Below are 115343 nucleotides of genomic sequence, written 5' to 3' on the forward strand. Positions count from 1 at the left end.
GCCTTGAAAATGCAGGGATTGAGCGGAACGGTCGCTGGCTTGTCCGCAACATTGATCTCACCTTGCATAAAGGTGAAATTGTTACGCTCATCGGCCCTAACGGCTCAGGGAAAAGCACGACCGCCAAAATGGCATTGGGCATTCATAAGCCTGATGAAGGCGCGGTGAAACGCGAAAAATCCCTGACCATCGGCTATGTCCCGCAAAAAATCTCGATTGATCCGAGCCTGCCGCTGACAGTTGAGCGCATGATCCGCATGACTGCTCCTATAAGAAAAGAAGCAATCGAAGCAGCTCTGGAACTCGCAGGTATTCCGCACCTCATCAAAGCACAAGTTGTCCATCTTTCGGGCGGCGAGTTTCAGCGTGTGCTGCTTGCCCGTGCATTTGCCTGCAAACCGGACTTGCTGGTGCTGGATGAACCGCTGCAGGGTGTTGATTTTGCCGGTGAAGCCGAGCTTTATGAGAAAATTGCAAAATTCCGCGATCAGACCGGTTGCGGTGTTCTGATGATCTCCCATGATTTACATATTGTTATGGCCGCAACAGACCGTGTTGTCTGCCTGAACGGGCATATATGTTGCAGCGGCACGCCGGTTGATGTGGCCGCCAGCCCTGAATATGCAAAACTTTTCGGATTGCGCACTCCGCGCGGCATGGAAATTCCGCCATCACTTGCAGTCTACACACATCATCATGACCACACCCATCTGGCTGACGGACGGGTACAACATGCAGACGGTACGATAACCGATCATTGTCACCATGATGACGGCCATCATCATGAGCATTGCGAAGACCATAATCATTCCCAAAGCGGTGGACACAATCATGCTTGATGACTTCTTTATCCGCGCCATGCTTGCCGGTATCGGCCTCGCTTTAATTACCGGCCCTATCGGTTGTTTTATTGTATGGCGACGCATGGCCTATTTCGGCGACACGATGGCTCATTCTGCATTGCTTGGTGTTGGCCTTGCCATGCTGTTTGACCTGAATATTATGATTTCCGTCTTTCTGATCGCCTTTAGCATCGCGATGCTGCTGGTTGTCCTGCAAAAACGCCACTCACTTTCAGCCGATTCATTGCTGGGCATACTCTCCCACGCCACATTGGCATTCGGACTGGTGCTTGTCGCCTTCATGACATGGATCCGCTTTGATCTGATGTCACTGCTATTCGGCGACATTCTCGCTGTATCCGTTTCAGATCTCATCGCCATTTATGCCGGTGGCGCATTGATCCTTGCGGGCCTGATTAAACTCTGGCGACCACTACTGGCAGCGACCATCAGTGAAGATATTGCGCAGGCTGAAGGCCTACAACCGGAACTGCACCGCACTTTGTTTATGATTTTGCTGGCGCTGCTGATTGCCATTGCTATGAAAATCGTCGGCATTCTGCTGATTACCGCCCTGCTGATTATTCCGGCAGCGACGGCACGCCGTTTTGCATTATCACCGGAGCAAATGGCCATCTATGCGGCTTTTATCGGTGCCTGCTCGGTTATTGCCGGCCTTTTCGGCTCTTTGAATTATGACACGCCGTCAGGACCATCCATAGTCGTGGCTTCTGTGGTGTTTTTTGTTATAAGCTTGCTCCCATGGCAAAAACTCAAAGCATCTTTGCCGGTTGCGCGCGATAAGGAGACTTCATAATGACCGCTCATACGCATACAGGAACTGCATCTGCGGCAGCGCGCGCTCCGAAACTCACACGCAATCAGAATCTCGTATTGGAAGCGCTTGCAAAGGCTGAGTTCCCGCTCAGCGCCTATACAATTCTCGACCAGTTGCGCGAAGAAGGTTTTCGCGCACCGCTGCAAGTCTATCGCGCACTGGACAAGCTTCTGGAATACGGCCTGATCCATCGCCTTGAAAGCCTGAATGCTTTTATTGCCTGCGCCCATCCGCACCACCATGAGCACGGCCATCTGCATGGTATCGCAGCTTTTGCCATTTGCGATAAATGCGGTTTAGCTTCGGAATTTTCTGAGCCGGAAATCGAAGATTGCGTGCAGCACTGGACGCAGAAGAACCATTTTCATCCAACGAAAACCACTCTGGAAATTCGCGGTCTGTGCGCAAGTTGCGCGCATAACTAATCAGGAACAACAGAACACCCCGCACAAAAATGCGGGGTGTTTTTGCAAATCAACCCTGTAAATGCGATGTATCCGGCAAAGGTATAATGCCGAGCGACATCGCCACCGCCACTGCAGATGTGCGGTTGGCACAACCCAGTTTGATCTTGGCATTTTGCAGATAGGTCACCACTGTCCAGCGGGCGATGCTGAGAATTTCAGCAATTTCACCGTCAGTTTTTCCACGTGCGGCCCATTTGAGACAATCAACCTCGCGTGGCGTCAGAGAAACCAGCGACTGAACTTCGTTCTTTTGTGATGAATAGTCGCTCACCGCGGATAATACAGATTCATGTAATTGCGCAGTCGCCTGTAAAAAATCCTTTTCCAGCAGTCGGATCAGGTCTTCGGCATTGAGGTTGTTTTTGCCCTTTTTCGTATCAAACGCATAAATAGTATGGGCATCCCCGCTGCCATTCAGCCGCTGTGTCACCATAATAAATGTATCGCCAAAATTATGCGCTCTCAAATCATCGACATAATTCTGCAATGCCGGTGTATTTTGTTTGTGACTGTAAATCTCTGTAATGCTGACACTATGAGGCAGCTCGGGATCAAACCATTTCTGATGAAAAAGCGGATCAATATCAAAATAACTTTTTGCAGCGTAATTCACGATCCAGTCTGCCGGAAATGTCGACACCACAGTCTTGATATTATCAGCCATGCCCGCATCCGCATGCTTAGGCGTAATATGCGTAATATGCTTGCAGGAAAGTTTTTTACGAACGGCGATATATGTTTCCAGAATAGATGAACAATATTCTTTGCCAAAGAAACTGTTTTGAAATTCCGGGAAATGGATAAATTCAAATTCCATGAAAAAATTCCGTTTTAAACACCTGTAATAATCAGCGAAATGAAAACATAAAAATTAAAGCGCATAAAAACGCGCGAATATGAAAATGATTCGAAAATAAACGCACATGATTTGCGCGCCTCTTCTCAACTAAGACATGAATGCAGCAAAAATACTATTTCAACGCGATGACGCAAATAAGATAAAACAACAGTGATCCGCTGCGACGAATCTCCGGTCATCCTCCTTCTGGAAACCGGCCTAAAACACTCTTCTGCAGAACTTAATAATTAAAAATCAGTGCCTTAAAATTAAAATCATCTCATCGCCAAACAGAATCTCATTATCCGGCACAGTTATTTTATTAAAATGTTTTTGTCACAATGCACAATTACCAACTAATTGCCCGCTCATACTATCCGGTTAGCGACATTTGCGGCTAAGCCTATGAATCCTTTCTGATATTCAGAACCACGCCGCGCAGCCGGATTATCATCCGATAAAAATCAATATATTCAAGAGATTAAGTATATTGTTGTTTTTTATTCATTTCCTTCTCTCTAAACTGCAACATTCAATTGATTGCGATAAAAAAACATGGTTCACTTCTGCCCGGATAAAGAAAAACGATAGCTGTCATGGTACTTTCATATGACGCGCCTATCGAAAAAATGCGAGGATGCCTGAAAGCAGGCCTCCCGTAGCTTTAAGGGGAGTATGTCAATGCTTAACAGAACAACACGGCTGTTGTCCCTGACAACAGCGATCGCTTTTGCCGGCACCACATTATCCGTGGCTGCTCCGTCAGAAGAACTGATCGCCGCCGCGAAAGCAGAGGGTCAGCTGACCACAATCGCCCTTCCGCATGACTGGTGCGGCTATGGTGAAATCATCAAGAGCTTCAAAGACAAATACGGCATTCAGGTCAATGAACTGAATCCGGATGCAGGCTCCGGCGATGAAATCGAAGCGATCAAAGCGAACAAAGACAATAAAGGCCCTCAGGCGCCTGACGTGATCGATGTCGGCTTTACCTTCGGCACCACTGCGAAAAAAGACGGCCTGCTCCAGCCTTATAAAGTATCGACATGGGATTCGATCCCTGATGATGCCAAAGATGCTGAAGGTTATTGGTACGGCGACTATTACGGCGTATTGGCTTTCGAAGTAAACAAAGACATTATCAAAGATGCACCGCAGGACTGGGCTGATCTGCTCAAGCCTGAATTTGCCAATGCGGTCGCACATTCCGGCGATCCGCGTGCATCCACACAGGCAATCCTGAGTGTGTATGCAGCCGGTCTTTCTCTCGGCGGCAAGCCGGGTGAAGAAGCAGCTCAGAAGGGTCTGGAATTCTTCCGTGACGTGAACAAGGCCGGTAATTTTGTACCTGTCATCGGCAAGGCTGCTTCACTGGCACAGGGCTCGACCCCTATCGTTATCCGCTGGGACTATAATGCTCTGGCAGACCGCGATACGCTGAACGGCAATCCGGAAGTTGAAGTTATCATTCCGAAAACCGGTGTTGTAGCCGGTGTGTATGTACAGGGCATCAGCGCCTATGCACCACATCCAAATGCAGCCAAACTCTGGATGGAACATCTCTATTCCGATGAAGGCCAGATCGGTTATCTGAAAGGCTATTGCCACCCGATCCGCTTCAACGCCATGGCAAAAGAAGGCAAGATCCCTCAGGAACTGCTCGACAAGCTGCCACCGGCAGAAGCTTACCAGAAAGCTGTCTTCCCGACCTTGGAAGAACTTGACAAGTCTCAGGCTGTCATCACCAAGAACTGGGATAGCGTAGTCGGCGCGAATGTTCAGTAAGCTGAACAGCTGAATGCTGCTGTTACGGGCGGCAACACCCGCCCGTAACAGGTTTTGCAATTTGCATTTTTATACGACACATATCATCATAAAAAATAACTCAGCCGGCACCGCAATCTGAACATTGCTGTATGCCTGCAGATTTCAGCACCTCAATCTGCGGAAGCCATCACCGACGCAGACGATAAAAAGCAAAAATCATATGAGCCTGTCCAGTAATGGCATAACATCTGACACGCCCCCTGTGCGACGCGCCAAGCGCCGTCTGCCTTTAGAGTGGCTCGGTGTTGCCCCGTTTTTCGCCTTCGCAATTCTGTTTCTGCTCTGGCCGACCATGTATCTGGTTGTCGGTGCATTTCAGGATAGTCAGGGTAATTTCACCCTGCAAAATATTATAGATCTGTTTGAACCCGGCATTATGAGCGCCTATTGGGTCTCGATCAAAATCAGCTTTGCCTCCGCTTTGGGTGGCGCTGTGATCGGCTCGTTCATGGCATGGGCGATTGTGCTGGGTAAACTGCCCCGTTTTCTGCGTCCGACTGTACTCACATTCTCCGGCGTGGCATCCAACTTTGCCGGTGTACCACTGGCTTTCGCCTTTCTTGCCACGCTCGGCCGCACCGGCTTTGTCACGATTTTGCTGCGCGAATGGTTCGGATTTAACCTCTACGCCACCGGCTTTAACCTGCTGAGCTTTTTCGGCCTCACACTGACCTATCTGTTTTTCCAGATTCCGCTGATGGTGCTGATCCTCACCCCTGCTCTGGACGGTCTGAAAAAAGAATGGCGTGAAGCTTCATCGATTCTCGGTGCCACAACATTCCAATATTGGCGCATGGTAGCCTTTCCGATTCTCTGGCCTAGCCTGCTCGGCACCAGCCTGTTGCTGTTCGCCAATGCTTTTGGTGCCATTGCCACGGCCTATGCGCTGACCGGCTCTTCGCTGAATATCGTGCCGATCCTGCTTTATGCGCAGATTCGCGGTGATGTTCTGCACAATCAGAATCTTGGCTATGCGCTGGCACTCGGCATGATCCTGATTACCGGCATTTCCAATCTGCTCTATATCTGGCTGCGCATGCGTGCAGAACGGTGGCAGAAATGAAACTGAAATATTTCGTTCCAAAAACCCTCGGCGCATGGATCGCCTTTCTGATCGGCGCGATTTATTTTGTGGTTCCGCTGATCGGTACGTTTGAATTTTCCCTGCGTATGCGTCGTGGTGAATATTCATTTGACGCTTACCGTGTGGTGCTGACCGACCCGAATTTTCAGGCGACATTCGGCTATTCCATCATGCTGGCAATCATGACGATTATTTTCGGCGTGCTGTTGGTGGTACCGACCGCCTATTGGGTGCGTCTGCGTATGCCTTACTTGCGTCCCGTCATTGAATTTATCACGCTGATGCCGCTGGTTATTCCGGCGATTGTTATCGTGTTCGGCTATTTGCGGATTTATAACTCGTCCTCATGGCTGCCATTTACCGGCTCGACACGGGCAACCGATATTCTGCTGATGTTCGGCTATGTGACACTGGCGCTGCCTTATATGTATCGCTCGATTGATACGGCCATGCGCACGATTGATGTTCGTACGCTGACAGAAGCCGCGGAAAGTCTGGGCGCAGGCTGGCCGACCATTCTGTTCAAGGTGATTTTCCCGAATGTGCTTTCCGGCGTTATGAGCGGTGCGTTCATTACCTTTGCGATTGTTATCGGTGAATTTACGCTGGCTTCGTTGCTCAATCGTCCGGCTTTCGGCCCTTATTTGCAGCTTGTCGGTGCGAACCGCGCTTATGAACCGTCAGCACTGGCAATCATTGCCTTCGGCATTACATGGCTGAGCATGATTATGCTCCAGCTTGTCACCCGCTTCTCCAAATTTAAGACAGCAGGCAATTAAGTCATGGCTTTTCTCAATATCAATAATCTCAAAAAAAGCTTCGGCGCCAATACTGTTGTCCATGATTTCAGTCTGGCAGTTGAGAAAGGTGAGTTCGTCTCGTTTCTCGGGCCATCGGGCTGCGGAAAAACCACTGTTCTGCGTATGATTGCCGGTTTTGAATCACCTGATCAGGGCGTGATCGAGATCAACGGTCAGGATGTGGTCGATCTCAAGCCGAACAAGCGCAATATCGGCATGGTTTTTCAGGCCTATGCGCTGTTTCCGAATATGACCGTGGCGCAGAATGTTGCCTTTGGTTTGCGGGTTTCAGGCAAACCAAAGGCCGAGATTGATGCAACAGTTAAGGAAATGCTGGAACTGATCCGCCTTGAACATCTGGCAGACCGCTTCCCTTATCAGATGTCCGGCGGCCAGCAGCAGCGTGTTGCCCTTGCCCGTGCTTTGGCAACCAAACCGCAGGTTCTGCTGCTCGATGAACCGCTCTCAGCACTGGATGCGAAAATCCGTATTTCATTGCGTGAGGAAATCCGTGCCATTCAGCGCCAGCTTGGTATCACAACCGTATTTGTTACCCACGATCAGGAAGAAGCACTGTCTATTTCCGACCGGATCGTAGTGATGCATGAAGGCAAAGCGGATCAGATCGGTACACCGTTTGATATTTACAACCGTCCGGCAACGCGCTTCGTGGCATCATTCGTTGGTACGCTCAATATGCTGGAAGCCCGTGTGGCAGACCCGCAGCAGAATAAAGCTGATCTTGGCGACACAACTATCACCGTGCCGCAATCACTGGCATCTTACAGCAAAGGTGATGCGGTCACTCTGGCTCTGCGGCCGGAAACCATCAGCCTTGATGCCTCCCCTGCCCGCGACAGCAGTGTTGAAGTCATTGTGCAGGATGTGCACTTCTTAGGCTCAGTCATTCGTACCCGTGTAACACTGGGTGCAAATCAGCTGTCTTTCGACAGTTTCAACAATCCGGCGGTGCGCCCGCCGCAACATGGTGACAAAATCACTGTCCATTTTGCTGCGCAGGATTTATTGGTTCTGGGCAAATAAAAATAAAGGCCGGAACTGATGTTCCGGCCTTTTCCTTGTCTTGCGCAAGCAGCAATTACAGTCCGTCACCCCAAGGACCGTGGAAATCGCCGTCTTTGTCGATTCTTTTGAAACCATGCGCCCCAAAGAAATCACGCTGCGCCTGAATCAGATTGGCTGAACCGCGTTTCTGGCGGAACCCGTCAAAATAGCTGATCGCAGAGCTCAGTGCCGGTACCGGCACACCGGCAGTCACCGCGGCAGCCACAACCTGACGAAGACTTTGGGCAGCCACGCTCATTTGCTCAACAAATGCAGGCGCCAGAAGCAGATTATCCACCTCACCCACAGCAAAAGCCTCACCAATTTCATCCAGAAACTGTGAGCGGATAATACAACCGGCACGCCAGATCCGTGCAATCGTTGCCAGCGGCAGGTTCCACTGATGCTCTTGTGAAGCCGCGGCCATCACCGCAAAGCCCTGCGCATAGGCCGCAATCTTTGCGGCCAGCAAAGCCTGCTCCAATGCGTCAATAAAAGCCTGATCCGCCTTGATCAATCCTGTCTGCACCGGCTCGTCATAGGCATCTGCCAGTTTTTGTCGTTGCGCAATCAGGGAGGAGATTGAGCGTGCAGCAACTGCCGCTTCAATACCTGTCGCCGGAACACCGAGAAACTGACTTTCAATCGCCGCCCAGCGTCCGGTACCCTTTTGTCCTGCAGCATCGAGAATAATATCCGGCACCGGCTTTCCGGTTTCAGGATCAAGCGCTTTCAGCACTTCTGCCGTAATCTCAATGAGATAGGAATTCAGAGCGCCTGTATTCCATTTTGCAAAAATCGGCGCGATTTCTTCCGCCTTCAAGCCGCAAACATCACGTAAAATGCCATAAATTTCCGCAATCATCTGCATATCGGCATATTCAATACCGTTATGAATGGTTTTGACGAAATGCCCCGCACCATCCGGCCCCATACGGGCACTGCATGGTTCGCCTTTATAACGGGCGGCAACGGCATCCAGTATCGGCTCAATCCGCGCATAGGCTTCAGGCGTACCGCCCACCATCATGGACGGACCGTTACGCGCACCTTCCGCACCACCGGAAATGCCCATACCAACAAAAGTCGGATCATTTTCGCCGAGTGAATTCAGACGGCGCACCGTATCGCGGTAATCAGAATTGCCGGAATCAATGATGATGTCACCTTTTTCCAGAAAGGTCTTGAGCTTGGCCATTTCCGTATCAACGGGACTGCCTGCTTTAATCAGCATTATAATCGGACGCGGCTTGGCAAGATTCTGGCTGAGCTGCTCCATAGTCGCACAGGGAATAATGCGTTCCTGCAACGCACCGCTGGAAGCATAAAACTTTTCTAATACCGGCGCTTCACGGTCATAAACTGCAACCCGATATCCTTTTTCAGCAATATTGAGCGCCAGATTAGAACCCATGACGCCAAGCCCGATCAGTCCGATATCTGCCAGTTGCATTCTGTTTTCCCTATATGTGAACTATCCGGCAAAATAGCCGGAGCATAATTCTTCGTTCTATATAGGTATGCTATTCAAAACCGGTTTCAACTGAAAGCAGAGACTGACAGCTGAAACCGGTTATTTTTCTTTAAATTCCGCTATATTTAAACAGCAATGGCCTGACGGTCAGCAATCAGCTTGCCGGTAGCAGTCAGCACGCCGGATGCACCATCCAGATAGTTTTCTTCCAGCTCCAGTGCCAGAAAACGGTGACGTTCCACAGGCCCCGGCATAGCCAGATCAGCCATTTTATTGCCGGTAAAACCGAAACGGCCATAATATTCAGGATCACCAACCAGCAAAATCGCCTTATGACCAAGCGCCTGCGCATTATGAATAGCCTGACGCATCAAGGCAGCGCCGACACCCCGCCCCGCATAAATTGTCTCAACCGCCAAAGGCCCCAGCAGCAAAGCAGGCACAGCTTCTCCGCCGGCTTTTTTACCGGCAGAAATATGCCAGAGCCGGACACTGCCGATCATCACGCCATCCGCATCGCGGGCAATCAATGCCAGCCCATAGGCAGGCACGCGTTTACGGCGCAGCTTTTCCGATGATTTGCGCTTGCGTCCCTCGCCCATCACACGGTCGAGCAAAGCCCCACGTGCACTGCTGTCCGCAGGCGTTTCATGAGCAATACTAAACGAGACCGGTGCCGGAGCAGTGATTTGCGCGGCTGACAATTCAGCCGTGGTTCCGGCCGCAACAGAAGAAGCAGACATCAGCGTGAACCTTAAAGCATTTGCGTGAGGCAAATGCGCTAAAACAAAGCGGTAAAGGGTATTGTTTCCTCACACATATGTATGAGGATAAGCACAAAGCAAAAATCTTATGTGACAAGACCGGTGAAATCTCTTCACCGGTATCATTCGCAATGTGAGGCTGAATATGCGCCCCTGACGAGACGCATATCAGTATCAGATCACATAGGAGCGCAGCGGTTCAAAACCGTTAAACGCAACAGCTGAATAGGTCGTTGTGTAAGCGCCGGTGCCTTCGATAAGCACTTCATCGCCAATGGTCAGCGAGACCGGCAGCGGATAAGGTGCCTTTTCATACATCACATCGGCGCTGTCACAGGTCGGGCCTGCCAGAACGCAAGGCTCCAGAATATCGCCGTCACGCGGAGTCACGATCTGATAACGGATCGCTTCATCCATGGTTTCAGCCAGACCGCCGAATTTACCGATATCGAGATAGACCCAGCGATTGTCATTGTCGGCTTTGCGGGAAACCAGAACCACTTCGGTTTTGATCACACCGGCATTGCCAACCATGCCACGGCCTGGCTCGATAATGGTTTCCGGCAGACGATTGCCGAAATGACGGCTCAGCGCGTCGAAAATAGCTTCGCCATAGGCCTGTGCGGTCGGGATATCTTTGAGATAACGGGTCGGGAAACCACCGCCCATATTGACCATGCGCAGGTTGATGCCTTCTTTAGCCAAAAGATCAAACACGCCTTTGGTATCGGCCAGAGCACGATCCCAAGCGGTCAGATCAGTCTGCTGTGAACCGACATGGAACGATACGCCATAGGCATCCAGGCCCAGCTGATGGGCTGCACGCAGCACATCAACAGCCATTTCCGGAACGCAGCCGAATTTGCGCGACAACGGCCATTCAGCACCTTCACCGTCAGCGAGAATGCGGCAGAACACGCGGGAACCAGGAGCCGCACGGGCAACCTTTTCCACTTCTGCAACGCAATCAACAGCATAGAGGCGAATGCCATATTCATAGGCGCGTGCAATATCGCGCTCTTTCTTGATGGTATTGCCATAAGAAATGCGGTCAGGTGTTGCACCGGCATTGAGTGCCATTTCAATTTCCGCAACCGAAGCTGTGTCGAAGTTCGAGCCCATGGAGGCGAGCAGCGACAGAATCTGTGGTGCAGGATTTGCCTTTACCGCATAGAAAATGCGCGAGGCCGGCAGAGCCTTTTCAAAATGTTCATAATTTTCACGCACAACGTCGAGGTCAACGACAAGGCAAGGGCCTTCCGGACGTCGGGTGGCGAGAAAGTCGATAATGCGCTGTGTAGCCATCCTGATCTCCTGAACTGCAATAAGCAGTAAAAAGCCGCATCTTCATATCATTTGCGATGCGAAAGCCTGCCCCCGTGCGTTTGCCGCACAAGGTTGAGCATGGTTTCAAAGGACTGATGAGCAAATACCTGCGCATACACGCATCAAAAGCCATCAGAGGGACAAACTGCCTTACGGCAAATATGAATCAGCTCTTCGCGCAACCGGCCTTTGGAGATGCAGGAAACACGGAACAAATACATATGCAGATGGATCAACGCCCTGAATTTAGCGTTTTTCCGCTTTGTCTGCCTTGGCTTGGAATGGGAAAAACCCGGTTCCGCACTTAGGGCAATGAGGGTGTGCCTCTTTGAGTTCCCGACCTGTGGAGAGCCGGAAGACACCAGAAAGGCCCGCACCGTCGTTGCTTCAAGGTGTCCTTGATCCATGGTTGGCCATCAGATCAACTGGAGCGGTTAGGTCCAGGTTACCGTACCGGTCTATTCTCCATTCAGAATACCGGCGGACACCCACAGGCACGTGCGACTTTGGGCAAGCGCGATATAAGATGATTTATGTGTCCACACAATGACAAATTTGCGCCGGTTTGATTTTTTTTGGTTAATAAATCACTTCTTTATTCAAAATACGGCGCAGTGCTTTATGTAGATGATAAAAACAGGTGTCTTATTGATTGCAATGCAGCGAATCACTTTGATATTTCTGAGACATTTTGAATATTCAGGATCGCGATATATGGTGCGGTTTAGTCGCTGATCTGGAGGGCAGAGCTTATGGACACACTCACACGGATGCGTGCTTTTATTGATGTTGTGGAGGCCGAAGGTTTCTCCGCCGCAGCACGCAAAATCGGTCGCTCCAAAGCCCTTCTGTCCAAATATGTCCGCGAGCTTGAAGATGATCTGGGCGTGCGGCTACTGAACCGTACAACTCGGCAATTTTCGCTTACCGAGAGCGGCCACACTTATTATCACCGCGCAACGGAGATTTTGCGCGAGCTGGATGATTTGCAAGACTCTATTTCCGAGAGCAGCGGCGATGTGCGCGGCAAGATCAAACTGACAGCACCGCGCAGCTTTGCTGATGCCTCACTGGGCATGTCACTGATTGATTTCTGCGCAGATCATCCGGAGATTGCGCTCGATATCCACCTTGATGACCGTTTTGTTGATCTGGTTGAGGAAGGCTTTGACCTTGCCATCCGCATCACCCGCTTGCAGGATTCATCGCTGATCGCCAAAAGACTGAGCGCATTTCACACTGTTGTCTGTGCCTCACCTGATCTGATCGCACGGCTGGGCATGCCGGAAACACCGGAGCAATTGCGTGAAATGCCTTGCATCATTGATACCAACAGCCGTTCCCGCAATAACTGGCAGTTCCGCAATCAGGACGGCTCGATGATGACAGTCGCCATTCGCGGTCCGCTGGAAGTGAACAGCCCGCTCACCACGATGGCAGCGACTGTCAAAGGTCTGGGCTTCAGCGTTCTGCCGCGTTTTGTTGCCGATGGCGAATTGAATAAAGGCACACTTGTACCGGTACTGCGGGATTTCATGCTCAATGACGGCGGCATTTATGCCGTTTACCCGCACCGTACCTATCTGCCTGCCAAAGTGCGTCTGCTGGTCGATTATCTCGCCAAATGGTTCAAAGATAATCCGTGCAAAGAGCTGACCAATGACGAGGCGTAAAACCCGTAGACTGTCGTCGTAGTTTTGCCTCACTCATTCTCCAAATTCCGAACCGCATTGACCGCTCAAAAGAGTGATTTTCGTTTCCATGACCAGCAGCAAAAACAAGTCTTTACTGAATGTCCTCGGCCTGACCTGTCTCATGACAGGGCTGGGTGTTGTCGCAGCATCAGCGCATCCGCATGTTTTTGCCGAAGCAAGGCTGGAAATCACCATCACACCGGATGGTTCCGTTGAAAAACTGGCGCATGTCTGGCGATTTGATGATCTGTTTTCATCGACCGTCCTGATGGAATTTGACAAGAAAGGCACGCTGAAACTCGACAGCGCCGAGTTGAATGAACTCAGCACAACAATCGACACTTCTATTGCCGAGTATAAATATTTTCAGACGGTTACACAGGATGGCAAAGATATTGCCATGAACAAACCCGAGCATCTGATTGCCGATCTGCCGGATAATCAGTTGATCGTCCTGTTTGAAAGCAAGCCGGAAAAACCGCTGAAACTGGAACCCGGTCATAAAGTCAGTTTCGGCGTCTATGACCCGACTTTCTATACGGCAATTGATTATCTGAAAGACGAAGATCTGGTGGTGAAGGGCATGCCATCCGGCTGCAGTTCTGCTGTTGTGCGCCCTGATCCCGATGAGGCGCTTGCGCAAAACCAGCAAAGTCTGACACAGGCATTCTTCGACGAAGCAGCGGCGATGACCAATGACGTGTCAAAATTCTTCGCAACCCGAATAGAAATCACTTGTAAATAACAAGCCACCGGCCAGCACATAAGGATTGGCCAAAATTCAAATTTGTTACGTTATATCATCAGAGGCATTCCGGTATGAATCACGCAAAGCAACACACTCTTACCCTGCCCCCGTTAAGAGCCTGTGCTTTGCTGCTGACCATATGCACCTGCCTGTTATTTGTGCTTCACAGTCAGGCATGGGCGCAGTCTTCATTAGGCATCGGTGCGAGTGAAGTCACATTGCAGCCGACGGGTCCTTTTGCAAAGCTGATATTGTGGATTAATGCCGAGCAAAAACGCTTCTATCTGATGATGACCACCGCGCTGAAAGCGATGAAGGATGATCCATGGGCTGCATGGACATTGGTCAGCCTGTCTTTTCTCTATGGTATTTTGCATGCCGCCGGCCCCGGCCACGGCAAAGCGGTGATCTCATCCTATATGATTGCCAATGAAACAGCTTTGCGACGCGGAATTTTTCTTTCCTTCATCTCATCCGTTTTGCAGGCGCTGTCCGCTATTTTTCTGGTCGGTATGGCATGGTTTGTGCTGCGTGGTATCGGCATTTCAATGGGAAAAGCAGGGCGCGGCATGGAAATAGCCAGCTATGTTCTGGTTATTCTCTGCGGTATTTATATCATCTTCCGCAAGCTTCGCTCAAAGCCACAACGTGTCCCTGCAATAGCGGTTGAAACAATTGCACCGGCTCCCGTCTGGCAAGGTTCGCTCTCAGCCTCGGCAACACAAAAACCATCGGCATTGAACACGTCCATGCGGCTTAAATATCAGCCTGCCAATGCAAAGCCGGCCGTCTTTGACCATGAATTTTCAGGGAATGGTGCCAATTGCACAGCCTGCGGCCACAGTCATCTGGCCGATCCGTCCACTCTGAGCGGTGATTTCAACTGGAAAACCGCATGGGCAGCGATTATCGCCGTCGGCATACGCCCCTGCTCCGGCGCGATCATTGTGCTGACATTCTCAATGCTCAACGGTCTGATGCTGGGCGGTATTCTCTCTGCCTTTGCCATGGCATTCGGTACTTTCATCACCGTAGCCTTGCTGGCAACTCTGGCTGTCACGGCTAAGAATACGGCGCTGCGCCTGGTCAAGAATCCGCTGATGTCAGCACGGTTGCAAACGGCAATTGAAATCGCCGCTGCATTATTCATCATTCTGACCGGCGTGCTTCTGCTGATTGCTGCTCTCAGCTGATCAATCTTTGTGGTGTTTTCGCTGTGATTTTGCCCGTAGCCAGAACACCACAAAAAAGGCCATCACAAAGACAACTGCAATCAGTGCCGCCAGCACATGGCTGTAAGGCCCGACCGCCAGCATAATGATCGGCATGGAATAAAACAGCGCGCCGAAAACCACCATAATCAGTGCGGCGGCTATAGCGGAATTGCGCGTATCCTTCTTATTCTGCTGTGGGGATGCCATGCGCTTATCTCCGGCCTGTATCGGCATAGAAGCTTTCCAGCTTTTTGATTTGCTGTCCGTTCGCGTCAAAATTGTCAGGAGCGAGCCAGTTTTGGTAGGCCTGTTTCAATGCAGGCCATTCGCTGTCGATCACCGAATACCATGCCGTGTCACGGTTCTTACCTTTAACAATCAGATGCTGCCGGAAAATACCTTCAAACTGAAAACCGAAACGCTCCGCCGCACGCTTTGACGGCAGATTGTCATTATTGCATTTCCACTCATAACGGCGGTAACCGAGCTCATCAAAAACATATTGCATGAACAGATACTGGGCTTCGGTCGCAGCCGGTTTGCGTGAAATCAGCGGCCCCCAATAGACATTGCCGATTTCAATACTGCCATTCTCGGCATCAATGCGCATCAGCGCCTGACGACCGGCAATTTTACCTGTCGCCTTGTCAATCGTGACGAAAAACATGGTCGTCTGGCTTGCGGCGGATTTCTCCAGCCATGGCAGCATCTCTTCGAGAGTTGAAGGCACCGTATCAAACAGCCATGTGAAACGGCTGTCCGCATCGGCAACGCTGGACACCTCAAACAGCCCCTGCCCGTGTTTTTCAACACTCAGCGGCTCCAGCCGCACAAACTGCCCTTCAAGAACTTTGCGCTCCGGCAAAGGGCAAGGTGTCCACCCAGACAAGTCCTGCATAATCACTCTCCTCTTAACCTGAAGAAATGACCATATTTTATGCTAATTGCAAACTGATTTCGTTTTGCTGCAGTCTTGCGGCACTGCGATCTATCGACACTGCTTTGATAAGTGCAAAAACCTGCTCACCGGTTTTCAGATTGAGATCCTGCACAGATTTGCGCGAAATACGGGACAATAATTGCACATCACCCAATTGCAGGCACAATTCCGCAAACGGTCCGTCATCGGTTGAGATTGCAACAATCGTTACCGGAAAAATATTGCGGATACTGATATCCACCGGCGCAAAACGCGACAGAGACACATCGCGCGAGCGGATACGCAGACGCACATTCATCCCCGATTGCAATGCATGATCTGTCAGCTGAAAATTATGCCCGCCAATGGCAATGTCAGCCATGGCATAGGCATCATCACTGCGGGTGACTTCCCCTTGCAAAAGCACACTTGTCGTATCGCCCGTACCATCAATCTGGCTGAAAATATCAAACACTGAACCGCTTTCCCGTACCCGTCCCTGCTCCAGCAGCACAAGCGTATCCGCCAGCCGCGCGACTTCATCCACCTCATGGCTGACAAAGACAATTGGCAGCCCGCTCTCGTCACGCAGACGCTCCAGATAGGGTAAAATTTCCTGACGCCGCGCATGATCCAGCGACGATAACGGCTCATCGAGCAGCAGCAGGCGCGGTGCGGACAGCAATGCCCGCCCGATCGCCACACGCTGTTTCTCACCGCCGGACAATTGATGCGGCTTGCGCTGCAATAAAGCGCCGATGCCGAGCAGTTCGGTTATTTCCTCAACCTTCCGCTCCGGCTCACGTTTACCCGCCCATTGCGCATAGGTCAGATTGCGCAAAACACTGAGATGCGGGAACAGACGGGCATCCTGATAGACATAGCCGATATGGCGTTCTTCAGGTCGGAGATTGATGTTTCTGGCGCTGTCAAACAGCACCAGATTGCCAACGGCAATGCGCCCTTCCTCAGGGCGCAGCGTTCCGGCAATCATGCGCAGCAAAGTGGTTTTACCGGCACCGGACGCACCGAATAATGCTGTAACGCCAGTCTCCGCACGAAAGGCCGCCTCAACGCGAAACCCGCCATTGCCGCCTTTTACATTGAAATCAAGGGTATTGAAGCTGATTTTATGTGTCATTTGCCAGCTCCGCTCAACCGGCGCTGCAACCATTCGGACAGCACCACCGCCAACACAGACAGCACAACGGAAACCAGAATAAGCTTCAGGGCAGCGGCATCACCGCTCGGCGTTTGCATCAGCGCATAAATCGCCAGCGACAAGGTTTGCGTTTCGCCCGGAATATTCGAGACAAAAGTAATTGTAGCGCCAAATTCGCCGAGCGCCTTGGCAAAACCCAGCACACTACCGGCAATAATGCCCGGTATCAGCAAAGGCAGCGTCACAGTCATAAAGGCTTTGATGCGCCCTGCACCCAAAGTGCGGGCAGCTTCTTCCAAGCCCTTGTCGATATTTTCAATCGCCAGCCGTATCGGGCGGATCAGCAATGGCAGCGCCATCACACCGGCAGCCAAAGCCGCCCCTGTCCAGCGGAAAGCAAAGGTAAAATCAAACCATTGCAAAAGCAGACTTCCGATAGCGCCGCGCGTGCCAAACAGCACCAGCAGAAAATAACCGGTTACTACCGGTGGCAGCACCAACGGCATTGTCAGTACCGCCTGCAACAGGCTTTTGCCGGGGAAATTATAGCGTGCCAGTATCCACGCAAAACCAAATGCAACCGGCAAAGCTCCGAGGATAGCAAGCCCTGCTATCCTCAAAGACAAAGCGATAATTTCCATTTCCGGCATTGCCATCAGTCAGATCAGAGCCTTATTTTGCTTCTGCCGCAGGCACAAAGCCCTTATCGGCAATGATTGCCTGTCCGGCATCACTGCGCAGAAATGCAAGAAATGCCTTGGAGTTTTCATCAGACTTGCCGACCAGTGCCGCAGGATAAAGGATTGGCGCATGGCTGGACGCAGGAAAACGGTAAACTTCTGTCAGTTCAGGCACCTGTGCACGATCCGATGCATAAACAATACCGGCTTTCACTTCACCGCGGGAAACATATTGCAGCGCTACGCGCACATTTTCCGCGAAGACCGCATTGGCAGACACATCACCCCAAATGCCGAGTTTTTCAAGTGCTGCCTTGGCATATTTGCCGGCAGGCACATTTGACGGATCGCCCATCGAGAAACGGCCGGCTTTGAGGATTTCCGCAGCTTCTGCCGGTTTTGTACCTTTGGCGCCGGCGATAACCAGCGCATTACCGGCGATCACAGCGCGGCTGTCATTATCGATCAGCTTACGTTCCTGCACATAATCCATCCAATCGAGATCGGCTGAGATAAAAATGCTGGCTGGTGCACCGGCTTCGATCTGTTTCGCCAATACAGAGGAAGACGCATAAGACGCTGTTACTTCCGCACCGTTTTCAGCCTTAAATTTCTCTGCGGCTGTATCAATCACATCTTTCATGCTGGCCGCAGCAAACACAACAATCTTCTCTGCCGCTAAGGTTGGCAGAGCAGTTCCGGCAAGCAAGCCAAGTGCAACAACAAATCTGATCATGATATCCCTCAATATTTTCCAATCATTATATTCCATCATGCATATCGATTCCTGCCCTATGCTTCAAGCAAATAAAAAAGGCTCTCCGAAGGGAGAGCCTTTTGCAAATGAGGACGGACTAGAAATCAGTCACCGATATGCTGCTTGGCACCGCGCTCTTTCGCCAGCAGAACCTGACGCTGACGTTCCGCATAACGGGCACGGTCAGCATCGCTGCGCTCGTGATAGCAAGTGTCGCAGGAAATACCTTCCTGATAGAATTTCGACAGTTTGCCCTCAGGCGTGACCGGATTACGGCAAGCGCGGCAGAGTTCCACATCACCCTCTACCAGACCATGACCAACGGAAACACGCTCGTCAAAAACGAAGCATTCACCTTCCCAGCGTGTATCTTCCGCAGGCATATCTTCGAGATATTTCAGAATGCCGCCTTTGAGGTGGAAAACATCATCAAAGCCCAGACCTTTTACAAAAGCCGTGGCCTTCTCGCAGCGGATACCGCCGGTGCAGAACATGGCAATTTTCTTGCCTTCCAGCTCGTCGCGGTGGTCTTCAACCCATTGCGGAAACTCGCGGAAAGTCTTGGTCTTCGGATCAATCGCGCCTTTAAAAGTGCCGATGGCATATTCATAATCATTACGCGTATCGATGAGGATCGTGTTCTCATCATCAATCAGCGCATTCCACTCCTGCGGCTGCACATAGGTGCCGACGCTCTGCAACGGATCAATCCCGTCCACACCCATGGTCACGATCTCTTTCTTGAGACGGACTTTCATGCGGTTAAACGGCATCTGGCTAGCTGTTGAATATTTCAGTTCAATATTCTGCTCACGCAAGGCAGGAATAGCTTCAATGAAAGCAATCAGCGCGGCAATGCCGGACTGTGTTCCGGCAACAGTGCCATTCAGTCCTTCAGCAGCCAGCAGCAAAGTGCCCTTGATACCCTGCTCATCACAAAGCTCAGTCAGCGGTGCCTGATAGGCTTCAAAATCCGGAAAACGCGCAAAACAATAAAGCGCAGCAACAGTGAAATGTGCTTCACACATAAATAAACCTCAATAGCTGGTCGCCTCGCAAAGGCGCTGCCGTGATATTCCGCCTGACCACCCTGAAGATAATCAGACAGTCGAAAACAGATTAATCTGCCTGCCCGTGCTCTAACGCCGCTGCGGGTCAATTTCAAGATCAGCGCCAAAATTTTGCTGCCACGTGGCGACAATCTATCCCCGCTCTCACTACGCATGACACAGTGCAACGGGTTATATCGGTCAGGAGAGAGTGCCATGTTTCGCGCAGAAATCAGAATGCTGTTTTCAGAAGCGGGACAAGCGCATCATCTCGATCCCGCAGCCCTTGTCGCTGTCGCACAGACAGAAAGCAGTGGCATTGTCACCACGCGCATCAATGGACGTGATGAACCACTGATCCGTTTTGAGGGGCATTATTTTGATAAACGCCTCAGCCCTGCCGATCAGGCAAAGGCCAGAGCGCTGAAGTTCTCCTCTCCCCGTGCCGGTGCCATTCCCAATCCGGCGGGCCAGGCGGAGCGCTGGCAAATGTTGGACAAAGCCTGCCGCATCAACTGCGATGCCGCTTATGAATCCACATCATGGGGTATAGGACAAGTTATGGGTGCCCATTGGCACTGGCTCGGTTATGTGTCCGTTGCTGAAATGGTTGAAACCGTACGCAGCGCCGCGCCGGAGCAGATTGAACTGATGAGCCGCTTTATCGTCTACAGCAATCTGCGGGATGTGTTGAACAAGCACGACTGGCAGAAATTCGCATACATCTATAACGGCCCGCTCTATGCCAAAAACCGCTATGACCGGAAACTGGCTCAAAACTATGCGCTGTATCAGCCCTTGTTTCCCGCCTTCACTCCCCCTGATCAACGAACAGCATAGACAAAATATCTTCGGAACGTTAAATCGATTATAACAATAATTCCGAGGGTGAGATGTCGCAGAAAACCGAAAGCCTGATTCCCGTCATGACGGGACAAACCGTCATCCCTGTTCTGCTGATTGATAAAGCAGCAGATGCCGTGCCACTTGCACGCGCTCTGGCAAAAGGCGGTCTGCCTGCCATCGAAATTACCCTGCGCACCAGCGCGGCACTGGATGCTATCCGTGCCGTGGCAGAAGATGTGCCGGAAGCCATTGTCGGCGCCGGTACCATCCTCAATGCTGCCCATTATGAGCAGGCTGTCGCCGCCGGTTCAAAATTCATCGTCAGCCCCGGCGTAACAGATGCCATTCTGAAAGCCGCAGATAACAGCCCTGTCCCTCTGCTGCCGGGCTGCGCAACAGCAAGCGAAGTGATGAGCCTGCGTGAGCGCGGCTATACTCATGTGAAATTTTTCCCTGCGGAACAGGCAGGCGGCGCGGCCTATCTTAAAGCCCTGTCTTCCCCGCTTGCCGGTACTTTCTTCTGCCCGACAGGCGGCATCAGCCTCAGCAATGCCATGAATTATCTCACCCTGCCAAATGTGCTGTGCATCGGTGGCTCATGGATTGCTCCGAAAGAGCTGGTCAATGATGGAAAATGGGATGAAATTACAGCGCTGGCAGCCGCAGCCGCCGCGCTCAAATCCTGATCAACATTAAAATTCAGGCAATAAAAAAGGGAGCTCAAAGCTCCCTTTTTTTCATTCTTGTACCGATCAGTTGATCTTAGAGAATTTAGCAATCGGAATGAAAGTCACAGCATTGCCTGTAAAGCGGTTTGCATTACCGGCAGGCAGGTCTTTCTGGAAGCCAGCGGTATAAACAACGGTTGGTGCCTGACGCATGGCATCGTTCCGCAGAACCGGATTGGACACCGGTACAACCTTGGCTACAGGCTCATTCGAAATCGCAACTTCTGTCGCGGCATCGGCAGGCTGCAGCACTGCATTGGCAGCCGCTTTTGATGCCGGGCGATCTGAGCGACCGGCTTTGGCGGTTGTCCGTACAGCGTCAGCACCAGTTGCTGCGGCAGTATTCTCGCTGTTTACGACAGGACGGGAGGACGGACGGCTGTTGCGTGTATCCTGTGGCATAACCATAGCCACCTGCTGTTCCTGAGCCTGCGGACGCGGAGCAGGAATAGATGCAGTGTGGTCACTATTGCTCAGCAGATCAGCAATCGCATCCTGACCGGCTTCAGCACGGGCAACGGAGACTTCCTGAGCCTGGGTTGGGCGCGTTGCCGGAACAGCAGCAGCCAGAACGGTATTGATCGCCTGTCCTGCACCCTGCGGACGCTGTACCGGAACCGGCACATATCCGCTCAGCATAGCACCGGTATTTGCAGTTGTGTCTGCTGCAACCAGCGCGGCAATCTGGTCATTAGCAGGCTGAGCCGGTACGGAAGGCGCACCTGTGGCACCCGCAAAAGCCTGCGCTTCAAGTGTATTCGGCGGTGGCGGTGCCATAGCCAGCAGCACTTCGGCTTCCGACTGCGGACGCTTCACCGGAACCGGCACAGCAAAAGCCATCGCCGCCTGTGCATCCGGTGTCATTTCCACACCGGCCGAAGGGCGCGGTGCATTCAACGGTACCGGTGCATCGCGGGCAGGCAAAGCAGCAATCAACGCTTCCTGCGGCGCCTGAGGCTCAGGCTGTGCAGGTACAGCACGGTTCGGCACTGCCGGTACCGGAGCCTGACGGGCAGGAACCGCGGCAGCAGGTGCTGTACGTGCCGGACGGGCAGTTGCTACAGCACGACCGGAGCTTTCACCATTATCTTCTTCTTCATCCGCACCGCCGCCAAACAACATACCGAACAGAGATTTGCTCTTCGGCTTGGCAGAAGCCATCTGGATTGTACCGCCATTGGCCTTACGGGCTTCATAGGCAGCAAGCGCCTGTTCATAACCCGGCAATGGCTTGCCATCGGTCGGAACGTGAATAGTTTTACCGTCAGGGAACACAGCCAGCAATTCGCGGCGGCTCAGGCGCGGCCAGTGACGCACACTGCCGACGTCAAGATGCACAAACGGCGAACCGGAAGTCGGATAGTAACCAACGCCGCCGATCTGATAGCGCAGCGCGGTGTCACGCAGCTTTTTCAGCGGAACACCCGGAATGAAAAAATCCATCGCCTTGCCGAGCGTATGCTGGCTGCTTTTGGCAACGCCGCGGGTACGCGAACGCAGCATGGAGTTCGTCGCCGGCGAACGATAGGCGGAAACAACAGTAATATAATCGCGGCCGCCGGCGGTTTGATAGACCTGCCAGACCAGATCGAACAAACGCGGGTCCATCTTGGTCGGCTCGTTGCGGCGCCAGTCGCGCAGGAAGACATTCAGCTTCTTCAAACCATCCGGCAGATAGCGGCCGTTTTTCTTGAACGTGATTTCTGCACGTTCACCGGTATGCACAAAATGCAGCTTCAGTGTACGGGTTTCGGCTGCAGCCTGAGACGGCGCGAAAGCTGTAACAGCCGTGAAAACAAGTGCCAGCTGCGCGCTGAGTTTAAAAACTCTGCCTGCCCAGCCCGCCAGTTTAGATGTTTTGCTGTTTTCCAATTTCGAATGCCTTACCGTTTACAGTCACGCTATTCAGATGAATATCGGATTTAATGGTTAATAGACACTTATTGAACAGACAATGAGTTTTCAGCATGACAAAAAAAACGCATTCGGGAAGGACTTTCCATCATGGTAAAGAGTTTATGAACAGGTTTTACAACCTGAGGAAGCATGATTTTATCTATACACGCGCCCAGCATCACAAACAGCACTCTGTGGCATATATGCACCATCTGATTGAAAATATTTAATTTTCAGAACAAATAATGCGATATTTCGAGGTTTCCGGCACCTGAAAAACAAAGAACACCAATCAGAAAATTCATATAATATTTCAGCAGTATAATAGGCCTTAAGCACATAAAATTTACCGGATTTTACTCACATTGTTTCGTCAATGTAACGCAATGTGATGGGATAGAGAGCCTCATTTCGGGAACCAAATCGGTTTTGGCTCTGCTTTTGAGTCGAAAAAACACAAAATTGCACCAGCGCCACCTGATCCGGCATGCTGATTTCACCCTTTTATATCTTAACAGCGCCTGCCTGCACCCGACTTTGATCCCGCAATTTCAATACTGTTGAAACGCATGAAATCTGCGCAGGAACATCCTATATAGACTACAGCATTAAAAAGAATCGTATGAGGTTGAACCGCAATGAATTTACGCAACCATGCAGAATTTCTCCGTATGCCTGCCGATGCCCCGCAGGCACAGGTTTCCGCAGCTTCCGAGCTGAGCAATCTGCCGTGCTGGAACCTCACCGATCTTTACCCGTCACCGGACAGTGCGGAACTGACCCGCGACCTGCAGCTTTCAGCAGAGCGCTCAGTTGCCTTTGAGAATAAATGGAAAGGCAAGCTCGAAGCTGAAGCCTCCAAACCTCAGGGCGGTAATTTTGCCGATGCGATTAAAGAATTCGAACAGCTTCAGGAACTGATGGGACGCATCTATTCCTATGCCGGCCTGCTCTATGCGGATGACACATCCAGTGCCGCCAATGCCAAACTCTATGGCGATGTGCAGCAGAAACTCACCGATGCAGGCAGCCATCTGATCTTCTTCTCGCTGGAACTCAACCGTATTGATGACGCCCTGCTCGACAAGGCGATCGCTGAAAATCCTGCTATCGGCCATTATAAGCCATGGCTGATCGACCTGCGCAAAGACAAGCCTTACCAGCTGGATGACCAGATTGAGACACTGTTCCATGACATCTCTGTCACCGGTTTTGTTGCGTGGAACCGTCTGTTTGACGAAACCATGAGCGGTTTGCGCTTTACCATCGATGGTCAGGAGTTGCCAATCGAGCCGGTGCTCACCATGTTGCAGGATGCTGATGGTGCAACCCGTAAAAAAGCCTCGGATGCTTTATCCAAAACCTTTGGTGAAAATCTGCGCCTCTTCACGCTCATCACCAATACACTGGCCAAGGATAAAGAAATCTCCGACCGCTGGCGCGGTTTTGAAGATATTGCCGACAGCCGCCACCTTGCCAACCGCGTTGAGCGTGAAGTTGTCGATGCACTGGCCAGCGCCGTAAATGATGCATATCCGCGTATTTCCCATCGCTATTATGCGCTGAAAGCCAAATGGCTCGGCCTTGAACAGCTCGATAACTGGGATCGCAATGCGCCGCTGCCGGAAACCCCGCAGGTGACTATTGGCTGGGATGAAGCAAAAGCAACTGTGCTGGATGCCTATGCAGGCTTTGCACCGGAAATGGCCGATATTGCCCGCGACTTCTTTGACAAGAACTGGATTGATGCGCCGACCCGCGCAGGCAAGGCACCGGGAGCTTTTGCCCATCCGACTGTGCCTTCAGCACATCCTTATGTATTGCTCAACTATCTGGGCAAACCGCGCGATGTTATGACCCTTGCCCATGAGCTTGGCCACGGTGTGCATCAGGTTCTCGCTGCCAAACAGGGCGCGCTGATGGCTTCAACCCCGTTGACACTGGCTGAAACCGCCTCCGTCTTCGGTGAGATGCTGACCTTCCAGTCTCTGCTTGCTAAAGCAAAAGATAAGCGCGAGCGCAAAGCCATGCTGGCGCAGAAGACCGAGGACATGATCAATACGGTTGTGCGCCAGATCGCCTTCTACCAGTTTGAACGTAAAGTTCACACCGAGCGCAAAAACGGTGAGCTGACAGCCGAACAGATCGGCGAAATCTGGATGGAAGTGCAGCGTTCAAGCTTAGGTCCGGCAATCCGCCTCAATCCGGGCTATGAAAGCTTCTGGACATATATTCCGCATTTCATCCACTCGCCGTTCTATGTCTATGCCTATGCTTTCGGCGATTGCCTCGTGAATTCACTCTATGCGGTTTACCAGAACAATCCTGAAGGCTTTCAGGACAAATATTTCGACATGCTTAAAGCTGGCGGTACCCGCCATCATAAAGAACTGCTGGCACCATTCGGTCTGGATGCTTCTGATCCGGCCTTCTGGCAACAGGGTCTGTCAGTTATTGAAGGCATGATCGACGAACTGGAAGCGATGGAAGACTGATCGCATTATGGTTGAGCGAGCAATGCCTGCATCTTCTGAGCCTTTCATTCTGTTTCGTGACGATGTTGAACAGCAATCCATGCTGTTCAACAAGCCGGAACAGCTGATTATTATTGAACAGGCTTCCGATTTTGAGGCAGGCTTTGCCGCGCTTGAAGCAGCGCACCGTCAGGGCAAATGGCTTGCAGGCTATTTCAGCTATGAGGCGGGTTTTCTGCTGGAGCCCAAACTGGCTCCCCTGCTGCCGGAGAAACGCCGTGTTCCGCTGATTTGCTTTGGTGTCTTTAGTGAACCTCCGGCGGATATCCCTGCCGGAAACCGGAACATTGGCACCAATGCGCATCTTTCTGATTTTCATGCCCATTGGTCGGAAACGGATTATCAGCAGCGTTTCGAACGCCTGCATCGTCATTTACGTGAAGGTGATTGCTATCAGGGCAATCTGACATTTCCGATTTCAGCACGCTATCACGGTGAGCCTGAGGCGCTGTTTGCCGATCTCAGCAACCGTCAGCCTGTGCGTTACAGCGCATATGTTAATCTGACTGCGCAAGACAAGGCACCGCTTATTCTGTCGCGCTCACCGGAACTGTTTTTTCAGGTCGATAAAGACGGCTGGATAGAAACCCATCCGATGAAGGGCACCACGCCGCGCGGGACAACACCACAAGAAGATGATGCCTTGCGTGATTTTCTCATCCATGACGAAAAAAGTCAGGCCGAAAACCGTATGATCGTGGATTTGCTGCGCAATGATATTTCGCTGATCAGCGAAGTCGGCAGCCTTTCTGTGCCGAAACTCTTCCATGTCGAGCGCTATCCGACGGTACACCAGATGGTCAGCCATGTGCGGGCGAGGCTGTTGCCCGATCTCACTTTGCGGCAGATCTTTGCAGCTTTGTTTCCGTGCGGCTCGGTGACCGGCGCACCGAAAATCAGCGCCATGACGATTTTGCACAAGCTTGAACAACAGGCGCGCGATATTTATTGCGGCTCCATCGGCTGGATTGCACCATCCGGCGAAATGCGTTTCAACGTCGCCATTCGCACCCTGTCGCTCTATCCTGACGGAGAAGCAGTCCTCAATGTCGGCGGCGGTGTGGTCTATGATTCAACTGCAGAAGCGGAATATGCCGAATGTTTGCTGAAAGCCCGTTATGCGACCGGTGAGAACACAGTCTCCGGCACCCGAGAGTGAAACATGCAAGACCTGAATTTTGGCCTGATCGAAACATTGCGCTTTGAGCCTGCCAATGGCTTTCTGCGTCTTGAACAGCATTTACAGCGTCTGCAACAATCCGCAACGCAACTCGGTTTTGTTTTTGATGAAGGTGCTATCCGTTCACAATTGCAGGCACATGCAAACAGCCCTCATGCCTTACGTGTCCGTCTTTGCCTGACGGCAGACGGTACAGCAGATATCATCACCGCAGTCTTTCAGCCTTTGCCGCCGCAAATGATCTGGACATTGGCAATTGCCAAAACCCGTCTGAACAGTACTGATGAGCTGCTGCACCACAAAACAACATGCCGTACGGACTATGAAGCCGCACGGGCGGAATTTACACCTGCACAGGCCGATGAAGTTCTGCTGCTCAATGAAAAAGACGAGCTTTGCGAAGGCACGATCACTTCGCTCTTTGCGGATATGGGGGATGGTATATTGCTGACCCCGCCGCTGGAATGCGGGTTGCTGAATGGCGTCTTGCGGCAGGAACTGCTGCAACAGGGTAAAGCCAGAACTGCCGTTCTCACGCTTCAGCACTTGCAAAAAGCGCACCGGATTTTTGTCGGCAATTCTCTGCGCGGCATGATACGAGCGCATTTAGCCGATGCATTCTGATATCCGCCGCTCTTTAAATTACACCATTATAAAATATAATGTTTTTGCTGTCTGAGACCAACAAAACCGCTCCACACACAAAGATGTGAGGTAAAAAAGCAACAGATACAAGGCTCTTCATGGTTAAGGAACCTATAAAGCTCTTGTATTTACCCGCATTTACATACATCAAATTATTATAAAATTTTGCAGAATCCCGGGAGAGCTCGCTTATGAAAACATTCCGCACGGCCGCATCCCTTTGTCTGGCTGCCACACTCGCTGCCTGTACCACATACGGACCTGTCAATGGCGGTGGCGGCAACACCATGCCGACCCGTCCGGCTAATGCCGGTATTGACGGTGGCTGGGTCGACGCCAATGGCATTACATCGAATTTCAACGGCGGCGTTTTTGAAACCCGCACAACTGACACCAATGAAAAGCTGGCAGAAGGTAATTACCGTTACCTGTCACCGCGTTTGGTGGAAATTGATATGCGTTCGATCGTACGCGGCACTACATCCAAAGTTAATTGCGCACAGGTTACTCCGTCACAGCTCAATTGCACCACATCTACCGGTTCGCAATTCTCGCTGACACGTAAAGCCTGAATCATTCAGTACTAAAAAATATGAACGCCCGCGGCTCAGCTGCGGGCGTTTTGCTATTCTCAGCTCTCTCAGAACTTGGGAGATGCAAACAGCATTCGTCATATTACTATGCTATTCTGCCCCGACAAATATCCACGGAGAAAGCTATGTCCGGACTGTTCAAGATTCTGTTTTGCAGCGCCAGTCTCGTGAGCCTGTCACTGCCTGCCTATGCCGATTACACACTGACCATTCTGCACACGAATGACACACATTCCCGCATTGAAGAGGTCAATAAATATGACGCGACCTGCTCGGCTAAAGAAAGCGCAGAGCAGCAATGTTTCGGCGGTATGGCACGGCTGAAAGCGGCTATAGATGCAGAGCGCGCCAAGGGCGGCAATATGCTTGTGCTGGATGCCGGAGATCAGTTTCAGGGCTCTCTGTTTTTCACCACCTATAAAGGCACGGACAATGCCGAATTCATGAATGCCATCGGCTATGATGCCATGGCACTCGGCAATCATGAATTTGATCTTGGGCAGGAAGGGCTGGCGCCCTTTTTGGATAAAATCAAACTGCCGGTTCTGTCTGCCAATATTGAAACCGCTGCCGGTTCACCGATCCACGGCAAATTCGCGCGCTATCTTGTCAAAACAATCGGCAATGAAAAGATCGGCATTGTCGGCCTGACCACACCGGACACGGTGGAAATCGCACGTCCGGGCAAGGACATCCGTTTTCTTGATGCCAAGGAAACATTGCAGCGCATAATCACAGATCTGAAGGCAGAAGGCGTGAACAAGATCATCGCCCTCACCCATCTGGGTTATGATGCGGATCAGCAATTGGCAGCAGAACTGGATGATGTAGATGCAATTGTCGGCGGACACAGTCATACATTGCTCGGCGACAATGCCTTACGCGCTTCCGGCCCCTATCCTACTCTCGTCAAAAATCCGTCCGGCAAGATGGTGCCGGTCGTCACGGCCTATGCCTATACGCAATATCTGGGCAGGCTGGTGCTGAATTTTGACGATGCGGGCAATCTCACATCAGCCTCCGGCGCTCCGCTCCGGCTGGATGCCTCCATCAAGCCGGACGCAGAACTGGCCAGCCGCATTGCGGAAATGGCCAAGCCGATTGAGGAATTGAAAAACCGCCGTGTCGCCGAGACAACCAAACTGATTGACGGCTCATCTGTCAGCTGCCGCACACGGCAATGCCCGATGGGCGATCTGGTCACCACTGCCATGCTCGATCGTGTCCGCGATCAGGGTATCACCGCCGCGTTGATAAATGGCGGTGCATTGCGCGCTTCAATCAAGGCCGGTGACATCACTATGGGCGATGTACTGGTGGTGCTGCCGTTTCAGAATACGATTGCAACATTTCAGATGAAAGGCAGCGATCTGCGATCAGCATTGGAGAATGGTGTCAGTCAGATTGAAAAAGGCAGCGGCCGTTATCCGCAGGTTGCAGGCATAAAATTCACACTGGATATGGCCAAACCTGCCGGACAGCGCATTACTACCGTCGAAATGCAGGATGCTGAAAACAAATGGCAGCCGCTTGATGATAATAAGCTCTATGGCATTGCCGCAACCGATTATCTGCGCACAGGCGGTGACGGCTATGACATGATCGCCCAAAAAGCTGAAAAAGCCTATGATTACGGCCCTTCACTCGATCAGGTTGTTGCTGAATATTTGCAGCAACATTCGCCCTATTCAGATGCTGCACAGCCCGCAGCAAAAATGCCGGTCTCTGAGACTTATGAAATCAAACAAGGTGATAGTTACTGGTCGATCGCAGAGAAGCTTTATGGCAATGGCACAGAATGGAAACGCCTGTTCCGTCAGAACCCGAATTACAAGCCACGGAAACTGCCGGTTGGTGCTGTTTTAAAAACCGGAGCACCTTCCCAATAAAAAACCACTTTAAATTTGAGTTTTCTCATCATGTTATGGTTATGTTCTGGTCATGCCGGACATAATACTGTTATGATAGGCAAATTTTGTTCGGCAGCTTTCGCGCACGCAGATACAGATTGTGTTTGTTCGAGTGAAAGCACCGCCCCCTCAGGATAGAGACACAGACATGCATGATAATGTGATGAGCCAATCCGCGACTTCCCAGCCGGTTTCAGCAAAACCTGTTCTTGAAAAAACAGGCGTAATGCTGATCAATCTGGGAACACCTGATGGTACTGATTACACATCCATGCGCCGCTATCTGCGCGAGTTTCTGATGGATTCGCGTGTTATCGAATGGCCGAAGGCAATCTGGTATCCGATCCTGTTCGGTATTGTGCTCAATACACGCCCGAAAAAGTCCGGCGCCGCCTATGACCGTATCTGGAACCGTGAGCGCAATGAATCACCTTTGCGTACCTTTACACGCTCCCAGAGCGATCAGCTCAGCGCCCGCCTCTCCGATCTCGGCAATGTGGTTGTGGACTGGGCAATGCGTTATGGCCAGCCATCGATTGAAGATGTGCTGACACGCCTGCGCGAACAGGGTTGCACCCGTATTGTCGCCTTCCCGCTCTATCCGCAATATTCTTCTTCCACCACCGGCAGTGTGATTGAAAAACTCAATGACGCACTAAACAAGCTGCGTTTCATGCCTGCCGTGCGTACAGTGCCGTCCTACCAGCATGAGCCGGTCTATATTGATGCGCTGGCACGCTCGATTGAAGACCATATTGCCAAGCTGGATTTTGATCCGCAGGTCGTAGTTGCCTCCTATCACGGCATTCCGCAGAGCTATGCACGCCGCGGCGATCCGTATCCGCAGCAATGCCTTGAAACCACACGCCTGCTGCGCGAGCGCCTTGGCTGGGATGAAACCAAGCTGATCAGCACGTTCCAGTCGCGCTTTGGCCCTGAGGAATGGCTCCAGCCTTATACAGATAAAACCATCGAGGAAATGCCAAAACAAGGCATCAAATCCGTTGCCGTATTCAATCCGGGTTTCGTGGCTGACTGCCTTGAAACTGTTGATGAAATCGGCAATGAAGCGGCAGAATCCTTCCATGAGAATGGCGGCGAAAATTTCAGCCATATTCCGTGCCTCAATGACACGGAACTCGGTATGCGCGTGATTGAAGACCTCGTACGCCGTGAATTGCAGGGCTGGGTCTGAGACTTTTATAAAACAAGACCATCATCATTTCCGGCATTTTAAAAAGGAAACAGAATGGAATTCGGTGCCAATATTGCCCTGCTGATTTTAGCTGCAGTGGTTATTTTCACACTTTATGCCGGTATTAAAATTGTGCCTCAGGGTTCCAATTTTACTGTCGAGCGTTTCGGCCGTTACACCCGCACTTTGTCGCCGGGGCTGAATATGATCGTCCCGTTTTTTGATCGTATCGGCGCGCGTCTCAATATGATGGAACAGGTACTGGACGTACCGACACAGGAAGTCATTACCCGTGATAATGCGACCACATCGGTTGATGCTGTCGCCTTCTTTCAGGTGCTGAATGCGGCACAGGCTGCCTATCAGGTTTCCGATCTGCAATATGCAATCCTCAACCTGACCATGACCAATATCCGTACCGTCATGGGTTCGATGGATCTGGACGAATTGCTCTCCAACCGCGACACCATCAATGATCGTCTGCTGCGCGTACTGGATCAGGCGGCGCATCCATGGGGCATCAAGATCACCCGCGTTGAGATCAAAGATATCAATCCGCCGAAAGATCTGATCGATTCCATGGCCCGCCAGATGAAAGCCGAGCGTGACAAGCGTGCGCAGGTTCTGGAAGCGGAAGGTGACCGCAATGCGCAGATTCTGCGCGCTGAAGGTTTGAAACAGTCGCAGATTCTTGAAGCGGAAGGTAAGCGCGAAGCCGCCTATCGTGAAGCGGAAGCCCGTGAGCGTCTGGCAGAAGCGGAAGCCAAAGCGACAACCATGGTATCCGAAGCGATTGCGCAGGGTGATGTGCAGGCGCTGAATTACTTCGTTGCACAGAAATATACCGATGCGCTTTCCGAAATGGCCTCTGCCAAAAATCACAAGGTCATTATGATGCCGCTGGAAGCCTCGTCGCTGATCGGTACATTGGGCGGTATTGGTGCGATTGCCAAAGAAGTCTTCGGCAATAATTCGGATTCCGGTGCGAATACCACTACTCAGGGCGCACAGGCTGCACGCAAGGCGCCAGCCAAACCGGCTGCCCGCAGTGAAGGTACAACCCGCAGCGGCTCTGCTGATTATGTCACGGTTCCGAACCACATTATCGGCAATCGTGTACCGCCGACAGGATCACGCTGATGCCGGATATGCTCGCAGCATTGGGGATATGGAACTGGGTCGTCCTTGGCCTTGTTCTGCTGTTTCTGGAACTGGTGACACCGGGTGTCTTCCTGATCTGGATCGGTTTTGCTGCTCTGGTTACCAGCCTGATTGCGTTTACCGGCCTCGGTTTCATCGACAGCTGGCAAGCGCAACTGCTGCTCTTCATGGTTCTGTCGGTGATCTTCGTGCTGATCGGGCGCAAATATTTTAATCCGCGGGTGCAGAACAGCGATGAACCGCTGCTCAACCGCAGAGCCGATCAGCTGATCGGTATGCGCACCACGCTGGAAGAGCCGATTATCAACGGCCATGGCCGTGCACGTTTTGATGATACACTCTGGCGTGTGACCGGCCCTGATCTTCCCGCCGGTAAGACAATTATCGTGCGGGAATATCACGACGGATTGTTGCAAGTAGAAGAAGTGAAATAACAAAAAAGGCGGCTTATCAGCCGCCTTTTTATTATCCTGCAGAGAGCGTTTTAAGCCACACCGGCACGCAGCAGATCGTGGAAATGCACCAGCCCGACAGGACGGTTATTCTCAGCCACAATCACCGCGCCGATACGCGCTTCATTCAAAAGTGCCAGTGTTGAACCGAGCAGCTGGTCAGGGCTGACAGTCTTCGGTGTACGGGTCATAATATCATCGACTTTCAGCGTCGCCATCGGGCGGTCGACATTGCGTGTCAGGTCACCATCCGTGATGATACCGGCCAGTGTGCCGTCTTCATTCTCAACAATCACACAACCGAAATGCTTATGCGAGTGAATGCGCATCGCTTCCGGCATTGGCGTGCCGATCTTGACCAGCGGCAATTCCTCACCGCGATGCATAATATCTTTCACATGAGAAAGGCTTGCGCCCAGTGAGCCACCCGGATGGAATACGCGGAAATCGCTGGCGGTAAAGCCGCGTCTTTCCAGCAGAGCAAGTGCCAGTGCATCACCCACTGCCAGCTGCATCAAAGTCGAGGTAGTCGGTGCAACACCATGCGGGCAGGCTTCAATTGCTTTCGGCAATAACAACAGCACATCAGATTCACGACCGAGCGTGGAATGCTCACCGGAAGTCAGTGCGATCAGCGGCACTTTAAAACGGCGGGAATAGCTGACAATACCTTTCAGCTCCGCAGTCTCACCCGACCAGGACAGGGCAAGAATAACGTCATTGCTGTTAATCATGCCGAGATCGCCATGATTGGCTTCCGCCGCATGCACAAAAAACGCAGGGGTTCCGGTAGACGCAAAAGTTGCTGCCAGCTTGGAGCCGATATGACCGCTTTTGCCGATACCGGTCACAACAACCCGTCCCTTCATAGCAGAGATCGCCTGAACCGCCTGCTCAAACGGCTCTGCAAGCCCGTTTTGCAGCGCATCTTCAAGAGCGCTCATACCGGCTTTTTCAACTGCGATTGTATTCAGGGCGGAGCGGATAGCTGGGCTGTGGCTGCTCAATGGACTTCTCTCACTTCATTCATCCGGTCAATAGTGCTTCTTCTATATAGAAACCGGAGCTGCATTCTGCAAAACGAATTATGAGGTAAAACTTTACATATTCCCTGTCCAGCCTCCCTGCTTACAGAAACACAGCACATATTTCCCTGCAATTAATAAAGCACAAGCTGAAAAGCTGAATAAAGCCAGCCCATTACAGCAAAAGAAACTTTGTATTAACCATGATCATTTACCGTCCTGTAACAAGCCTGCTCCGTGCAGGCATTCTCAGTTGCGTGCACAACTCTTGGCAGGACAATGGAAAAAACAGCCAAACCGGCTCATTACGCCCCGCTTTCCCTGTACGGGCTGCGTCAGGCAGCTCTGCTGACGGGCGTTGTGCTGTTTTCATCCGTGGCCATATCCCAGGCACAAACTGTACCCTCCGGTGCTCAAAATGACGCAATTGCCGATGTTATTGCGCAGAGCGAAGGCACTGAAAATATAACTTATGATGCCAATGGCCGTATCGTTGCACAGCCTGCAATCAATCCTGCAGTTCCGGCTGCACGCCCTGTTGCCGACAGCGCTGTTCCTTTGAGCGAAGATATCAGCGGCTTGCGTACTGGCCCCGCAGATGCAGGCAGAGCCGTTCGCGAAGGACGGGAAAATATGCCGGAAGGCGCCCTTGAAGGCCGCCCGCGTGCACCTTTCGAAGCGGATCCGTTTGAACCGCAGGGCATTCGCGCCGGAAGTTTCATCTTACGTCCGTCGCTGGATCAGGGTATCCGCGCCACCAATAATGCCGATAATAGCTCAACCGGAACCAGCGGTGTCTTGTCCGAAACCGCATTACGGCTGAATGCCCGTTCAGACTGGGCAAGCCATCTGGCCACACTGGATGCATCCGGCATCTTCGAGAGAAATCTCTCCGGCCAGTATGTTTCTAATCCGCGCGGGCAGATTGATGCTGCATTACGGCTGGATATGAGTGATGAAACCCGTCTGAATTTCGGGCTTGGTTATTCTGTTAATCGTGAAGATTCATCTGATCCGAATGGTATCAGCGCCGCACGCACCCGCCCTCTGGTACAGAGCCTGAATGCGCAGGCCGGTATTGAGCGCGATATCGGCAAGATTTTTGCCAGTGCGATAGCACGGGTGAACAATACCCGTTACGGCAAAGCCAAATTATATAATGGCGACCAGCTGGATCAGAGCGACCGCAATAATACCTATGTCAGTATGACATTGCGCGGCGGTTTTGAGCTGAGCGCCGCTATCCGCCCGTTTGCGGAAGTTGAAGTGGGTCGCCGGCTTTACCAGAATGATAATGGTCTGGATCGCAATGCAACCCAGCTCGGGCTTCGTACCGGCTTGCAGATCAATACCGGTGAAAAACTGAACGGTGAATTCTCTGTCGGTTATATCGGCGCACGCAGTGCAGATGACCGTCTGCAAGATACCGGCGGCCTGTCGGTGGATGCAGCGATGAACTGGTCGCCCCAGCGCGGCACTGATGTTCGCTTTGGTCTTCGCACCTATCTCGACAGCAGTCCGGATATTGGTGGCAATTCATCCATTTTGTATCTCGCCAATATTGATGTCACCCGCATGATCCGTGCCGATCTCAGCGTAAATGCCCGCTTTGATGCTTCCATCCGTGATAATCGTGACGGCAGTGGCACCGATTATGGCATGGGCGCGGAAATCGGGGCGACCTATTGGTTCAACCGCTTCTTCGGTGTGGATGGCAAATTGCGCCATGAATTCATCAACAGCGATGTGGCCAGCCGTAAATATAGCAGTAACAGCGTCTATCTCGGCGTAAAACTGCGCCGCTGACATAATTACAGTCGTAATAAAAAAGCCGGTCACTGACCGGCTTTTTTGTTTCAACTAAGAGAGTTTAATCGTCTTGAGCAACTCATCAATGCTGACTTCGACCAGAGGACGGATATCATGGCGCCACAAGGCAAAAGCCACATTGGCCTGAATGAAGCCCTCTTTGGAGCCGCAGTCAAAGGTACGCCCCTGATAATTAAAGCCGTAGAAATCCTGATCTTTCGCCAGTTTCAGCATCGCATCAGTCAGCTGAATTTCGTTACCGGCACCTTTTTCCTGTTTGCTCAGCAGGTCGAAGATTTCCGGCTGCAAAATATAACGGCCGTTAATATAGAGATTTGACGGCGCGGTGCCTTTGGCAGGCTTTTCAACCATCTGGTTGATTTCAAAACCATTGCCAATTGCATTACCTTTACCGACAATACCATATTTGTGCGCTTCTTCCGGATCACATTCCTGCACAGCAATCACATTGCCGCCGGTCTGTTCGTAAAGCTCAACCATTTCCTTGAGGCAGCCTTTTTTCGACTGCATCACCATATCCGGCAGCAACAGTGCAAAAGGTTCGTCACCAACGATCTCGCGGGCGCACCATACTGCATGGCCAAGGCCAAGCGGCACCTGCTGACGGGTAAAACTGGTTGTACCGGGCTGCGGCTGCAGGCTCTGCATATGGTTCAGCTCATTAAGCTTACCGCGTTCCTGTAGCGTTGTGTAAAGTTCAACCTGAGCATCAAAATAATCTTCGATCACTGCTTTATTGCGGCCGGTCACAAAAATCAGATGCTCAATACCCGCTTCGCGCGCTTCATCAACCACATATTGAATGACCGGCTTATCAACAACAGTCAGCATTTCTTTCGGGATTGATTTTGTGGCTGGTAAGAAACGTGTCCCCAGTCCGGCGACAGGAAAAACTGCTTTGCGGATTTTTTTAACTGAACTCATGTCACTTCCCGTTTTATCCGGTTTCAACCTACATCAAACAAACCTAAGCCGCCGGTTATAATTTTTCTATTATCAACCTGTACTCTAGTCTCTTGCTAAACCTGATCTATAAAAGCCATTACAGCCAAACTATGAAAAAAGCCTGCATTTTCTAAAAGTTACGGTCACATTTCATGTGCGATTATTAACGCAGTTGAGCGTCTCTCATACCCGAACAGGAGTTTCTTCACGTCCGGTTCATCAATGATGCAGTAATTCAGACAAGCCGAAATTACGCATATGCAGATCATTCATTGTCTGATTATTATCTGCACTGTCTTAACAGTTTTTTGCCGGTTCTTAATTCCGGCACTGCATGGTAAACTAAATGCTAACTTCCGTGTGGCATAAACAATGAACCTAGACCATTTCCCGCAAAATTGTGAAGCGATTTTGCATCCGGATAATGCGGCTAAAACCATTACCCGAGCGTAGTGAGCAACGGCAAACTGAACGACGCTCTTGATTGATTGCATTTTCGTACCCGTAACAATGCCTGTATGCATTGTTAGAATGCGAAATGCTAAAGTTTATATTCAGGGAGAAAAGCATGCTTCGAACCCATATTTTCAAAAGCCGCTTCTGGAAGACCGCAGCAACAACTGCCTCTGCGGCTGCCTTGTCGCTTATTCTGACAACCGGCTATGCATCTGCCGATGCACAATTTCGCAAATGGGTTTCCAGTTTTCGCCCTGTAGCCCTTCAGAACGGGATTGCTCCGGCCACTTTTGACCGTGCTTTTGCCGGTGTGAATGCCATTGATCCGGAAGTGCTGCAAAAAGCGCGTTATCAGCCTGAATTTACGTCCCCTGTCTGGGAATATATCGACAACCGTGTCAACGAACATTCTATCGGCACCGGTCAGGCCATGGCGCGCAAATGGGGCAAAGCCCTCAATGCGATTGAAAAGCAATATGGCGTAGACAAAAATGTGCTTCTGGCTATCTGGTCGATGGAAACCGGCTATGGCGAGATGATGCAGCGTCCGGATGTGATGCGCGATGCGATCCGCTCACTGGCTACACTGGCCTATGCCGATCAGCGCCGCGCCAAATATGCCCGCACGCAGCTGATTTCAGCGATGAAGATTCTGCAGACCGGTGATATTGACCGCGGACATCTGAGCGGTTCATGGGCCGGTGCAATGGGGCACACCCAGTTTATCCCAACCAGCTATCAAGCCTATGCGGTAGATTTTGACGGTAATGGCAAACGCGATATCTGGAATTCCGTGCCGGATGCGCTGGCAACGGCTGCCAATCTTCTGCGTAAAAACGGCTGGGAGCCAGGCCGCACATGGGGTTACGAAGTGGTTCTGCCTGCTTCGGGTAAATTCCCGTCCGGCAGCCTGAGCATTGCTGAATGGCGCCGTCTGGGACTGGTGCGTGCCAATGGCCGTCCGTTCCCGAGTGATGCTGAAAAAGCCACGCTGAAAGTCATGGATGGCCGTAGCGGCCCTGCCTTCCTGATGACCAAGAATTTCTTCGTTATCAAGCGTTATAATAATGCGGATAAATACGCTCTCGGTGTGGGTCTTCTGGCCGACCGCGTTGCCGGTTATCAAGGTTTGGTGCAGGACTGGAACCGTCCTTTCACACCAATCTCCATGAAAGAACGTGAAGAACTGCAAACGCATCTTCGTGCACTTGGCTATTATGACGGCAATATTGACGGCAAAATCGGCTCAAGTTCACGTAAGGCAATTGAGGCCTTCCAGCAGCGCAACGGGCTGTCACCCGACGGCCATCCGAGCAAAGAAGTGCTCAGCGTTCTGCGTCGCCGCTAAATACGACTTATTGTCAGGCCGGTTGATCCGGCCTGATCCTTTATACTGCCGCATATATGCGTTTTAAACGGCAGATGCAGCAGAGGGCTTAAGGGTTGAAACCCGTTATGAAAGATCAAACAGTCACACAGAACAAGATCAGAGCGGGCTTGCTCAGCCTGCAATCTTTAACTATGGCCTTAACTGTGGCTTTCAGCCTGAGCGCATTGCTGGCAGCTCCCGCCACTGCACAGACACAAATGGCAGAGCCGGACAGTGCCCCTGCTCTCATTGCCCAACAATATCCGCAGCAACAAAAACGCCGTACATTGCTGGATATATTATTCGGAAATCCCGCACAGCCCAGACAGCAGGAAGTCACCCGCCCTCCGGTACAGCAGCCGCAGCGGCGCTCGGCACCAGTGAAGAAAAAGCCGGTTGTCACCAAGCCTAAACCAGCCATTATTACACCGCCGCAACCGGAAGCCGTCGTAAAGAATCCCGATGCGCGGAAGATTATGGTTATCGGTGATTTCATCGCCGGTGGTCTTGCCGAAGGGCTGACAGAGACCTTTTCCCAGACAACAGATTTGCAGGTTATCAACCGGACCAATGGCTCATCAGGCTTTGTTCGTCAGGATTATTATAACTGGAGCAAAGAACTTCCGGCCATTTTGACTGAGCAGAAACCTGCCGTCGTCGTTATGATGATCGGGGCGAATGACCGCCAGCCGCTCACACAGAAAAGCGTCAGTGTTGCCGCCGATACGGATGAGTGGAAGAAACTGTATCAGTCGCGGGTTGATGAATTTCTGCAAGTCACAGCGAAATCCGGCGTGCCTGTTGTCTGGATCGGCCAGCCACCTTATCAATCTTCTTCACTGTCTCAGACCATGTTGTCGCTTAACAAGATTTATAAGACTGCGGCAGAACAAGCCGTCACAACGGAAGATACAACACCTCAGGTTGTTTTCGCCGATGTATGGGACGGTTTTGTCGATGATAAAGGCAGCTTCACTCAGACCGGTGTTGATGTGAATGGCCAGACGGTACGCCTACGCGGCAATGACGGGATTAATATGACCGCAGCCGGTAAACGAAAGCTGGCTTTCTATGCGGAAAAACCATTGCGCCAGTTGCTGAAACTCTCATCACCGGATGCTCCTGTTTCACCTGACAGTAAAAGCAATGAGCCTATGGCTTTGCCGGTGCAGAAAGAAATCACCCGTATCGGGCCAATGAAACTCAATGATCTGGATCAGTCCGGTGATGATACATTGCTGGGTGATACAACAGTGATCAGTAAAACCGCTACTGCAGGCAACAAGCCTGCGCTGAAAACTGCTCCGCATGGCCGTGCGGATGATTTCAGCTGGCCACGCCCTTAAAAAAAAGCCTCAAGAGCGGCTCCGGTTAAGATTAAATAGCTGGAGCCGCTCTATCTTTTAGTTTACGCATTATCCTACGCAAAACCGCTTCACACTTTTGCTGGAAATGCTTTAGCGAGGCCTTTCTTCATTCACGCAGGCAACAGACTTGCACCCATCAATTGCAGATCAATAGCTCTTGCAGCCTGCCGCCCTTCACGGATTGCCCAGACAACTAATGACTGGCCGCGACGCACATCACCCGCTGCAAAGAGTTTTGGTATAGATGTGTGATACTCCGTCTCATTGGCCATCACGCTCTCACCGCCACGGGCATCTTTTTTCAGCTTCAGCCTGTCACCAAGTTCCGGCAACACGCCTTGCTTGGCAGGGCCGCTGAAACCAAGGGCAATGAATGCCAGATCAGCCTGCAAAATGAATTCAGAACCGGCAATTGGCTTGCGTCGTTCGTCTACTGCACTGCAAAGCACATGGGTCAGTTGGCCGTCTTCGCCGCCAAAGCCAAGTGTTGCCACCTGAAACTCACGCATAGCGCCTTCCGCCTGACTGGACGAAATACGGATCTTTGTTGCCCAATAAGGCCACACGCCGAGCTTATCTTCCCGCAACGGTGGTTCAGGGCGAATATCCAGCTGCGTGACCTGCACTGCGCCCTGCCGGAACGCTGTACCCACACAGTCAGAAGCCGTATCACCACCGCCGACAACCACAACGCGCTTGCCGGCAGCCGAAATACTGTCTTCCAATGCCCAAGCACGTGACTGTTCATCTTCCCCTGCAACACGGCGGTTCTGCTGCACCAGATAAGGCATGGCATCATAAACGCCGTTTAAATCAGAACCAGGCAAAGCCGGATCGCGTGGTGTTTCCGCGCCACCGCAATAGAGCACGGCATCATAATCTTTGAGCAATTGCTTGACCGCAATGTCCTTGCCGATTTCCACACCGCAATGGAAAGTTACACCTTCGCCTTCCATCTGGGCGATACGACGGTCAATCAGGTGCTTTTCCATTTTAAAGTCAGGGATACCGTAGCGCAGCAAACCACCCGCACGGCTTTCCCGTTCATAGACATCAACACCGTGACCAGCCCGTGCGAGCTGTTGTGCAGCGGCCAGACCTGCAGGGCCCGAGCCGATAATCGCAACACGTTTTCCGGTCTTAACAGCCGCAATTTGCGGTTGTATCAGCCCCAGTTCGAAAGCCTTGTCGGCCAGTGCCTGCTCAACGGTTTTGATGGCCACCGGCATATCTTCCAGATTGAGCGTGCAGGATTCCTCGCACGGCGCAGGGCAAATCCGCCCTGTAAATTCCGGAAAATTATTCGTGGAATGGAGATTGGCAATCGCCTCTTCCCACTGTCCCGCATAGACCAGATCATTCCAGTCCGGAATCTGGTTATTCACCGGACAACCACTGTCACCACTTTTATCGCCATGGCAGAACGGCACACCGCAATCCATGCAGCGTGCTGCCTGTTTTTGCACTTCCGGCTCACTCATCGGCAGAGTGAATTCACGAAAATGCCTGATGCGATCCGATGCCGGCTGATATTGCGCAACCTGCCGGTCGATCTCCAGAAAACCTGTAACTTTACCCATTTTAACAACCTGTTCTTTTCTGAAGTTCGGATTATTCTGCGGCAACCGGATTGCGCAGAAGTTCCATCTCTTCCAAGGCACGGCGATATTCGACCGGCATGACTTTGACGAATTTCGGACGATATTGTTCCCAGTTATCAAGGATCATCCGCGCCTGCTCAGACCCCGTATAATGATGATGATTGGCCAGCAACTGTGCCAGACGCTCCTCATCGTGACGGGTCATATTGCCGGAAACATCCACGCGGCCTTTATGCATCAGGTCACCGCCGTGATGATGCAGCTTTTCGAGAATGTCGTCCTCTTCGGGCACCGGCTCCAGTTCGACCATCGCCATATTGCAACGCTGGGCAAAATCACCGGCTTCATCCAGCACATAGGCCACGCCACCGGACATACCGGCCGCAAAATTGCGCCCTGTCTCGCCGATCACAACCACCACACCGCCGGTCATATATTCGCAGCCATGATCGCCCACGCCTTCAACAACCGCCACGGCACCGGAATTACGCACGGCAAAACGCTCGCCCGCCTGTCCGCGAATGTAACATTCACCTTCAATCGCGCCGTAGAGCACAGTATTGCCGGCAATAATCGCCTCATCGGCTTTGAGACGGCTGTCTTCACTCGGACGGATAATAATCCGCCCGCCGCTTAGGCCCTTGCCGATATAGTCATTGCCTTCGCCATGGAGTTCAAAACTGATACCATGTGCCAGAAATGCCGCGAAAGACTGCCCCGCAGTACCATTGAAACGCACCTGAATCGTATCTTCCGGCAGACCTTTATGACGGTAACGACTGACCAGCGCACCGGACAGCATCGCCCCTGCCGAGCGATCCGTGTTTTTAATGCTGCGGGTAATCGTAACCTTCTCACGATTTTCCAGTGCCGGTGCGGCAGCTGCAATCAGATCACGATCCAGCACATCATCAATCGGATGTTGCTGCAATTGCGTATGGCGCAATTGTTTTTCATCGCCAGCGATTGCTGCATAAGGGCGATAGAAAATACGGCTGAAATCCAGACCCTGTGCCTTCCAGTGATTAATCGCAGCCTGTTTTTCCAGCAGGTCGGAACGGCCGATAATCTGCTCCAGTCTGGTAAAGCCAAGCTCGGCTAGCAGCACACGCACTTCTTCCGCCAGATAGAAGAAGAAGTTGATCACATGCTCCGGTGTGCCTTTGAAACGCTGACGCAGCACAGGATCTTGGGTCGCCACACCAACCGGACAAGTATTGAGATGGCATTTGCGCATCATGATACAACCGGCAGCAATCAGCGGCGCGGTGGAGAAACCGAATTCATCCGCCCCCAGCAAAGCACCGATAATCACATCGCGCCCTGTGCGCAGACCACCATCGACCTGCAATGCAATGCGCGAGCGCAAACCATTGAGAACCAATGTCTGATGCGTTTCCGCCAGACCTGTTTCCCAAGGGGAACCGGCATGTTTGAGCGAAGTCAGCGGTGATGCACCGGTACCGCCGTCATAGCCGGAAACGGTGATATGATCGGCACGTGCCTTGGCAACACCGGCAGCAACCGTACCGACACCGACTTCCGACACCAGCTTGACCGAAATATCGGCTTGCGGATTGACATTTTTCAGGTCGAAAATCAGCTGTGCCAGATCTTCAATGGAATAAATATCATGATGCGGCGGCGGTGAGATCAAGCCGACACGCGGTGTGGAATGACGTGTCTTGGCAATCGTCGCATCCACTTTATGTCCCGGCAACTGACCGCCTTCACCGGGCTTGGCACCCTGCGCCACCTTAATCTGGATCATATCAGCATTGACCAGATATTCCGTGGTCACGCCAAAACGTCCTGATGCCACCTGCTTGATCGCCGAGCGTTGCGGGTTTGGTGAACCGTCACGCAGCGGATAGAGACGATCCGGCTCTTCACCACCCTCGCCGGTATTGGACTTGGCACCCATCCGGTTCATGGCAACGGCCAGTGTTGTATGTGCTTCACGCGAGATCGAGCCGAAGGACATGGCACCGGTTGAAAAGCGCTTCACGATTTCAGCCGCAGGTTCAACTTCTGCCAGATCAACCGGCCTCTTTCCGCGTTCACCCGCGCGCTTTAAGTGGAACAGGCTGCGAATGGTTTTGGCTGCCGCAGAACGACTGTTAAGCATTTCGGAATATTCCGCAAAGCTCTTCGGATTGTCATTGCGCACAGCATGTTGCAGCTTGGCCACCGCATCCGGCGACCACATATGCGCCTCACCGCGAATACGGTAAGCATATTCACCACCCGCAGGCAGCGCACCGGTACCGCCGATTTCTTTCACAAAGGCCGTGTTATGCCGCAACACAGTTTCCTGTGCCACTTCATTTAAGCCCACACCTTCAATCATCGAAGCTGTGCCGAAGAAATACCGGTCAACAAAATCCTGTTTTAAGCCAATGGCATCAAAAATCTGTGCACCACAATAGGACTGATAGGTGGAGATACCCATTTTCGACATCACCTTCAGCATGCCTTTGCCGATAGACTTGATGTAACGGCTGACAATCTCACTACTATCCACCTCAGGTGGAAAATCCCCGCGCTGATGCATGTCGGTCAGCGTATCAAAAGCGAGATACGGATTGATCGCCTCGGCACCATAACCGGCAAGGCAACAGAAATGATGCACTTCGCGCGGTTCACCGCTCTCGACCACCAGCCCCACAGATGTACGCAGACCTTTGCGGATCAGATGATGATGCACAGCAGCCGTTGCCAGCAAAGCCGGAATGGCGATACGGTCAGGCCCGACCTGCCGGTCAGACAGAATGATAATATTATAGCCGCCATGCACCGCCGCTTCCGCACGGTCGCACAGACGCGCCAATGTGCCATCCATACCTGCCGCACCTTCATTCACCGGATAGGTAATATCCAGTGTTTTGGTATCAAACCGGTCTTCCGAATGACCAATTGAGCGGATTTTTTCCAGATCAGCATTGGTCAGGATCGGCTGGCGCACTTCCATCCGCTTGCGCCGTGATGTGCCGACCAGATCAAACAGGTTTGGCCGTGGCCCGATAAAGGACACGAGGCTCATCACCAGTTCTTCCCGGATCGGATCAATCGGCGGATTGGTGACCTGCGCAAAATTCTGCTTGAAATAGGTATAAAGCAGTTTGGCCTTGTCCGAGAGCGCGGAAATCGGTGTATCCGTCCCCATCGAACCAACCGCTTCCTGCCCCGTTGTCGCCATCGGCGCCATCAGCAGTTTGGTGTCTTCCTGTGTGTAACCAAAGCTGCGCTGACGCTCGATCAGGCTGACATCACGGCGCAGAGCGCGTGGCTCCACCGGTGCCAGATCTTCCAGCACCAGCTGTGTGTTTTTCAGCCATTGGCGATATGGATGCGCACTGGCGATCTGGGATTTCAGTTCGTCATCACTGACAATGCGTCCCTCTTCCAGATCAATCAGCAGCATACGCCCCGGCTGCAACCGCCATTTTTTGACAATGCGGCTCTCGTCCACTGGCAGTACACCCGCCTCCGATGCCAGAATGATCCGGTCATCATCGGTCACCAGATAACGTGCCGGACGCAGACCGTTACGATCCAGCGTCGCGCCAATCTGGCGGCCGTCGGTGAAAGCAACGGCGGCAGGCCCGTCCCAAGGTTCCATCAAGGCGGCATGATACTCGTAAAATGCCTTACGCTCATCCGCCATCAGCTTGTTATTACCCCAAGCCTCAGGGATCAGCATCATCATCGCATGGCTCAGGCGATAACCGCCCTGCACCAGAAATTCGAGTGCATTGTCAAAACAGGCCGTGTCCGACTGGCCTTCATAGGAGATCGGCCAGAGCTTGGAAATGTCATTGCCGAACAGCTCGCTATCAACCGAAGCCTGACGCGCGGCCATCCAGTTTACATTGCCGCGCAGCGTGTTGATTTCACCATTATGGGCAACCATGCGATATGGATGCGCCAGTTTCCACGACGGGAAAGTATTGGTTGAAAAGCGCTGATGCACCAGTGCAATGGCACTCTCGAAACGAGGATCGGCCAAATCCTTGTAATAAGCACCGACCTGATAGGCCAGAAACATGCCTTTATAAACAACGGTACGGGCAGACATGGAGACAATATAGAAACCGTTGTCACGGCCTTCTGTCTCGTGGAAAATCCGGTTGGAAATCACCTTGCGCAGCACGAACAGACGGCGCTCGAAATCATCATCACTGGCAATATTCGGGTTGCGGCCGATAAAGACCTGACGATGCACCGGCTCGGTTGCAGCGATCTCCGGCGCTTTGGACAGTGAACTATTATCCACCGGCACTGTGCGGAAACCGAGCAATGTCTGACCTTCTGCGGCGATCACTTCCGTAATCACCCGCTCCAGATGCGCACGCAGTTTTACATCCTGCGGCATGAAAATCTGGCCGACAGCATAATATCCGGCATCCGGCAGATGAATACCGGCTTTTGCCATTTCTTGCGCAAAAAACTGGTGCGGAATCTGCACCAGAATACCGGCACCATCGCCCATCAGCGGGTCGGCACCCACGGCACCGCGATGCGTGAGATTTTCAAGCATCTGCAAGCCGTCCAGCACAATCTGGTGCGACGGCACATTTTTCATCTGCGCAATAAAGCCGACACCACAGGCATCATGCTCATGTCGCGGATCATAAAGCCCTTGTTTCTTGGGCATAGTTCGGGATGTTTTGGTGGTTTTAGTCGATGTTGTGGTTTTGCCGCCTTTTTCTGTATGCGTATGAGCCTGAAATGCCCCAACAGAATGCGACTTGATCAACATCGAAACCTCCTTAGACCCGGTACAGGGCCATGTGCCGGCTCAGGCGTGCGGCACCAACCCGTCCTCCGGACGGGATAAAGACCGGAGCTGAAACAGCAGAATTGTTAAATGAGCTTGTGAAAATGCCTGTCCGTGCAGCGCACCAAAGGAAGCAGGCAGCATAATACATCAGATTAATCATTGACCGGCCTCCCTTGTTACTAAGCACGCAATGGCGTGCGCATGTACGGAATGCTTTCACCGGTTATCGCAACGGCTGCTTTGATTGCCATTGCGGAAAACAGATAAAATCATAGCATGAATTGCAGCAAAATTCGCCGGATTTTCCTTAGATCGAACTTCACTCAATAGGTCAGCATTGCTGCCCTATCATTTTATTGCAGAATATTTTCTGCTCTACAAGCACGAAATATTCAATTTTAAATCGATTTTTTGTAATTTTATTGCGCAATCAATTTCATCATATGAAAAAACAAGGATTTAGCTGGCAGCACCAGACGCAAATCAGGAAAACTGCGTCAATGTGACCACACCGAAACTTGATATCAGGTTTCATTCGTGTGTCAGAAAAAACCAGCTATAAACACGCATCACATTAAACTGCACCCTCTAAACGATTTGCAGTTTAGTTCTTAGTCCTGATGCATACGGAGCTCTTGATGTTCTTCGCTTCCGATAACTGGGCCGGTGCCCATCCTGATATCAATGCCAATATTACTGCTCATGCCGGTGGTTTTGCTGCTTCCTATGGTGCCAGTGAGATCGACAAAAAAGTCGAGCAGCGCTTCAATGAATTATTCGAGCGTGAAGTTGCGGTTTATTTTGTCGGCACAGGTACAGCCGCCAATTCTCTGGCGCTGGCCAGCGTTAACCGTCCGGGCGGTGTATCGCTTTGCCATCGTGAAGCCCATGTGATCGAAGATGAATGCGGCGCACCGGAATATTTCACAGGCGGCGCCCGCCTGCATCCGGTAGACGGCGCTCTGGGCAAAATGGATCCGGCAAATCTGCGCAAGGAACTGAAACGCTTCAATCCTGCCTTTATCCATGCCGGTCAGCCAATGGCTGTGACGATCACGCAGGCTACTGAAATCGGCACGCTATATTCGCTTGATGAAATCGCAACGATTTCTGCGATCTGCCGTGAACATGATCTCCCGCTGCATCTCGATGGCGCACGCTTTGCCAATGCTCTGGTGACGCTGGGTGTTACACCGGCAGAAATGACATGGAAACAGGGTGTTGATATCGTCTCTTTCGGCGGCACCAAAAACGGTTGCTGGTGTGCGGAAGCTCTGGTGTTCATGAACCCGCAACAGGCGAAAGACCTGCCTTTCATTCGCAAACGCGCGGCGCAGCTATTCTCAAAAACCCGTTTCATTGCTGCACAGTTTGATGCTTATCTCAAAGATGACCTGTGGCTCAATCTTGCCCGTCATTCCAATGCCATGACCACCAGAATGGCAGATGCCATCAAAACTTCCGACAAAGTGAAGCTGGCATGGCAGCCGCAGGCCAATGAGATTTTCGCCATTCTTAAAAAATCAGACAGTGAAAAACTACTGGCACAGGGCGCAGTATTCTATGACTGGAACCCGCCACACAGCGCTGATCCTATTGCTGAGGACGAAACTTTCATTCGTCTTGTTACCAGCTTCGCCACTACGGAAGCTGAGACAGATAAATTCGTCAGCCTGATCAAAGCGTTATAACAAACAAAAAGGGCAGGAAATTTCCTGCCCTTTCTTCATTCAGTCTATAAGCAATTTAGTTGCTGCTGATCGCCTTTGCATCAACGGTTTTGGCATCAATGCTTTGCGAAGTATCGCCCGAAACGCTCGTCACATTAATCTTGCGTGGCTTCAGTTCTTCCGGAATCTCACGCTTGAGATCAATATGCAGAAGGCCGTTTTTCAGGCTCGCACCGGCGACCTCAACATGGTCGGCCAGATGGAAGCGGCGTTCAAACGCACGCGATGCAATCCCGCGATAGAGAAATTCTTTTTCACTGTCCGCTTCATCGGCAATCTTGGTGCCTTTGATGGTCAGCTGATTGCGGTGCGCTTCAATTTCAATCTCATTCTGATCGAAACCGGCCACAGCCATGGTAATACGGTAGGAGCTTTCACCGGTGCGCTCGATATTATAAGGCGGATAAGCCTGCGCACTTTCCGGCTGGCCGAGACTGTCCAGCATCGTGAACAAACGGTCGAAACCAACGGTTGAACGGTAAAGCGGAGAAAAATCAAAATGACGCATAAAATGCCCTCCTTCAGAGCGACGTTGCGTTAAAAGACTGTCTGAAAAACTCCCGTTATCGGCGAGCCTTTCTCGTTTGCGCAGCCCCTTATCAGGCGGCTACACCAATGATCTGGTATTACAGAAAACATATTTCAAGGGGGCAATTCCGGCATTTACAATTTGTCTTCCGCCCGCCATGATCCCGCTATATGCAGACCATATAAGAAGCATCGAAGCGTCACCGGCACGCAATGACAAGAGTAGCAGCAATGACAAATCCGTTTTTTGAGACAGAAAATAACAAGGCACCCGCAGGATTGCAGGCAGGCTATTTTCAGTCTGCCGACGGGTTTGAATTGCGCTATGCTATTTGTCCCTATGCGGAAGATACACCGCGCAACGGCACTGTCATTTTGCTCCACGGGCGCAATGAAGCCTTTGAAAAATATTATGAAACGATCAGCGATCTGAACCGGCGCGGTTTTTGTGTTGCGACAATGGACTGGCGTGGTCAGGGCGGTTCTTTTCGCATTCTCAAAGATGCCGCGCGTGGCTATGTCCGCAAATTTTCCGATTACCGCAGTGATTTTGAGATTTTTCTCAAGACCATCATCATGCCGGACTGCCCGCCGCCCTATTATATTCTGGCACATTCAACCGGCGCATTAATCGCGTTACAATCTCACGAAATGCTGCAATCGCGTATCCGCCGCATGGTGCTGGTTTCCCCTTTTCTCGGGCTGGCGCGCAGCATCTTTTCAGACCGTCAGCTTAGGCCGCTTGCCACATTGCTGGCATCATCCGGTTTTGGCAGCCGCTATGCTGGTAAAGTCCCTTTGCAACTGCCGCCGGAGAGTTTTGACGGCAACCCACTTACACATGATCAAACCCGCTATCTGCGCAATGCCGCAATCACCCGCGACTACCCGCAACTGGGTGTCGCAGGGCCGACAATCCGCTGGCTGGCGCAAACACTCAATGCCATTCACAGTATCAATAATACGCAGTTTTACGAGAATTTTGCGATTCCGACGCTGTTTATCGTTCCCGGTGCCGACCGTGTTGTCGATGGTAAGGCAGCAATGCGCCTTGCTGAAAAATTACGCAGTGCGTCTCTGATTACCATTGACGGTGCGCGACATGAATTATTGCAAGAAAGCGATTTCTATCGGGAGCAGGTCTGGGCAGCGTTTGATGCATTCATACCAGGATCAAACGCGCCGGAACAAAATACTGAACCGGCGCTGATTGAAGCATAGGTCGCTATAGTCAGGCGTTCAGTAGTTTCAGAGCCTGTTCATGCAGAGCTGCTGAAGAAGCAGCAACAATATAGCCCCCCTTCTCCGCAGGCCCGCCATCGGCCTGCGTGATGACACCGCCCGCCTGTTCAATCACCGGAATTAAGCCCATAACATCATAAGGCTGCAAACCGCTTTCAATCACCAGATCGGCAAAACCGGAAGCCAGCATTGCATAGGCATAGCAATCCACACCATAACGCGACAAACGCACCTGCGCTTCCAGACGATCAAACGCCTCGCGCTGCTTGTCTTTGAACAAAGCCGGTGACGTTGTGAAAACAGTTGCTTCCGACAAATCTGTTGTCTGGCGGGTTTTCAGCTGCACATGCCCGCCATTGCCTGCATATTCCGGCCCGCTCCAGAACGCACCATCGCCCAGCGCATAAAACAGCTCATTGGTGAAAGGCTGAGACATCATGCCGATACGGGCATCGCCATCAACCATCAGGCCGACCAACGTACCCCAAACCGGCAGTCCGGAAATAAAAGCACGGGTGCCGTCAATCGGATCAATTACCCAGATATGGCTGCTGTCGAGATTTTCGCCGCCAAATTCTTCGCCCAGAATTCCGTGATCGGGAAAATGCTGATTGATCACTTTGCGAATGGCTTTTTCAGCCTCGCGATCCGCTTCGGTTACCGGATCAAAACCGACAGTATATTTATTATCGATTGCGATTTTTTGCCGGAATCGCGGCAGGGTTTGTTCAGACGCTGCCTGTGCAACCTCTTTCAAAAACGACGAATTCACCACGAAAATTCACTCCATTTCACAGCAGGATTTTAGCATTTCGACGAAATTTCGGCGATATCTCTCATCAAAATGCTTGAGCCATAGCTTTTAGCCAAAGTATTTTGATGAAATATATCAATAAGTTAATTTGATTGTAACTTCAGAAAATTCAGAATTTTCATAAAAATGTCTGATTTTTCCGAATTCCGAATTGACCGTAACTCACCGGCAAAATAAAATAGTTAACGGACAATATGTCTGTTTTCGCCCGCAAGGGCGTTTCCTCCCTAGATTTTGGACCGCACTTTTGTGCGGTCTTTTTTTATGTATTTTTCATTCTGCGGCCTGCGGTTTCTGCAAAAACACATAATCCGGCAAGGCCGTCAGATCTGCCATAAATTGCGTCAGATCACGGCAAAGCCCCGCAAATGACGGCAAGTGCTCAAGGCTGTTTTCATCGACATAGAGTGCGCGGTTCACTTCAATCTGCAAAGCATGTAAATCACGATGCGGGCGTCCGTAATGCTCGGTAATATAACCACCGGCATAAGGCTTATTATGCGCAACATTATAGCCCATATTTTGCAACAGCTCGATTGCCGCCCATGACAAGGCATCCGAACAGGACCGTCCGAAACGGTCACCGATAATGAAATCCGGCCGCCCTGCAATCCCGTTCTGACCGGCATTATCAGCCAGATCCATTCCGCTTGGCATCGAGTGGCAATCCACCAGAACAGCATAGCCAAACTGCGCCCGCGTATCGCTCAGCAACTGTCCGAGCACATGATGATATGGCTTATAGATGGTTTCGATCCGGTCGAGCGCCTCACATAATGGCAGTCTGGATTTATAAATATCCTGACCTTCGCCAACGATTTTAGCGATTGTGCCTAAGCCGCCTGCAACCCGTGTCGACCTGATATTCGCATAAGACGGCACAGGCTCGTTAAACATTTTCGGGTCGAGCTCATAGGGTTCACGATTCACATCCAGATAGGCGCGCGGGAAATGCGCACGCAACAATGGCGCGCCCAGCGGCACAGCCATGGCGAATAATTCATCCACATAGCAGTCTTCCGACTGACGGATATCATGGGGGCTGAGACGGGATTGCTGCAGAAATGCCGGCGGATAATAATTGCCGCTATGCGGCGAATTAAAAACGAACGGGATGCGCTGTTGCGCCGGAGCACAGACTTCAAAAGGAGTGATTGTCTGAAAATCCCGTTGCAGGCTCATTCTTCGCTTTCATATACTGCAAGGGCATATGCCCGGATTATTTGGCCGGATAGCCGGTTCATTTCTCAAGCCTAACTGATAATCCGGAAAAGCAAAGCCGGAATTGTCATATTTTGTCAGAAATACCGGCAGCAGGCATTCAGTTTATTATTTAAGAACAATTTCATACCATGACACATGGTATTTTCTTGAACTGCCCTATATGGTATTTTTAACGTCGTTCTTGCCTGTCAATATGCATAGGCAACAAAACACTTTTGCCCTGCCGGTCGCAGAGACGGGGCAGATTAATGGGAATGATTCATCCGATATTTACCAAAGCAGCGTCTTATAGGATCAGATTGAATCGCTTTTCTTGCCATTTTGTCACCGCAATATCATGCTGGGGACACGCAGATAAAAAGCGTACAGACATTCGGACGGACCAATGAAAAGAATTCTGCTTGCTGAAGATGATAATGATATGCGCCGTTTTCTGGTGAAAGCACTGGAAAAAGCCGGTTATCATGTCACCCATTTCGACAATGGAGCCAGCGCCTATGAGCGTCTGCGCGAAGAGCCTTTCTCTTTGCTGCTGACGGATATTGTTATGCCTGAAATGGACGGAATTGAACTGGCACGCCGTGCAACCGAAATTGATCCTGACCTCAAAGTCATGTTCATCACCGGTTTTGCTGCCGTTGCCCTCAATCCTGATTCAAACGCACCGCGTGAAGCCAAGGTATTGTCCAAGCCGTTTCACCTGCGTGATCTCGTGAATGAGATCGAGAAAATGTTGCTGGCAGCCTGATTTCAGGTATCGGGATAAGCCTGTTGAAAAACAACAGGTAAAACAAAGTTTTTTCTCTTTATTCTTCAAAAGGGCATTGACGCGCGCGAACCAATATGGTGTATGCGCGTCATCGGATGGGCGTATAGCTCAGCGGGAGAGCACTACATTGACATTGTAGGGGTCACAGGTTCAATCCCTGTTACGCCCACCATCCGAATTCATTGATTTTACTTTTGTATTTCATGCATCAAGCTAAACTACAATTGCACTCATTTTTTCCAACAAATTACAGATTAGGGGCATTTACTGCACCTTTCCATAACAGCTGTGAGATGCACTTTTTTTATAGAGTTGAAGCAGACAGGCTGTCACTCATAAACTGGATAAAATTATCAAGCACACTGGATTGAACCTGCATACGCGGACGTATCAACCAGATATTAAACTTAATCTCAGGCTCAAATTTTTTGACAACCAGCTCACCATCCCGATAACCGGCTGCACTGATCGGGTCAACCACAGAGACGCCCGCCCCCAAAGCCACAAATGAACAGGCAGTCTCTGACTGACCTGTCTCAATCTGCATTTTGCGCGGTATCTGTAAATCATCAAAAATTTTATCAATCAGCATACGTGACTGATCCTGTGGTCCCAAAGATACAAAAGGCTGACCGGCAAGATCCTGTGCTTTGATGCTTTGTTTTTCTGATAATGGGTGCCCGACCGGCAAAATGCATACCGCTTTTAACGTCTGCAGCGGTATGCTTTCAATCTCATCCCTGTCCCCCGGAATAAAACTGATCCCGAAATCCAGCTGATGGCTTGCAACAGCATCAATCAGACTGCGTGAGCGCATGCTCTGCAAATGAAAAACTATATTGGGTCTTTCAGCAGCATAATCTGCAACAATTTCAGGCAGGACACGGCGAGCGATTGCCGGAAAGGCACCGAATGTAAGCGCTCCCCATTTCTGTTCTCTCAAAGCTGTGGCAACACGCGAAACGCGGTTTACGCCGGCAAACATTGCTTCAACCTCTACCAGCAGCGCTTCGGCCTCTCTGGTCGGGTGTAAACGCTTTCCTTTGCGTTCAAAAAGGGAAAAGCCGCAATAAAATTCCAGCTGATTGATCAGCTGACTGACTGCTGGCTGAGAAATGCACAGCAGTTCTGCCGCTCTGCTGACACTCCCCATCGACATAACGGCTTTAAACGCCTCAAGCTGCCTGATATACACCGCTCCTCCTTATTAGATTTTCTTATAATTATCTTAGAAAATAGTATTATTAATTATATGATATTGTCGATAGGCTTTGAAGAAAGCATTTCGTGGTCATCCGATTTTGTGGTGCCAATAATGAAAATGCACATACCAAAAGGGGATTTTTATGCGTGCTAACTTACTTGCCAAACTTTCATTGACAACTGTTCTTTCCGGACTGGCATTGTGCATGGCAGCTCAAGCAGATCAGCTCGATGACGTAAAAGCCAGAGGGAAGTTAATCGTCGGCATTAAGAACGATTATGTGCCTTTCGGATTTTTAACCAAAGAGGATGAATTGAAAGGCTTTGAAATCGATCTGGCGAAATATGTCGCCGGAAAGATTGTCGGTTCTGAAACAGAAATTGAACTCGTGCCGGTGGTGGCTTCCAACCGTATCGAGCTTTTAAATGCCGGCCGTATTGACCTGATTTTGGCAACGCTCGGTGTTAATAAAGAGCGCGCAAAAGTTATCGATTTTACCGAAGAATATTACAATATGGCGGGCATTGTACTGCTAGCTCCCAAAGAAAGCACAATCGCCAAATGGGAAGATGTGCGCGGGCAGAAACTCTGCGGCATGCAAGGCAATCTTTACAATCGGACCCTGACCGGAACTTACGGCGCACAAACTGTTCTGCTCACCGGTACCGCGGACATGTTCAAGGCATTTCAGAACGGCCGCTGCAGCGCCGTTGCCTTTGATGGCCCTATCCTCCAGCAAAAATTGTCAGATCCTGAATGGGGTGCGAAATACAAAATCGCGCTGGATACATTTGATTACATTCCGATTGCGGGCGGCGTACGTAAAAATGAACCACGCTTTCTGGAAGAGGTCAACAAAGCCATTCTCTCCGCAGAATCAGCAGGTCTGCTCGTTAAAGCAGAAGAAACCTACGATATGGGTTCCAGCGAATACGTGACCAAACGCGCGGCAGACGCCAAAGCTGCCGGTCATTGATCTGCACTGAGAACAAAACCGGTTATCACTCGCGAACATATCTGTGTAGCCAAGCTGATAACCGGTAAATTCATCGGAAATAATTCATGATATTCGGTCTCGATTTTGAATGGCTGGCAGATCCGCTCTATCAGAGCTGGTTGTTTGAGGGCTTAAAAACCACGCTCGCAATCACTGCTCTGGGCACAATATTAATGCTGATTATCGGCATTGCCGGAGCAGCGATCATTCATTTTAATGTCCCGGTTGCCCGATCTCTGACGATTATCATGATCGACTTATTCAGAAACACGCCGCCTCTGGTGCAGTTATTTTTTCTGTATTTCATGCTGTCTGATTTAGGCATGACCTATACAGATGCAACGACAGGAGAACGGGTGCCTCTCTTATCCGGTTTTGCCTGTGTGGTCATTTCACTGGCCTTGTATAATGGATCAATTGCTATTGAGATTATACGTTCAGGCATCAATTCCGTACCCCGCCAGACAGTCGAAGGCGGCCGGAGCATGGGCTATAGCCGGCTGCAGATTTTTCGCTGGATTGAACTGCCGATTGCACTGCGCATGACCATTCCCAATATGACCAGCAATGTTGTGAGCCTGATTAAGACATCGGCACAAGCAGCCCTCGTTGCTGTGACTGATATTATGTTTTTCTCCACGCAGATTGCACTGGAAACCTTTCTCAACCTCGAAGTGATGATCGTGCTTTGGCTGACCTATCTAGCCATAACTACCCTTGTCGTTCTGCTTGCCAAACAAATCGCAAAAGCCTTTGCAATTCCGGGATTTGGTGCAGGAGAAGTACAATGAACAAAGATACAATCTCCGCTATTCTTGGTTTTTTCGGGGTTATCATCACGCTGCTGGCCATTCTGTTTATAAGTTACGGACAGGCAAGCGGTGCTGCTATCGGCGTTCTTATCGAACGCTCATCACAGCTACTCACCGGTAGCGCCGGCTTCACCGGTTTTGGCGGCGGCTTCTCCGCAAATGTGATTATCAGCATTTTTTCGATGATGATCGCTCTCGTGGCAGGGTTTTTCCTTGGCGGCGCGATGGTATCGCCTAATCGGGCGGTCAGAACCGCTGCCATATTGATCATGAATCTGTTGCGTTCTTCACCCTGGCTGGTTGTGCTCTACGCAATGCTTTATCTGCTGCCGTTTCGTATGACGTTTTTCGGCGCCAGCATCTTTGTGTCACCATTCCTCAAGGCTGTCATAGGTTTGTCCCTGCCCGTTACCGCCTATGTTGCGGAAGGTTTCCGGAACGGAATCCGTGCAGTGCCGGATGGCCAGTGGGAATCTGCCCGTGCCCTTGGTTATCGCCGCGGTCAGATTTTGCGCTCCATTATTCTGCCTCAGGCACTGCCAATGATGCTGCCCAACCTGATGACGACCTATGCAATGCTGTTTATCGGTACGAGCCTTGTGGTTGTTACCGGCACATCAGATGTTCTCTCCATTGGCAAAACAGTCATTGCCAGTGACGGCGATGAATATGCGACGGCAATTTACCTCTACATTCTCCTGCTATTTTTTCTCTTCGCCTATCCGTTGGCGACCTGGACGCGTGCTCTTGAGCGCCGCCTGATTAAAGGCAAATGACATGACCACATCCTCCACACCAATCATCAAAGTCACTGACATCTATAAGAACTATGGTTCTGTTGCGGTCCTGAAGGGCATTTCAATGGATATTCAGAAGGGTGATGTTGCCTGTATCATTGGCCCTTCCGGTTCAGGGAAGTCCACACTTTTACGTTGCCTGAACGGCCTTGTCCCAGTCAACCACGGCAGCATCCGTGTCGGCAATTTTCAGGTTGAGAAACTGCGCTCTGAAAAAGAGCTGGTTCCGTTGCGTCATCAGGTTTCAATGGTGTTTCAGCAATATAATCTGTTTCCGCATAAGACAGTTCTGCAGAATATTATGATGGCCCCCATACAAGTGCTGAAACACAATGCACAGGAAGTGCGGGAGCGCGCGGTCAGGCTTCTCGCCAAAGTTCAGCTATCAGGCAAAGAAAATGCCTATCCGGGAGAATTGTCCGGCGGGCAGCAGCAGCGTGTAGCCATTGCGCGGGCATTGGCAATGCAGCCGGAAATCATCTTGTTCGATGAAGTAACGGCCGCTCTTGATCCGGAAATGGTGCAGGAAGTCCTTAATGTCATCCGCGATCTGGCAGCTGAAGGAATGACCTGCGTGCTTGTGACCCACGAAATGCGTTTTGCGCAGGAAGTGGCCGATCAGGTGTTTTTCACCGATGGCGGCATCATGGTCGAGCGTGGCGAACCGTCAACATTCTTCAGCCAGCCGCGTGACCCGCGTCTCAAATCTTTCCTGTCCAAAGTTCTCTGATTAATTCTCGGGAGGAATTTATGCAGACTTACAAAATTCTGGTACCGGATGCGCATCTGCGCGATTTGGCAATTGAAAGTGCCGTTTCCGGTGACCGGTTTGAATATCTGATTTATGACGAGACTGATCCTTCTGCCATTCCGGAACAGCATTGGCGGGAATGCGACGGTATTCTGGTCTGGCACCGTATGCGCATTGCCCCGCAAACAGTTGCCCTGCTGGACAATTGCAAGCTTATTGTCCGCGTTGGTGTGGGCTTTGACAATGTGGATGTCGATGCCTGCCGTAAAGCCGGTATTGCTGTATCGAATGTTCCGAATTACGGCACAACAGAAGTGGCAGATCATGCCATTGCCATGCTGCTTTATCTGACACGCGGTCTCGGCACCTATGAGAAACGCCTTAAAGCTGATCCAGTCAAAGGATTTGTCGCAGAAGGCGCCCCTGTTGTACGGCGGCTGCGCGGATTGACATTCGGTGCCATTGGTCTCGGCCGTATCGGCACTGCAATCGCAAGGCGTGCTGCGGCCTTTGATATGAAAATTGCCTATTACGATCCCTATCTGCCTGAAGGGCATGAACTGGGTATCGGCTTTGAGCGCAAGCAAACGCTGGAAGAACTGGTATCGACATCTGACATTGTCAGCCTGCATGTACCATTATCTGCTGAAACCCGTTCCATGATCAATGACACTCTGCTGGCACAATTCCGAGACAATGCTGTTTTCATCAATATTGCGCGCGGCGGTCTGGTGGATATTGATGCGCTTTACCGCGCATTGCAGAGCGGACGCCTAGCCGCTGTCGGACTCGATGTTCTGCCGGTTGAACCACCATCCCCTTCTCCCGCCTTGCTTGAAGCATGGCGCAATGATGAAGCGTGGATTGCAGGACGGTTCATTGTATCGCCCCATGCGGCTTTTTATTCTGAAGCCGGCTATGTCGACATGCGCACATTCTCAGCTGAAATTATGCTGGATTTTCTTCTGCGCAACAAAGTCCGCAACAACGTCAATCCCGGTTGGGAACAATACAACCACTGACATACAGTGTGCCGAGGAGTGTGCCACAATGGCATTTCAAAAAGTAAACGCCCCGTTTCAAAAACTGTCTAGTGCTGCTCTTGATGCATGGCGCACCATCCCGCCTGCAGTCGCTTCCGACTGCCTGAACCGGACGCAGGCAATGAGCGCTGCGATCAAACCCGTCTCAACGGGCATCACACTCTGCGGTCAGGCGCGAACCGTTACTGCTATGGCGGGAGATTGCGGCAGTATTTGTGAACTGATCGGTGTGGCAGAAGCCGGTGAAGTCATTGTGGTTGATGCCGGTGGCGTAGAAGATACTGCGGTATGGGGCGGGATCATGACGGCAGAAGCAGCCCACCGGAAACTTGGCGGTGCAGTCGTTTTCGGCGCTATCCGCGATGTTGAAGAAGTTCGGCAACTGCAATTCAACATGTTCTGTAAAGCGATTGTCCCCCGTGGTCCGCATCATGGCTTTGGCGGCATCATTGACGGTGCTATTTCAATGGCCGGCGCCGTTGTTCACCCCGGAGATATTGTGCTTGGCAATGATGACGGCGTGGTGATTGTCCCCTTGGAACGAGCGGAAGAAATACTCGCAGCCGCACAAGAGCACATCGAAAAAGAAAAAGCTTGGCTCGACGGCATACGAAGCGGACAGACGATCCAGCAAATGTTCAAGATGCAAACTTCTGCATCAAGGTAACAATATTATTTTCAAAATATGTAATATCAATAATTTTTGGAACTGACATTAAATATTCACATGTATTATCCATGTCAGTTCCAACAAAAATAAGAAATATATTGGAATTACGGTGCAATTTCTTGATAAGCGAGATTATCACTGTACTGATTACATAAGTTGCGCCCTGCTTCGCGGGCAATTGTTGCAACCAACGCAATTAATCGTGTTGCCGATGCCTCCAGATACATCGCACTATAATTGGTAGCGGGAAACATTGTATTTGTATTGAGAACTTTCAGCTCTCCCTGCCGCAGTTCTTTTTGGATAACAACCGGCGGAAGAACCGAAATACCAACACCCGCAGAGATCATATTGATAGTTGTAGTCAGAGAATTGGAATAATGCACCGTTGCATCTTTAATACGATCTTCTGAAAAATAATTGATGATTTGCTGATGATTATGTGCCCCTCGTTCATAGGAAATGATCGGGTAGTTCAGCAAATCTTCACGTGAGAACAAATCTTCGGGACTAATAAGAACGTCAGGTGTCCGGCTGATCCAAAACATGCCGAATGTGCAGATGTTAACGCTGCGCAGTGTTGCCGCTGTCTCGGGGCGTATTGCAAACACAATATCCAACTCACGCTGCTCAAGTTGTTGTGTCAGGATTTTGGAGGAATCTGTGGTAATTGAAATTCTGATTTTAGGATAACGCTGACGTAGAATATCTAAAACATCAGGCAAAATTGTCATTGCCAGGCTCGGAACAATACCGAGTTTAAGCTGTCCTTCGACACTGTTTTTTGGGCTAACGCTTTCAACAAGGTTGTGATAGCGCAGCACAATATCCCGTGCCCCCTCAACAAACACCTCCCCTTCGGCTGTCAGGCTGACGTCACGGGCATCACGCTCAAATAATCGAAAGCCGAGTTCTTGCTCGATTGCACCAATGCGATTGGAAATTGCGGCCGGTGTCATGTTCATGCGCGCCGCAGTGATCCGGAAATTGCGCAATTCCGAAAGCCAGATCACCGTCTCAAGAAACCGGATATTCATCGATATGCAGTCTCCCCTCCGCATATTATGTGACTGAATTCTTATGTCTTATTTTTTAATATGATCCTACTGAGAAATAACCGGAGCGACCGACTATGAAACTGAATGGCCGCGCCGCTCCGGTTCAGATTTTTATACCGCCATACGCGCTTTGACTTTGTCGGAAGCGCCTGAAACTTCGCCGAGTTTCAGGCCGGTTTTGACGGAAGCCTCACGCTCTTTCCCGCGTTCCTGAATAGCCAGCGCTTTGGTTGCAACTTCGTTGACTTCGCCACGGGGCAGCACAAGCACACCGCTTTCATCAGCAAGAATGGCATCACCCGGATTGACGACCACGCCGCCACAGGAAACCGGAATATTGATCCCGCCGCCCAGATCGTAAAGACGGGTGGTGATTGGCGAAATACCGCGTGCCCACATCGGGAAGTCGGAATCCTCAATCTCGGTCAGATCAGTGCACGGCCCGTCGACAATACCAGCCACCGCACCGGCAGCTTTAGCCGCAATGGTTACTCCCCCACCCCAGCAGGCATAGCGGTCATCTCCCATACGGTCGACCACCAGTACATCACCCGGACGCAGCATACCGGTGATATGATGCAACAAAGTTGAATCCGGCCCCGGAATGGCAATGGTGACGGCAGTGCCGACAATCCGGCGCTTTGGCAGCAGCGGTTGAATGGAATGGTTCATAAAACCAAAGAAACGCCAGTGACCGACAGTTGCCGTTTCCACACCGGACAGCAAATCCAGATCAGCCTGCTCCACCTGTTCAGGCATCGCATTAATAACATACATGATGAGATTTCCTTACACTGCACAGGCTTCGTGACGTTTGCCTAACCGGCGGTGCTGCACCATCGGAATTAAGGCGCGAACGCGGTTGATCTGCTCACGATCAATTCTGGCGGTGACAAAACCCACACCGTCTGATGCGCGGGCAACGACATGCCCCCAAGGATCACAGACCAGAGAATGTCCGTATGTATGGCGTTTCTCACCGCCGCTCACCACTGCGCCGGTCTGTCCGCAGGCGACAAAATAAGTCTGGGTTTCAATGGCACGGGCGCGCGCCAATACTTCCCAATGGTCTTTGCCCGTTTGCAGTGTGAAAGCCGCTGGCAGAATGATGATATCAACACCGGCCTTTTCCAGCTCAAGATATAGTTCAGCGAACCGGATATCGTAGCAAATGGCACAACCGACTTTGAAACCGTCGAGATCATAGACCACAACATCTTCACCCGGTTTCACCGTTGCGGATTCTTTATAGGCTGTGCCATCCGGTGCCACGATATCGAACATATGAATTTTGCGATAATGGGCGACTTCTTTGCCCGAGCGGTCAAAGACAAATGTCGAATTATAAATCCGTGCTTCGCCTTCAACTTTCTCCATGATCGTACCAGCATGGACAAAAACTTTATGCTCACGGGCAAAATCCTGCGCCATTTTATAGGCCGCGCCATTGGGTGCGGTTTCAGCCTCATTCAGCTTGCCCTCAGGACTGCCGCCGTAATATTCAAAATATTCCGGCAGAACGATCAGATCAGGCGCATCCGTACGCACTGCATCTTCCATCAGTTTACGGGTTGCGGCCAGATTGGCGGCTTTATCAGCCTGCGGATTGGTCTGGATCAAACTTACTTTCATCATGCTCCTCCAAGCTCATTGAATAGAAATAAAATCAGGCGATAAGCGCTTCTTTTTTAAGTGCATTGACAGTGGTCATCATGCCCTGACGCAGAGTCATATTTTGTGTGGCAACAACCAACATTGATGCGCCTTCATCCAAGGCAAAACGGCGCTCGGCTTCTGTCCATGCAGGCATAATCCATGGCTTGCCCGCATCACGGGCAGCTTTGGCGCAACGGCGCAGATCAGCTTTGTCCGCATCATTGAATTCATAAGCACCGCGACCACGGGCAAGTGCCAGATCAGAGGGCCCCGGGAAGAGGCCATCGACCGTATCCAGCGCGATGATCTCTTCGACATCAGCAAGGCTTTCAGCCGTTTCGATCATGGCGTAGCATTTGGTTCGCTTATTCTCTTTTTCGAAGGCATCAGATGCCGGACGGCTATAGCCGAACACGCGGCCACCGGCATAAGAACGCGTACCGGTCAGCGGATATTTCGCTGCTTTGGTGACCTCTCTGGCATGCTCCACACCCAGAATATGCGGAACAATCACACCATCTGTGCCAAAATCGAGCACCTGCTGAATAGCTTCTGTGGTCGGTGCCAGTACCTTGGTCAGTGTCGGCAGGCCTTGCGCTTTGGTGAAGGCCAGAAACTGATCAAGCGTGCCCAAGTCAAATGTACCGTGCTCCAATTCCAGCACGAAAGATGTGAAACCGCAGGTTTTAGCTATCTCAAGATATCCGAAATGCGGCTGCGACATCCAAAGGGCGATATTTTCCATTTTCGAGACCTCCTCGTCTCTTCATTCATGCAATGCGAATGCGGTTATTTGGTATTTTCAGAAGACTTGCCGATGGTTCGGGACAGGCCGAGTGTGCGTTCAATCAGGAAAATGATCAGCAAAGTTGCGATAATCAGCACCACAGAAATCGCAGCGGTCATCGGATCAGTGCGGCTTTCCACATAGTTGAAAATCTCGACCGGCAAGGTGGTCAGACGCGGTCCTGTGATGAACAGCGAGATCACTACCTCGTCAAAAGACAACAGGAATGACAGGGCAGCACTGGCCACCAGACCCGGCATCATCAGCGGTAAGGTAATGCGGCGGAACACTGTGAATGGTGTGGCACCCAGCATGGTCGCAGCTTCTTCAACGGAGGGCGGCAGGGTTGAGAAAGCTGTGATCATAATGCGGATCACATAGGGTGTGGTCACGATCAGATGCGCGATAACAAGCCCTGTAAATGTACCGAGCAGCTGCATTCTTACAAAGACCAGCAGAATGGCCAGACCCAGCACGATTGACGGCAGCAGCAACGGCGCAGTAAAAATATTGAGCAACAATTCCCGCCCGCGGAACTCATAGCGACGGATCGCATAAGCTGCAGGAATACCGGCTATCAGCGACAGAACAGTCACGACGCTGGCAACGCCAAGGCTGATCCACAAAGCATTTATCAGCGCCTCGTGATGCAGCATTTCACCATACCACCGCACACCCCAGCTTTGCGGTGGAAAGGTCAGGTAATTATCATTGCTGAAAGACAGCGGGATCACCACCAGAATAGGTGCAAGCAAAAACAGGTAAAGTGCTGCAACCAGAATTTTAAACGGCAGTTTCATAGTACCAATCATGAGATTTCCCCTGCCGGTTAATCGATGCGGCGGGCAATGCGTGAATACACGACCAAAGCCAGTCCAAAGATGATGAGAACGATGACGGATGTTGCTGCCGCACGCGGCCATTCAAGCTGGATAACCGCCTGATCATAAATCTCGGTTGCGAGCATGAAGACACGACCACCGCCAAGTAGTTTCGGTGTGATGAAAGAGCTGATGGCCAGCACAAAGCAGAGCAGACAACCCAGTGCTACACCGGGCAAAGTCAGCGGGAAAATCACACGGCGAAAACGGGTGAAGCTATTGGCTCCGAGTGAAGCGGCAGCCTCTTCCAATGTCACATTCAGACGGCCAAAACCGGCAATTAATGACAGCGCCATATACGGGATAAGGATTTCCACCATACCGATGAAAACGCCAAGCGTATTATTGACCAGACGAAACGGTTCTGAAATCAGACCGGTACTCATCAGCATACCATTGATCAGCCCCTGATCACCGAGCAGCACCATCCAGCCATAAGTTCGCACCACACTACTCACCAGCAGTGGTGAAACGGTGATAACAAACAATAAGTTACGCCATACCGGTGATACACGATGAAGAAACAGGGCAATCGGATAAGCACAGACCAGTGTCATGACTGTAATCAATGTGCTGATCCACAAAGAGTTGAAAATCAGCTCCCAGTTGAAACTGTCAGTGAAGAAGCTGAGATAATTCTCCAGCGTGTAATTGTCGGTCAGAACCCCGCCGCTACGGCTTTCCAGAAAGGAAATTTGCGCAAGATTGGCTACCGGCACAATAAATGCGATCAGATTAATTAATGCCATCGGCAGTAAAAGCCCGACGGCAATCAGAGGAAACCAGCCGCGCTTCGGCTTCGCAAGATTATTGGATGCAGAGGCAAGTGCAGTCATTGCTTGCCTCCGAAAACCAGCATATCTTCCGGCTTCCACTCGCACAGCAGCTTATCACCCAGCTGGAAACCATGACCACCACTGGTGGTCGGCACTTCGACCTTCAGGCAGCCGCCGTTAATCTCGATTTCATATTGAACAATGTCGCCGATATAGGTAATCCGCGCGACCTTACCGCGGGCGCTATTGGTGGTCACGCTGATCAGCGACTGGTCACGGTTAGGCGTCAGGCTGATACGATGCGGACGGATCGCAATCTGCCCCTCACCGGAAGTCGCGCCATGAGTGTTACAGCGATAGACATTGTCTCCCAGACGGCAGGTATTCTCTGCGATGATCTGGCAAATATGCACATTGGCGCGTCCGACAAATTCCGCAACAAACAATGAGGACGGACGCTCATAAATTTCTTCCGGTGTGCCAAGCTGTGCCAGTTTGCCATTATGCATCACACCGACCACATCACACATAGTGAGCGCTTCCACCTGATCATGGGTCACAAAAACAGTTGTGATATTCATACGTTGCTGGATTTCGCGGATTTCAATGCGCATATCATCGCGCAATTTCGCATCAAGGTTGGAGAGCGGTTCATCAAGCAGCAAAATGCGTGGCCGGATCACCAAAGCACGGGCAAGTGCAACGCGTTGTTGCTGGCCGCCTGACATATCTTTCGGTTTACGCGGGCCATAACCGGGCAAACGCACCATTTCCAGCGCTTCCTCAACCCGTGCCTGCGCTTCATGTTTAGGCACGCGGCGCATATCCAGCCCGAAAGCCACATTCTCTGCCACTGTCATGTGTGGAAACAGCGCATAATTCTGAAACACCAGACCAATGTCTCGCTGATGTGCTGGTTTGCGGGAGATATCCTCGCCATTGATATAAATATTGCCGTCTGTAATCGGCAATAATCCGGCAATCATGCGTAGAGTTGTAGTCTTGCCACAACCGGATGGCCCCAAAAGCCCGAGAAGTTTGCCTTTGGGCAAATCAAGATGCAGATCATCAACGGCCTTATAGTTGAGACCATAGAGTTTTGAGACGGCTTTGAGTTGCAGAAATGTATTGTCTGTCGTCATGTCAGAACCCGAATTATTCTGTGCCGTTCCGCCTGATAAAGATCAGGCAGAGCGGTTTTGCAGTCATAAGAAATGGAAATCTGTGCGCTGAAAATCAGCGGCCGGCAGGGATGATCTGGCGACGCCACGGATCCAGAATTTTGCCGCGGATATCGCCGATCGTCATCCAGTCCACGGGAATGAGTTTGTCACGCTGTTCAGAATTCATCATCGGGATGCGGGCGCGTGTGGCCTCATCAACTTCGGCTTTGGTATTGGTCGGTGCATAGAACATCATCTTGGCAAAGCGCGCCTGTGCCTCAGGGCTGAGTGCATAATTTATGAAAGTCTTGGTTGCGTCCTGATTTTTACCGTTGGCAATCGCACTGATCACATTAATCTGCGCTGCTGTACCCTCGGAAGGCCCTACAGAACGTAGCTTACCGCCGGTCTGATCATAATAAAACTGCGCACGGGCATTATAACCAATAGACAGGTTCGCGGTGCCATTCGCCACCAATGTATAGGCGTCAGGTTTTGGCTCCCATGTCTGAACCAATGGCGCCAATTCTATAAGCTTTGCCACAGCAGGTTTGATGGTTTTTACATAGTCAGTTTCACCGGCGAGCCGGTTGGTGATGATTGTTAGCAAAATAGCCTGAATATCACCGCCACCCTGCGCGGCGATAATGACTTTGCCATTTTGTTTTTTATCCCACAGCGCTTCCCAACTGGTTGGCCCTTCCGGAAAAGCATCGTGATTATAGATCAGTGACAATGTATCGAATGTAATCGGAATGGCTTTACCAGCAAGCTCTCTGCCAATATCTGCCAGATCGGCGTAATTGCTCAGAGCAGCAGTATTTAGGTCTTCGACCAGCCCTTCATCACTGGCGATTTTAGCAACGGAAAGATCATAAATAACTGCATCGGTTTGAGGAGAGGATTTTTGAGCGCGCATATTACCAAGTGATGTCGCAGCATTCTGCACACCGTAATAGGTCACTTTAATATCCGGATGTTCTTTCTGGAATGGCTCGATAACAGCCTGAATATAATTATCCTGAAATGCACCGCGATAGCCCATCACGGTAATATCTGCAGCCATCGCTGGCAGTGCCACCCCCGTCAGGGCAGCGGCAGCTGCCAAAATCAAAATACGGGATGCCTGATATTGAGATTGCTTCATGTTCTTCCCCTTTGTTTTTTCAAAGGTGCAAAACATCAGGCTTATCGTCCAACGACTTATTCTTACCGGCTGTTCGATTTTGGTTTATGCATGCTGCTTACGTTTGTCAGCATTATGTTTTTTGCCTGTCAGCATCCATCCTGGCCGCAAATTTATATAACACTCCAAACGCAAATAGATTGGCCAATGATCATCCATGATGTCTCGTGATACCTCAATGGCACAATCAAGCACTCGCACGCTCAGGCTTGAGCTTTTCTCACTTCCTTGGAGCAAGGCTTCCACCTCTTCTACTGATCATTAAAGAGGCAAAAGGGCACTGGTCTGTCCGTCAACAGCTATTCATCACGAAAAATAAATTTTACTGCTTCATGTGCTAATCTGATAACCTTTAGCAACAGGATTATTCGTGCTGAAATCTAAGGAATGAATGCCACATCCGGCGAGCAATCACTACCGCAACCTGCCTCCCCAAATCACCTTTAAATACAGCACCATATCTGTAGCGTTACATTATGTAGCGTCTAATAAAGATTCATTTTCACCTTCAATTTATCTAGGTAAAAAACAGAATAGATCATATTTTTTCAATAAACTTAAAATAATACGCATTTTTATGATTAAAACAGATTTTTAAAGTGACAATAAATTGTTACTTTATGTTATTATAAAAATTCTCAGCACAACTATCTGTTTGGGGATTACGGGGAAATTATTTCACGTGCAGATAGCTGGGAATCAAAGTCGAGGTCACAGGGGGAATTGTTTTTGGTTTCAAAAACGCACCGGAAAATTTGCATCGGTACGATCACAAAAGATCGCCCCGTTATGCTGCAGAAATTGCTGATGTCTTATGCCCGGCTGATTATTCCTGAGGGGACACAGGTCTGTTTTTTAATTGTAGAAAACAATCATGAGAAAACAGTCTGCTCGATTATCAATGACTTTAAGGCAAGAGTTTCACCTGCTGAAGTCGTCTATGCTGTTGAGCCGGTTTTAGGGATCGCATCCGCCCGAAATCACGTGCTCAATTATGCTGTTGATCATGGTTATGATCTGCTGACATTTGCCGATGATGACGAGCAGGTAGAGCCGCAATGGCTCATGGAATTGCTGAAAGAACGCGATTACCACAATCTTGATATTGTCGGCGCACCGGTACGTTTTGCACCACCCGAAGGCAAATTGTCATTATGGCAAAGAATTGTCTGGCAGGGTGTTGATAAAATGAACAGTAATGCGGAAAGCCGCTCAATCAAAAAACGAGCTAACGGCAAAGCCGGACAAGTGAAACTTGCTACCGGCAGCTGGATGGGCAATCTCGACTTTTTCCGCTCAACCGGATTGCGCTTTGACGCAGCTTTAGGTCAGTCTGGGGGTGAGGACTGGCAGCTATGGGCCGAGGCAAAAGCCCTTGGCGCTAAAACGGGCTGGACACCGCACGCCATTGCCTATGAAACCGTTCCTACCTCGCGTTTGAAACTGGGCTATTATTATCGCCGCAACCGTGATATTGCCAGAGCAGCCCATCTGGAGCGCATGAAAAATCCGGAAAAAAGTATAATATGGCGCACCTTCAAATCCGTTCTTTCGCGTGTTTATAAAGTGCTTGTCGGCAGCCTATTATTGCCAATCTATCGCGAAAGAGGCCTGCTAACGATTGCTGCGAATTTAGGCAGTCTGGTCGGCTTTATCGATGGAGCCCGTGGCAAAAAATCCATGCATTATGTTGATATTGACGGCTACTGATAGCCCGCCCCTGCCCGAAGAGTAAAAGTATCTGCCTATGACAGTTCCGATCCTTGTCTATCACCATATTGCGGCTGTCGGCAGCAGTGTCCCTTTTCGCAGCCTTTTTGTGCATCCGAAACGCTTTGCAAGTCAGATGCGCTGGCTGAAAAAACTCGGTTATCAGGGGCTCTCTGTGCGGGATGCCATGCCGTACATTAAAGGAGAAAAAACCGGAAAGGTTGCTGTCCTGACTTTTGATGACGGCTTCCTGAATGTGCTGGAAAATGCCGCACCGGTTCTGGCAGAATGCGGCTTCACCGCCACAAATTATTTTGTGGCCAACCAGATCGGTGGCAGCAATATCTGGGACAAGGCAATCGGCATTCCGGAAATGGCATGTATGTCCATTACGCAAATGCGGGAATGGGCGGCATTGGGACATGAAGTCGGCGCCCATACGCTTGACCATGTCAATCTGAATGACACACCGGATGAGGAAGCCCGTCGCCAGATCAGTGAATCAAAATCACGTCTGGAGGACATGCTGGGCGCAGAGGTTCCTCATTTTTGCTATCCCTACGGTGCCAATAATCAGACGCACCGCTTAATGGCACGCGAGGCAGGTTTTCAAACTGCGGTCACGACAATTGCCGCGCGCGCAAAACCAAATGATGACCCGTTTGGCATTCCGAGAATATATATCCGCCGCAATCATACATTGCCGGAGTTTTTATACCGTGTGTATTTCCGCTAAGAACAGCGAACAGCACATGTTCAGATAATTAACACCTGCAATTATCGTCAGTTTGTTCTGACGCAAAGACGCATTCCGCCACTTCATTAAAGTCCACTGCATAACCGCTGAGCAGCCTGCTGCTGCAGCACCTGACTTGCAGTGAGCACCTGATATGAACCGCATTCATGATCGTCCGGCATTTTTCATCAGAAAACTGATCCTGCTGTTCTGTCTTCTGTTAAGCGGTTTCGTCAGCCTGCAATCAACAGCCTTTGCCGCTCAGCTGGACAAGTATCTGCCTGTGCTAAAAGTACAGGAACTGTTTCAGGATGCGGATCGTATCGGCACACCGCAAGGCGAACCGCCGATTGCGCGGGTTTATAAAAATCAGGATTTGCTCGGCTATATTTATCTGAATTCGGATTTTACCAGTTCAGTCGGCTATTCCGGCAAACCGATCCATATTCTCGTTGGCATTGATACCAAGGGCATCATTCGCGGCATCAAACTGGTAGATCATAAAGAGCCGATTGTTCTGATCGGCATTCCCGAAGCCAAAGTGGTTGCGGCGCTCAACTCTCTCATCAACAGCGATTTCAATGCCGTTGCATCCGGTACAGCCAAACCGCCTCAGGTCGAGATTGTCAGCGGTGCCACGGTCACTGTTCTGGTGATGGGCGACAGTGTGGTGCGCTCGGCTGTCGGACTGATCCGTAGCGGCCGTCTAGGCAATCAGCTTGCTGCCGGACAAGTCGCGGCACCGCAGGAAATCCGCACTGTTGATCTGTCGAAACAGGATATCCGTGACTGGCAGGAACTGACCGGTGACGGCTCAGTCCGCAGCCTGAAGCTCAGTGTCGGCGAAGTAACGCAAGCCTTCCTTGATGCCAAACAACCACGTGCGGCAGAAAACCCTGAAACATCCGCTCCGGAAGACCAGTTTATCGAGCTCTATGTCGCGCCGGTATCAGTGCCGTCCATAGGCCTCAGCCTGCTGGGTCAGGCCGGATATGACCAGATGCAAAAACGGCTTAAACCCGGCCAGCAGGCCGTACTGGTTGCCGGTGATGGTGCCTATTCCTTCAAGGGATCAGGTTACGTACGCGGCGGTATTTTCGACCGTATCGAACTGTTGCAGGACGGTCAGGGCATCCGTTTTCGAGATAAAAACCATACGCGTATCGGCAATATTGCTGCTGAAGGCGCACCGGATTTGCGTGAAATCGCACTGTTCACGGTGCCGGAAGGTTTCGCCTTCGACATAACAAAGCCATGGGAACTGCAATTACTGGTACAGCGTGGCTTTGGTGCCCGTGACAAAGCCAGCATCTTCTATGACCTCGGTTATACACTTCCCGACCAATATGTGACCATCACCGCACCTGCCAAACCTGTCCCGGCTCCCCTGCAGCCTGCACAAGATGCTGCCACTGCGAATAATCCGCATGTCAGCGCACCGGTCGGTGAAGCATCCATGCCTGATTTCTTCGGGGAAGATAATCCGCTGTGGATCCAGATGTGGCAGATGAACAAAATCAATATTGTGATTACTGCCTTCGCCATTCTGGTGCTGGTCGCAATCTTCTTTTTCCAGAACCATCTGGTCAGGCGTCCGCGCTTCTTCGCATGGGTCAGACGCGGCTATCTTCTCTTCATCCTTGTCTGGCTTGGCTTCTACACCAACACCCAATTGTCGGTCGTCAATGTCCTGACTTTCACCAATTCGCTTATCACCGGCTTCAACTGGGAATTTTTCCTGACCTCCCCGCTGACCTTCCTGTTATGGGGCTCGGTTGCTGCTGGTCTGCTGTTCTGGGGACGCGGCCCGTTCTGCGGCTGGCTCTGCCCTTTCGGTGCGCTGCAGGAATTGAGCAACAATCTGGCACAATGGCTGAAAGTACCGCAGGTCAAACTACCATGGGGCCTGCATGAACGTCTGTGGCCGATCAAATATATTATCTTCCTCGGCCTGTTTGGTCTGTCGCTCTATTCCGTGGCGCTGGCCGAAGTTTTCGCTGAAGTCGAACCGTTCAAAACCGCGATCATCCTGAAATTCGCCCGCGAATGGCCGTTCGTCATCTATGCCCTGACCTTGCTGACTGCCGGTCTGTTCATCGAGCGCTTCTTCTGCCGCTATCTGTGCCCGCTCGGCGCGGCACTCGCCATACCCGGCCGTATCCGCATGTTTGAATGGCTGAAGCGCTGGCCGGAATGCGGCTCGCCATGTCAGCGCTGCGCTGTCGAATGTCCGGTGCAGTCCATCCATCCGGAAGGTCAGATCAATGTCAATGAATGCATCTACTGTATGCATTGTCAGGAACTCTATCACGATGACCAGCGCTGCCCGCATATGATTCAGGTGCGTGTCAAACGTGAGAAATTCGCTGCCCGCAACGCGCCTTATACGCCACCGGCAGAGCGTACCGGCAGCCAGTCAAAAACCATCATCACCCATAACGGACAACCTGTTACCGGCGCATCCGCACCGGACGCAGCATCCTGAAATTTTCAACTGGAGACAAAGCAATGTCTGAGCAAGAAAATAAAACCCGCATGAACAGACGGCAATTACTCGGCACCTCGGCTTTTGTGGCCGCTGCCGGTGCCAGCGGCATGGGCGGTGCGCTTGTCATGGCCGGCGCACCGAAGCAGGCCATGGCTGCATCCGGATCCGGTTCAAGCGCGGAAGTCAAACCAGGGGAACTGGATGAATATTACACCTTCTTTTCCAGCGGCCAGAGCGGCGAAGTCCGTATTGTCGGCCTGCCATCCATGCGTGAACTGATGCGCATTCCGGTTTTCAACCGTGACAGCGCCACCGGTTGGGGACAGACCAATGAAAGCCTGAAAGTGCTGACCGAAGGTATGTTACCTGAAGACCGTGAGTTTATGAAAGACCGCGGCGGCGTTTTCGACAATGGCGATCTGCACCACCCGCACCTTTCCTTTACCGACGGCACCTATGACGGCCGCTATCTCTATGCCAATGACAAGGCCAATACCCGCGTCTGCCGCATCCGTCTTGATGTGATGAAATGCGACAAGATCATTCAGCTGCCGAACCAGCACACGGTTCATGGCCTGCGCGTGCAGAAATATCCGAAAACCGGCTATGTCTTCTGTAATGGTGAAGATCGCGTGCCGATCCCGAATGACGGTAAAAATCTGACAGATACCAAAAACTATCATGCGATTTTCACCGCCGTAGACGGCGAAAGCATGAAGGTAGCATGGCAGGTGATGGTCAGCGGCAATCTCGATAATGTGGACTGTGACTATCAGGGCAAATATGCTTTCGCGACCTGCTACAATTCCGAAGAGGGCGTGACACTGGCCGAAATGATGGGCAGTGAGCAGGACTGGATTGTTATCTTCAACCTGAAACGCATTGAAGAAGCGGTTGCCAAAGGCGAGTTCAAGGAAATCAACGGCGTGCCGGTGATTGACGGACGCAAAGGCTCCAAATTCACCCGCTATATTCCGGTGCCGAACAGCCCGCATGGTATGAATACCGCACCGGACGGCATCCATATTGTGGCCAATGGTAAATTGTCGCCGACCGTCACCGTTTTCGATGTGCGCAAATTTGACGACCTGTTTGATGACAAAATCAATCCGCGTGATGCTGTTGTGGCTGAACCGGAACTCGGTCTCGGGCCTTTGCACACGGCCTATGACGGCAAGGGCAATGCCTACACGACACTGTTTATCGACAGTCAGGTCTGCAAATGGAACATTGAGGATGCCAAACGTGCCTTCAAGGGCGAAAAGGTCGATCCGATCCGCCAGAAACTTGATGTGCATTATCAGCCAGGTCACAACCACACCTCGATGGGGCAAACTAAAGAGGCTGACGGTAAATGGCTGATTTCCCTCAATAAATTCTCCAAAGACCGCTATCTCAATGTGGGTCCTCTCAAACCGGAAAATGACCAGCTCATTGATATTTCCGGAGATAAAATGGTGATTGTCCATGACGGACCAAGCTTTGCCGAACCGCATGACGCAACAATCGTACATCGCTCCAAGATCAATCCGGTCAATGCCTGGAATCGTGAAGATCCGTTCTTTGCCGATGCTGTTGCACAGGCAAAGGCCGATGGCGTCGATCTGATGGAAGCTGCGGAAGTCATCCGCGACGGTAATAAAGTCCGCGTTTATATGACCTCTGCCGCACCGGCCTTCAGCCTTGAGGAATTCACCGTCAAACAAGGCGATGAAGTCACTGTCTATGTAACCAATATTGATGAAATCGAAGACCTGACCCATGGTTTCTCGATCATCAATTACGGGATCAATATGGAAGTGGCACCGCAGGCCACCGCCTCGGTCACCTTCATCGCCAATAAGCCGGGCGTGTGGTGGTATTACTGCTCGTGGTTCTGCCATGCCATGCATATGGAGATGAAAGGCCGTATGCTTGTTGAGCCGAAAGGCGCTTAAACATCATGCAGCATCAGCGCCATAAGGAAAAACGCAATTCCGCAGCTTTACCGGAGCACAGAACGCCCGCAATGAAGCACTATGCTTTTGCCACGGCTTTGTGTTTTTCCGGCCTGCTGCCCACAATGATTTCTCCGGCACTGGCCGGAGAGATCACCGTATCTGCCGGACAAAATCTGCAAAACGTCCTTGATCAGGTACCGGCGGGGGAAACGATCCGCCTGCTCAAAGGGCGGCATGACGGGTCAGTCGTCATTGACAAGACAGTCATGCTTGAGGGGGAAGCCGGAGCCGTGCTTTACGGCTCCGGCACCGGCAATACGATTACCGTCAATGCACCGGAAACCATCATTCGCGGGTTGGAAATCCGTGGTTCCGGCGACAATCTCTTTGATCTCAATTCCGGTATTTTCATCGCCAAAACTGCCACCGGCGCACGCGCAGAGAATAACCGGCTGATTGATCATCTCTATGGTATCTATCTGCATGGTGCCAAGGATTCCGTGGCCGAAGGCAATGAGATTATTGGCAAGCGCGGTGTGCGCATGGCGCAAACCGGCAGCGGTGTTTCCATCTGGAATGCACCGGGTGCCAAAGTGCTGAATAATACCATCCGCTATGGCCGCGACGGCATTTATACCAATGCCAGCCGCAAGAATATCTTCCGTGGCAATCTCATGGAAAATGTGCGCTTTGCTGTCCATTACATGTACACAAATGACAGCGAAGTCAGCGATAATATCTCGCGCAATAATTCTGTCGGCTTTGCCATTATGTATACCAGCCGGCTCAAAATTACCGGCAATCTTTCGGAGGGTGACCGCGATCACGGGTTGCTGCTAAACTATGCCAACAGTTCCGTCATCACCGGTAATCGGGTGATCGGCAAAATGCAATCGGCTGACCGCTGGATGGATGCCGGTGTTCAAAGCGCCGAGCACGGCATGCCAGCACCGGAAACAGACCCGTCTGCAGAGACTGGCAACCTGCGACTGGGGCCTGAGAAATGCGTTTTCATCTACAACGCCAATAAAAACAAATTCACCGGCAATCAGTTTGAAAATTGCAGTATCGGCATTCATTTCACGGCCGGTTCCGAAGGCAATGTGATGAGCGGCAATGCCTTCATCAACAACCGCAATCAGGTCAAATATGTCGGCACCCGTAATCTCGACTGGTCGGCCAAAGGCCGCGGCAATTTCTGGAGCGACAATCCCGCTTTTGATCTCAATGGCGACGGCATTGCTGACAGCCCCTACCGGCCGAATGACCTGATCGACAAAGTGCTGTGGACAGCACCGCAGGCCAAAATTCTTATCAACAGTCCGGCGATCCAGACGATCCGCTGGGCGCAGACGCAATTTCCCGCATTGATGCCGGGTGGTGTCATTGACAGCTATCCGCTGATGAAGCCGCCTGCGATGCCGGTCAAATCCGGAGGCGAAAATAAATCATGACTGAAACCGTAAAGCTTGCCGGTGTCACCAAAACCTATGGCACTTTCAATGCCATCAGCGATGCGTCCTATGTGCTGAATGCCGGTGAAAATATTGCCTTGGTCGGCCATAATGGTGCAGGCAAGACCACGATGATCAAGCTGATGCTGGGATTGATCCGCCCGACACATGGCAAAGTGCTGGTGCTGGGTGAAGACCCTGCAGCCGGACAATTCGCGGCACGGCGCAAGCTTGGCTATCTGCCCGAGCATGTCTCTTTCAATATGGCGCTGACCGGACGGGAAACCCTGTCTTTTTACGCCAAGCTCAAATCCGTTGCTGTGAAGGAAACCGCCGCACTGCTCGATCATGTCGGCCTGTCCCATGCGGCAGACCGGCGTGTCGGCACCTATTCCAAAGGTATGCGCCAGCGGCTTGGTCTGGCGCAGGCTTTGCTCGGCAAACCCGCCGTGCTGTTGCTGGATGAGCCGACAACCGGCCTTGATCCTGCCTTGCGCAAAAACTTCTACGATTTGCTGGAGGTTATGCGTGCGGAAGGCACCACCATTCTGATGTCCTCCCATGCGCTCACCGAACTGGAAAACCGTGTCGGGCGGGTGATTATCGCCAATCGCGGTAAGGTCATTGCTGACGGTTCATTGGATGATCTGCGCCATATTGCGCGTCTGCCGGTGCGTATCCGTGTCAGCTTAGCTGAAGGCGAAACCGCACCGCACAGCACCGGACAGTCCCTGCGGATAGGCTGGCGGAAAACCGGCTTTGCAAGTTTTGAGGCGGATGTCTCAGCAGAAGACAAAATGCAGGTTCTGAACTCCGTTATCGCTCAAAACCATAACATCACGGATATTGATGTCATGGCACCGACACTAGATGAGCTTTACGCCCATTTCCTCACAGTTAAAGAGGCCGCGGAATGAAAAATCTCATTCATATTGCTGGTAAGGAAATTCAAGAAGGATTGCGCAACCGCTGGGTGCTGGCAACCACGCTGCTGCTGGCTGCGCTGGCGCTGAGCATGAGTTTTCTCGGCAATGCACCGACCGGTAGCACTATCGGTTCCAACCGGCTGGATGTGGTGATTGTCAGCCTCTCCAGCCTCACCATTTTTCTGATCCCGCTGATTGCACTGCTGATCTCTCATGATGCGGTTGTCGGTGAAATGGAACGCGGCACCATGCTGTTGCTGCTGAGTTATCCGATCGGGCGCAAACAGGTCATTCTTGGCAAGTTTCTCGGACAGCTCACTATTCTCGCTTTCGCGACCCTGTTCGGTTATGGCAGCACCGCCGTAGTGCTTGCACTGACAGGCGGCGGCATTGATGCGGCAAGCTGGCAGGCTTTACTGTCGCTGATCGGCAGTTCTGTCTTACTCGGCGCGGTATTCATCGCCATCGGCTTTTTCGCCAGCACAATCGTTCGTGAGCGCAGCACGGCTGCGGGCATTGCCATCGGCATCTGGCTGCTCTTTGTGCTGATCTATGACATGGCGCTGCTTGGTCTGCTGGTCTTCGATCAGAGGCAGATGATCGGCACTGCTTTGCTCAATATTCTGCTGCTGATCAACCCGACAGATGCCTATCGCCTGCTCAATTTCGGCACAGGCGGTGCCGGTGCCCTCACCGGCATGGGCGGCGTTGCAGGCACCACAACTCTGAGTACAGGTATTCTCACTCTGGCGCTAGGACTATGGACTGCCATCCCGCTCGGCCTGTCCGTACTCATCTTTTCAAGGAAAGAACTATGAGACTGATCTCCCTTTTCATCCCCGTCATTGCCGCTCTTACCCTGTCCGCCTGTTCGCCTGAAAAACAGGCTGAGACACCAGCTCCGTTTGCACTGACTGAAGCGGCCATGGGGCGCTATTGCGGTATGAATGTTCTGGAACACAGCGGCCCGAAAGGTCAGATCATTCTGCATCCGGCAAGTGAAGCCATCTGGTTCTCCTCTGCCCGTGACACGCTGGCTTTTACCATGTTGCCGGAAGAGCCGAAAAATATCGCGGCAATCTATGTCTCCGATATGGCCAAAGCCCCAAGCTGGGAGCAGCCGGGCGCACAAAACTGGGTTGATGCGAAAAAGGCGTTCTTTGTCATCAACAGCAATGCCACCGGTGGCATGGGGGCTAAAGAGACCGTGCCCTTCTCTACCCGTGAAGCGGCAGAGCAATTTACCAAAGATAAAGGCGGCGACATCGTTACCTTTGCCGACATTCCGCAGGACTATGTTCTCGGCACCTTAGACGCGCCTGCTGAAGCACCAATGAGCACGCACCATTAATCTCATGAATATTTTCACGGAGGCTGCCATGACAAACCGTATCAATCGCAGACGTTTTATCGGTATCAGCTGTGCTGCTGCGGGTCTGAGCCTCCTGCCGTTTCATGCCGGTGCATCTGCACATAATAATGCAGTGATCTGGCAGGGCTTTGCCCTTGGCGCACCGGCAAAAATCATTCTGCATCATCCCGACAAGAGGGCCGCAGAAGCCCTCCTCCGGCAGGTTCGTGCGGAAATCGCACGTCTGGAAGGTATTTTCAGCCTTTACCGGCCAGACTCTGAACTTGCCTCGCTCAACCGCTCCGGTGCTCTGGCGATACCATCGCCGGAGCTGGTTGAGTTGCTGGAAAAATGCCGTGGTTTTTGGGAGAAAAGCGGCGGTCTGTTTGACCCGACCATTCAGCCGCTTTGGGCATGTCTTGCGCGGCATTTCTCCGCAGAACATGCCGATGCCTCCGGCCCCTCCGCACAGGAATTGCAGCAGGCGCAGTCTTTAACCGGCTTTGATGCCGTGCGCTTCAGTAAAGACCGGATTATTTTTGACCGCCCGCATATGGCCATGACCCTCAATGGTGTGGCACAAGGCTATATCACTGATCTGATTACGCAATTACTGGAAAACCACGGCGTTACCAATACGCTGATAAATCTGGGTGAATATCGTAGTCTGGATAATCAGCCCGATGGTACGCCCTGGCAGATCGGTATTGCCGATCTTGAAACCGATCCGCAGCCCGATGCGATGCTGGAACTCTCCGGCAATGCACTGGCCACATCCGGCGGTGCCGGTTTCCGGTTTGACCCGGATGGACATTTCAACCATCTGCTCAATCCGAAAGCTGCGAACAGTCATGAACTGTCTTCGTCGCGTTATCAGCGCCTGACAGTTATCGCGCCTGACGCAACTTCTGCCGATGCATGGGCGACAGCCTTCAGCCTGATGGAGCAGGCAGAAATCCGTGCAATCCTGCAAAATATGTCCGCAACTTCTGTCTATATAAAAACTGCAAAAGATGGTTTTCAGCGGTTAAAAGTCTGAAAATGATAGCAATATATTGAATTGCGCCACGCATCACAAAGCTTTACTACTCATCCCACATTGATGAACACAGGGTCGGTCACGGCGACGGCTCTATAGCGTATCATGACTGCAAAGGGATGAGTATGATTGACCGGACGCTTGTCAGCGCATTGCCAATCTTTGCAGGCATGGAAGAAAGCGCTCTGGACAAACTGCTCTCCAATGCGGCTCAGCGCCTTGTTTCCAAAGGCGCTAAAGTCTTCGAGCAGGGTCAAAAAGCAACCGCATTCTACCTGCTTTTGCAAGGCAGGCTGAAAGTGATGCAGGTTACCGCCGGTGGCCAGCAACTGATTGTGCGCGTGGTTCATCCCGGTGATTTATTCGGATTTGCGCTGGCAATCGGACGCACAGAATATCCGGGCACACCGATTGCGGTTGCCGACAGTATTGTGCTCGCATGGCCGATGAACATGATGAACAGCTTTCTGGAACGCAATCCGACGCTGGCGATTAACGCCATGCAGATGATCGGCCAGCGGCTGGATCAGGCGCATAACCGTATCCGTGAAATGTCCACGCAGGAAGTGGAGCGTCGTATTGCTCATACGGTTATCCGGTTGGCACAGGAAGCCGGTATTCATGAAGGTGCCGATATCCGCATTGATTTCCCGATCTCGCGGCAGGATATTGCCGAAATGACCGGCACCACATTGCATACGGTTTCCCGCATACTCAGCAACTGGGAAACCAGAGGACTGGTCAAAGGCGGACGGCAATTGCTTCTGGTTTCCAATCTGTCCGGCCTTAAAAGACTGGCCGAGCACGAAGACTAAAATACTCCACCATTTTTGTCCGGTTTTTCAGCCTCTTTGCGCCCCGACAAAGAGGGGTGTTTCAATCTGTCTTAAGAAACGGGCAGCCGCTGAAGCGGTTACCTTTTTTCGGAGACTGACATGAAACTTACCTCAACAAAACTGGCTCTGACAGCAGGCGTTTTCGCCCTCTTCACCCTGCCGTCTCTGGCTGCCGATATTGAAGTACACATGCTCAATAAAGGCGCAGAAGGCGCAATGGTCTTTGAGCCCGCCTATATCAAGGCCAATCCCGGCGACAACATCATCTTCATCCCGACGGATAAAGGTCACAATGTCGAGTCGGTCAAAGATATGATCCCTGAAGGCGTTGAAAAGTTCAAAAGCAAAATCAATGAAAATTACACGCTGACTGTCCAGCAGGACGGCGCTTATCTGGTCAAATGCACACCGCATTATTCCATGGGCATGGTCGCGTTGATCGTTGTCGGTGACAATCCGGCTAATCTCGATGCCATTGTGGCTGCGAAGAAGCCAAAGCCGGTGCAGCAGCGCCTCGAAAAAGCAATTGCCAGCGCACAAAAATAACAGCCCTGCCTGATGCAGGTTTGCATACCGGCCCGCATGTTGAGATGAGGACACCGCTGTGAACGCCCCTGAGACCGCTGACCATCTGAAAAACGAAAACACCAAAACCAGAAAACCGGTGCCGCGCGGGTTAAAAATTACCGGCCCTGTGCTTTTCAGCTATGGTTTCAGACCGTTTTTCCTTGGTGCCGGTATCTGGGCTGTGCTTGCCATGCTGTTATGGATTTTATCCCTCACTCTCGGCATGCCGCTGGGCGGTTCTTATGATGCACTCAACTGGCACGCCCATGAAATGCTGTTCGGCTTCGGCTCTGCGGTTCTGGCAGGTTTTCTGCTAACCGCTGTGCCGAACTGGACCGGCAGCCTGCCGGTCTCCGGCACACCGCTGATCATTCTTGCCGGTTTCTGGCTGGCGGGACGTCTGGCCTTTCTCTATCCGGACCTCATCCATTTCTATGCGGCAATCGCATTGGAAAGCCTGTTTCTGCCATTGTTACTGGTAATTTGCGCAAGAGAAATCATTGCCGGCAAACAATGGAAAAATCTGAAAGTGCTGATCGGTGTCACACTTCTCACCATCGCCAATCTGATCTTCCATTATACTGTGATAACCGATGGTGATATTGCTTTTGCCAGCCGTATCGCTGTCAGTGCCTATGTGTTGCTGATTATGATTATTGGCGGCCGTATCGTGCCGAGCTTCACCCGCAACTGGCTCAACCGCAATCAGAAAACACGTTTTCCTGTACCGTTTAACCGCTATGATGCGCTTTGCATCATCACAGGCGCATTAACGCTTCTAAGCTGGATAGTTGCGCCGGAAACGCCGGTCACACTCGTGCTCGCCAGTCTGGCTGCGATCTTGCATATTGCGAGACTGGTACGCTGGCGCGGCTGGGAAACCGCACCGGAAAAACTCCTGCTCATCCTGCATATTGCCTATGCTTTCATTCCCGCAGGTTTTATCGCTATCGCTTTGTCTGCAGCGGATATGCTCAATGCCTATTCAACATTGCATATCCTGACTGTCGGCGCTGTCGCGACCATGATGCTGGCGGTGATGGGACGTGCCACACGCGGACACACCGGCAATGCGCTCAGCGCATCTTCGCTCACCATTCTGTCTTATGTTTGTCTGATTGCCTCAGCACTCCTCAGACCATTTGCAGAAATTGTTCTGAATTATTTCCATACAATTCTGGCAGTGTCGGCGCTGTTATGGATTGCGGCTTTCGCCCTTTATGTCATCGAATATGCACCGATGCTGCTGCAGGATCGCCGCCAGCGGGCAGAATAAAAACAAATCAATGAGCGCCGGAGCGTATCATCATCCGGTATGCTTCGCCGCTGGCATCAAAATTTCCGACCCATTGATGACCTGCATTTTCCAGCTCCGGCAGCAAGAAATGCGGTTCAGCTGAGAACAGCGCGAAGATCACCGCACCTTCTTCAATTCTGCCAAGCAGGCGCAGGATTTCTTCCGTAACAGTCTTCTGATCCGGCAATGAATAATCCAGATAATGCATCGGATCCGGCCAGATTTCCGGCACCACAGTTCGGGCAGACAGGCTGACCGGTTTTATCTCTTCTGCGGATTTTTCTGAAATTGCCGGAGAGAAAATGACCTCCCAGTCACCACCGGTAATTTCACGGGCAGCGCAGGAAAAACCTTTTCGCTCCATGACCTGAAACAACGGCACCGGACGGAAAGTTGCAAGCAATCTGAGGGATTGCCCTTCCTGCAAGCCGGAAACAGTCTGCATAATCAGTGGAAACGGCTCACCGCCCTCACGCAGCACCGGCCGTACATCCAGCTCAACTATTTGCATATAAATCCCCCGTCATAGACAGAATCTTGAGTCCGGTGCGTTTTCAGGAGGTCAGTTTAAACCGGAAGTCTTCAGAGAATAAACAAACCATGCGTGAATTATAATCATGGTTTCAGGACAGGATTTTGTTCTGTCGCAAATTGCTCGAAATAAGAATTAGCTTTTAAAAATTACGCTAAAATACACAGTGAGGTAAGCACGGGCATATCGGTGACCGCGCGTAAAAGCGTGTGGTTTACACTCGCTATGAGCGTAAACCACAAAGCTGATTAACCGGCGGCCATCACTGAATGCGCCTGTCCGGTTTTGTTCAGGTCCGGAATAACGACGATATCACTGCCGTCACGCACATTATCATACAGATGCATCACATCCTGATTGACCATGCGGATACAACCGGAAGAAACGGATTTACCGATGGTCCAATATTCAGGCGAGCCGTGAATACGGTAAATCGTGTCACGTCCGTCTTTATGGATATAATGGGCACGGGAACCGAGAGGATTTTGCAAGCCCGGCCCCATGCCACCATTGGCGATGCTGTAAGGTTCAAGCGCCGGATTACGGGCTACCATTTCATCCGGTGGTGTCCAGCGCGGCCACTTACGCTTATAGGCAATTTTCGCACGGCCGGACCATGCATAACCGTCTTTACCGACGCCGATACCGTAACGGGTCGCACGGCCACCGGATTTAATGTGGTAGAGATATTTATTCGGGGTATCGACGATAACCGTGCCCGGCTTTTCATCCGTGATATAGTCAACTTCCGTACGCCAGAATTTCTCCGGAATTTTCGACACATCGACTTCTGGAATCTGATAGCCTTCATCCCACACTGCATAATACATTGGCGGAGTGACAGGCTTGATTTTGTTGGCTGCAAGATCAGCCGAAGGGCGCTTGGTTTCACCGGTGGAAACGCAACCCGTCAAAGCAAGAGCACTGGCTCCAAGCAAGAAATGACGACGGGAGAATGCAAATTCAGACATTTATAGCTCAATCTTCATTGGAATTGATCCCGAACTATCATGTCTGTCCTTAAGTCAGGCTTAAGAACAGTCACGGGATCTTTCACTTCATTCATTTATCTTTTCTGATTTACTGAACGCGGGAGGCTGCGTTTTTCATTCAGCAAGTCTGAAACCTGAGAAACCACATCTATGACAACAACATGGTAAAAACAGAATTAACGTATGAAATAATAAGTTTTCTGGATGACCTGTGGCATTTATAACAAAGCCCTCTGCGTTTCAGGCAAAGGGCTTTGTTCATTTCGCATTTATGTCAAAGTTCAGTTCTTGCCGTAGCCGCCACCAGTCGGGGTGATGATGGTGAAAGCCTCACCGGCTTTTAGAACCACCTGATCGCAGCCTTTGAGAACCTCTACAGCACCGTCCTGACGGCGGACTTCATTGCTTCCCAGCTGACCATCCTCACCGCCTTCAAGGCCAAACGGTCGTACGCGGCGATGACCGGAGAGAATCGCAAATTCAAGTTCTTCCAGAGCACGGATAGTACGGTGTGTACCATTGCCCGCAGTCCACTTGCCGCGGCCTCCGGAATTCTCACGGATATGGAAATCTTCCAGCATCACAGGGAAACGGGTTTCCAGAATTTCCGGATCGGTCAGGCGTGAATTGGTCATATGAGTATGTACCGCATCGGCACCGTTGAAACCAGGGCCGGCCGGTGCACCGGAGCAAATGGTTTCATAATACTGATATTCATTATTACCGAAGGTCAGATTGTTCATCGTACCCTGTGCCGCAGCCATGGCCTTGGTCGCACCGAACAAGCAGTTGGTCACAGCCTGACTGACTTCCACATTGCCCGCCACAACAGCAGCAGGATAATGCGGTGATAGCATCGAGCCTTCCGGCACGATGATTTTGATCGGACGCAGACAACCGGCATTCATCGGAATGTCGCCGTCGACAAGCACGCGGAAAACATAAAGCACGGCGGCACGGGTAACCGGCTGCGGGGCGTTGAAATTGTCAGGACGCTGTTCAGACGTACCGGTGAAATCAACCGTCGCTTCACGCTTCACACGGTCAATCGTCACTTTGACTTCAATCTTGCTGCCCTGATCGAGTTCATAGGTGAACTGACCATCCGGCAATTGATCCAGCACACGGCGCACGCTTTCGGCAGCATTATCCTGCACATGCCCCATATAGGCTTTCACCACGTCTTCACCGAAATGCACAATCATCTTGCGCAATTCAGCCACGCCTTTTTCATTGGCAGCAATCTGGGCTTTCAGATCGTTGACATTCTGGGTGAGATTACGCACCGGATATTTGGCACCATTGAGCAAATCAGCCAGCGCATCTTCACGGAACTGCCCCTGATCGACCAGCTTGAAATTGTCGATATAGACACCTTCTTGCTCAATATTCACCGCCAGCGGCGACATTGAACCCGGTGCAATACCGCCGATATCGGCGTGGTGACCACGGCTGGCAACCCAGAAACGGATTTCTGTCTGTTCATCATCGAAGACCGGCGTACACACGGTCAGATCCGGCAGATGCGTGCCGCCATTATATGGCGCGTTAATCAGGAACACGTCGCCTGGTTTGATCACCGGATTTTCACGGATCGCTGTGGCAACAGAGGCATCCATCGAACCCAGATGCACCGGCATATGCGGCGCATTGGCAACCAGATTGCCTGTCGCATCAAAGACCGCACAGGAGAAATCAAGGCGCTCTTTAATATTCACCGAATAGGCGGTGTTCTGCAAAGTCACGCCCATCTGTTCAGCAATCGACATGAACAGATTGTTGAAAATCTCCAGCATGACCGGATCAGCTTCTGTGCCGATTGCCACGCGTTTCGGCAGCGCCTTAATGCGGGTCAGCACCACATGATCATGCTCGGTCAGGCGTGCCTGCCAGCCATCTTCAATGATAATGGTCTGGTTTTTCTCAATGATAATCGCAGGGCCGGTAACAGTCTGGCCGCGCTGCATAGTTTCACGCACCACAACAGCTGCATCATGGAACGCACCTTGTGAATAGAAGCGTGTCTGACGATCAGCCTGCGCTTCAGTTGCTTCACCAATATTGCCTGCTGCCTCGCCCTCACCGGCACCGCCGCCGACAGTTTCGAGTTCAACAGCATCAATGACCAGCGCTTTATTTTCAGCGATAAAGCCAAAACGGCGCTTATGCGCAGCTTCGAATTCCGCACGCAAACGTGCAGCTGCATCAACTGCCGGATAAGTTGCCTCAACGGAAAGCACAGTATCAGTGCCCGCATAACGAATATGGGCACGCAAGTGCTTGGTAATAACCTGCTCTTCCACACCCTGCGCAGTGAGTTCCGCCACGCATTCTGCGGCCAGTTCTGCACCAAGACGCTGCAATTCGGCAGGCGCATCCGCATCAAGATCAACACCCAGTGCCTTCTGGCGCGTCGCGCGGATATCCGCCAGACCCATACCATAGGCCGACAGCAGACCGGACATCGGATGCAGCAGAATATTCTTCATGCCCAGCGCATCGGCCACCAGACAGGCATGCTGACCACCGGCACCGCCAAAGCAGCTCAGAGCGTAACGGGTAACATCATAGCCGCGCTGTACAGAAATCTTCTTGATCGCTTCAACCATATTGGCAACAGCAATACGGATAAAACCGTCTGCCACGCTTTCCGGTGTGCGATCATCGCCGATTTCATCGGCCATCTGCGTAAACAACTCACGCACACGCTCAACATCCAGCGGTTTGTCCTGATCAGGGCCAAAAATCGACGGGAAATAATCCGGAATCAATTTGCCGAGCATCACATTGGCATCGGTTACAGCCAGCGGACCACCATTGCGGTAACAGGCAGGCCCCGGATTGGCACCGGCAGAATCAGGACCAACACGGAAACGACCAGCATCAAAATGCAGGATGGAGCCGCCGCCCGCAGCAACCGTGTGAATCAGCATCATCGGCGCACGAACGCGCACACCAGCCACTTCGGTTTCAAAAGCGCGTTCATATTCGCCGTCGAAATGCGCCACATCCGTTGATGTACCGCCCATATCAAAGCCGATAACCTGACCAAAACCGGCAGTTTCACCGGTACGTGCCAGACCGACCACACCACCGGCAGGGCCGGAGAGAATCGCGTCTTTCCCCTGAAACATATCCGCAGCCGTCAGGCCGCCGGAAGACATCATGAACATAACGCGCGCGCCAGTGCGCTCTACGTCCAGTTCGCGGGAAACCTGTGCCACATAACGGCGCAAAACCGGCGACAAATAAGCATCAACAACGGTGGTATCGCCACGGCCAACCAGCTTGATCAGCGGTGACACTTCATGACTGACGGAAACCTGTTCAATGCCGATATCGCGGGCGATTTTGGCAACGGCGGCTTCATGTGCTGGGAATTTATAAGCATGCATAAACACGATAGCGACGGCATTATAGCCTTCAGCTTTCAGAGCACGCAGCGCAGCTTCTGCCTGAGCCAGATCAAGCGGCAATTCAGTGCTGCCATCGGACAAAACACGTTCATCAATCTCGACTACGCGGTCATAAAGCGCTTCCGGCTTGATGATTTCCGTTGCGAAAATATTCTTGCGTTCCTGATAGCCGATGCGCAACGCATCACGGAAACCTTTGGTGGTCACCAGCGCCAGCTTTTCACCCTTGCGCTCAAGCAGTGCATTGGTGGCGACGGTTGTGCCCATACGCACTTCACCGATTGCACCGGTTGGCACCGGCTCACCGGCTTTCAGTCCCAGATGCAGACGGATACCCTGAACGGCAGCATCTTTGTAGGCAGAAGGATTCTCTGACAGCACTTTGCGGGCATGAAGATTGCCTTGGCTGTCACGGCCGATAACATCTGTGAATGTGCCACCGCGATCAATCCAGAAGTCCCAAGCCCCTGAAATCTCTTGTGCCGCTGCGCTCATTATCGGCTCCCTCATAAAATTTATGCCGTTACGCTGAATGTTTATTGGAAAACATAGTTTCATTTTATTGACAAAATGTCGATAAGATGGTGACATAAAATACACAGGATTGGGAGACTGGCAATATGAGCAGGAAAAAATCGCCGCCACCGGCAGATCATAATGACGAGTCATTTGTGGCCGAGGTCAGCCTGCCCAAGCATTTGCGCCCTGTCCCTTCCATCGGCCCTATTGTCTCCTCCGCCCATCTGGCAGAAGGTGGTTCCACCGCTTTATCCGAAGTGGAATATGGTTTGATTCTCGCGTCCCATGCATTCTCCCGCTGGATGGTACGCTGCATGGCTGCCGCAGGATTGCCGGGCCTTTCCCCGATTGAAATTCTTATCCTGCACTCGATCCGCCATCGCGGACGTGAGAAAAAGCTGGCCGATATCTGTCTGGTACTGGATATTGAAGACACGCATATTGCGACTTACGCTCTGCGCAAGCTGGAAAATGCCGGTCTTCTGACAACTGGTAAAGCAGCAAAAGAAAAAACAGTCCGCATTACGGATAAAGGCGCCGAAGCCTGTGCGCGCTATGCACAAATCCGCGAGCGTCTGCTCGTCGATTCCACGGCCAATGCCCGCCCCTCGGAAGAAACCCTGTCGGAAGTTGCAGCTCTGCTGCGCTTTATGTCGGGTGCATTTAATCAGGCAGCCCGTTCTGCCATTACACTATAAGGATGACCGGAGTGAACGACGCGCAGCTTCACCAATCAGCTGAAACCCAGCCACTTCTGGAAGTCACAGATCTCTCGGTAGAGTTCGGCACCGCACGGGTGGTGGACGGATTGAGCTTTTCCGTTCGTTCCGGCCGCACAACGGCGATTGTCGGCGAGTCCGGCTCCGGTAAATCCATTACCTCTCTGTCGGTGATGCGTCTGGCAGATATGCTGGGTGCAAAATTCCCTGAAGGCAAAATCCTGTTCACCGGCTCGCAGGGACAGATGAACCTGCTCGAAGCCGAACAGAAAACCATGCGCGGCATTCGCGGCAAAGAAATTGCCATGATCTTTCAGGAGCCTATGACCTCGCTCAATCCGGTTTTCACCATCGGTGACCAGATTGCCGAAGTGCTGATGCTTCATGAAAAAATGGGCAAGAAGGCAGCCCTGAAAGAAGGCCAGCGCCTGCTGGAAATGGTGCGCTTGCCGGATGCGCAGGGTATGCTCAGCCGTTTCCCGCACCAGCTTTCCGGCGGTATGCGTCAGCGTGTGATGATTGCGATGGCGCTTGCCTGCCGTCCGAAGCTGCTGATTGCCGATGAGCCGACCACCGCTCTCGACGTGACCATTCAGGCGCAGATTCTGCATATTATCCGCGATCTCCAGAAAGAACTGGAAATGGCCGTGATCTTCATCACCCATGATATGGGCGTTGTGGCGGAAATGGCCGATGATGTGGTGGTGATGTGGAAGGGTAAAAAGGTTGAGGAAGGCGCGGTCAGCGATATTTTCGCCAATCCGCAGCATCCTTATACCAAGGTTCTGCTCTCAGCCGTGCCGAAACTCGGCAGCATGGCCGGTGAAGATTTCCCGAAGCGCATGCCGGTCACAATTCTGGAAGATAATAAGCCGGTTCTGGTCGGTGAAACCCGTATTCAGGACACCGCCCGTCTTGATGAAGCGCCGCTCTTGTCGGTGCGCGATCTGTCGGTACGCTTTAATATCAAGAAGAACCTGTTCGGCCGTACAACCCATGTGTGCAATGCGGTATCGCAGGTCAGTTTTGATATTCATCCGGGTGAAACGCTGGCACTGGTTGGTGAATCCGGTTCCGGCAAATCCACCATCGGCCGTACAATCCAGCAATTGCAGAACCCGCTTTCCGGCGATATGCGTTTTAACGGCAAAGCCTTCTCAGAAATGAGTTCTGCTGAGCGCTTCCGCATGCGTCAGGAAGTGCAGTATATTTTTCAGGACCCGTTTGCCTCGCTTGACCCGCGCAAGACCATCCGCTTCTCGATTGCCGAGCCAATCCGCACACACGGTCTCATCCTTGATGAAGCCGCGATCACCAAGCGTGTTGACGAATTGCTCGAACGCGTGGGTCTGAGTTCAGCCGTTGCCGGACGTTATCCGCATGAGTTTTCCGGTGGTCAGCGCCAGCGTGTTTGTATCGCCCGCGCGCTCGCTTCCAACCCGAAACTGATTATCGCCGATGAAGCACTGTCCGCGCTCGACGTTTCTATTCAGGCGCAGATCATCAATCTGTTTATGGATCTGCAGAAAGAACACGGCCTCGCTTATCTCTTCATCAGCCATGACATGGCTGTGGTGGAGAAAATGAGCCATCGCGTCGCCGTGCTTTATCTCGGTCAGATCATGGAACTCGGCTCGCGCCGTCAGGTGTTTGAAACACCGTCCCATGATTATACCCGCCGCTTGCTCTCTGCCGTTCCTGTCGCCGATCCGCTGGCGCGCACCAACCGCGCAATGCTGGAAGGCGAAATTCCGAGCACAACACGCCGGATCGAGGACAAACCGCAGATCTGGCAGCATGAAGAAATCGCTAAAGGGCATTTCATTGCCCGCAGCGCATAAAATCTAACATCTGTTTCATTGTTTACAAAAGGGGAGTCGAGATTATGAAGCTTAAAGCATTATTCACAGCACTGACTGTCGGCACAGTATTGTCTGCTGTTGCCCTGTCATCTGCACCGGCATTCGCAGCCGGTAAAATGACCGTATCCTCACCGCAGGATCCGGGCAGCTGGGATCCGATTGACACATTTCTGGTCAACTGGGCATCTGTTGCCACCAATATTTATGACGGTCTGGTCTATCGCGGCCCTGATCTGAAAATCGTACCGGCGCTCGCCACATCTTGGGAAGAGCTGGACGAAGGCAAGCGCATCCGCTTCAACCTGCGTGAGAATGTAAAATTCCACAATGGCGAGCCTTTCAATGCAGAAGCTGTCAAATTCACCTTTGAGCGTCTGCTCGGTGATGAAGGTGCCAAAGGCCCGCAGCGCTCGAACTATGTTGCGATTGAAAAAATCGAAGTTATCGACGACAAGACTGTCGATTTCCACCTGAAAGCAACCGATCCGGTTCTGATGACCAAACTCGCCGGTTACGGCGCGATGATCGTGCCGCCAAAATATATTCAGGAAAAAGGCGATGATTTCTTCAATGCCAATCCTGTCGGCACCGGCCCGTTCAAAGTCACCAGCTACAAGCCAAAAGTCGGCATCCAGATGGAAGCTTTTGCTGACCATTGGGGCGGCGCACCAAAGCTGTCTGAACTTGAATATCGCTTCATCACCGAGCCTTCGACAGCCGTTGCTGAATTGCAGGCAGGTCGCGTTGATCTGGTGATCCCGCCGACAATTCCGATCGGCATGATCCCGACCATTGAAGCTGATCCTAATCTGGCGATCGTCACCACTGCCGGTCCAACTGTTTATTCGCTGCGCTACAATACCCGCGACGGCATTACCGCTGATGAGCGTGTGCGTAAGGCGCTGATCCTCGGTGTTGATCGCGACACCATCATCAAGTCCATTCTCGGTGGTCAGGCCGAGCCGATTGCCAGCCTTCAGGGCGCCCTCTCCTTCGGTTATGACGCGGATATGAAGCCGCTGCCATATGATCCGGAAGGTGCAAAGAAGCTTCTGGCAGAGGCCGGTGTTAAACCGGGTGCAGCCGTACAGATCGACATTCGCGGTAATGATGCGACATTCAACGAAGTTGTGCAGGCTGTTTCCAGCTATCTGCAGATCATTGGTATCAATGCGACCATCAAGCCATATGAAACCAACGTGCTTCTGAATGACATCATCCCGCAGGGTAAAACCGGCGCGATGTTCCAGCAGTCATGGGGCGGCTGGACATTCGATTACGATAACACTGCTTATTCCATGTATCACGCCGGTGAAAAATGGAACCCGTATGACAATGATGCGAAAATGAATGAACTGCTGGAATCCCAGCGCGCCATTACCGATCGTGCCAAGCGTGAAGAAATCCTCAAGGAAATCGCAAAATACGCAGCCGACCGCGCATTGGAAATGCCGCTTTATAACCTCAAAGCGATTTACGGCATCAACAAGCGCGTGAAAGATTTCGTACCGGCACCGGACAGCCGTCTGCGCCTCACCGAAGTCAGCGTTGACTAATACAGCATCAACCGCGCCGGTCTTTTTGCCGGCGCGGTAATTCCTTGATCTTATAAAGGATAAGAATTTTGGCCGGATTTCTGATCAAACGAATTTTACAGGCGATCTTTGTCGTCATTGTCGTGACTTTGACCGTCGCTTTCGCAATCCGTATGACCGGTGATCCGGCGCTGATGCTCACCCAAGGTGCGGGCAGCGTAACCGAGGCCGATCTGGAGCGCATCCGTGAAGGTTTGGGCTTAAACCAGCCCTTCATCGTGCAATATATGAATTTCATCAAAGGCCTGTTCACGCTGGATTTCGGACGCAGCTTCCTTGGCGGCACTCCGGTTTCACTGCTGATTAAAGATGCCCTGCCCGCCACTTTGCTGCTGGCTTTTGCATCTATGGCCGTATCGATCATTATTTCGATCCCGCTCGGCATTAAAGCTGCGGTATCGCGCGGCAAATGGGCAGATCAGCTGATCCGCATCCTGTCTCTTGTCGGTCTGTCTTTCCCTAACTTCTGGCTCGCAACCATGCTGGTGCTGCTGTTTGCCGTTGGTCTGCAATGGCTGCCGCCAAGCGGTATGGATGGCTTTGCCAGCTTCATCATGCCTGCGGTGACAATGGGGATTATCCTCACCGCCACCAATGTGCGTCTGGTGCGCACCTCCATGTTAGAGACCCTGCAGTCCCAGTATATTATGGTGGCACGCGCCAAGGGCTTGAGCGAAAACAAGGTGCTGTACAAACATGCACTGCGCAATTGCGCCATTCCGCTGATTACCTATTTCGGCCTGCAATTCGGTGGTCTGCTTGGCGGTATTGTGGTCGTTGAACGCGTGTTCAACTGGCCCGGCATGGGCACTCTGGCTTTCGATGCGGTTTCCGGTCGTGACTATCCGGTTCTGCAGGCAAGTATCACCGTGCTGTCGCTTATGATTATCGGTGTCAATCTTCTGGTCGATATTGCCTATGGTCTTGTCGATCCGCGTATCCGGACGGAGTAGAAAATGGCCGCGAAAACTTCCTCTTCCCTGCTGTTCTCCCGCCTGTTCAGCCTCGAATTCATTCTCGGCGTCGGCCTCACAGCCATTATCTGTCTTGCCGTGCTGTTCTCCGGCCTGCTGTTTCCGGGTGGCGCTGATAAGATCGACCTGATGGCGCGTCTTACGCCGCCATTCACCAATATGTCCCATATATTCGGCACCGATCCGCTCGGCCGCGATGTGCTGGCACGCGTTGTTACCGGTGGTAAAATCTCGCTGCTGGTCGGCTTTGTCTCTGTTGCCGGTGCCGTGGTTGTCGGCGTTATCATGGGTCTGATTGCCGGTTACTATCGCGGTTTCTGGGATATGGTGGTGATGCGCTTTGCCGATGTGCAGCTCGCATTGCCATTCATCCTGCTGGCCATTACCTTTATCGCCATTGTCGGCGGCGGTCTGATGAACACCATCATTCTGCTGATCGTTTCCCAATGGGTACAATATGCCCGTCTGGTACGCGGTTCAGTGCTGGCGCTGCGTGAGCGTGAGTTCATCCTCTCTGCCCGTGCAATCGGTGTCAAAGACTGGCGCATTATTTTCCAGCATCTGCTGCCGAACCTGCTTGGTCCGGTGATCGTGCTGATGACACTGAATGTTGCCAATAATATTCTGCTGGAATCCAGCCTGACGTTCTTGGGGCTTGGTGTTGATCCGACGATTCCGAGCTGGGGCGGTATGCTGGCCGATGGCCGTACTTACTTGCAAACCGCATGGTGGGTCAGTGTTTTCCCGGGGTTAGCAATTTTGCTGACAGTGCTTGGTCTTAATCTTCTGGGCGACTGGCTGCGTGACAGCCTTGATCCGACAGGGAGAACATCGCGATGAGCATGATCTTTGAAAAGAGCTTTGAGCGCAGCCTCGATGCACTTGTTGCCCGCTTCTCCGATGCGTCCATGAAAGGCGTAACTGTTGAGGCGTGGCTGTTCGATGATCTGCAAAGCCGCAAGACTGCGGAAGCAAAATTGCAGGCACTTGGCGTTAAAGCCAAGCTGCATAGTGCCTATAAGCCGCTGGTGCATTTCTTTCTTGAAAATGTGGATTGCAGCAATCTCAAGCAGATCAGCATTGCCTATCCTGCCCATGATGCCTGTGCACCAAACCGCTTTTTGCTGGAAACCTATCCGCTCACCAAGCTGACCAGCGATGCAGAGGTGGATTTCAAGCCATCGGGCAAACAGGATTTCACCTATCAGGTTACGCTGACAGACAAGCACGGCACTGTAACGCAATACGAGGTTTTCGCACCAAACCGCACCCATGAGGATGCAGTTGGTGAAACCTTGTTGTCGCCAACCGGCTGGCTGAAAGTCACGCATCAAGGCACAACCACATCCGAGCGCTTTGAGACAGATTTAGAACAGCTGTTCCATACTGGTATTGCAGCAATAGCTAATCATACATGGGGCGATACAGAGCCTTATTTTGAAGAGTTGAATATTGCTGTCTCGCTACCAATCACAGATCAGAAGCTAACTCACGCGGAAGAAGCAATCAGCCTGACAGAAGCGCTGCATGAAGACTTCTACTTTGCATTGTTGGAAGTGTTTCAGAAAAAATCCGGCCGCCCGCTCGGTGACCGTGGCTTGCAGCCGGGACAGATTGTGCCGGAAATCACTTACGCAGATGCAGCGCCTTCTATCCGCATCACTGCCCGCGCTTTATCCACGCAGGACAGCACCGGTGAGAGTCAGACTCTTGCCACCGCACAGGCACCGCTATTTGCAGCACAGATCGCACAAGAACTGGAGCTTATTGGTGGTGAGGCTTTTGAGGCCAAATCCCGTTCCGGCCGCAGCGTTCTTGGCCGCTATATCAAAGGCACGGATGAGCCGATGATTATCAGCGGCGGTCAGCATGCCAATGAAACCACCGGTGTGGTCGGCGCCTTGCGTGCAGCCCATGAGCTGAAATCCCGTAAGGGCGCGCATTTCACCATTTCTCCGCAAGAAAATCCTGACGGCTATGAGCTGCACCGCCGTCTCTGTGCTGATAATCCGAAACATATGCACCATGCGGCGCGTTACACCGCTATGGGTGATGATCTGGAATATCGGAGCGGCGAGAAACTCTGGGAAAAGGCCATCCGCACACAGGCTGAAGCGCTGACCGGTGCCAAGCTTCACGTGAATCTGCACGGCTATCCGTCTCATGAATGGACACGCCCGCTCTCCGGCTACATTCCGCGCGGTTTTGGTATGTGGACATTGCCGAAAGGCTTTTTCCTCATCGTCCGCCATCACTCCGACTGGGCACAGCAGTCCGAAGAGCTGGTTGATCATGTCACCCGTCATCTCTCGGCCATTGATGGTCTGGTGGATTACAATAATGCGCAAATCGCCTTGTTTGAAAAACACGCAGGCGAAACCGGCTTCCGCATCATCAACGGCTTCCCTTGCCTGATCGGTGTCGATGACCGTCATACCGTGCCGCTGACGCTGATCACTGAATATCCGGACGAAACCATTTACGGCGAAGATTTCATTCGCGGCCATACGGCGCAAATGGAAACAGTGCTCTCAGCCTATGAGGCACTGCAAAAATTATCCGCCAAATGGTACATTGCATGAATAAAAATCCCGCCGCCTCAACAAAAGCGGCGGAATTTTTTTAATTTATTATACCAACAGGTAAAAATGCCTCATGGCACCCCGCTTTACTTCACCCTGCTGACAAAATAGGCTTTCCTTGCTTCTGATATTTCAGCATCGGCCATCAAACCACTATCTGAATAAAACCAGAGACATATAAATAATTATCCGGCCTTTTGCTTTCCTTATCAGATGCACAAGACAATCGCAGTTCCGGCTCAAAACAGTCCGGAAATGGTGTGTGTAAAGAGGAGAGACCATGCCTGAGACTCTAATTTCCGTTGATCTTTCACAGTCCGCTTATGACAATGAGAACCTGCATAACCGCTGGCATCCGGATATTCCGATCAATGTCTGGGTTGATCCCGGTGATGACTTTCTTATCGAGACTGTCGACTGGACAGGCGGCGCTATCAAGAACAATGATTCCGCAGAAGATATCCGCGATGTTGATCTGACGACGGTGCATTTTCTCTCTGGCCCTATCGGTATCAAAGGTGCCAAACCCGGCGATCTTCTCGTCGTTGACATTCTCGATGCCGGAACACTCAAGGGTCATGAATGGGGCTTTAACGGCTTTTTCTCCAAGACCAATGGCGGTGGTTTCCTGACCGACCATTTCCCGAGCGCCCAGAAATCCATCTGGCATTATGAGGGCATGTTCACCCGCTCCCGCCACGTTCCGGGTGTCAGTTTTGCCGGTATGATCCATCCCGGTCTGATCGGTACGCTGCCTGACCGTAAAATGCTGGAAATGTGGAACACCCGCGAGCTTGGCCTGATCGCTCAGGAACCAAACCGCGTTCCGCCACTGGCCAATCCACCCCATGCCCGCACTGCCCATCTAGGTTCGATCAAGAAGGGTGAAACCTTCGACAAGATCGCAGCGGAAGGCGCACGTACTGTTCCGCCACGCGAACATGGCGGCAATTGCGATATTAAAGACCTGTCGCGCGGTTCAAAAATCTATTTCCCTGTCTATGTTGACGGTGCTGGTCTCTCCATGGGTGACCTCCACTTCAGTCAGGGCGACGGCGAAATCACCTTCTGCGGTGCCATCGAAATGGCCGGCGGCTGGCTGCATATCAAAGTCGATCTGATTAAAGACGGTATGGCAAAATACGGCATTCGCAATCCGGTCTTCAAACCATCGCCGATGGTGCCGAATTATAAAGACTATCTGATCTTTCAGGGTATTTCTGTCGATGAACAGGGTCATCAGCATTATCTCGATGCCAATGTCGCCTATCGTCAGGCCTGTCTCAATGCCATCGAATATATGAAGAAATTTGGCTATTCCGGTGCGCAAGCCTACTCGATCCTCGGTTCTGCTCCGGTGCAGGGACATTTCTCCGGCGTGGTGGATATTCCGAACTCCTGCGCAACTCTGTGGCTGCCAACCGAAATCTTCGATTTCGATATCAGCCCGTCGGCAGCAGGACCGAAGAAGTTCCTCGACGGCTCCGTTGATATGCCGATTGCCTATGATCTTTGAGGTGAAACATGCCGGTTTATGAATATGCCTGCGAAGAATGCGGGCCATTCACAGCTCTGCGTCCGATGTCGGAATATGATCAGCCCTGCGCCTGTCCGGACTGTGAGACGTCTGCCAAACGCGTCATGCTGACAGCGCCCAATCTTGCATCAATGAATGCAAATAAGCGCACTGCAATGGCGGTGAATGAACGCAGTTCTCATGAACCGATCAGCTCAAAATCATTAGGACACGGGCCGAATTGCGGCTGCTGCGGATCAAAATCCAAAAAATCCAAGGCAAAAGTCTCGGCAAACGGCGCGAAGAGTTTTCCTTCCGCCCGTCCGTGGATGATCAGTCATTAAATCTGCAAATAAAAAAGGCGGGTCTTCCCGCCTTTTTTACAAATTAACACCGCGATTGAATTTGGTTTCCATCACAATATTCGATGTTGTGCGGACAATACCCATCATTTCATTGATCTTGTTGATCTCGGCATTGAGCTTTTCCAGCGTATCCGTGCAGATGTGAATAATCAGATCCCAGTCACCGGAAATCGAATGTACAGCCTGTACCGCTGTCAGTGTTTTCAGCTGTTTGATAACATCAGGAAAATTCTTGTTGTTCAGTGCCGCAAAGGTAAAGCACTGGATCGGTGAGCGGTTCACATTCGAACCGAGGCGCACCGAATAACCGTCAATAATCCCGTTGGTTTCCAGCCGCTGGATACGCTCCTGCAAAGCCGTGCGGGATACGCCAAGCTGGCGCGCCAGAGACGCCACAGATTCACGGGCGTTTTTCTGCATCAATGCCAGTAACTGCTTATCCTTATCGGTCATTTGCATAGTCGTCATTCCGTGTCTTAACGATGGGCGCCCTTATAGCGACCTTCCTGAAAGTAATCCATCAGGCGCAGATAATAGTAGACGCTTTCTGCGGCCAGCGGGCCGAAAATACCGCCATTCCAAGTCAGACCATAAGGTTTGAACAGACGGATACGGTCGCTTTCGCCACTCACAGCTTCAGCCACAACACGTCCGCCGATAGCGGTCGTGTTCATACCGTGACCGCCGAAAGAACTGCATGCCCACACACCGTCTTCAACTTTGGCAATGTGAGGCATTTTATGACGCGAATAGCCCATCAGACCCGACCATGCCTTTTCGATTTTCACATCTTTCAGTCCGGCAAACACATCGCACATATCCTTGCGCAGAATTGCAGCGAGACGTGTCTCGTCCTGCTCATTCTTGGTGGTAATGCGCCCGCCCCAGAGAATGCGGTCACCTTCCACCACACGATAATAATCGGATGAGCGACGGTCATCACCGACCGCATCAGTGGTGCGGATGAAATCCTGCAAGCGGCTGCCCAGTTTTTCAGTCAGTACAACATAAGTGGCGATCGGCAGGAATGAACGGCGCAGCTTGCCGAACTGGGAACCGCCATAACCACCACAACACAAAACCACATCATCGCATTGCACAGAACCGTGTGCGGTTTTCACCGTATAACGTCCTGTGGCACCGGCCTGTGGGGTACGCGTGAAAGACTGCATCGCACTGTCTTCAAAAATCCGGCCGCCTTTGGCGCGGATCAGATCAGCCAGACCCAATGCATAATTCAGCGGATGAAAATGGAAGCCGGTACTGTCACGCAATGCCTGTTTATAGATCGGCGTATTCAGCTTCTGACGAACGGCAGCAGTGTCGAGATATTCATATTCATAATTGAAATGCTGCGCCATACGATCACGATAGCGCTGCATCTGGTCCGCAGCCTCATAGCGCACAACGCTGAGCTTGCCTTTGACAATATTGCAATCGGGCAGATTATTCTGCTCAATATTCTCACGGACAATTTCCACGCCTTCAACCGACATGGCAAACAGCTTTTTTGCATCCTCAAAGCCGCTGCGTTTTTCAATCGCGCCCAAGCCTTCAGCCCAGCCGTTCAGACAGAAGCCGCCATTGCGCCCCGACGCACCCCAGCTCACTTTATTCGCTTCAATCACGATCACGGATTTATTGCGTTTCAGCAATTCCCATGCGGTTGTCAAACCGGCAAGTCCGCCGCCGACAATACAAACATCGGCCTGCAAATTTTGCTGCAAGCTTTCATAGGCAGAAGATGAAGCAACGCGGGTGGCGCTGTAATAGGTAGCCGGATATGAACTCATAATGATACTGCTTCTTACAGAAAATGCGTTTCAGTTTGTAAAAGACAATACCGGTTTCTGACTACGGGGGAAGTCCAGAAACCGGCATGCATAAACAGACTGATTATTTAAGCTTGGTATAATCCACGCCGTACCACTTTACGGACAAATCAGACATTGTGCCGTCTGTTTTCAGCTGTTCAAAGATCTCTTTAACCTTAGCTGAGAACTCAGGATCCCCCTTGTCAACGGCAACAGCCAGCGGCTCGTAGAATGCCGGCTCATCAGCCAGCGCGCGGATCGGATAACCGCGCTTCACCGCATTTTCCACGGTTGGCATAGCGGAGACTGTCGCATCAAGACGGGTGCCGTCACCAAGACGCAGATCATCCAGCGGACCTACGCTGTCGCCATAGGTTTTAATATCACCAGGCTTCACGTCATATTTGAATTCAGGTACACCAACGGCATCAATCTTCAGGCTGCCATTGATATAATCTTCGGTGGTTGTGCCACCTTCAACACCAATGGTCTTGCCGTTCAGATCTGCACGCTTTTCAGCCTTGGAATCCTTATGCACGGTGAAAACATAGGGCGTGTAATAATAAACAATCGGGAAATCGAGCACGCGGGCGCGGCCTGATGTCGGGGTCATGGAACCTACAGAAATATCCCAGCGGCCATTCCAGTGACCGGCAGTAATAATGCCCCATTCCGGTGTCACAAAACGGGCAGTCGCACCCAGACGTTTGGCAACTTCGGTTGCAACATCAATGTCAAAACCCACCAGCTTGTCGTCTTTCATGAAAGACTGCGGTGGCCAGTTCGCGGCAGTTGCCACAACCAGTTCTTTTTTACTGGTCACGCGATCCAGCGTTTCACCGGCAAAAGCAGGCAGACTGACAGTCAGTGCCAGTGCTGCAACGGCAGCGGATAAAATTGCATTCTTCATGTGGTTTCCTCCCCAGAGTATAGCGCTAATCAAATGACCTCACCGGAATAAACGCTATGCGAACAACAATAGATAGTTGTGGTCAGAACGGCTGACCGTCCGTATTCATCAGCGTTCCTGACGCTTCATGCGGTTTTCCAGCACGGCCTGACAGCGTTCGAGAATGATCGACAAAATCCAGTACAGCAGTGCAGCAGTAATCAGCATTTCCAGATGGCGGAATTCTTCACGACCCTGCGTACGGGCAAGGAACATCAGCTCCCAGACACCAATCACCGAGACTAGTGATGAGTCTTTCAGCATCGCAATGAACTGGTTTCCTGTCGGCGGGATGATCAGTTTCATCGCCTGCGGCATGATCACTTTGCGCATAGTGGTGAACGGACGCAGACCAAGGGCACGGGCAGCTTCCCACTGACCACGCGGAATGGACATGATCCCGCCGCGAAAAATCTCGGTCATATAAGCGCCGTAGCAGAGCGACAGAGCAAGCACACCGGCGGGGACCGCATCAATGACATAGCCAAGCTGCGGAATACCCAGATAAATCAGATAGATCTGGATCAGCAGCGGCACGCCGCGGAAAAATGACGTGTAAAATGAGGCGATAGCAACGGCAAAACCGTTCTGTGAAAGTTTGGCAACCGCACCGACAATCGCCAGTACAAAAGCAATCGCAATGGAAATTGCCGAGATATAAACGGTCGTGAATACGCCCTGCGTAATCAGGAATGGCAGCTTCGACAAGATGAAAGTGTAAGACAAATCAAAACTGTAGAAGAAATACAGAGCAGCAGAGAGCAATGCCAGCCAGACAACGATCGTCTGTATCTGCATCGGCAACTTACCGACAAGATTGATAATCAGCGTCAGAACCAGCGAAGTGACGGCTGCAACCGCAATTATGCCGCCCGATGTCTGCAATAATCCGGCCAAACCCGTAGCGGCAGCATCGGCTGCGCCTGTCAGATGCCAGTTCTTCCAGACCATAAAAATGAAGGTAACAAGGGCGAATGCGCCCAAAAACCACGGTTTTTGCGTGATTTTATTTTTTTGTACTTTATCGTAATACATGCTGCTCTGCTCCCTGCCTCTATGTCTCCGCCAAAAAAGCGCAGGCTTCCACCCGAACATTTGCCGGAAATGACACAAAAGGCAGTCAAAATCACTGAAATAACAGTCATAATGCGATTCAAAGCAGCAGATTTAACTGCATAAGCGCATGATGAAGTCTTTTAAAAGTGATTTCGCAGGTCATAAAAGACTGAAACACGGATCAATGACCGTCATTTTCACATTATTTCTCGCCGGACATATCGCAAGATATTAAACAGTGTTTTCAGGACACAGCGTTGCCGGTTATGCGACTTGATTTATCCCTGCCCGCACCATAAATTCGGCTCATGCAGCAAGAACCGGAACTGTCCGGCGCTTTGTTCATAATAATTTTAATCGTTCTCAGGGCGGGGTGTAATTCCCCACCGGCGGTAACAGGCGGAAGTCTGAAGCCCGCGAGCGCTTAATCGAATGATGTCGGCATGATCTATATCATCATCTTGCAGGCTCAGATTTTGGTTATGGCGTGCTGAAAATGGTGTTTTTCGAGAACCGGAGCGGAGTGTACTTTGAGTACATGAGCACCGGAAAGCGTAGAAAAACGACATTTGCAAGCCGTCAGAGACAAAATATGTCGGTTAAGGTCAGCAGATTCGGTGCAATTCCGAAGCCGACGGTCATAGTCCGGATGAGAGAGAGCGGGGCTGAAATGGCATCATGCGCGGCGTTTTTTTCCGCCATTGTGTAATTTTCTTCCCGTAGCATTTCCCAATCCCTGGGGTAACGGCTTACGAGACAGGAAGAAAAACGTTGAGCCCAATTGCCTCTGTTCAAACATTAAAACCAACCGTCCGTGGTGCAGCGCTCATGCTGGCAGCCGGAGCAGCTTATGCGGGCGTCAATGTCGCCACCCAATGGGCGGGCACACGCACCGGCATCCCTTCTGTTATTATTGCCTTCTGGCAATATGTCATCGCTCTTGTACTGACCTTACCGCTGCTGATCCGCGAAGGCGCGCGGGCACTACGTACCAATCATCTCGGGCTGCATATTATTCGCGTGGCGCTGGCTGCCGCCGGTGTGCAGGTATGGATTTTCGCCCTCACCCATGTGCCGATCTGGCAGGTGATTGCTCTGTCCATGACCTCGCCGTTCTTTGTTATTCTCTGTGCAAGGTTGTTCCTGCGCGAGGCTGTAACACAGACACGCCTGCTCACAACTCTCGCAGGTTTCATCGGCGCATTGATTATCATTGCTCCGTGGTCTGACACTTATACAGTCTATTCCCTGCTGCCAATTCTCGCGGCGGCGCTTTGGGCAGGCTATTCGGTGATGACCAAATATCTGACCCGTTTTGAAACGACAGCCAGTATCTCCATGTATATGCTGATCCTGCTCACACCGATTAACGCGGCACTCTGGGCTGCATCAGGTGTCGGTTTTCCGGAGATCGCATCGCCATCCATGGAAATCTGGTCAATCCTGCTAACGATCGGTGTTCTGACAGCCATGGCGCAATATTTCCAGATCGCCGCCTATTCCGTGGCTGATGCTGTCTATCTGCAGCCTTTTGACGATCTGAAACTGCCGCTGAATGTTATTCTCGGCTGGATCGTTTTTGCGGCCACCCCAAGCATCAATTTCTGGCCGGGTGCCCTGCTGATTGTCGGCGCGTCGCTCTATCTGATGCGTCAGGACAGCGGGCGGTCATCCCCGAAAATACAAGCAGCAGAATAATCAAAAAACGGCGGGAAATCCCGCCGTTTTTATTTGAACTGATACGCTTTAATGACCTGCCGCGTCTTTCGGCACATCGCCGGGCTTTTTCATCATCGTGGCAAAGAATGCCAGCGAGACAAACAGCACGGTCAGGATCATAAACACGTCGATGAAAGACATCAGCGTTGCCTGCTGGCGCACCATGCCGGAGAGTTTCATCAATGCAATATTGGCACCATCCATACCCGCCGCATTAAATTTAGCAGTCAGATTGGCCAGCATTTCCTGTGCTTCGCGATTGCCCCAGTTCAGATGCTCCGACAATTGCGCATAATGCAGATCACCGCGCCGCATCAGCATCGTATTAATCACCGCCAGACCAATCGCACCACCCAGATTACGCATCAGATTAAACAGGCCGGAGGCGTTTTTAATATGGGATGGATGCAATGTACCAAGCGCCAGATTGTTGATCGGCACCATACACAGCATCATTGAACAGCCTCGCAGAATTTGCGGTAGCAAAAGCTCGTAAAAATCCCAGTCCGCTGTCAATCCCGTCATCAGATAGGTACCGGCGGCAAAGCCGATAAAGCCGATCATCATCATCAGACGCGGATCCATTCGCGTTGAGAGAAAACCTGCCAGTGGCGCTGTCATAAACATCGCCAGACCACTGACAAACAGAGCCTCACCGATCATCAGCGCATCATAACCGCGGATGCTGCCGAGATAGAGCGGATAAAGATAGGTCAGCCCGTAAAGTCCTACCCCCATGATGAAAGAGAAACTCGAACCAAGAGCAAAATTCATATTCCTGAAGGCCGAGAGATCAACAATAGGCTCTTCCGCCGTGAATGCCCTGTAAAAGAACATCAGCGCACCGGCCACGAGCACAACAGTCATAATCACAATATGGCTGTCCTGAAACCAGTCATTACGCGGCCCTTCTTCCAGCACATATTCCAGCGAGCCGAGAAAAGCCGCCATACCGGCCAGACCCCACCAATCGAATTTGGCCAGCAGGGATTTATCGCCCTTATCAAAATCGATCAGATTCCACGCGGCAATCGCCACCAGAATGCCGGGGCCGACATTGACCAGAAACAGCCAGTGCCATGAAAAGGCGTGCGAAAGATAACCGCCGATTGTCGGCCCCACAGTCGGCGCCAGTGTTGCCACCAGCCCGACAATCGGAGAGACGATGGAACGCTTGGACGGCGGGAAAATTGTAAAAGCCGCCGCGAACACACTCGGGATCATACCGCCGCCGATAAAACCCTGAATAGCGCGGTAAACGATCATCTGCTCAATATTGGTCGCGGTCGCACAGAGCACGCTGGCAGCGGTAAAACCCGCCGCCGAAACAGTAAACAGCACTCGGGTAGACAGCAGACGGCCAAGGAAGCCGGAAAGCGGGATCATCACCACTTCGGCAATCAGATAGGAGGTCTGCACCCATGAAATCTCATCGGAACTGGCACCCAGTCCCGCCTGAATTTCAGCCAGCGAGGCCGACACAATCTGGATATCCAGAATGGCCATAAACATACCGAAGACCATGGCCAGAAAGGCCAGAGCTTTTCTCGGATCAATCTTTTCTTCAGCGGCAGGCACTGCCTGCATGGTGGTTGATACAGCCATGGCTGAATACTTTTATTGTGCAGCCGGAGTGTTTTGCAGTGCTGTGCGGGTATCCACATCCACAACAACACTCAGACCTGCGCGTAACTTACCGGTCGCCAGAGCCGCTTCGGGGATGGCAATACGCACCGGAACACGCTGCACAACCTTGGTGAAATTGCCTGTGGCATTTTCCGGCGGCAGCAGGGAGAACACAGAGCCGGAAGCCGGTGACAGCGATGCGACTTTGCCTTCAAATGTCTCTCCGCCCAGTGCATCAACGGTGAAATGCACCGTCTCGCCGCCATGCAGATTTTTCAGCTGGGTTTCTTTAAAATTCGCGTCAATATAAAGCGCATTGACCGGCACCAGCGCGGCAATACGCTGCCCTGCACTGACCAGATCACCTTTTTTACCGGTCAGATTGCCAACAACACCATCAAAAGGCGCGCGCAATGTTGTAAATGACAAGTCGCGCTGAGCCTTGTCCCGCGCCAGTTCAAGACTGCGGGTCTGGCTCTCAGCCTCCTGATATTGTGCTTTCAAAACACCTATATTGGCCTGAGCCGCTGCAATCTGCGCCTGTGCATTGGCATCCGCCGCCTGTGCCTGTGCGAGAGCCGTGGTTGCACGATCAAGCTCCGACTGCGAGACAAAACGCGTATCATGCAGCTTGGTGATCCGCTCCATGGTTGCCTGTGCATTGGTCAGGCCGGCAGCGGAAGATTGCTGAGAGGCGCGTGCCTGTGTGAGGCTGGCTTCTGCCGCAACGGTCTGCGCCTCAATCCGTGCCAACGTTTTCTGCTGGCTGGCCAATGCCGCGATTTTCTCGTTCAACGCAATCTGGTAATCACCCTGATCGAGCTGGAAAATAGCATCACCGGCTTTAACATGGCTATTAGCACTCACCAGCACATCATCAATATAGCCGGTCACTTTCGGCGACATCGCCATGATATCCCCGTGAATATAGGCATCATCGGTCGAGACCATAAAGCGTCCTGTCGTCCACCAGTCGTAGCCGTACCATGCACCTCCGGCCAAAGCTGCAATCAGCAAAACACCCAGGATTTTACGCTTGCGTGACGGCTTGCCCGATGCAGGCTTTGGCGTTTCCGATGCTGTCGTCTGTTCGCTGAAAGGCTGGGAATGCTCGGCGCGCAGCGGATCATCCGGCATTCTGTTGTCATCATTCTGCGCCGCTCGCTTGAAATCAACCGGAGCAACACTCTGGGTGTTGTCCTGATCGGACGAGGAATGATTCGACTGAACTGGTTTCGCAACGGGCTTGAGAGCGGACATAGCGGGGGCAACTTTCTGAGTAAAACAGGCCGTACTGCCAATAAACTTTATTGAATTTAGAGCATTTCCATTTTTGACCGAGCCAGAGGAAATGCTCTATCTATTTGTTTTTACGCATTTCCTGACGCAAAACCGGTACCCACTTTTGCTGGAATGCTTATTATTCCGGTAAGAAGAATTTCAAAAAGAACCGAAACCGGACTGAAAAATATGCCTGCGTCTGTCTTCCTGACATAAGCCGGACACCTCTTCAAACCGATCGGTTCGATGTTGACATAAAGCAAGAGAGACGGCATATCAATTGAAATCGCACTGATCGGTTCGAATTGATAATTTTTATCGTCGGCACATAAGCGGAAACACACTGATATGACAGACACCAAACAGGGACAGAATGGCCGTCACGGCGCCGGACAAGATCCGGCAAAGCGTCAGAAAATTCTGGACGGTGCACAAAATGTATTTTTGCGCATGGGGTTTGATGCTGCGAGTATGAATGACATCACCCGCGAAGCCGGTGTGTCCAAAAGCACGATCTATGTTTATTTCGAGAGTAAGGACGAATTGTTTGAAACGCTTTGCGAGCAACATCGCAGCGTTTTATTTTCACAGATTGGTGCAATTAACGGCGATACTCTGTCCAGCAAAGAGAGCCTGATTGCCTATGGTGTGGCGCTTGTTACACTTGTCACCTCGGATATGGTTATCAGCGCCCAGCGCACTATTCTCGGTGTTACAGAGCGAAAACCGGAAATGGGTGTGCGTTTCTATGAACGCGGCCCGCGTCGCGGGTTGATGGTGCTGAAGGCCTATATTGAAAAGCTGGCCGAGCAAGACATTATCCGTGTGTCGGATGTGCAGCATGCCGCCTATCAGCTGGCAGAACTGTTTCTCGCAGGCATATATCGCCAGCGGCTGTTCGCCTATATGGAAGAGGCACCGACAGCAGAGCAAATCCGCTATAATGTGGAATCCGCAGTGAATATGTTCTTCGCGGCCTATGGCACACAACCGGACGCGCCCGAAGCCCGATAACACCGTCCCTCCTCTAAACATCACAATGCCATAACTGTAATTGTGATTGCAGCAATGCAGATTTGCGCTACTCTGCCAAGCTAGCAGTTTACGTTCAGGTCAACTAACTGTGCTGTAAAATATAAAGTGTTAGAGCGACCTTTGTGCGCCAAAAGGGCGCACGGCGCTCTAAAGGGGGAGACAATGCATGGCCGTCGGGGACACATCAAAGACAATCAATAATCATCATGCTGCAACAGTGATCTATGTTGTACTCGCTACAGCAGCAATTGCGGGCGCATTGCTTGGCAGCTCACTCAGCCCTGAATGGCGCTGGCTGCATTATCTGACCAAGCCGACGGCTACGGCTTTCCTGCTGTTTCTGACTTTGCAGATTAAGCATCCTGCATCCCGCCATTATCGCAATGCTATTGCGCTCGGGCTGGCCTTTGCCATTGGCGGTGATTTCTTCCTCATGCTGCCGCAAGATTATTTTATGGCGGGGCTGATCTGCTTTCTGCTCACCCATTGCGCCTATATTTATGCATTACTATCCGATCATGCTGCGTTCAAACCCGCTGTCTTTATCGGCTTTGCAGCCATTGCATTGCTGATTATTTCCGATCTGTGGAGCAGCCTGCCCGACGGTATGCATATTCCGGTCGCTATTTATGCAGTGGCACTGGCGCTGATGGCTGCACTGGCACTCAACCGCGCTATCAACATGACAATCGCCGACCGCAGCACAAAACAGGCGGCCAAGATTGCGGCTTTTGGCGGCATCTTCTTTGTTATCAGTGATAGTATTCTGGCTTACGGGCGTTTTCGTTTTGATATTCCGCTGAATCCGGTCTGGGTACTCGGCACCTATTACGCAGCGCAATGGTGCTTTGCCCGTTCTGTTTTAAGGGACACAAATGACTGAGCAACTGAGCATGAATTTTGCGATTTTGCGTAAAGCATGGCTGAAAAACCGCCCTGATGAGCGGCAGCGCCGTGAAGATTTGTTGCGGTTGCGCACAGCTTTCAAAGCCAGCCTGCCGCAGATGGCCGAAGCAATATCGCGCGATTTCGGGCATCGCTCCACCCATGAGAGCATGATGGCCGAAGCCGTGATTGTGCTCAAGGAAATCGACTTCTGTCTGCGCCATCTCAGAAAATGGATGAAGCCGCAAAGGCGCAAAGCCGGATGGCAGTTCTGGCCTGCGAGAGCAGAAATACGACATGTGCCGCTGGGCGTAGTCGGCATCATGTCACCATGGAACTATCCGGTGAACCTTTCCCTGACACCACTGGTCTCTGCACTTGCGGCGGGCAATCATATCTATCTGAAACCTTCAGAACATACCCCGCATACCAATGCCTATCTCAGCCGCCTGTTGCAGGAAATTTTGCCGTCCGATCGTGTATGTATCGCTCAGGGTGGTGCGGATATTGCCGCAGCATTTTCTGCTCTGCCCTTTGACCACTTGTTTTTCACCGGTTCCGGCGCGGTCGGTAAAAAAGTCATGGCCGCAGCTGCCCGAAATCTCACACCGGTCACTCTGGAACTTGGCGGTAAATCGCCTGCATTGATCGCCCCCGATGCCGATCTTGTTAAAAGTGTTAGCCGCATCCTGACGGGCAAACTCTTCAATGCCGGACAAACCTGTATTGCGCCGGATTATGTACTGCTGCCGGAGAATATGCTGGAAGCTTTTATCGCAGAATGCAAAAGCCAAACCGCCCGTCGCTATACGGGGCTCGACCGGCAACCGGATTACACCGCCATTATCAATGAAAGCCAGTATAAACGCCTCACCCATTTGCTGGATGATGCCAGTATCCGTGGCCATAAGACCATTCCACTCCTGACCCTGAGCGATATACAAAGAGCCGGAGAATATCATATTCTGCCGCCGATGCTGATTATCAATCCGGATGATAACTGTGCCATCATGCAGGAGGAAATTTTCGGCCCGTTACTGCCGATAAAAACCTACCGCACATATGATGAGGCCATTGGTTTTATCACCAGCCGCGACCGGCCACTGGCATTCTATTGTTTCAGCAACAGTAATGAGACCATTGAGGCTGCGCTTACACATATTGTGGCAGGCAGTGTGTGTATTAATGATACGCTCTATCAGTTTGCCTGTGCAGACCTGCCATTCGGCGGCGTGGGCATGAGCGGCATGGGGCATTATCACGGTGAGGAAGGTTTCAAAACTTTCTCCAAAGCCATGCCGGTACTGCGAAAATATAATCCCGCGGCGACTGATTATCTGCATCCGCCCTATGGCAAATTTGCCGATTTCATCATCCGTTTTCTGACACGATAAAAGACAAAAAAGCCCCGCCTGATTGTTTCAGGCGGGGCTTTTTCATTGCTCTTTCACAACTGCTTAATTGGCAGGCTGCACCTGCATCATAGCGGCTGCACCACGGGCAAAATATTGCGGACGATACATATCCTCCACAAATGGTGCCGGATGCGCATAGGTGCCCGGCGTTACCGCCCGCACAATATAGGCGACCGTATATTCACGGGCATTGCCGCCGCTGCTGTTGAATGCTGCAACAAAACGATCACTGCGGAATTCGCTATGAGCAACGGTCGTGTCACCGAGCCAGCCAAAATTGCTCAGATCCGCACTGTTCACAACGCGCGGATTATCAATTTCAAATCCGGCAGGCAGCAAATCCGTTATCAGCACACGGGAAGCCCAGTTATTCGATTCAGCTACTTTCAGAACAACCACATAGCGTTCATTCTGTTTCGCTTCAGAAACACTGATCTCTTCACCGTCGAGCGTGTAATAGCTGCGGCCAATGCTGAAACCGTCACCACCTGCCGGTGGTGCTTCCACTGGTGCCGCAACAGTTGTAATCACCGCAGTCACCGGCCTGTCACCGGTATTGCCCACGGTCACAGGCGCGGCTTCAAGCTGTTCGCCAGTCAGACGCTCAGACAATGCACCCTGACGGGCCTCACCATTGAGCAGCAAGGTCAGATTGGCATCTTCGTCCTTCAGCCCCTTGGCAGCCAGCAACAACCATGCCTGTTCTTGCGTGCTGGTATAGCGCGTTTCATTGCTCAGACCGCCAACCACTTTCACCAGTTCCGGCACAATGCTTGGTACCGGACGGCTTTCTGCGGCAAGAGCCAGAATGGCTGCGCCGTCACGCAGGTGCGAACCGTAATCCGAACGCGCCCAGGAAATATTGCCTTTATTGGCAAGACGGAAAGCCGAAGCAAAAGCCTTCTCGGAACGTGCACCGTCACCATAAAGGGCAAGGCTTGCACCGAGCTGAGCACGCGCCAGCGGCGTTTCAAACTCATCCAGACGGGTATCCGCGTAGTAGCGCAGATCGGCAATGGATGCACGACGGTTACGCGACAATACATAGAAAGCATAAGCTATCGAATTGCCGTTATCCTTGATCGAAACATCGTAAGACAGTGCATTTTGCAGATTATCCAGTGCCGAAATCATCGGCTGCTGCGGCACATCAAATTTCTGCTCGCGGGCGCGGGTCAGGAAATCTGTCACATAGGCATCGAGCCACAGATCACCGCTATCCGGCGACCAGAGACCAAAACTGCCGGAAGAGGACTGATTATTCAGAACCTTGTAAATGGCTTCCTGAATACGCTTGTGCAGTTCTTCTTCACTGTCCTGCATCGGCATACCGGCCTGCTTGGCCAGTTCGCTCATATAGAGCAATGGCAAGGCACGGCTGGTTGTCTGTTCAGTACAGCCATAAGGATAACGGTCAAGCGATGTCAGCAAGCCCGGAATATCAAAGCCCGATGCATTAGAAACATTGATGCTGACTGAAGCGCCGTCCATACGCTGACCGGCAAGCAGTTCTTTATTGATAACAAGAGAACCGTTAACCGCAGCCAGCGTTACTTCCTTGCGGGTCGTTTCCGGCAAAGACGATGCACGCACCGGCAGGATCAGATCCTGCGAAATGCTCAGGCCGCTTTCATGGGTCAGCTGTACCGTCAGCTCTTCAGTTCCTGCGCGCTCAGCTTTCAGCGGCAGTGTCAGATATTTCTTTTCGCCCTGTGCCAGTGTCACCGATGCCGGTGCCTGTTCCTGCGGTACAGAAACCAGACCGGAACTGGCCACACTCACAGTGTAATTTCCGGCAGGGCCATCCGTATTGGCAATATCAAGACGCAACTGTGCCTGATCGTCCGGTGCCATGAATTTTGGCAGAGCGGCAGTGATAACCACCGGATCACGCATGATGACATCCGACTGCGCATTACCGACAGCCGTCTTTGTCCAGGCTACGGCGCTGATCCGCGCAGTACCGTTAAACTGCGGAATATCAAAGCTGACATTGGCTTTGCCATCGGCACCAACCTCAACAGGACCGGCAAAGAATGCCACCAGTTTTTCGGTTGGCGGCGAGCCTTCAGCGGCCATTTGCGCGCCGTCACCACCGGTACGCAGACGCCCCATCGTGCCGAGTGAACCGTCAATCAGACGACCGTAAAGATCGCGGATTTCGAGACCGAGCTGACGCTGACCAAAATACCAGCCAGCCGGATCGGCCGGTTTGTGATTGGTCAGGTTAAGAATACCCACATCCACAGCCGAGATCATGACATAAGCCTGATCGCCGGATTTCAGACCGCCGATTGAAACCGGTATAGTCAGAGCCTGACGCGGTTCGGTTTTTTCCGGCGCTTCAATCCGCACTGAAAGCTTGCGCTCTGCCGGATCAACAGCCAGCCAGCGGATACCGATGGCGCGCGCTGGCATACGGGTTTCCTGAGCTTCGCCCGGACGATAAAGGCTTGCGGTAATATAAGCACCCGCACCCCATTCGCCGCTGACCGGAATTTCAACTTCCGCACCCTCAGCAGGAACCGAAACGGTTTTGGTCATCAGCAGACTGTCAGCACCGACAGTAACCAGCAACTCACCGGCAAAACGCGGAGAGACTTTCAGCTTTGCGGTTTCGCCGTCTTTATAAATATCTTTATCAAGCGCAACTTCCAGACCATCCGGTGTTTCAGTCGAGCGTGCTTCAACATACCAGCCGGCATCAAATTCAATGCTGGTCTGCGGGCCGTCAGGGTCAGAGGTCGCGATCTCAAGACGATAACGTCCCCATTCCACAGGTACCTGAATGCTGCCTGCAGTCTGCTCATCGGCAGAAACAGTACCGTCGGCGACTTTTTTCGTATAGCTCACCGGCTCATAGTTCCATGAGCTGCCGCTGCGATACCACTGATACTGGCGCTCGACTTTAACCAGCGTCCATTCCAGCCCTTCTTCGGCTACGCGCTTGCCATCAGCATCGCTGACAATCACCGAGAACTGCGCATTGCTGTTTTCAGGCAGGCTGTCGTCGTCAAATTCCGGCTTGATACCGATCATGGCGCTGTCGGATGCAACCGGCAAAGTCAGCTTACGCTCAACCGCACGGCCGCCGCCTTCACGCATACGCACAACAATATCCGCGTTCAGACGCTGCGTTGTCGCGGGCAGATCATTCAGCAGCACCGGAATTTCGGCCTTGCCCTGTTCATCCAGTTCCGGCAGATCATCCAGCGTAATACGTGTATCTTCCGGCTGATCCTCATCGGCCAGTCCGAAAACATATTTCGGGAACAGATCCCATGTCCGTGTCGGGCGAATATTGACTTCGCCTTCCAGTGTCAGACCGGCCGCTGGCGCACCATAAAGATAACGACCGTCCACTTTAACCACAGCCGCATCACCGGCTTGAATTTCCTTCACATCTGAAGTCAGATCAAATTCTGTGCGGTCAGGCACAAAATCCTCAACCAGAAACTGCTTTTCTGACAGCGGAGTGGCTTTCGGATCGCTTAAAATACGCAATGTCCATGTACCGCGCATGGCATTATTCGCCAGCGGCAATTCCACAGCATGACCACCGGCAGCCTGTGAGGTGCTGACAATCGCACGGTCTTCCACACCATCAGGACGCAGGAAAGAGAATGTCAGCGGCAGATTTTCTACAGCCTTCGCTGAGCCGTCACGCACCAGCGCAGCGGCATGAACGGTTTCACCGGTGCGGTAAATACCGCGCTCCGTCCAGCCGTAAACATCCAGCGCACCCGGTGCAGGGCGACCGGTTACACCCCGATCCGAGAGGTCAAAACCGGCACGTTTCATATCGAGGAAAACATAATCTTCCTCATCGCCATTGCCCTTGGAGCGTGCTGTCAGAATGGCAGGTGCCATCGCTGCTGTGCCGCGCATCAAACCGGCAGTGAAGGTCGCGCGACCATCACCATCCGTTGTTGCAGTCCCCAGAACTTCATTATTCGCCGCCAGCAATTGCAGTTCCACGCCGCTCAGCGGCTTGGCTGTTGCAAGGGAACGGGCGAAAACATTCAGACCATCTTCACCGGCAAAAGTTGCAAGACCGGTATCAGACACCAGAAACCACTGTGTCGCCTGCGATGACCAATATTCCGAACGGTCACCCTCAGCCTTGGCTGTCATAATATAGATGCCGGGCTTACGCTTCGGCAGTGCTTCATCCACGGGGAAGGATGAGACGATTTCTTTGTTCAGCTCGCTCTCAACATCCAGTTTGCCGGTGTAAACTTTTTCACCCAGCGAGCTGACAATCTGCGATGTGGCATAGCCGTCAAGCTGACCGAAGAAACTGATACCATCCATCGACTGGGTAAGAGCACGCTCCCCCACACGATAGACTTCCAGATCAATAGTTTTGACATTGATGCTGACAACAGGAATACCGCGGCGCATGGTGCTTGGCAGCACAAAAGCATCGCCGTTGAACCGTACTGTCGGTGCACGGTCACGCACATAGATATTAAGCGCAACCGGTGTTTCAATCATTTCACCAATCGCAGCAGGCAGACCGGAGCGGATACCGATGCGGTAATTTTTACCGTGCTGCAAACCTTCAATACAGATTTGCTTTTCTTTAGCTTCCAGACCTTTCGGGCTTGCATCATCAACAGTCACGAAAGAAGCGTAATCAATGCCGCTTTTCATCAGCGTTTCTGAAAGCTGGATACAAACACGCGGATTGGCGCTGTCGCTGTCCACCGTATGATCGACCACGCGGAAACCTTTACGCATACGCAGGTCTTCATAAGCGGCACTGACCGCAGCCGAATTTTGCAGCGCAAGGCTGGCTTTATAGCTGTCGATAGCAGGGCGGAAATTATCGCGCAATTCCAGCGCCTTGGCCAGATTGCTCAAAGCTTCAGCACGGTCGGAAACCGTACGGCTGAGCTGATAGGCAATAATAGCCGAAGATGTGGCAGCGCGTTTGATCTGCCAATTGGCATCATTGCTTTGTGCAGAACCAAGCGTCGCGCGGCTCAATCCCATCCAGACAGCACTGTTTTCTTTTGCAGCAGGCACAATGCTTGCAAAATCAATCACTGATGAAGAAACACTGCCGGATTCGTAATTTCTTTGGGCAGCGCGCAGCAATTTGCTGACATCACCGGCAGGTTTTTCACCGCTGTTCAGCTTATTGCGATAGGTGCGTGCCTCATCCAGAACACTGGCCGGAACAAAGGTAATCGGTGCAGGCGCAGGTAGTTCGGCTTCCGCAGCGGCAGCATCCAGCACTTTACCCGCTACAGCGCCTTCAAAAGCATTGAGCTGATTATAATCGGATTTCAGGAAGCACCATTTCGCCTTCACATTATAGGTGAAAGCACGGCATTCCTCATCTTTCAGACAAATATTCTCACACTGGTCAAGGCCGACATCCTTCACTGTGCGCAGATCAAAACCGGGATAATCACCGTTTTGCGTTGTTTCAATCGTCCTTGTTCCGTTTTGAGCAGTCTGTGCCGTAGTAGTTTGGGCCATAGAAGTTTGCACAGACAGTGAAAGCGCAGCAGACAATGTCAGGCCTGCAAAGACAGTACGCATCGACATCGGGATTCTCCGGTCAATTAAATTTGATTCAGCCATGAAACTTGTCCGGAGACTCTTGTCAAGTCAGACGCGCAGTCAGGACAACAGAAGCAAAAGCATTTTACAGATCAGATATGACAATACATGCTGTATCACTAATTCAGTATCATAAATTTTGGATGACCATGACCGGTTTTTATTCTAAAGAGGAAACAAGTCTTTAAGACGTTTGAAGTGCCGGAGCATGTTGTATTTGATTGCAGCCACCGCAAGCGCTCTGGATTTTTTAGTTTATCGCATGTGCGCGGGCGTTAAATGACAGCATTTAACTGCGGCATGCTTAGTGCGGAATGCTTCTATGGAATTGAAGTGGCTCGAAGATTTTCTCTGCCTGTCACAATATTTAAATTTCTCCCGCGCGGCTAATGAGCGGCATGTTACTCAATCCGCGCTGTCACGCCGGATCAGGCAGCTTGAAGCCTGGGTCGGGGTACCGCTGATCGATCGTTCCACCTATCCTATTCGTCTGACCCTTGCCGGACAAAGTTTTCTGCTCCGAGCGCATGATGCGGTCGGTCTCCTCACTCATGCCAGAGATGAACTGAGCGCCCGCTATACGCCGATGATGGAAGTGCTGTCTTTTGCGACACTCAACACCCTGTCGCTCACCTTTTTTCCGGCGCTGATGGCACGGATTGAAAGCAACGGCGATAATTTCCGCACCCGTTTCTCCGATCCGCATCCCTCATTTCTCGGCAATGTCTCAACCCTTCTCAATGGTAATTGCGATTTTCTGCTGACCTATGCTCATCCCTTGGTCAGCCAGATGGAGGATCTGAGAAATTTTCCTTATTTGTCTCTCGGGCATGAAAAGGTAATACCTGTGTCAGCGGCGGATGCCGCCGGCGAACCTCTGCACCGGCTGGGCAACCACACATTGCCGACAGAATATCTGCGCTACCGCGACACAACATTTTTTGCACAGGTTCTCGATCCGCTTGTGGAGCGCCGCGGCCTCAATCTGAATATGGTCTATGAGAACGGCATGGCCGTCGGGCTGAAGGCCATGGCGGTTTCTGGTCAGGGCGTGGCATGGATTCCGCAAAGCCTGATGCCGGATGAATGGAAACGCGGCATTCTGGTGCGTGCAGGCGTTCAGGACTATGATCTGGATGTGGAAATCCGCGTCTATCGCTCACAGCGTTTTCGCACGGATTATGCCGAGCGTTTCTGGCGGCGTGCATCAGCACTCGCCGCCAAAGACATTAACTGGTGGCAGAACTGAATAAGAGTTTCAGTGCTTTGAGGTCTTTTGCATCATCCAGAGCCAAAAGCTCTTCATAAACAACGGCAGCATTATCCGATGCCCCGCAGCAGTCCATGAATTTACCGAGGCGGTCAGCATCGGTGAAAGGCTCCTGTAAGCCACCGACAGCATAGTTGCGCGATGCTGTCAGCACGCGCCCGTTATGCAATTTCACGGTCACAACATGCGGGAGTTTGTCCTGCGCAATCCGCTCTTCATCCGCACTGTAGCTCAGCATTGTCACACGGTTCAGCAAGGCATCCCTTGCATAGTGCTGCACAGCTTGCGGCGTAAAATCAGCAAGACTTAAATGTCTCTGCCGCAATGCTCTCGCCACGCAATATTGCATCGAAAAGCGTGCCTGCATTTCATCGACCGGCTGCGGATAGGTCAGATTACGGTAATTGGCGATGCCAACCAATGCCTCGACACTTTCCACATCCTCTGCCGTGAAACTGTGCTCACGCATCAGATCCAGCAACCCGTCCACAATCAGATGGGTTGAACCACAACACGGATGTTTCTTCGGCATCACCCCAGCGGTCTCAATAATATGCTCTGCGCCAGCGATGATCGCTTCCGCTTTCCAGCCACGGCGCTGATCTCCGGCAAACAGGCTATGAAAACCCTGTGCACCTTCCAGAATATCAGGCCGTGCCTGCATCCCCGCTTTGGCCAGCAATGCGGCCTCCACCGCATTGCGTGCCGCCATACCCGCATGGAATGGTTTAATCAGCGTGCCGAATTGGCCTTTGGTGCCGGAAGCATAGCTCACCGCAATGGTGATTGCCCGTGCTGTTGCCTCTTCATCCAGCCCGAGCAGATGCGCAACCGCAAGCGCTGTTCCAATACTGCCGATAGTCGAGGTGCCATGCCATCCGGCGGTATAGTGCGCTTGCCCGACGCCATCGCCGATCAGTGCCTGCGCCTGAAGGCCTGCCAGATAGGCGTCGATCAGTTGTGCGCCGGATGTTTTGTCAAAATCCGCAACAGCCAGCAAAGCCGGAACGATAACCGCTGAAGCATGGCTCATGCCGGGCAGAAAATTATCATCATAATCCAGCGCATGAGCGGCAGTACCATTCACCAGCGCCGCCACAATCGGGCTTGATGTTTTGCCGTTCACCAGCAACGCTTCTCCCGCACTGCCG

General features: G+C 51.7%; 95 protein-coding genes and 1 tRNA gene (2 of these 96 running past the window's edge). 58 read left to right on the forward strand and 38 right to left on the reverse strand.

What is annotated here, in order from left to right; all coding sequences use genetic code 11:
* The 3 genes in view from KHQ09_RS13325 to KHQ09_RS13335 are tightly spaced (each overlapping or abutting the next) and all read left to right on the forward strand, a layout consistent with a single transcriptional unit that may run on beyond the window.
* A protein-coding gene (locus KHQ09_RS13325) for an ATP-binding cassette domain-containing protein (protein WP_213598697.1) crosses the window boundary here: on the forward strand, positions 1-839 show its 3' portion. Its footprint begins 55 nt before the window's first position; the window shows 839 of its 894 coding nt (coding positions 56-894); its start codon lies off the left edge, out of view; its stop codon occupies positions 837-839.
* Complete coding sequence (locus KHQ09_RS13330) at positions 790-1659, forward strand: metal ABC transporter permease (RefSeq protein ID WP_420801481.1); 870 nt, start codon at positions 790-792, stop codon at positions 1657-1659. The genes KHQ09_RS13325 and KHQ09_RS13330 overlap by 50 nt, the downstream gene beginning before the upstream one ends.
* Positions 1659-2105 carry a Fur family transcriptional regulator gene (locus KHQ09_RS13335; RefSeq protein ID WP_075656960.1) on the forward strand — a complete coding sequence of 149 codons (447 nt, stop codon included), beginning with the start codon at positions 1659-1661 and terminating at the stop codon, positions 2103-2105. The genes KHQ09_RS13330 and KHQ09_RS13335 overlap by 1 nt, the downstream gene beginning before the upstream one ends.
* A 49-nt stretch (positions 2106-2154) precedes the next feature.
* Here KHQ09_RS13335 and KHQ09_RS13340 read toward each other — a convergent pair whose 3' ends face one another.
* Positions 2155-2964: a helix-turn-helix transcriptional regulator gene (locus KHQ09_RS13340; RefSeq protein ID WP_213598701.1), complete on the reverse strand. Its 810-nt coding sequence runs from the start codon at positions 2962-2964 to the stop codon at positions 2155-2157.
* Positions 2965-3666: 702 nt separating this feature from the next.
* Between KHQ09_RS13340 and KHQ09_RS13345 the strand changes: the two genes are divergently transcribed.
* The 4 genes from KHQ09_RS13345 (at position 3667) to KHQ09_RS13360 (ending at position 7740) form a co-directional block, all read left to right on the forward strand.
* Entirely contained in the window at positions 3667-4770 is a 1104-nt protein-coding gene (locus KHQ09_RS13345; RefSeq protein WP_022709617.1) for an ABC transporter substrate-binding protein, read from the forward strand.
* Between the two features lie 202 nt (positions 4771-4972).
* Positions 4973-5875, forward strand: coding sequence for an ABC transporter permease (locus KHQ09_RS13350; RefSeq protein ID WP_022709618.1), 903 nt, complete (start codon positions 4973-4975; stop codon positions 5873-5875).
* Positions 5872-6675, forward strand: a complete 804-nt coding sequence (locus KHQ09_RS13355) for an ABC transporter permease (protein ID WP_213598703.1) — start codon at positions 5872-5874, stop codon at positions 6673-6675. The genes KHQ09_RS13350 and KHQ09_RS13355 overlap by 4 nt, the downstream gene beginning before the upstream one ends.
* Positions 6676-6678: 3 nt before the next feature.
* Positions 6679-7740: an ABC transporter ATP-binding protein gene (locus KHQ09_RS13360; protein ID WP_213598705.1), complete on the forward strand. Its 1062-nt coding sequence runs from the start codon at positions 6679-6681 to the stop codon at positions 7738-7740.
* A gap of 55 nt (positions 7741-7795) precedes the next feature.
* On the opposite strand, the gene gndA is transcribed toward KHQ09_RS13360, so the two are convergent.
* From gndA to KHQ09_RS13375, 3 genes are all read right to left on the reverse strand, one after another.
* The gene (gene gndA / locus KHQ09_RS13365) at positions 7796-9214 is read right to left on the reverse strand and encodes an NADP-dependent phosphogluconate dehydrogenase (protein ID WP_213598707.1); all 1419 of its coding nucleotides are present in this window, start codon (positions 9212-9214) and stop codon (positions 7796-7798) included.
* A gap of 146 nt (positions 9215-9360) precedes the next feature.
* A complete protein-coding gene (locus tag KHQ09_RS13370) occupies positions 9361-9978 on the reverse strand; it encodes a GNAT family N-acetyltransferase (protein ID WP_213598709.1) in 618 nt (205 codons plus the stop codon).
* Between the two features lie 195 nt (positions 9979-10173).
* Positions 10174-11304 (reverse strand): type III PLP-dependent enzyme, encoded by a 1131-nt coding sequence (locus KHQ09_RS13375; protein WP_213598711.1) that lies wholly within the window; start codon positions 11302-11304, stop codon positions 10174-10176.
* A gap of 773 nt (positions 11305-12077) precedes the next feature.
* On the opposite strand from KHQ09_RS13375, the gene KHQ09_RS13380 reads away from it, so the two are divergent.
* From KHQ09_RS13380 to KHQ09_RS13390, 3 genes are all read left to right on the forward strand, one after another.
* A complete protein-coding gene (locus tag KHQ09_RS13380; RefSeq protein WP_213598713.1) occupies positions 12078-12998 on the forward strand; it encodes a LysR family transcriptional regulator in 921 nt (306 codons plus the stop codon).
* A gap of 88 nt (positions 12999-13086) precedes the next feature.
* Positions 13087-13764, forward strand: coding sequence for a DUF1007 family protein (locus KHQ09_RS13385; protein ID WP_213598715.1), 678 nt, complete (start codon positions 13087-13089; stop codon positions 13762-13764).
* Positions 13765-13838: 74 nt separating this feature from the next.
* Positions 13839-14960: a nickel/cobalt transporter gene (locus tag KHQ09_RS13390; protein WP_213598718.1), complete on the forward strand. Its 1122-nt coding sequence runs from the start codon at positions 13839-13841 to the stop codon at positions 14958-14960.
* Here KHQ09_RS13390 and KHQ09_RS13395 read toward each other — a convergent pair whose 3' ends face one another.
* From KHQ09_RS13395 to trhO, 6 genes are all read right to left on the reverse strand, one after another.
* A complete protein-coding gene (locus KHQ09_RS13395) occupies positions 14961-15188 on the reverse strand; it encodes a hypothetical protein (RefSeq protein ID WP_213598720.1) in 228 nt (75 codons plus the stop codon).
* 4 nt (positions 15189-15192) lie between these two features.
* Positions 15193-15879, reverse strand: coding sequence for a GNAT family N-acetyltransferase (locus KHQ09_RS13400; RefSeq protein WP_213598722.1), 687 nt, complete (start codon positions 15877-15879; stop codon positions 15193-15195).
* 37 nt (positions 15880-15916) lie between these two features.
* The gene (modC, locus tag KHQ09_RS13405; RefSeq protein ID WP_213598724.1) at positions 15917-17041 is read right to left on the reverse strand and encodes a molybdenum ABC transporter ATP-binding protein; all 1125 of its coding nucleotides are present in this window, start codon (positions 17039-17041) and stop codon (positions 15917-15919) included.
* Positions 17038-17718: a molybdate ABC transporter permease subunit gene (gene modB / locus KHQ09_RS13410; RefSeq protein WP_213598726.1), complete on the reverse strand. Its 681-nt coding sequence runs from the start codon at positions 17716-17718 to the stop codon at positions 17038-17040. The genes modC and modB overlap by 4 nt, the downstream gene beginning before the upstream one ends.
* 16 nt (positions 17719-17734) lie before the next feature.
* Positions 17735-18490, reverse strand: a complete 756-nt coding sequence (gene modA, locus KHQ09_RS13415; RefSeq protein WP_420801482.1) for a molybdate ABC transporter substrate-binding protein — start codon at positions 18488-18490, stop codon at positions 17735-17737.
* Between the two features lie 113 nt (positions 18491-18603).
* Entirely contained in the window at positions 18604-19527 is a 924-nt protein-coding gene (trhO, locus tag KHQ09_RS13420; protein ID WP_022709717.1) for an oxygen-dependent tRNA uridine(34) hydroxylase TrhO, read from the reverse strand.
* Between the two features lie 237 nt (positions 19528-19764).
* On the opposite strand from trhO, the gene KHQ09_RS13425 reads away from it, so the two are divergent.
* Together KHQ09_RS13425 and KHQ09_RS13430 are read left to right on the forward strand one after the other, a co-directional pair.
* Complete coding sequence (locus KHQ09_RS13425; protein WP_213598730.1) at positions 19765-20388, forward strand: N-acetylmuramidase family protein; 624 nt, start codon at positions 19765-19767, stop codon at positions 20386-20388.
* Positions 20389-20441: 53 nt separating this feature from the next.
* Positions 20442-21080: a 2-dehydro-3-deoxy-phosphogluconate aldolase gene (locus KHQ09_RS13430; RefSeq protein WP_116088801.1), complete on the forward strand. Its 639-nt coding sequence runs from the start codon at positions 20442-20444 to the stop codon at positions 21078-21080.
* 66 nt (positions 21081-21146) lie between these two features.
* On the opposite strand, the gene KHQ09_RS13435 is transcribed toward KHQ09_RS13430, so the two are convergent.
* Positions 21147-22994: a peptidoglycan L,D-endopeptidase MepK gene (locus tag KHQ09_RS13435; RefSeq protein ID WP_213598732.1), complete on the reverse strand. Its 1848-nt coding sequence runs from the start codon at positions 22992-22994 to the stop codon at positions 21147-21149.
* A 695-nt stretch (positions 22995-23689) separates the two neighbouring features.
* Here KHQ09_RS13435 and KHQ09_RS13440 point away from each other — a divergent pair.
* The 8 genes from KHQ09_RS13440 (at position 23690) to KHQ09_RS13475 (ending at position 32670) form a co-directional block, all read left to right on the forward strand.
* On the forward strand, positions 23690-25513 hold the full coding sequence (locus KHQ09_RS13440; protein ID WP_238481739.1) for a M3 family oligoendopeptidase: 1824 nt from the start codon (positions 23690-23692) through the stop codon (positions 25511-25513).
* A 7-nt stretch (positions 25514-25520) separates the two neighbouring features.
* Positions 25521-26711, forward strand: a complete 1191-nt coding sequence (locus KHQ09_RS13445) for an aminodeoxychorismate synthase component I (protein ID WP_420801447.1) — start codon at positions 25521-25523, stop codon at positions 26709-26711.
* Positions 26712-26714: 3 nt separating this feature from the next.
* Complete coding sequence (locus tag KHQ09_RS13450; RefSeq protein WP_213598736.1) at positions 26715-27356, forward strand: aminotransferase class IV family protein; 642 nt, start codon at positions 26715-26717, stop codon at positions 27354-27356.
* Positions 27357-27568: 212 nt separating this feature from the next.
* Positions 27569-27949: an outer membrane lipoprotein Omp10 gene (gene omp10, locus KHQ09_RS13455; protein ID WP_075656969.1), complete on the forward strand. Its 381-nt coding sequence runs from the start codon at positions 27569-27571 to the stop codon at positions 27947-27949.
* 146 nt (positions 27950-28095) lie between these two features.
* Positions 28096-29859: a 5'-nucleotidase C-terminal domain-containing protein gene (locus tag KHQ09_RS13460; protein WP_213598738.1), complete on the forward strand. Its 1764-nt coding sequence runs from the start codon at positions 28096-28098 to the stop codon at positions 29857-29859.
* 169 nt (positions 29860-30028) lie between these two features.
* Positions 30029-31075, forward strand: coding sequence for a ferrochelatase (gene hemH, locus KHQ09_RS13465; protein WP_139316437.1), 1047 nt, complete (start codon positions 30029-30031; stop codon positions 31073-31075).
* A 54-nt stretch (positions 31076-31129) separates the two neighbouring features.
* Positions 31130-32215: an SPFH domain-containing protein gene (locus KHQ09_RS13470; RefSeq protein ID WP_213598740.1), complete on the forward strand. Its 1086-nt coding sequence runs from the start codon at positions 31130-31132 to the stop codon at positions 32213-32215.
* On the forward strand, positions 32212-32670 hold the full coding sequence (locus KHQ09_RS13475; protein WP_213600010.1) for an NfeD family protein: 459 nt from the start codon (positions 32212-32214) through the stop codon (positions 32668-32670). The genes KHQ09_RS13470 and KHQ09_RS13475 overlap by 4 nt, the downstream gene beginning before the upstream one ends.
* A 50-nt stretch (positions 32671-32720) precedes the next feature.
* Here the strand turns inward: KHQ09_RS13475 and KHQ09_RS13480 are convergent, their stop codons facing one another.
* The gene (locus tag KHQ09_RS13480) at positions 32721-33695 is read right to left on the reverse strand and encodes a KpsF/GutQ family sugar-phosphate isomerase (RefSeq protein WP_238481637.1); all 975 of its coding nucleotides are present in this window, start codon (positions 33693-33695) and stop codon (positions 32721-32723) included.
* 297 nt (positions 33696-33992) lie between these two features.
* On the opposite strand from KHQ09_RS13480, the gene KHQ09_RS13485 reads away from it, so the two are divergent.
* Positions 33993-35519, forward strand: coding sequence for an outer membrane beta-barrel protein (locus KHQ09_RS13485; protein ID WP_213598742.1), 1527 nt, complete (start codon positions 33993-33995; stop codon positions 35517-35519).
* A gap of 54 nt (positions 35520-35573) precedes the next feature.
* On the opposite strand, the gene galU is transcribed toward KHQ09_RS13485, so the two are convergent.
* Entirely contained in the window at positions 35574-36467 is an 894-nt protein-coding gene (gene galU, locus KHQ09_RS13490; protein ID WP_022709701.1) for a UTP--glucose-1-phosphate uridylyltransferase GalU, read from the reverse strand.
* Between the two features lie 559 nt (positions 36468-37026).
* On the opposite strand from galU, the gene KHQ09_RS13495 reads away from it, so the two are divergent.
* Positions 37027-38292 carry a lytic murein transglycosylase gene (locus KHQ09_RS13495; RefSeq protein WP_374828103.1) on the forward strand — a complete coding sequence of 422 codons (1266 nt, stop codon included), beginning with the start codon at positions 37027-37029 and terminating at the stop codon, positions 38290-38292.
* A gap of 107 nt (positions 38293-38399) precedes the next feature.
* Positions 38400-39659, forward strand: coding sequence for an SGNH/GDSL hydrolase family protein (locus KHQ09_RS13500; protein WP_213598744.1), 1260 nt, complete (start codon positions 38400-38402; stop codon positions 39657-39659).
* Positions 39660-39790: 131 nt separating this feature from the next.
* Here the strand turns inward: KHQ09_RS13500 and KHQ09_RS13505 are convergent, their stop codons facing one another.
* Together KHQ09_RS13505 and gltB are read right to left on the reverse strand one after the other, a co-directional pair.
* Positions 39791-41260 (reverse strand): glutamate synthase subunit beta, encoded by a 1470-nt coding sequence (locus KHQ09_RS13505; protein WP_213598746.1) that lies wholly within the window; start codon positions 41258-41260, stop codon positions 39791-39793.
* A gap of 31 nt (positions 41261-41291) precedes the next feature.
* Positions 41292-46037 (reverse strand): glutamate synthase large subunit, encoded by a 4746-nt coding sequence (gene gltB / locus KHQ09_RS13510; protein WP_338019246.1) that lies wholly within the window; start codon positions 46035-46037, stop codon positions 41292-41294.
* Between the two features lie 665 nt (positions 46038-46702).
* Here gltB and KHQ09_RS13515 point away from each other — a divergent pair.
* A complete protein-coding gene (locus KHQ09_RS13515) occupies positions 46703-47755 on the forward strand; it encodes a threonine aldolase family protein (RefSeq protein ID WP_213598750.1) in 1053 nt (350 codons plus the stop codon).
* Positions 47756-47810: 55 nt separating this feature from the next.
* Here the strand turns inward: KHQ09_RS13515 and KHQ09_RS13520 are convergent, their stop codons facing one another.
* The gene (locus KHQ09_RS13520; protein ID WP_022709694.1) at positions 47811-48302 is read right to left on the reverse strand and encodes an Hsp20 family protein; all 492 of its coding nucleotides are present in this window, start codon (positions 48300-48302) and stop codon (positions 47811-47813) included.
* A 251-nt stretch (positions 48303-48553) separates the two neighbouring features.
* Between KHQ09_RS13520 and KHQ09_RS13525 the strand changes: the two genes are divergently transcribed.
* Positions 48554-49543 carry an alpha/beta fold hydrolase gene (locus KHQ09_RS13525; RefSeq protein ID WP_213598752.1) on the forward strand — a complete coding sequence of 330 codons (990 nt, stop codon included), beginning with the start codon at positions 48554-48556 and terminating at the stop codon, positions 49541-49543.
* Positions 49544-49553: 10 nt separating this feature from the next.
* On the opposite strand, the gene hisN is transcribed toward KHQ09_RS13525, so the two are convergent.
* Complete coding sequence (hisN, locus tag KHQ09_RS13530; protein WP_420801483.1) at positions 49554-50345, reverse strand: histidinol-phosphatase; 792 nt, start codon at positions 50343-50345, stop codon at positions 49554-49556.
* A 306-nt stretch (positions 50346-50651) separates the two neighbouring features.
* A complete protein-coding gene (locus KHQ09_RS13535) occupies positions 50652-51560 on the reverse strand; it encodes an N-formylglutamate amidohydrolase (protein ID WP_213598756.1) in 909 nt (302 codons plus the stop codon).
* A 427-nt stretch (positions 51561-51987) separates the two neighbouring features.
* Here KHQ09_RS13535 and cpdR point away from each other — a divergent pair, with 427 nt between their 5' ends.
* A complete protein-coding gene (gene cpdR / locus KHQ09_RS13540; RefSeq protein ID WP_022709690.1) occupies positions 51988-52350 on the forward strand; it encodes a cell cycle two-component system response regulator CpdR in 363 nt (120 codons plus the stop codon).
* A 118-nt stretch (positions 52351-52468) separates the two neighbouring features.
* A tRNA-Val gene (locus KHQ09_RS13545) sits at positions 52469-52543 on the forward strand.
* Between the two features lie 132 nt (positions 52544-52675).
* Here KHQ09_RS13545 and KHQ09_RS13550 read toward each other — a convergent pair.
* A complete protein-coding gene (locus tag KHQ09_RS13550) occupies positions 52676-53566 on the reverse strand; it encodes a LysR substrate-binding domain-containing protein (RefSeq protein ID WP_213598758.1) in 891 nt (296 codons plus the stop codon).
* 151 nt (positions 53567-53717) lie between these two features.
* Between KHQ09_RS13550 and KHQ09_RS13555 the strand changes: the two genes are divergently transcribed.
* From KHQ09_RS13555 to KHQ09_RS13580, 6 genes are all read left to right on the forward strand, one after another.
* Positions 53718-54551, forward strand: coding sequence for a transporter substrate-binding domain-containing protein (locus KHQ09_RS13555; protein WP_213598760.1), 834 nt, complete (start codon positions 53718-53720; stop codon positions 54549-54551).
* An 86-nt stretch (positions 54552-54637) separates the two neighbouring features.
* Positions 54638-55363 (forward strand): amino acid ABC transporter permease, encoded by a 726-nt coding sequence (locus KHQ09_RS13560; protein ID WP_213598762.1) that lies wholly within the window; start codon positions 54638-54640, stop codon positions 55361-55363.
* Positions 55360-56160: an ABC transporter permease subunit gene (locus KHQ09_RS13565; protein ID WP_213598764.1), complete on the forward strand. Its 801-nt coding sequence runs from the start codon at positions 55360-55362 to the stop codon at positions 56158-56160. The genes KHQ09_RS13560 and KHQ09_RS13565 overlap by 4 nt, the downstream gene beginning before the upstream one ends.
* Position 56161: 1 nt before the next feature.
* Positions 56162-56911, forward strand: coding sequence for an amino acid ABC transporter ATP-binding protein (locus tag KHQ09_RS13570; protein WP_272491708.1), 750 nt, complete (start codon positions 56162-56164; stop codon positions 56909-56911).
* Between the two features lie 20 nt (positions 56912-56931).
* Positions 56932-57954 (forward strand): C-terminal binding protein, encoded by a 1023-nt coding sequence (locus tag KHQ09_RS13575; RefSeq protein ID WP_213598766.1) that lies wholly within the window; start codon positions 56932-56934, stop codon positions 57952-57954.
* 28 nt (positions 57955-57982) lie between these two features.
* Entirely contained in the window at positions 57983-58642 is a 660-nt protein-coding gene (locus KHQ09_RS13580) for an RraA family protein (RefSeq protein ID WP_022709683.1), read from the forward strand.
* A 107-nt stretch (positions 58643-58749) separates the two neighbouring features.
* Here KHQ09_RS13580 and KHQ09_RS13585 read toward each other — a convergent pair whose 3' ends face one another.
* The 8 genes from KHQ09_RS13585 to KHQ09_RS13620 form a co-directional block, all read right to left on the reverse strand.
* The gene (locus tag KHQ09_RS13585; RefSeq protein ID WP_213598768.1) at positions 58750-59682 is read right to left on the reverse strand and encodes a LysR family transcriptional regulator; all 933 of its coding nucleotides are present in this window, start codon (positions 59680-59682) and stop codon (positions 58750-58752) included.
* A 132-nt stretch (positions 59683-59814) separates the two neighbouring features.
* A complete protein-coding gene (locus KHQ09_RS13590) occupies positions 59815-60480 on the reverse strand; it encodes an RraA family protein (RefSeq protein WP_213598770.1) in 666 nt (221 codons plus the stop codon).
* A gap of 12 nt (positions 60481-60492) precedes the next feature.
* On the reverse strand, positions 60493-61335 hold the full coding sequence (locus KHQ09_RS13595; RefSeq protein WP_213600016.1) for a carbon-nitrogen hydrolase family protein: 843 nt from the start codon (positions 61333-61335) through the stop codon (positions 60493-60495).
* 34 nt (positions 61336-61369) lie between these two features.
* On the reverse strand, positions 61370-62104 hold the full coding sequence (locus KHQ09_RS13600; protein ID WP_213630853.1) for an HpcH/HpaI aldolase family protein: 735 nt from the start codon (positions 62102-62104) through the stop codon (positions 61370-61372).
* A gap of 44 nt (positions 62105-62148) precedes the next feature.
* On the reverse strand, positions 62149-62958 hold the full coding sequence (locus tag KHQ09_RS13605) for an ABC transporter permease (protein ID WP_022709678.1): 810 nt from the start codon (positions 62956-62958) through the stop codon (positions 62149-62151).
* 17 nt (positions 62959-62975) lie between these two features.
* Positions 62976-63863 (reverse strand): ABC transporter permease, encoded by an 888-nt coding sequence (locus tag KHQ09_RS13610; protein WP_213598772.1) that lies wholly within the window; start codon positions 63861-63863, stop codon positions 62976-62978.
* Positions 63860-64945, reverse strand: a complete 1086-nt coding sequence (locus KHQ09_RS13615; RefSeq protein WP_213598774.1) for an ABC transporter ATP-binding protein — start codon at positions 64943-64945, stop codon at positions 63860-63862. The genes KHQ09_RS13610 and KHQ09_RS13615 overlap by 4 nt, the downstream gene beginning before the upstream one ends.
* A 94-nt stretch (positions 64946-65039) precedes the next feature.
* Complete coding sequence (locus KHQ09_RS13620) at positions 65040-66113, reverse strand: extracellular solute-binding protein (RefSeq protein WP_022709675.1); 1074 nt, start codon at positions 66111-66113, stop codon at positions 65040-65042.
* 846 nt (positions 66114-66959) lie between these two features.
* Here KHQ09_RS13620 and KHQ09_RS13625 point away from each other — a divergent pair.
* The 12 genes from KHQ09_RS13625 (at position 66960) to KHQ09_RS13680 (ending at position 80475) form a co-directional block, all read left to right on the forward strand.
* The gene (locus tag KHQ09_RS13625) at positions 66960-67862 is read left to right on the forward strand and encodes a glycosyltransferase family 2 protein (protein WP_238481638.1); all 903 of its coding nucleotides are present in this window, start codon (positions 66960-66962) and stop codon (positions 67860-67862) included.
* 37 nt (positions 67863-67899) lie between these two features.
* Positions 67900-68598 carry a polysaccharide deacetylase family protein gene (locus KHQ09_RS13630; protein WP_213598778.1) on the forward strand — a complete coding sequence of 233 codons (699 nt, stop codon included), beginning with the start codon at positions 67900-67902 and terminating at the stop codon, positions 68596-68598.
* Positions 68599-68752: 154 nt separating this feature from the next.
* Complete coding sequence (locus KHQ09_RS13635; protein ID WP_213598780.1) at positions 68753-71083, forward strand: regulatory protein NosR; 2331 nt, start codon at positions 68753-68755, stop codon at positions 71081-71083.
* A 23-nt stretch (positions 71084-71106) separates the two neighbouring features.
* Positions 71107-73023, forward strand: a complete 1917-nt coding sequence (gene nosZ, locus KHQ09_RS13640) for a TAT-dependent nitrous-oxide reductase (protein ID WP_213598782.1) — start codon at positions 71107-71109, stop codon at positions 73021-73023.
* A 125-nt stretch (positions 73024-73148) separates the two neighbouring features.
* Positions 73149-74480 (forward strand): nitrous oxide reductase family maturation protein NosD, encoded by a 1332-nt coding sequence (locus tag KHQ09_RS13645; protein ID WP_238481741.1) that lies wholly within the window; start codon positions 73149-73151, stop codon positions 74478-74480.
* Entirely contained in the window at positions 74477-75397 is a 921-nt protein-coding gene (locus tag KHQ09_RS13650) for an ABC transporter ATP-binding protein (RefSeq protein ID WP_213598784.1), read from the forward strand. The genes KHQ09_RS13645 and KHQ09_RS13650 overlap by 4 nt, the downstream gene beginning before the upstream one ends.
* Positions 75394-76224: an ABC transporter permease subunit gene (locus KHQ09_RS13655; protein WP_213598786.1), complete on the forward strand. Its 831-nt coding sequence runs from the start codon at positions 75394-75396 to the stop codon at positions 76222-76224. The genes KHQ09_RS13650 and KHQ09_RS13655 overlap by 4 nt, the downstream gene beginning before the upstream one ends.
* A complete protein-coding gene (locus KHQ09_RS13660; RefSeq protein WP_213598788.1) occupies positions 76221-76757 on the forward strand; it encodes a nitrous oxide reductase accessory protein NosL in 537 nt (178 codons plus the stop codon). Before KHQ09_RS13655 ends, KHQ09_RS13660 begins: the two co-directional genes overlap by 4 nt.
* 28 nt (positions 76758-76785) lie before the next feature.
* Positions 76786-77796 (forward strand): FAD:protein FMN transferase, encoded by a 1011-nt coding sequence (locus KHQ09_RS13665; RefSeq protein ID WP_213598790.1) that lies wholly within the window; start codon positions 76786-76788, stop codon positions 77794-77796.
* A 119-nt stretch (positions 77797-77915) separates the two neighbouring features.
* A complete protein-coding gene (locus KHQ09_RS13670; protein ID WP_213598792.1) occupies positions 77916-78611 on the forward strand; it encodes a Crp/Fnr family transcriptional regulator in 696 nt (231 codons plus the stop codon).
* A gap of 120 nt (positions 78612-78731) precedes the next feature.
* The gene (locus KHQ09_RS13675; protein ID WP_213598794.1) at positions 78732-79178 is read left to right on the forward strand and encodes a pseudoazurin; all 447 of its coding nucleotides are present in this window, start codon (positions 78732-78734) and stop codon (positions 79176-79178) included.
* Positions 79179-79236: 58 nt separating this feature from the next.
* Complete coding sequence (locus KHQ09_RS13680; protein WP_213598796.1) at positions 79237-80475, forward strand: NnrS family protein; 1239 nt, start codon at positions 79237-79239, stop codon at positions 80473-80475.
* A 7-nt stretch (positions 80476-80482) separates the two neighbouring features.
* Here KHQ09_RS13680 and KHQ09_RS13685 read toward each other — a convergent pair whose 3' ends face one another.
* The 3 genes from KHQ09_RS13685 to KHQ09_RS13695 form a co-directional block, all read right to left on the reverse strand.
* The gene (locus tag KHQ09_RS13685; protein WP_213598798.1) at positions 80483-81007 is read right to left on the reverse strand and encodes a DUF2249 domain-containing protein; all 525 of its coding nucleotides are present in this window, start codon (positions 81005-81007) and stop codon (positions 80483-80485) included.
* Positions 81008-81276: 269 nt separating this feature from the next.
* Positions 81277-81999, reverse strand: coding sequence for a L,D-transpeptidase (locus KHQ09_RS13690; RefSeq protein ID WP_213598800.1), 723 nt, complete (start codon positions 81997-81999; stop codon positions 81277-81279).
* Between the two features lie 302 nt (positions 82000-82301).
* On the reverse strand, positions 82302-85946 hold the full coding sequence (locus KHQ09_RS13695) for a hydantoinase B/oxoprolinase family protein (RefSeq protein WP_213598802.1): 3645 nt from the start codon (positions 85944-85946) through the stop codon (positions 82302-82304).
* Positions 85947-86056: 110 nt separating this feature from the next.
* Here KHQ09_RS13695 and KHQ09_RS13700 point away from each other — a divergent pair, with 110 nt between their 5' ends.
* The 8 genes from KHQ09_RS13700 to KHQ09_RS13735 all read left to right on the forward strand — a co-directional run bounded on the left by KHQ09_RS13700 (position 86057) and on the right by KHQ09_RS13735 (position 95547).
* Positions 86057-86653 carry a winged helix DNA-binding protein gene (locus KHQ09_RS13700; protein WP_213598804.1) on the forward strand — a complete coding sequence of 199 codons (597 nt, stop codon included), beginning with the start codon at positions 86057-86059 and terminating at the stop codon, positions 86651-86653.
* 11 nt (positions 86654-86664) lie between these two features.
* Positions 86665-88515 (forward strand): ABC transporter ATP-binding protein, encoded by a 1851-nt coding sequence (locus KHQ09_RS13705; RefSeq protein ID WP_420801448.1) that lies wholly within the window; start codon positions 86665-86667, stop codon positions 88513-88515.
* 44 nt (positions 88516-88559) lie between these two features.
* Positions 88560-90092: an ABC transporter substrate-binding protein gene (locus KHQ09_RS13710; RefSeq protein WP_213598808.1), complete on the forward strand. Its 1533-nt coding sequence runs from the start codon at positions 88560-88562 to the stop codon at positions 90090-90092.
* 68 nt (positions 90093-90160) lie between these two features.
* The gene (locus tag KHQ09_RS13715) at positions 90161-91084 is read left to right on the forward strand and encodes an ABC transporter permease (RefSeq protein WP_075657004.1); all 924 of its coding nucleotides are present in this window, start codon (positions 90161-90163) and stop codon (positions 91082-91084) included.
* A 3-nt stretch (positions 91085-91087) separates the two neighbouring features.
* Entirely contained in the window at positions 91088-91945 is an 858-nt protein-coding gene (locus KHQ09_RS13720; RefSeq protein WP_022712554.1) for an ABC transporter permease, read from the forward strand.
* Positions 91942-93687, forward strand: coding sequence for a M14 family metallopeptidase (locus KHQ09_RS13725; RefSeq protein WP_213598810.1), 1746 nt, complete (start codon positions 91942-91944; stop codon positions 93685-93687). Before KHQ09_RS13720 ends, KHQ09_RS13725 begins: the two co-directional genes overlap by 4 nt.
* 280 nt (positions 93688-93967) lie before the next feature.
* On the forward strand, positions 93968-95203 hold the full coding sequence (gene fmdA / locus KHQ09_RS13730) for a formamidase (RefSeq protein ID WP_022712552.1): 1236 nt from the start codon (positions 93968-93970) through the stop codon (positions 95201-95203).
* An 8-nt stretch (positions 95204-95211) separates the two neighbouring features.
* Positions 95212-95547: an FmdB family zinc ribbon protein gene (locus KHQ09_RS13735; RefSeq protein WP_022712551.1), complete on the forward strand. Its 336-nt coding sequence runs from the start codon at positions 95212-95214 to the stop codon at positions 95545-95547.
* Between the two features lie 36 nt (positions 95548-95583).
* On the opposite strand, the gene KHQ09_RS13740 is transcribed toward KHQ09_RS13735, so the two are convergent.
* The 4 genes from KHQ09_RS13740 to KHQ09_RS13755 all read right to left on the reverse strand — a co-directional run bounded on the left by KHQ09_RS13740 (position 95584) and on the right by KHQ09_RS13755 (position 99366).
* The gene (locus KHQ09_RS13740; RefSeq protein WP_022712550.1) at positions 95584-96027 is read right to left on the reverse strand and encodes an Lrp/AsnC family transcriptional regulator; all 444 of its coding nucleotides are present in this window, start codon (positions 96025-96027) and stop codon (positions 95584-95586) included.
* Positions 96028-96044: 17 nt separating this feature from the next.
* Complete coding sequence (locus KHQ09_RS13745; protein WP_022712549.1) at positions 96045-97361, reverse strand: NAD(P)/FAD-dependent oxidoreductase; 1317 nt, start codon at positions 97359-97361, stop codon at positions 96045-96047.
* Positions 97362-97464: 103 nt separating this feature from the next.
* Positions 97465-98292 (reverse strand): transporter substrate-binding domain-containing protein, encoded by an 828-nt coding sequence (locus tag KHQ09_RS13750; protein WP_022712548.1) that lies wholly within the window; start codon positions 98290-98292, stop codon positions 97465-97467.
* Between the two features lie 108 nt (positions 98293-98400).
* On the reverse strand, positions 98401-99366 hold the full coding sequence (locus tag KHQ09_RS13755) for an amino acid ABC transporter permease (protein ID WP_022712547.1): 966 nt from the start codon (positions 99364-99366) through the stop codon (positions 98401-98403).
* A gap of 849 nt (positions 99367-100215) precedes the next feature.
* Here KHQ09_RS13755 and KHQ09_RS13760 point away from each other — a divergent pair.
* A complete protein-coding gene (locus tag KHQ09_RS13760) occupies positions 100216-101085 on the forward strand; it encodes a DMT family transporter (protein WP_028234017.1) in 870 nt (289 codons plus the stop codon).
* Positions 101086-101133: 48 nt separating this feature from the next.
* Here the strand turns inward: KHQ09_RS13760 and KHQ09_RS13765 are convergent, their stop codons facing one another.
* Together KHQ09_RS13765 and KHQ09_RS13770 are read right to left on the reverse strand one after the other, a co-directional pair.
* Positions 101134-102711, reverse strand: coding sequence for a DHA2 family efflux MFS transporter permease subunit (locus KHQ09_RS13765; RefSeq protein WP_121993024.1), 1578 nt, complete (start codon positions 102709-102711; stop codon positions 101134-101136).
* A 12-nt stretch (positions 102712-102723) separates the two neighbouring features.
* Positions 102724-103869 carry an HlyD family secretion protein gene (locus KHQ09_RS13770; RefSeq protein ID WP_084664913.1) on the reverse strand — a complete coding sequence of 382 codons (1146 nt, stop codon included), beginning with the start codon at positions 103867-103869 and terminating at the stop codon, positions 102724-102726.
* 492 nt (positions 103870-104361) lie between these two features.
* On the opposite strand from KHQ09_RS13770, the gene KHQ09_RS13775 reads away from it, so the two are divergent.
* The 3 genes from KHQ09_RS13775 (at position 104362) to KHQ09_RS13785 (ending at position 107327) form a co-directional block, all read left to right on the forward strand.
* On the forward strand, positions 104362-105027 hold the full coding sequence (locus tag KHQ09_RS13775) for a TetR/AcrR family transcriptional regulator (RefSeq protein WP_022712542.1): 666 nt from the start codon (positions 104362-104364) through the stop codon (positions 105025-105027).
* Between the two features lie 187 nt (positions 105028-105214).
* The gene (locus KHQ09_RS13780) at positions 105215-105931 is read left to right on the forward strand and encodes a lysoplasmalogenase (RefSeq protein WP_022712541.1); all 717 of its coding nucleotides are present in this window, start codon (positions 105215-105217) and stop codon (positions 105929-105931) included.
* Entirely contained in the window at positions 105924-107327 is a 1404-nt protein-coding gene (locus KHQ09_RS13785) for a coniferyl aldehyde dehydrogenase (protein WP_213598812.1), read from the forward strand. The genes KHQ09_RS13780 and KHQ09_RS13785 overlap by 8 nt, the downstream gene beginning before the upstream one ends.
* Before the next feature lie 63 nt (positions 107328-107390).
* Here KHQ09_RS13785 and KHQ09_RS13790 read toward each other — a convergent pair whose 3' ends face one another.
* Positions 107391-112907, reverse strand: coding sequence for an alpha-2-macroglobulin family protein (locus tag KHQ09_RS13790; RefSeq protein ID WP_213598814.1), 5517 nt, complete (start codon positions 112905-112907; stop codon positions 107391-107393).
* A 337-nt stretch (positions 112908-113244) separates the two neighbouring features.
* On the opposite strand from KHQ09_RS13790, the gene KHQ09_RS13795 reads away from it, so the two are divergent.
* Positions 113245-114171: a LysR family transcriptional regulator gene (locus KHQ09_RS13795; RefSeq protein ID WP_022712538.1), complete on the forward strand. Its 927-nt coding sequence runs from the start codon at positions 113245-113247 to the stop codon at positions 114169-114171.
* Here KHQ09_RS13795 and KHQ09_RS13800 read toward each other — a convergent pair.
* Positions 114152-115343, reverse strand: the 3' portion of a protein-coding gene (locus KHQ09_RS13800) for an MmgE/PrpD family protein (RefSeq protein WP_033316275.1). Its footprint extends 161 nt past the window's final position; only the last 1192 of its 1353 coding nucleotides appear in the window; the start codon falls outside the window, past its right edge; its stop codon occupies positions 114152-114154. The two genes, KHQ09_RS13795 and KHQ09_RS13800, sit on opposite strands and share 20 nt — an antisense overlap.

It is taken from the genome of Pseudochrobactrum algeriensis (assembly GCF_018436245.1).
Classification (GTDB): domain Bacteria; phylum Pseudomonadota; class Alphaproteobacteria; order Rhizobiales; family Rhizobiaceae; genus Pseudochrobactrum; species Pseudochrobactrum saccharolyticum.

Bases quoted from the DNA above. Each gene is read 5' to 3' on its own strand.
- KHQ09_RS13775 (WP_022712542.1), top strand. From the start codon at position 104,362: ATGACAGACACCAAACAGGGACAGAATGGCCGTCACGGCGCCGGACAA.
- KHQ09_RS13350 (WP_022709618.1), top strand. From the start codon at position 4,973: ATGAGCCTGTCCAGTAATGGCATAACATCTGACACGCCCCCTGTGCGA.
- KHQ09_RS13580 (WP_022709683.1), top strand. From the start codon at position 57,983: ATGGCATTTCAAAAAGTAAACGCCCCGTTTCAAAAACTGTCTAGTGCT.
- KHQ09_RS13370 (WP_213598709.1), bottom strand. From the start codon at position 9,978: ATGTCTGCTTCTTCTGTTGCGGCCGGAACCACGGCTGAATTGTCAGCC.
- KHQ09_RS13760 (WP_028234017.1), top strand. From the start codon at position 100,216: ATGCTGGCAGCCGGAGCAGCTTATGCGGGCGTCAATGTCGCCACCCAA.
- KHQ09_RS13345 (WP_022709617.1), top strand. From the start codon at position 3,667: ATGCTTAACAGAACAACACGGCTGTTGTCCCTGACAACAGCGATCGCT.
- KHQ09_RS13675 (WP_213598794.1), top strand. From the start codon at position 78,732: ATGAAACTTACCTCAACAAAACTGGCTCTGACAGCAGGCGTTTTCGCC.
- KHQ09_RS13795 (WP_022712538.1), top strand. From the start codon at position 113,245: ATGGAATTGAAGTGGCTCGAAGATTTTCTCTGCCTGTCACAATATTTA.
- KHQ09_RS13790 (WP_213598814.1), bottom strand. From the start codon at position 112,907: ATGTCGATGCGTACTGTCTTTGCAGGCCTGACATTGTCTGCTGCGCTT.
- KHQ09_RS13470 (WP_213598740.1), top strand. From the start codon at position 31,130: ATGGAATTCGGTGCCAATATTGCCCTGCTGATTTTAGCTGCAGTGGTT.
- KHQ09_RS13720 (WP_022712554.1), top strand. From the start codon at position 91,088: ATGGCCGCGAAAACTTCCTCTTCCCTGCTGTTCTCCCGCCTGTTCAGC.
- KHQ09_RS13630 (WP_213598778.1), top strand. From the start codon at position 67,900: ATGACAGTTCCGATCCTTGTCTATCACCATATTGCGGCTGTCGGCAGC.
- trhO (WP_022709717.1), bottom strand. From the start codon at position 19,527: ATGTGTGAAGCACATTTCACTGTTGCTGCGCTTTATTGTTTTGCGCGT.
- galU (WP_022709701.1), bottom strand. From the start codon at position 36,467: ATGAGTTCAGTTAAAAAAATCCGCAAAGCAGTTTTTCCTGTCGCCGGA.
- KHQ09_RS13385 (WP_213598715.1), top strand. From the start codon at position 13,087: ATGACCAGCAGCAAAAACAAGTCTTTACTGAATGTCCTCGGCCTGACC.
- KHQ09_RS13570 (WP_272491708.1), top strand. From the start codon at position 56,162: ATGACCACATCCTCCACACCAATCATCAAAGTCACTGACATCTATAAG.
- KHQ09_RS13770 (WP_084664913.1), bottom strand. From the start codon at position 103,869: ATGCCGGATGATCCGCTGCGCGCCGAGCATTCCCAGCCTTTCAGCGAA.
- KHQ09_RS13650 (WP_213598784.1), top strand. From the start codon at position 74,477: ATGACTGAAACCGTAAAGCTTGCCGGTGTCACCAAAACCTATGGCACT.
- KHQ09_RS13485 (WP_213598742.1), top strand. From the start codon at position 33,993: ATGGAAAAAACAGCCAAACCGGCTCATTACGCCCCGCTTTCCCTGTAC.
- KHQ09_RS13600 (WP_213630853.1), bottom strand. From the start codon at position 62,104: ATGGAAAATATCGCCCTTTGGATGTCGCAGCCGCATTTCGGATATCTT.
- KHQ09_RS13755 (WP_022712547.1), bottom strand. From the start codon at position 99,366: ATGTATTACGATAAAGTACAAAAAAATAAAATCACGCAAAAACCGTGG.
- KHQ09_RS13765 (WP_121993024.1), bottom strand. From the start codon at position 102,711: ATGGCTGTATCAACCACCATGCAGGCAGTGCCTGCCGCTGAAGAAAAG.
- KHQ09_RS13785 (WP_213598812.1), top strand. From the start codon at position 105,924: ATGACTGAGCAACTGAGCATGAATTTTGCGATTTTGCGTAAAGCATGG.
- KHQ09_RS13615 (WP_213598774.1), bottom strand. From the start codon at position 64,945: ATGACGACAGACAATACATTTCTGCAACTCAAAGCCGTCTCAAAACTC.
- KHQ09_RS13735 (WP_022712551.1), top strand. From the start codon at position 95,212: ATGCCGGTTTATGAATATGCCTGCGAAGAATGCGGGCCATTCACAGCT.
- KHQ09_RS13575 (WP_213598766.1), top strand. From the start codon at position 56,932: ATGCAGACTTACAAAATTCTGGTACCGGATGCGCATCTGCGCGATTTG.
- KHQ09_RS13535 (WP_213598756.1), bottom strand. From the start codon at position 51,560: ATGAGCCTGCAACGGGATTTTCAGACAATCACTCCTTTTGAAGTCTGT.
- KHQ09_RS13750 (WP_022712548.1), bottom strand. From the start codon at position 98,292: ATGAAGAATGCAATTTTATCCGCTGCCGTTGCAGCACTGGCACTGACT.
- KHQ09_RS13710 (WP_213598808.1), top strand. From the start codon at position 88,560: ATGAAGCTTAAAGCATTATTCACAGCACTGACTGTCGGCACAGTATTG.
- KHQ09_RS13645 (WP_238481741.1), top strand. From the start codon at position 73,149: ATGATTTCTCCGGCACTGGCCGGAGAGATCACCGTATCTGCCGGACAA.
- KHQ09_RS13685 (WP_213598798.1), bottom strand. From the start codon at position 81,007: ATGCAAATAGTTGAGCTGGATGTACGGCCGGTGCTGCGTGAGGGCGGT.
- KHQ09_RS13585 (WP_213598768.1), bottom strand. From the start codon at position 59,682: ATGAATATCCGGTTTCTTGAGACGGTGATCTGGCTTTCGGAATTGCGC.
- KHQ09_RS13335 (WP_075656960.1), top strand. From the start codon at position 1,659: ATGACCGCTCATACGCATACAGGAACTGCATCTGCGGCAGCGCGCGCT.
- KHQ09_RS13380 (WP_213598713.1), top strand. From the start codon at position 12,078: ATGGACACACTCACACGGATGCGTGCTTTTATTGATGTTGTGGAGGCC.
- KHQ09_RS13525 (WP_213598752.1), top strand. From the start codon at position 48,554: ATGACAAATCCGTTTTTTGAGACAGAAAATAACAAGGCACCCGCAGGA.
- KHQ09_RS13355 (WP_213598703.1), top strand. From the start codon at position 5,872: ATGAAACTGAAATATTTCGTTCCAAAAACCCTCGGCGCATGGATCGCC.
- hemH (WP_139316437.1), top strand. From the start codon at position 30,029: ATGCATGATAATGTGATGAGCCAATCCGCGACTTCCCAGCCGGTTTCA.
- KHQ09_RS13450 (WP_213598736.1), top strand. From the start codon at position 26,715: ATGCAAGACCTGAATTTTGGCCTGATCGAAACATTGCGCTTTGAGCCT.
- KHQ09_RS13595 (WP_213600016.1), bottom strand. From the start codon at position 61,335: ATGAAAGTAAGTTTGATCCAGACCAATCCGCAGGCTGATAAAGCCGCC.
- KHQ09_RS13495 (WP_374828103.1), top strand. From the start codon at position 37,027: ATGCTAAAGTTTATATTCAGGGAGAAAAGCATGCTTCGAACCCATATT.
- KHQ09_RS13400 (WP_213598722.1), bottom strand. From the start codon at position 15,879: ATGCAGGACTTGTCTGGGTGGACACCTTGCCCTTTGCCGGAGCGCAAA.
- KHQ09_RS13745 (WP_022712549.1), bottom strand. From the start codon at position 97,361: ATGAGTTCATATCCGGCTACCTATTACAGCGCCACCCGCGTTGCTTCA.
- KHQ09_RS13665 (WP_213598790.1), top strand. From the start codon at position 76,786: ATGACAAACCGTATCAATCGCAGACGTTTTATCGGTATCAGCTGTGCT.
- KHQ09_RS13445 (WP_420801447.1), top strand. From the start codon at position 25,521: ATGGTTGAGCGAGCAATGCCTGCATCTTCTGAGCCTTTCATTCTGTTT.
- gndA (WP_213598707.1), bottom strand. From the start codon at position 9,214: ATGCAACTGGCAGATATCGGACTGATCGGGCTTGGCGTCATGGGTTCT.
- modB (WP_213598726.1), bottom strand. From the start codon at position 17,718: ATGGCAATGCCGGAAATGGAAATTATCGCTTTGTCTTTGAGGATAGCA.
- KHQ09_RS13360 (WP_213598705.1), top strand. From the start codon at position 6,679: ATGGCTTTTCTCAATATCAATAATCTCAAAAAAAGCTTCGGCGCCAAT.
- KHQ09_RS13670 (WP_213598792.1), top strand. From the start codon at position 77,916: ATGAGTATGATTGACCGGACGCTTGTCAGCGCATTGCCAATCTTTGCA.
- KHQ09_RS13515 (WP_213598750.1), top strand. From the start codon at position 46,703: ATGTTCTTCGCTTCCGATAACTGGGCCGGTGCCCATCCTGATATCAAT.
- KHQ09_RS13555 (WP_213598760.1), top strand. From the start codon at position 53,718: ATGCGTGCTAACTTACTTGCCAAACTTTCATTGACAACTGTTCTTTCC.
- KHQ09_RS13460 (WP_213598738.1), top strand. From the start codon at position 28,096: ATGTCCGGACTGTTCAAGATTCTGTTTTGCAGCGCCAGTCTCGTGAGC.
- KHQ09_RS13425 (WP_213598730.1), top strand. From the start codon at position 19,765: ATGTTTCGCGCAGAAATCAGAATGCTGTTTTCAGAAGCGGGACAAGCG.
- KHQ09_RS13695 (WP_213598802.1), bottom strand. From the start codon at position 85,946: ATGAGGGAGCCGATAATGAGCGCAGCGGCACAAGAGATTTCAGGGGCT.
- omp10 (WP_075656969.1), top strand. From the start codon at position 27,569: ATGAAAACATTCCGCACGGCCGCATCCCTTTGTCTGGCTGCCACACTC.
- KHQ09_RS13620 (WP_022709675.1), bottom strand. From the start codon at position 66,113: ATGAAGCAATCTCAATATCAGGCATCCCGTATTTTGATTTTGGCAGCT.
- KHQ09_RS13660 (WP_213598788.1), top strand. From the start codon at position 76,221: ATGAGACTGATCTCCCTTTTCATCCCCGTCATTGCCGCTCTTACCCTG.
- KHQ09_RS13430 (WP_116088801.1), top strand. From the start codon at position 20,442: ATGTCGCAGAAAACCGAAAGCCTGATTCCCGTCATGACGGGACAAACC.
- KHQ09_RS13690 (WP_213598800.1), bottom strand. From the start codon at position 81,999: ATGTCTGAATTTGCATTCTCCCGTCGTCATTTCTTGCTTGGAGCCAGT.
- KHQ09_RS13635 (WP_213598780.1), top strand. From the start codon at position 68,753: ATGAACCGCATTCATGATCGTCCGGCATTTTTCATCAGAAAACTGATC.
- KHQ09_RS13560 (WP_213598762.1), top strand. From the start codon at position 54,638: ATGATATTCGGTCTCGATTTTGAATGGCTGGCAGATCCGCTCTATCAG.
- modC (WP_213598724.1), bottom strand. From the start codon at position 17,041: ATGACACATAAAATCAGCTTCAATACCCTTGATTTCAATGTAAAAGGC.
- KHQ09_RS13700 (WP_213598804.1), top strand. From the start codon at position 86,057: ATGAGCAGGAAAAAATCGCCGCCACCGGCAGATCATAATGACGAGTCA.
- KHQ09_RS13340 (WP_213598701.1), bottom strand. From the start codon at position 2,964: ATGGAATTTGAATTTATCCATTTCCCGGAATTTCAAAACAGTTTCTTT.
- KHQ09_RS13375 (WP_213598711.1), bottom strand. From the start codon at position 11,304: ATGGCTACACAGCGCATTATCGACTTTCTCGCCACCCGACGTCCGGAA.
- cpdR (WP_022709690.1), top strand. From the start codon at position 51,988: ATGAAAAGAATTCTGCTTGCTGAAGATGATAATGATATGCGCCGTTTT.
- KHQ09_RS13625 (WP_238481638.1), top strand. From the start codon at position 66,960: ATGTCTTATGCCCGGCTGATTATTCCTGAGGGGACACAGGTCTGTTTT.
- KHQ09_RS13590 (WP_213598770.1), bottom strand. From the start codon at position 60,480: ATGTATGTTATTAATGCGATGCCTGAACAGGTGGAGCAGGCTGATCTG.
- KHQ09_RS13565 (WP_213598764.1), top strand. From the start codon at position 55,360: ATGAACAAAGATACAATCTCCGCTATTCTTGGTTTTTTCGGGGTTATC.
- fmdA (WP_022712552.1), top strand. From the start codon at position 93,968: ATGCCTGAGACTCTAATTTCCGTTGATCTTTCACAGTCCGCTTATGAC.
- KHQ09_RS13780 (WP_022712541.1), top strand. From the start codon at position 105,215: ATGGCCGTCGGGGACACATCAAAGACAATCAATAATCATCATGCTGCA.
- nosZ (WP_213598782.1), top strand. From the start codon at position 71,107: ATGTCTGAGCAAGAAAATAAAACCCGCATGAACAGACGGCAATTACTC.
- KHQ09_RS13505 (WP_213598746.1), bottom strand. From the start codon at position 41,260: ATGGGTAAAGTTACAGGTTTTCTGGAGATCGACCGGCAGGTTGCGCAA.
- KHQ09_RS13605 (WP_022709678.1), bottom strand. From the start codon at position 62,958: ATGATTGGTACTATGAAACTGCCGTTTAAAATTCTGGTTGCAGCACTT.
- KHQ09_RS13500 (WP_213598744.1), top strand. From the start codon at position 38,400: ATGAAAGATCAAACAGTCACACAGAACAAGATCAGAGCGGGCTTGCTC.
- KHQ09_RS13610 (WP_213598772.1), bottom strand. From the start codon at position 63,863: ATGACTGCACTTGCCTCTGCATCCAATAATCTTGCGAAGCCGAAGCGC.
- KHQ09_RS13440 (WP_238481739.1), top strand. From the start codon at position 23,690: ATGCCTGCCGATGCCCCGCAGGCACAGGTTTCCGCAGCTTCCGAGCTG.
- KHQ09_RS13390 (WP_213598718.1), top strand. From the start codon at position 13,839: ATGAATCACGCAAAGCAACACACTCTTACCCTGCCCCCGTTAAGAGCC.
- KHQ09_RS13395 (WP_213598720.1), bottom strand. From the start codon at position 15,188: ATGGCATCCCCACAGCAGAATAAGAAGGATACGCGCAATTCCGCTATA.
- KHQ09_RS13725 (WP_213598810.1), top strand. From the start codon at position 91,942: ATGAGCATGATCTTTGAAAAGAGCTTTGAGCGCAGCCTCGATGCACTT.
- KHQ09_RS13740 (WP_022712550.1), bottom strand. From the start codon at position 96,027: ATGCAAATGACCGATAAGGATAAGCAGTTACTGGCATTGATGCAGAAA.
- KHQ09_RS13655 (WP_213598786.1), top strand. From the start codon at position 75,394: ATGAAAAATCTCATTCATATTGCTGGTAAGGAAATTCAAGAAGGATTG.
- KHQ09_RS13520 (WP_022709694.1), bottom strand. From the start codon at position 48,302: ATGCGTCATTTTGATTTTTCTCCGCTTTACCGTTCAACCGTTGGTTTC.